This is a genomic window from Paenibacillus selenitireducens (assembly GCF_002021565.1).
Lineage (GTDB): Bacteria > Bacillota > Bacilli > Paenibacillales > Paenibacillaceae > Paenibacillus_K > Paenibacillus_K selenitireducens.
Genome location: NZ_MSZX01000003.1, coordinates 461,373 through 576,715 on the forward strand (window position 1 = coordinate 461,373; position 115,343 = coordinate 576,715).

Genomic DNA, 115,343 nt, shown 5'->3' on the forward strand with positions numbered 1-115,343 from the left:
CTTCGAGTACATCCGGTACTGCTGCTCTTGCTGCTCTGTACACTGATTCCCGTGCATCGGAACATCAAGCGGTTCGAATCACTGCAGACCAAGAAAGACACGTTCATCTTAGCCGTTCGTAATTTTGTGCTTATCAATGTCGCGCGTATCCTAGTGCTGACGCTTGCAGCCATCTGGAGTTGAATCTTGCCGTGTCGGGATGGAATCCATTACACTGAAGTCAATAGATTTGACGGAAGGTAGTTGAACGCCTTGAGTAACCGATCGAAGCAGCAGCAAAACGTTGGGATTTTTGCGCATGTGGATGCGGGAAAAACAACAACGACGGAACATATATTGTATGAGAGCGGGCGGATTCGGTCGCTAGGCAGCGTGGATTCGGGTACAGCATTGACGGATTCGATGGATATTGAGAGAGAACGGGGCATTTCGGTGCGGGCGGCGATGACGTCTTTTAAGTGGAAAGGCCAAGCGGTGAATCTCGTGGATACACCAGGGCATGTCGATTTTCTGTCTGAAGTGGAACGTTCCTTGCGCGTGATGGACGGCGCTGTATTGATTATTTCGGCAGTCGAAGGCGTACAAGCCCAGACGGAAGTCATCTGGAACGCCCTTCGCAAGCTGCGCATCCCGACCCTTATTTTCGTGAATAAAATGGATCGGATTGGTGCGAATGTGGAGGCCGTGATGGAGGGAATTCATAAATATTTATCCCCGGATATCGTTCCTTTTCAAGCGTCTATCGGTATCGAACATGATTTCCAAGGAGCAGAAGATTTATGGGCGAACGGGGACGAGTCGTTATACGAATCGCTCGCAGAGCGGAATGAGGAACTTCTCCAGCGTTATTTAAATGGCGAGACTGTCGACCCAATCGATTGGAAGCAGCATGCAGTCGATATGATAAAGCGTGCTGAAATTTTTCCGCTTTTCTTCGGTGCAGCAGGCAAGGGTATCGGCGTAACCGCGGTCATGGATGCGATGGTTGAATATCTGCCTGCAGCGCACGGTGATGCGGAAGCTCCACTGTCAGGGATTGTGTTCAAAATCGAACGCGACAAAACGATGGGGCGCATGGCATATGTGCGTTTATATGAAGGGTCTATGCGAAACCGAGATGTGATCTATAATCATACGCAGCAGTTGGCGGAGAAAATAACCCAAATTCGTAAAGTGGATGGCGGGCGATCGGAAGATATCGGCGTGCTGCAAGCTGGGGATATTGCCGCCGTCTGCGGGATGACACAGGTTCGGATTGGCGATGTGTTAGGGCAGCCGGATGCCATTCCGGATGAAGCACGGCTTGCCGTGCCGCTGTTGACGGTTCAAGCGCATTGGGTGAACGAAGCAGAATATCCGAAAGTTGTTCAGGCCATGCAAGAGCTGTCAGACGAGGATCCGCTGCTGGATGTGCAGTGGATGCAAGATGAGCGGGAGCTTCATGTCAAAGTGATGGGTCCGATCCAGCTTGAGATTCTAACGAATCTGCTTGCCAATCGATACGGATTGCAGGTGAAATTCGGACAACCTTCTGTCATTTATAAAGAAACGCCGGCACAAGCTGGAGAAGGGTTCATTGCTTATACCATGCCGAAGCCGTGTTGGGCGATTCTCCGCTTCTGGATCGAGCCTGGTCCACGGGGCAGCGGTCTGCATTATGAGGCGGACGTTCGAACCGAGAAGCTGCTGCTCCAGTATCAGAACGAAGTGGCTCGCAGGGTTCCTGAGGCACTACAGCAAGGGTTATATGGCTGGGAAGTCGTGGATTTGAAGGTGAAGCTGATCGAAGGCGAACATCATGTGTGGCATACACATCCGCTTGATTTTGCCGTTGCTACGCCCATGGGCATTATGGATGGACTATCGAATGTAGGTACGCAATTGTTGGAGCCTATATTGCAATTCCGCATGGTTGTCCCAGAGGAGTTCGGCGGACGTGTGATGAATGATCTTATTCTCATGCGAGGAACCTTTGAACCGCCAAGCCTGCATGGAGACCGAATGGTCATCGAGGGTCGCGTACCCGTTGCTACATCACTGGATTACCCGATGGAGCTCGGTTCATTAACGAAGGGCCGGGGCACGATTGCAACCTTTTTCGATGGGTATGAGGTTTGCCCACCCGATGTGAAGGCAGAGCGTCAACGCCGAGGTGTGAATCCGCTGGATCAGTCGAAGTATATTCTCAGTGTGAGAAAAGCGCTGCAAGGGTAATGCGACTAAACAAGAATATACATGCAGTATACATTTTTTAAATGTGTCTATTTTATGAAAATCGAGACAACTTAACCCTATGAGCTAATCGAACAAATTGGTAATATTCATCATAAATTATTTGTAAATCCAAGGCTATACGAGGGATGTGGAGAATCTGCTAGAGCAGATTCTCTTTTTTGTGTATTTTTATACAGTGTTATAAAAGGAGGTTGCTTCCTTGCATATATTCTGCAATGTGCTATAATTCTCCCTAGTCGTTGATAGTGATTCTCATTATCACAAAATGTGGTGCGTAAGAAATAGACCACAATCTCTCTACTCAAAGGATGCGTCATGAAAAAGAGATATTTGATTATTGCCCTTATCGTATTATCTATTCTATCTATTTTTGTCGGTGTAAGGGATTTGAAGCCGTCCGATTTGTTGCATCTCACAGAGGACCAAGCGCAAATCTTGTTCGTCAGTCGGATACCGCGTCTGATCAGTATCATTATCGCTGGCGTCAGCATGAGTATTTGCGGTCTGATTATGCAGCAGCTTACACGCAATAAATTCGTATCTCCTACAACGGCAGGGACGATGGATTCTGCCCGGCTGGGCATTCTGGTTGCGCTCATGCTGTTTACAACGGCAAGTCCTTTGCTGAAGATGGGTGTCGCTTTCGTATTCGCTTTGCTAGGCACATTCGTATTCATGCGTATTTTAGAGAAAATCAAATTTAAAGATACGATATTCATCCCGCTTGTCGGGTTGATGTTCGGTAATATTATAACGTCGATTTCTACGTTTTTTGCTTACAAGTATGATCTCATTCAGAACATGTCCTCCTGGCTGCTCGGGGATTTCTCTATGATTCTGAAAGGAAAATACGAGTTGATGTATATTACGGTCCCGTTGGTGATCGTGGCCTACCTCTATGCGAGTAAATTTACCGTGGCGGGGATGGGAGAGGATTTCTCCCGTAATCTGGGGATGAACTACAGACGAGTGGTTAACATCGGGCTTGTTCTCGTAGCATTAATGACGTCTTCAGTGATTTTGACCGTCGGTGTTATTCCTTTCTTAGGGTTAATTATTCCGAACTTGGTCTCGATGTATCGGGGCGATCATCTGAAGCACAGCCTTTTCCACACCGCCGTGTTAGGCGCCGTATTCGTGCTCTTCTGCGACATATTGGGTCGGATTGTCATTTATCCTTACGAAATTCCAATCAGCCTGACGGTAGGCATACTGGGAAGTATTATTTTCGTTTACTTACTGATGAGGAGAAAGGCATATGAGTAATCGCGCTAAACTAGGTTCTCTGTTCGGGCTAGCCCTGATATTAATAGCGACATACATGCTGATTCAAGCTGGAGGCAATTGGGATTATGTGCTGCCGCGGCGCGGGATGAAGATTTTCGCCATGATACTGACAGGCGGGGCGATTGCCTTCGCAACGGTGGTATTCCAGACGATAACGAACAATCGGATTCTGACGCCGAGTATTATCGGGTTAGATGCTTTATATATGCTCATTCAGACGATTGTCATCTTTATTTTCGGTTCGTCCAGCCTGTTCATTCGGAATGGGAATATCAATTTTATTATTTGCTTGGGGTTAATGATTGTCTTCTCTGCGATCCTCTTTAAGGTGATGTTCCGCGGGGAAGGTCGCAATATCTATTTTCTGCTGCTGATCGGTCTGATCTTCGGCACATTATTCCAGAGTCTGGCTTCGTTCATGCAGGTGCTGATTGATCCGAATGAATTTCAGATTGTTCAGGACAAAATGTTCGCAAGTTTCAATAACATGAAGACGAATCTTCTAATGATATCGCTCGTGTGTTTTATCTTGGTGGCTGTATACCTGGCGAAATATATGAAATACCTAGACGTCCTGTCCCTTGGGAGAGATCAAGCGATTAATCTAGGGGTTCCTTATGACCGGGTTGTCAAAAGACTGCTGACTATCGTGGCGATTCTGATCTCGATTTCAACCGCGTTAATCGGTCCCATTACGTTCTTAGGTTTGCTTGTAGCCAATGTCGCTTATGAGTTCCTTCGTACGTATCAGCACAAAACGTTGATTCTGGGCTCCACGCTCATTAGTATCGTCGCTTTAGTCGGCGGGCAATTGATTGTTGAACGCGTATTTACCTTCTCGACCACACTTAGCGTCATTATTAATTTTATTGGTGGCGTGTACTTTATCTATCTACTGCTAAGGGAGAATAAGTCATGATCGAAGTGAAGAATGTATCCAAAACTTATGGCGCGAAGTATGTGGTGGAGGACGTCTCCGTCTCTATTCAGAAGGGTAAAATTACGTCCTTCATTGGTGCCAACGGCGCAGGGAAAAGTACATTAATCTCGATGATTACCCGACTAATCTCGAAGGATACAGGTCAAGTGCTGATCGATGGGAAGGAAATTGGACAATGGAAAAGCAATGATCTCGCTAAGAAAATTTCCATTCTGAAGCAATCCAACCATACGAGTCTTCGTCTAACCATTCGAGAACTGGTGTCATTCGGCCGATTCCCTTATTCCCAAGGCAGGTTAACCCCTGAAGATTGGACCTTTGTGGATGAAGCGATTGCCTACATGGAGCTCACCGATATACAGGACAAATATTTGGATCAACTGAGCGGTGGTCAGAAGCAGCGTGCCTATATCGCAATGGTTATCGCGCAGAATACCGACTATGTGCTGCTCGATGAGCCGCTGAATAATTTGGACATGAAGCACTCGGTTCAGATTATGAAGATCTTGAGAAGATTGGTCGATGAGTTAGGCAAGACGGTGGTCATTGTTATCCATGATATCAACTTTGCCTCCTGTTATTCCGACTACATTGTAGCTTTGAAAGATGGGAAGATCGTACGCGAAGGGGCGACAGCCGAGATTATCGATCATCATGTGCTTCAAGAGGTCTATGGGATGGATATTCGGATTGAGGAGATTAACAATCATAAGATTTGCGTCTATTTCGCGTAAAAGGGATTAAGTTCGACGGTTAACAGCTGGACTGTCGATTTAATATATAAAAAAATTAAGAGGTGGTAGGAAAATGAAAAAAGCATTACTTTTTCTTGTGTTTGCAATGGTAATCACCGTAGTTGCAGCTTGCGGCTCTAAAAATACATCAACGGATTCCGAAGTGTCTGCGGGCACTGAAACAACGCAAGATGCGAAGGGAATTACAGTTAAACATCAATTGGGTGAAACGGTTGTACCGAAAAACCCGTCGAAAGTCGTTGTATTTGATTATGGCACATTGGACTCTTTAGATAAATTAGGTGTGGATGTTCTAGCGGTATCCAAAGATAGCTTGCCAGGTTACTTAGAGAAATTTAAAGATGCTAAATACGAAAATGCCGGTGGACTTAAAGAGCCGGACTTCGAGAAGATAAATAGCTTGAAACCGGATTTGATCATTATTTCAGGGCGCCAACAAGATTCTTATGAAGAGTTGAGCAAAATTGCACCGACGATTCACCTAGGTGTCGATACAAAGCGTTATATGGAGTCTTTTAAAGAGAATGCTGAGATATTAGGGAAAATATTTGGTAAAGAAGATGCAGTAAAAGAAGAACTAGCGAAAGTAGACGAGACGATTGCTACGGTTAGTGAGAAGGCGAAATCTAGCGGCAAGAAAGCGCTCATTGTCCTCGCGAATGAAGGCAAAGTTAGTGCATATGGTGCAGGTGGCCGATTCGGATTAATTCATGATGTATTAGGATTTGAACAATCCGATAGCAACATCGAAGTGTCTACACATGGTAAAAGCATTTCTTTCGAGTATATTGTTGAGAAAAATCCAGATTATCTATTTGTTGTAGACCGTGGTGCAATGTCCGGGGGATCAGGTGATTCTTCCGCGAAGCAAGTCGTAGAAAATGATCTTGTGAAAAATACCAACGCGTTCAAAGACGGTAAAATCGTATACTTGGATCCAGATTACTGGTATTTATCCGGCGGCGGATTAACTTCCGTTCCTGCCATGGTTGACGAAGTATCCAAAAGCTTGTAATTGCATATAGAAAAGCCGTTACGGCGAGAGTTTCTCGCGCGTAGCGGCTTTTTTGTGCGTAAAACGATCCATTTCCTCATAAGATGTATTGAATTGGAGGGAGATGGCATGAATCGAACGGATCGACGGATGGCGATCGTGCAACAACTGCAGCAGCAAGGTATGATGCGGGCAGAGGATATAGCTGCGCTATTCGCAACAAGTGTGAGAACGATATATCGCGATGCATTAGCCCTGAGTAAAGCGGGTATTCCGATTTATGGGTCCCCAGGACGGGGATATTCGCTTGCAGCAGAGGAGTTCTTGGCGCCTGTCAGCTTTACAGGAGAGGAAGCGATGGCCCTACTGCTCGGGAGTGATTGGATTGAAGAGCAATTAGATCATGGGTACCGTGCAGCAGCGCAGAAGCTTCGTTCCAAGGTAGAGGCGGTATTGCCCCTTAATATGAAGCGAAAAGTAAACCGGCAGCGCGCAGGGCTGCGGCTTGCAGCATTATCCCACGCGCAAGAAGAGCGGGAGACCGATACGTTAAGTGTCTTGCGCAGCGCGATTGTAACGGAGACGGCGATTCAATTTCGCTATGATCGGCTAACGCCATATGACGACGGAAGCTCGGAAAGCGTACGCTCTGTTGATCCGTATGGTCTGGTGTTTGCTTCGGGCGCATGGAGTGTGATTGGACATTGCCATTTGCGTCAGGACATCCGCCAGTTCCGGGTGGAGCGTATTTCGGATTTGGAGCGTGAGGCACGGACGTTCCAGCGGCCTGCAGACTTCCAACTCCGTAGATACAAGTCCGCCAGAGGGCGTTCTGTCTTAATACAAGTGCTTTTTCAACAGGCTGCGGCAAAGAAAGTAAAGGACAATCCCGGACCTGATGTAACGGGGATGACAGAAACGGACGAAGGGCTGCTCGTGACCCTTCATGTGAGACAAGTTGAAGATGCCATTCCATGGTTATTGGGTTGGGGGACGCAAGCCGAGGTGCTCGAACCGCAGTCCCTACGAGCGGAGTTGGCTCAAGTGGCGAAAGCTTTGACGAAGGTGTATGTCAAGACGGAGGAGATGGAGGAGATGGAAAGAACTGAATAATCATCCGCAGGCAGGATTCTATCTCTCTTTTCAAGAAGTAACTGTTATCAAGGATGAAGAAGGTCGTGATAGCAGGTGCTTATTTCAATCATTGCAGCGATGGATCAGAATAGAGTGATCGGGAGAAATAATGATATTCCATGGAGATTGCCGAAGGAATGGCAATATGTGAAAGCGACGACATGGGGACATCCGATTATCATGGGACGGCGAAATTTCGAATCCATCGGAAGGCCTTTGCCCGGTCGAAGGAATATCATTCTAACGAGAGATCAAGGGTATACAGCAGTGGGGTGCGAAGTTGTTCATACCGTTGAAGATGTGTATGTACGTTGTAAAGGCGAAGAAGAGGTCTTCATCTTTGGCGGGGAACAGATCTATAGGTTGTTTTTGCCCTATGTTTAAGAAAATGTATATAACCAAAATTCACGCGATGTTCGATGGAGATACTTTTTTTCCGGAAATCGTTGATGAGGAATGGTGTGAGATTTCGGCTGAACAAGGCATTTAAGATGATGACAATCCTTACACGTATTTTTTTCACGTCTATGAGAAAATACAATAAAATCGAAAACAAAGTAATTCATGACAAAACCGTCCATTCTTGGACGGTTAGCGTGTCGATAAAGTCCAGAGGACTTTTCGGCACTTTGTTTTTTTGGTGGATCTTCTTCTCATAGAAGAAAAATCGATTTAAAACGGTCTATAACAATGATGAAGATGAATGAAGTTTGCTATGTTGTTTAAAATCCTCCAGTACAGGTGGGGAAAAAGTGTTTCTGGTGGTGCTATATTGGATAAATCCACTAACTTCGCCGTTTTCAGTACGATTTCGCACTCTATACTGGATAAATCCAATAGAATGTGCTGAAAATACCTCTAAAATGCTGATTTTCCCCCTCTATATTGGAAACGTCCAGTATAGGTGTGCGTTTTAGTGTTGGTAGTGAAGCTATGTTGGATAAATCCAGGATAGGTCCGCGAAAAGGGATAATGGTGTAGCTTTGCTGGAAAATCCATTTTAGGTCCACGAATTAATGTTTGTGGAAAAGCTATATTGGATGATCCTATAACTTTAACGGATTTGCATATATTTGATGAACAAAGCTCATTCGGATGTGAAAAATCGAGGAAGACTTGCTTGTTTAGGGTGAAGGTTCTTTTTTACGTACCCCCCAAAAAACGAGGGTTCCTCGACAACTTGACCGTCCATTCTTGGACGGTTTTTGATCTATTCATATGAGCTTAGCGGACACGGGATTTCGTTAATTTGAATTGTCCGACGAGATGCTGCAGCAGGATGGATGGTAATGGCCAAATGCGCTGTGCAGCAGCTAAATTTTGCGATGCTTGACATTCATTTTAAATGTAACTATAATGGTTACAGGTTAACAAATACGAATAATTTTTTGATACACATAAAAGGAGGAAATATATTATGAAAATCGCAGTTGTAGGTGCAACAGGTAAAGCAGGCAGCCGTATCGTAAAAGAGGCATTAGACAGAGGTCATGACGTAGCAGCAATCGTTCGCGATGCTTCCAAAGTAACGACTGACGTGAAAGTCATCGAGAAAGAAGTATTTGTTCTTACAGCAACTGAATTGCAATCATTCGATGTTGTCGTCAATGCATTCGGGGCAGCACCGGGACAAGAGCATTTGCATGTCGAAGCAGGACGCGTATTGATCGATGCGTTAAAAGGTTCAAGCACACGTTTGATCGTGGTTGGCGGTGCAGGCAGCTTGTATGTGGATGAAGCCAAAACATTGCAAGTGTTCAATACACCGAATTTCCCTGAAGCCTACTTGGCAACAGCGAAGAATCAAGGTAAGAACCTAGAGGACTTACAAGCAACGACGGACTTGAACTGGACATTCTTGAGTCCATCTGCGATGTTCGCAATTGGGGAGAGAACAGGCAAGTTCCAAACCGGTAAAGATAACCTGCTTGTCAACTCGAAAGGCGAAAGTTATGTTAGCTATGAAGACTACGCAATCGCGCTTGTTGACGAAATTGAGAAGCCGCAACACATAAAAGAGCGTTTTACCGTTGTATCTGAATCCTAATTCGGGTTATAGTAGAGATATGATTCACCCCCCAAAGGCTAGAGGGATCTTCGGAACCTTCTAGTCTTTTTGCTGTGCAGCCCGAATTCGGTCCAAAGTTGTACGTCTTCTCCGCTCGAGCGGCTAGAACGCATGAATACGGCGCCTGCTTCTGCTACAGATACAGAACTCACCGTTCACTATCATCAGTATGCCTTTCGCTTCATTGTAACCAAGTTCGATGCGCATATTCCTGCACAACTGCATTTGCCGCTCCCGATCTAATGGATTATGCTTAAAGGGATCACAATGAGATACGAGGTGGAACTATTTGTAGTACATTGTTAACACTAGAGAAACGTCACATTCCAACAGCATCACGTGTATTGGCCCAAGCGTTCATGGAGGATCCGATGTACAGGCACATTTTGCCGGATGAATCCGTAAGGCTCAGGGCGCTGGAGATTTTTTTTCAACGTTATATTGAAATGCTGGAGCCGTATTCGGATTTGTATACGACGTCAGAGCAATATGAGGCCGTTGCGCTGGTATTCCGATCGAACGCGATGGCGGATACCTTATGGGCGAAAGTGAAGTATATGAAGCAAATCATCGTAGCTATCATCAAGGCATCTTCGATAAGCCGCCTTATTGGCATTCGCGGGTATGTAAGAGGCGTTTCGATTCTTCGCAGCATGAGCTCATCTTGGTTATCAATGCTGGGGGATCGGCCCTACCTGCATTTGGATATGCTCGTTGTACAGCAACGCTATCGAGGCAAAGGATACGTGTCGAAGATTATGGAGCCCTTACTTGCCGAATGCCGTGCGAACGATACCGTCTGTACGCTGGAGACACAGACACCAAGTAATCTTCCTATGTATAAACATTATCATTTCCGTACGGTGAACGTTATTCCATTGCCGAATAGCTTGTTAGAGCAATATTGTATGGTCTATACGCCTACAGATACAGATACGGATTTTTATAGCGAAAGTCGAACTGAGGGAGAGCCGTGAGAGCGGGCTCCTTTTTTATTTTGGGTAATCGGAAATAGTGTGGAAAGAGGGTTTAAAAGTACCCTCTTCTATAACTTTAGTCAGTGTGGAAAAAGCAGCACCATAGATTTCTTCGTATACCCATTCATAGCCAGCTTGTGTTCCACGACCGACATGATTCATTGTCTTAATTAATCGATTCAGGGACTCTGTATATGCGTTTGTATTGTTCAAGTTCTATTATTAAAAATCATCAACCTTTTTTCGTACCTTCCTTCGAAACTTAAAGCCGAAGCTATTGGTATACACCTCATTTTTTGCCAATAGTTTATATGCGTCAAGTAGGGTTGAAGTTCGCATTACAATGTAGATACCAATTGCAATCAATCCAATACAGACTGGGTAATAAGGCACTAAAAATTCGGAAGTAATAAACTTTCTTTCTATTCCAAAGGCTAAGAGTCCCGCAGCAAATAAACAGAAACCTACTAAATTAATAACAACATATCTTTTTTTTATATCTTCGTATCTTACGGTCAACCCTTTAAGGTATTTTTCATCAAACAGCAAAGACTCTGTCTTTAGTACTTTATATTGATCTTCTTCCAAAAATGATGCTGACACAAACATCCCAATTCCGAATGTAGCAAAAAGGATGGTTGGGATAATATATATCGCTGGATCTTGTTTAAATATGAAGTAGGGGATAAAGGATAAAGCAATCAGGAAAAATCCTAATGCCATATACTTAGAAACCTTATGTGCAGACAATAAATATCCTTCTGCCATTTCTTTACTAACATAATATCCTGCGTCCTTATCATTGCTCGGTTCAACAGAATCCTTTAACAGATAATCCATCGAAACTCCAAAAATATTTCCAATCATAAGAAGTTTTTCTGTTTCCGGATATCCTTGACCAGTTTCCCATTTACTAATTGCCTGTCTTGTCGTGTTTATTTTTTCGGCTAAAGCCTCTTGAGAAAGTCCCTTTTCTTTTCTTAATTGAAAAAGTTTTTCACCAAATGTCATATGTATGAACTCCTTTAATTGCTAACTATAGTATGGTAATATCACCTGCTTAAAGATGGACGCTGAGTAATATGTCTCTTATTTATTGTAATAAATTCTTATTTGTATTGTTACACATCCATGTCCCTTGTTGCCACATGCAAAAATTAAAATTTCATCACTTCCACACTATTTTACTTTTTATTATTTTTTCTAAGTTGAGATGCACCGTATACAATTGCAAAAAGGACGAAGCCAATAAAAACGAATATATTCGTCAGTGGATCGCTAATTCTGGGTATTGAATTCTGAAGCACTTTTAAAAGAACTAATAATCCTATGGCAAAAATAACTCCGGCAAATGTTACTCTTTTCATTATTTCTTTCCTCCCGTAATTTCTGAATATCAATTCGATTGTTAATACTTCTTCTCTCCTGGATTTCGTTTAAACGAAGTACATGTAAATATATCGACATTCATCAAATGTCATTTTTATAAATCCCCTTTCTTATTACTATCTATATTTTAGGAAAACATTGCTCTCGGTTCTACCATATGGGAGATACACTTTGTCAACTTAAGGTTGCAATGATGTTATACAGTGTATTTTGTATAAAAATTACCCGTCCAGCTTATATCTTGAACTCACAGGAGAAATTCATTGTAATCATCAATTTTCCACTCCTCATTCATTTTTTTCTATTACATGCATTCTTCACCCTCCTCTAAAATAAATATTTCTCCAATCGGCATATCAAACTTTTTGGAGAGTCACCGACGTCCTACTCCTATAAGGCATTGGAAAGCTCATACAGCATCCATACATATTAGAGGAGGAATTTCATCATGAATGTTAAATTTCCATTATCGAACAAAATAGCTACCGTCGGTCTAGTCAGCGCGATGCTTGTTGCGAGCGGCAGTTCCGTATATGCGGCGACGCCTCCAGCTCACGCAACAGCACCAGTGGCAAGTCAATCGGCACAAGAGAAAATAGCGAAAGTCAATATACAAGGGAAGTCGTTAAATTATAACTCGAGCCTGGTCCATGTGAAGGCGCAAATTCCTGTGATCAAAGGTCTTCTGGACACACGTTATCAAGCTGAAATGAACGATATTATCGAACGCCATGCGATGAAAGATATCGAAGGACTTAAAGTAGCGGCAAGAGAAGGGACTGCCAAAGCGAAAAAAGCGGGCTATACCTTTCATAAATACGAGTTGGTGATTGGATATGACGTCAAGATGAACAAAGACGGCGTGCTTTCCTTTACGGTAACAACCTACGCCAGCACCTATAATCAAGTGACGCGCGTGGATACGTACGCTGTGAATAACCAGAAAGAAGCTTCCCGTGTGACGCTTCAGGATCTGTACGGCGTTGATTACAAGGCGGTTATCAATCGTTCAATCAACGAACAAATCGCTAAGATGCCTGAAGGAACGTACGATTTCCAAGGGATCTCAGATGAACAATCGTTCTATGTAAAGGATGGCCAAGCTGTCATCGTATTCCAGAAGTATGAAATTGCACCGGGGTCCGCAGGAGTTCAAGAGTTCAAAATCCCTTTGAAGTCGACATCCAGCCCAATGGTCCAAAGCAAGGCTTTGAACGAAGACTCGAAATTCATGACTGTAAAAGCTCAAATTCCTGTTGTAAAAGGCCTTCAGGACACGCGATATCAAGCTGAAATGAACGACATTATCGAGCGTCATGCGATGAAAGATATGGAGGGGCTCCAACAAGAGGCGAAAGAGCAATATAGGAAGGCACAGAAAGAGGGATTTCCATTCCACAAATATGAGTTAATGATCAACTACGATGTGAAATCGGAGCAAAACGGTCTATTATCCTTCACGGTTACGACGTATCGCAGTAATGATCGATACACACGCGTAGATACTTATACAGTCAAAAATGAGAAAGAGGCATCTCGTGTGACGCTTCAGGATCTATTTGGAAAAGATTATAAGACAGTCATCAACGCGGCGATTAACGAGCAAATCGTGAAGATGCCTGAGGAATCCTACGATTTCCAAGGGATCTCGGATGAACAATCATTCTATGTGGGGAATGGCCAAGTCGTCATCGTGTTCCAAAAATATGAGATTGCACCGGGGTCCGCGGGTATCCCTGAATTCAAAGTGCCGATGAAAAACCAAGTTTAAGGCGCTTTAACGGGGAGTTATCACTTCAAAGGACCATCCTAAATGTTGTGACAAGAGATGCGTTTCGGCGCATCTTTTTGTATTGGCCAAGTAGGTCTAGTGACATAAATAAAGCCGCCTCCTAATAAGGTTTATTGTATTACTGACAGCCTCACACGCTGAAGCGATTTATACGGGAAGGTTGTATTCATACAGATGGAAAGGGTGAGATATCGGCTTCGGATGGGAGGGAGTTATGAAGAACAAAGGTTTACTGTACGCGATTGCAACCCTCTTGTTGATCATCGCCGTCGGCGAATTTTTTCTACGATGGGTTTGGACAGAAAGATGGCCTGAGATCGAACGCATCGTACGATGGACGATGCTCGGTATAGGCATCCTATGGATCGCTGCATGGATCCGCAGCTTACGGCTCTCGAGAAGCTACAGATTGGCCGACGTTTCACATACCACGACCAAGCGCGCCCTGAACAATGCAGGAACGGTTAGCCATACCTCTACTCCTGCTTTGTCGCATCACAACACGAGGAGATCTCCAATGCGAACAACGAACGCCAATGAACCTCTCGCAACGTCATCACTCCCTTCCACGATGCCGGCAGTTTATTCCCCTTCTATCATTCCAGGTTACGCGCAGCACATCGGAGCTCGTAAGGAGCAGCAGGATGCATTCGGCTTCTCCCCCTTCGATGATCCTCATGCCATTCAACGACACGGTGTATTGGCTGTGCTTGCGGATGGAATAGGGGGACTCGCGATGGGGAGAGAGGCGGGTCAACTCGCCGTTGAAACCATGCGCCTGATCTATGAGGCGAAGATGCCTGAGGATGATGTTATGCCAGCGCTCATCGTCGGCATTCAACAAGCGAACTTGGAGGTTTACCAGCTGGCGAAGCAGCACGATTTACAGGGTAGCGTAGGGACGACGCTGGCAGCTGCAGTGATCCAAGACCACCAGCTATACTGGGTGTCCGCAGGAGATAGCCGCATTTATCTCTATCGTCATCATGTACTGACTCAATTAACGACAGACCATGTGTATGCGACCCAACTCAATCAATGGGTCACATCCGGTCACATTACTGAAGAGCAGGCAGTGTCCCATCCGGATCGGCATCGCCTCACTAGTTATTTAGGGCTGCCCGAAGTCGTCGATATCGATTTCAATTACACCCCGTTACCCATTCAACAAGGGGACTTGGTGCTCTTATGCAGCGACGGGTTCTATCAAGGATTAACGGAAAACATGCTGCGAGCCGCACCGAGCCTGGCTCCGCAATGTATCGCTGAATGGCTGATAGAGCAGATTCTTGCCGAGGCTAAACCGCATCAAGATAATGCAACCGTAGCCATTCTAGCTTGCCCGTAGGGTGGAGGAGGAATGGATCGAACAAAACCGCCCTACAAGAAGCACGAATCATGGGTGCTTCTGTAGGGCGGTTTTTTATGAACATATGACACCAGAGACTCGAATTTAAATTTTGAACCGACTGACCATCTCTTGAAGATCATTGGACATCGTGCTCAGGGATTCGGAAGCGGATAAGATTTCTTTCATGGAATGGTGTTGATCGCCAGCCGCCCGTGATACCTCATTTAATTTATTCGAAGAGTTCTTCATAATAACCGCCATCTCGGCCATGGAAGCAGAGACTTCTTGCGTTCCGGCGGAAATCTGCTCGGTAACGGCAGACACCTCTTGAATTTGATCATTCACATGCTGCACCGATTTCTGGATGACCCCGAAGGTAACCCCTGTTTTTTCGACTTGGGTGACGCTTAGGCTCACTTCGGACAATCCGTTGTTCATGGATGCAGCAGCTTCCGTAATGGCTTGCAGGGTATCTTGAATATGGCTGGAAATATGGTTGGTTGCTGTTGTGGTCTGTTCCGCCAACTTGCGGACTTCTGCGGCTACAACGGAGAAACCTCGGCCGTGTTCACCTGCTCTTGCAGCCTCGATGGACGCATTCAACGCTAACAGATTCGTCTGTCCTGCAATTTCTGATATCAACTGCACCGTCTGCTGAATCGCATGGGACTTGGTTTCCAAGGAACGAACAATGGCTGCCGTGTCTTCAACGGATTGGCTCATTTTGATCATTTGCGAAATGGCATGCTGGATATCTTGGCTGCCGGCGGATACTTCCTGAACAACGTTCAGCGCGGTATCCGCTACCGTAGAGGCTGATATGGCAATGGTCTGTACACCTGTCGCCATTTCTTCCATAGCCACGGTCGTTTCCTCAGAACCTTGAACCTGAACTTCAGACCCGCGCACGACAACATCGACGGATTTGACGATATGCTCCGAAGCTTGCGTAGAGTCATTGGCAATGGCCGTGAGCTCTTCGGACGAAGCCGCTACATGTTCGGTGGACTGGGTGATTTTGCGGATGATGTCGGTAAAGGAATCCAGCATGCTGTTAATGCTTTCTTTGACTCTTTCAAGCTCGTCCTTCCCTTTGACTTTCAACCGTCCTGTCAAATCCCCTTGCGAAACTAGGGTCATCATCCGTGAGATGTCTAAGATGGATCTTGTCATGAAAGAAGCGACATAGATCGCAATCACGGAGATGAGAATGAGTGAAGCAATCATAAGAATGACGGCTTTGTTCTGGATTTGTTGAACCGTCTTAAAAACTTCATTTGCTGGTGCGGTAACGATCAGCTTCCAATTACTCGATTCCACTTTCGTAAAGGATGCGGATTTGGATTCACTTTGTTCCGAATAGGATACAGTGCCTTGATCCTTGGTGAATACAGTGTTTTGGAACGCTTCAATTTTACCCGGCAGGGCGAACTCTTTATAGTTCCTTCCTACTTTTTTGTCATCCGGATGAGCGATGTAAAATCCATCAGCGGAGAGAAGATATGCGTAGCCCGATTCGCCGATTTTGATGTTCTCAATGAGCTGGAGAAGCTCGCTCGCATCAACCTCCGGTTGAATCGCTCCGACAAATTCACCTTGTTCATTGAGGATCGGTATATCCAGGAAGATGGAATATTTTTGCGTGAATGTATTTAACGTAATATTTGAAATATAGAGTTTTTTGCTCGTCATGACTTGCTTAATGTTATCGAATTTGGATCCGTCATGTACATTTCCTTCGGTATCGCTTAACATGCCGGCTTTATCGACGAAGGTGATGACACTCACATCGGGGTCACTCTGTTCCATCACTTTGAGAATGGAGAGAATATTTGCGGCTTGGCCGGTCTGGAAAGCGGGATTCTTCTTCATGATTTCTTCCGCAGACTTAATTTTCTCAGAGAGCCACGAGTTAACGAAATCGGCACCGATTTTAGCGGATAATGCTTGTTCTTCAGCTGTTTTTTTCTTCAATGCGGACGTAGACTGTGACGTCAGAATGAAGGTCAATACGAGCATGGGAACGAGGGAGATCAGTAAAAAGATGGCGATGAATTTGACTTTTAAAGCATTAAGCTTGCTAGCCCATGTTTTGAGGTTTTTTTTCATTGTTGTCTGCTCCTTTGTATGCTTCTGTCTGCACTAATTCATTGTGTTGTTTTCTAAATATCGGTAATTATTCGACAAAACTGAAGACTAACTTTTTTAGAGCAAATCTGATAAGATGGTTGAATTGCAGGAGAACGTTTTCAGTGAAGGAGGATATTCGATGAGGGTTTTTGCAATTGCTTCATACTCTCTCTATTTTTTGGCAGGGCTGGTCATTACGACCATCGGTTCGGTCATGCCACAGTTGCTTGCGCATTATGATCAATCCTATACCGTTGGTGGACAGATGGTGTTTATTAGTGCTGTCGGTTTCATTGCCGGGGTGCCTATATCCGCGTTGTTGATGAAGTGGCTGAAGAAGGAGAAATACGTTATTGCGCTAGCTGCGCTTGTGATCGCAATCGCTCAGCTATCGATTTGGACGCTGCCTTCATTTGGCTGGGTGGTTGTGTTGAATTTCTTGAATAGTATGGGGGCTGCAGCTATTGAATGTATCGTTGCAACCTTAATGATGGAAGTTTTCGTGGGGCGGCGTGCCGTCGTCATGAGTTATTTGGAGGTCTGGTTCGGCGTGGGTGCATTATGTATGCCGTTGATCGCCAGCGTGCTGATCGCGAACGATATCTGGCGCTTCGCGTTCTTTATTACGGGTTGCTTGGGCATCGTCATGACGGTCATTTGGCGATTCATTTCGTTCTCCAAAGAAGGGGTGGACGTGTCTGAATCTCTGGATGCCAGTATTGAAGCGCCGCCGACGTTTAGTTCCCGACGTCTGAAGCATCTGGTGCTCTTTGCGTTTGTGTTCTTGATCTTTATGTACTGCGGGATTGAAGGAAGCCTGAATAACTTCCTGTCGTCCATGTTCATCACCCATTTGGGCGAGACACCTTATCGCGCATCGCTGAGTATTGGCATGTATTGGGTTGCGATGGTCGTTGGCCGAGCCGCGACAGGTTGGATTATCCGAAAAGTGAATTATGCGCAGTATTTGCTGTGGAGTATGCTCGGAACCTTAGCGGCTCTCGTAGTGTTCGCCCTATGGAAAGAAGCGATCGTGGGTTATGTCCTCGTGATGCTGATGGGCTTAACCATGTCAGGTGTCTATTCGATTACGATGGTGTATGCCAATCATACCTTCCCAGGTATGGCGAGACTTGTGACGAGTCTTGTTACCGCATTTGCCGGCTTTGGGGCAGCGGTATTTCCGGCGCTGGTGGGTTATGCGATGGATCATTTCGGAACGACGTCGGCGTTATGGTTCGTATCGGGCTTTGCCGCGTTGTATTTGGTCGTATTGCTGTCGATTGGCGGGTTCTATCGGAAGCAGAGCAGTGTAATGGTTGCAGTTAAGGGTTGAACAATTTCAATTCTGTAACTATAATAGTTACATGTGTGAAAATTACGTTCTGGAGTGTGCATCATGAAAAGTGGAATGAGTGAGCGGCTTGCGGTGCAAACCCCCGTAGGAGCCGCGAAATTGTGGATGATTCTGTTGTTAGGCAGCTTATCGGCGTTCGCACCGTTAACGATTGATATGTATTTACCGGCATTGCCGGAGTTGGCGCAGGATTTTGGATCTAGCACCTCTTTTGCGCAAATGAGCCTCACGGCTTGCATGTTCGGGATATCCTTTGGGCAATTGCTCATTGGACCGTTAAGTGATTTATGGGGTCGACGGACGCCATTATTGTTGGGGTTGGTTGTTTATGCGATCGCTTCAGTGGTGTGTGTCATGGCGCCATCCATTGAATCGTTCATCGTCCTTCGCTTCGTGCAAGGGATGGGCGGTGCAGCCGGAATCGTGATTTCACGGGCTGTTGTGCGGGACATGTACTCTGGTTCCGAGATGACGAAGTTCTCGGCCATGCTCGCGCTCGTGAATGGCGTGGCCCCGGTCCTCGCTCCCATTGTAGGCGGGCAGCTGCTTAAGGTTACTTCCTGGCGCGGTGTGTTCATCGTATTGTGTGCCATTGGCGTTCTGATGTTCCTCAGCGTTCTGCTTGGACTACGAGATACGTTGCCCCCGAACAACCGGTTGAAGGGCGGGATCACGAGTACGTTCCGGGCATTTGGCTCCTTATTCCGTGACCGTGTATTTATGGGGTATGCTTTGTCCCAAGGATTTGTGACGGGCGCGATGTTCGCTTATATCTCCGGGTCGCCGTTCGTGCTTCAAGAAATATATGGCGTAACGCCGCAGACCTTCAGTTTAATCTTCGCGATTAACGGCGTCGGCATCATTATAGCGAGTCAGATCGCAGGCCGATTGGCAGGGCGCGTGAGTGAAACGAAATTGTTGATTTATGGACTAGGTCAATCCTGTGTCGCGGGTATCCTTCTATTTATCATGATCATGCTGGATCTGGGGTTATACGGTATTCTTATTCCTTTATTCTTCGTTGTGTCGAGTGTTGGTATTGTCTCCACCGCAAGCTTTACGCTTGCTATGGCGAATCAAGGGAAATCTGCAGGAAGCGCCTCAGCATTGATTGGGCTCATGTCTACCGTCTTCGGGGGCTTCATGGCGCCATTGGTTGGGATTGCGGGCAGCAAGACGGCCGTACCGATGGGAATTATTATCGTTGTTCTCGAAATCTTGGCCGTATTATGTTATGTCGTGATGGTGCGCGGAGCACGGTCAGTCAAGGCATTGCAATCCTAAGGAAATATCAAAAACCGTGCTGCTCATCGTTGCAGCACGGTTTTTATATGGACAAGTTTAGTGGCGATCCACTTTGTTGAGTCCCATTTGGACCAAGCGCCGTGTCATGTAGCCGCCGATGGTACCTATATCCTTGGTCGTCATTTTACCGTAATAGCCATCTGCAGGAAGGGCGATGCCTAACTCTTGAGCGATTTCATATTTTAACTGTGCCAGTGCCATTTGTGCTTGCGGAACCAGGTTGCGATTCGATGCCATGCGATGTACCCACCTTTACGTGAATTTATGGATAGTTTCCCTAAGATTGGATGGAATATACGAATTTGTTTGAAAAAGCATGATCCTCAGTAGAACACTTGTAGTAACAAGTTAAACTATGGTTGTGGGATATTCTTGATCGAAGGCGATGCGACATGGGACAATGGGAGAAAGAAACGTATAAGACGGTAAATCCATAAACCTTAGGAGGATGACCAAATGACGAAGCCACAATGCACTTGCTCGGTGAAACGGAGTGCTGTCCCGCAAGATTCCGTGACATCTGCATCGCGTGAAGTCACAGCGCCACAAGAACAAGTCTTAATGAAGACATCTACGATGCAGCAGACACATAGAACGGCAAAAGGATTCGATCCGTCCGGGATGATTCGCTTGGCCGGCGGCGAGTTCCTGATGGGAACGAATGATACCGAGGGCTTCGAGGCGGACGGAGAGGGACCTATCCATGCCGTCACGCTGGACCCATTCTATATCGATGCGTGTACGGTCTCGAACGCGCAATTCCAGACTTTCGTGCAGGACACGGGGTATAAGACAGAAGCAGAGCAATTTGGGTGGTCATTTGTTTTTCACTTGCTTGTATCGGAAGAAGTGAAGCAAGAAGTGGAGACCGTCGCCCAGGCTGTACCTTGGTGGCTCAAGGTAGACGGGGCTTACTGGGCGAAGCCGGAGGGACGAGATAGTTCCATTGATGATCGGCTAGACCATCCGGTCGTACATATCTCATGGCATGATGCGCAGGCGTATTGCCAGTGGGCAGGGAAACGGCTCCCGACCGAAGCCGAATGGGAATACGCGGCTCGCGGCGGGCTTGTGCAACGGCGGTATCCATGGGGGGATACGCTGCTGATGGATGGTGAACATCGCTGCAATATTTGGCAAGGGGCATTTCCCCGCGTTAATCATGCATCGGACGGCTATCTAGGTACAGCACCGGTTCGGGCCTACCAACCCAATGGATATGGATTATATAACATGTCAGGTAACATTTGGGAGTGGTGTGCAGATGTGTTCAGTCCGGTGGCATATCAACAAGGTCCCTTCGTCAACCCGAAAGGTCCGACGAAGGGAGATACACGTGTCATTCGCGGTGGCTCTTATTTATGTCACAAATCCTACTGCAATCGGTACCGCGTCGCGGCTCGATCATCCAATACACCAGATAGCTCGACAGGACATATGGGTTTCCGCTGCGCGGCAGATGCGTAGCAGTTACGAGGGGGATGTAGAGATCCATTGAACCTCTTCAGGTGAAGGTATCTTGGATAAATCTAAGATACATCGGATGTTGAGGTGAGGAATTCAGTCTCCATACGATTCAAGCAATCGATTCAGCTCGGTTAACGTGTGCAGGGCATGCTCGATGAGATTCGGGATGTCTTCCATTTGGTTCTCGTTGATTTTGCGGTGGAAGCGCAGTTCAATCTTGTTCAGATAATGCATCGGCTCTTCTCCATAGATAAAGCTTATGGTTTGCGTAGGCTTCACGGAAGGTTCCCAGATGCGCTGGAGGATATCATCGATCTGTGGGCATTCCGAATCCACGTCGCGAATCGGCATGTTGAAGCATAAACGCAAGGTACAAGCCGGATCCTCCCCGGGATATTCCAGAATTTCCGCGGCTAAATCTTGCAGCGAAGCATCAAGGCGGAACTCGACGGAGACGTCCTCCATTCCGACACGGTGGAAGCAGAGTGCGAACTCGCGAGCCATGACGGACATGTCGATCCGATCGATGCGATTCGTAATATGAATAATTTCATCGAGATTATCGAGATCGTAGATTTGATTTTCGATTGCGACCTTTAAGTTTTCAAAGACAGTAGGATCGAACATGATAGGTGTTCCTCGCTTTGCTTAGGGAATGGTTATATTCTTCTTATTTTAGTACAGAAGGAAGACATATTGTATCTCCAATTGGTACATATTAATCGTGTTGCTCCAGAGTAATTCTTGATGAAATGATACCTAGGAGTTCATGATCGAAGGAGGAATTGTAAATGACCACTTCCAAAGCTCGCCGTGAAAATGCCGACAAAATCCGTAAGCAAACACCACATGCTCATGGAAAGATCAAATCTTTTAAGGAATATGCGGAGCAATAACGAAGAAAAGGCATCCTTCAGAGGGTGCCTTTCTTGCATGTAAATATGAAGGAAGTCATTCCAACGGTGGTTGTTCAAACCAATTTACATATCCAAGATTTAGGAGTATCGTAATTGATGAGGGTTTACGGTTAATGTAGATGTTGAATTCGATTTCGAACAATTAAGGAGGAGATAATGAAGTTCTTACAACCTTACATACGCAAGCATTGGAAAATGTTCTGTATTGCCGTATTGTTCCTGACGTTTGAGGCGATATGCGATCTGCTGCAGCCAACCATATTATCCAAAATTATCGATGTCGGCGTGGCGCAGAATCAAATGGATTATGTCCTTCGCATGGGCGGTCTCATGTTGCTAATCACCTTGTTCGGCGCTATATCTGCTTCGCTGCGAAGCATTATTGCGAGTAAAGTATCCCAGAAATTCGCAGCCGAACTCCGCGTGGATCTGTTCCGCAAAATTCAAAGCTTATCCTTTGAAAACATTGATCAATTTGAACGCGCTTCCCTCATCACACGGCTGACGAATGACGTGACACAGGTGCAGAACTTCGTGAACGGGCTGATGCGTATTTTCGTGAAAGCGCCGTTAATTTGTATCGGGAGTCTTATTATGGCGGTACGTCTGAACATGCAGTTATCTGTCGTGCTGATCGTTGTCGTCCCGCTTGTCGCCATATTCATCCTTTTAAATATGAAAATCGGGTTCCCGTTTTTTGTTCGAGTGCAACAGGCATTGGATCGTGTGAACTTGGTGATGCGAGAGTATTTATCCGGTGTCAGGGTCGTGAAGGCTTTTAACCGATTTGATGTCGAGGTCGAGAAATTTGATCAAGCGAATCAAGAGTTTCGGGCAAGATCGACGACCGCGATGCGTGTCATGTCCGTCATTAGTCCCCAAATCGCGCTCGTTGTAAACCTTGGAATTATCGCGGTGCTCTGGATTGGCGGCTGGCGTGTAGATCAAGGTCAGATGCAGGTCGGGCATATCATTGCCTTCATTAACTACATGACGCAAATATTATTTTCATTAATGATGATTTCGATGATTTTCAATATGTTCGTGCGTGCCAGAGCTTCAGCAGAGCGCATTGATGAAGTATTCATGCAGCACAATACGATGACTTGGTCAGAGACTACCAAGACAGCCACTACGGCGAAAGGTCGTGTAGATTTCGAGAATGTGTCCTTTGCTTACGCAGGGACATCCGGAGATCCTGTCTTGAAAAGCTTGACGTTCTCATGTTTGCCAGGTCAGACGATAGGTATCATTGGCTCAACAGGAGCAGGGAAAAGCAGCTTAATCCATCTGATCCCGCGGTTCTATGATACGACATCGGGAACGGTGAGGGTGAACGGCGAAGATGTCAGACAATGGGATCCGAAGAAGCTGCGGGAGAAAATTGCGATTGTTCCGCAAAAAACAGTGCTTTTCTCTGGATCCGTTCTGCAGAATATTCGCTACGGGAAAGAGGATGCGACCCCGCAAGAGGTGGAGGATGCCGCCAAAATAGCGGAAGCGCATTCGTTCATTATGGCTTCGCCGGAAGGATATGAATCGCGCATCGGGCAAGGCGGCGTCAACTTCTCGGGCGGGCAGAAGCAGCGGTTATCCATTGCGCGGGCCTTAGTCCGTCAACCTGAAATTCTAATTCTGGATGATTGTACGAGTGCCGTGGACGTGGCGACGGAAGCGAACATTAAAGCAGCATTGAAAACATACGCTTCGGGTCTGACCTGCTTGCTCATTGCGCAACGAATCACTTCTGTCATGGATGCAGATCGTATCCTTGTCTTGGATGATGGTGAAATTGTGGGTATGGGTACGCATGAAGAATTGATGTTGAATTGTACCGTATATCAGGAAATATTCCAATCCCAATTGGGAAAGGAGATGGATAAGCATGTCGCAGGACGGTAAGAACCCAGGCTCGAACGAGCGGCCGCAAGTACCTGCTATGGACGCATCGGCTAGACCGGGTCCAGGCTTCGGTCACCGCGGGGGAAGAGCGCCTGTGGTGAAGCCCAAAAATTTCAAAGCTACGCTGCGCAGGTTATGGCAATACGTGGGTACCGAGCGAATGTGGTTGGCAACGATTTTCTTGTTCATCGTCGTGGATGCGGTTCTGATGTTGTTCTCCCCTTATTTGATTGGGAAATCGATAGATGCGATGTCCACGGGGCAGGCTGTGGATTTTCATTTGTTAGAGATTTTCATTATTGTGCTGACGGTTGCATATCTCTTGGATGCCGTGCTTACGCTGCTGCAAGGCTGGTTCATGGCGAGCGTCTCGCAACGTATTGTGATGAAGTTAAGGAAGTCATTGTTCGGTAAGCTGCAGAAGCTTCCAGTTGCGTATTTCGACCGTCAATCGCACGGGGATGTGATGAGTCGGTTATCCAATGATATTGATAATGTCAGTAACACGATATCGCAATCTACCATACAGCTCATGTCGGGTGTAATTACAATTACTGGCTCGCTCGTCATGATGTTGGTCTTGAGTCCATGGCTCACGTTAGCCACTTTGATTACCGTCCCTCTTGTCTTTTTCTTAACGCGGACCATTGCTCGCAGAACGAGCGTCCTGTTCAAGGATCAGCAGATTCAGCTTGGGAGGCTGAACGGGCAAGTGGAAGAGACGATCTCCGGCATTCAAGTGGTAAAGGCCTTCAATCATGAAGATCAAGCGATTGCCGAGTTCGAAGCGGTCAATCAGCGTCTATACGATGTTGGGTTAAAGGCACAGATTTGGTCTGGTTTTTTGATGCCGATTATGAACGTGATCAATAACTTAGGTTTTGCTGCGGTGGCCATTGTCGGCGGCATTCTAGCGATCAAAGGGATGATTACCGTGGGGGTTATTGCTGGATTCTTAAGCTATTCTCGGCAATTCGTCCGTCCATTAAATGATTTAGCGAATGTATTTAACGTCTTGCAGTCAGGCGTCGCAGGTGCGGAACGGGTCTTCGAAGTGATGGATGAACCGGAAGAGCCAGATGATCAACCCGGGGCCGTCGAGCTGAAGAATCCGAAAGGGAATGTAGTCTTCGAGAATGTGAGCTTTGGATATCGACCGGATGTACCGATCTTGAAGCATGTAAGCTTCGATGCGAAGGAAGGCACAAGTACAGCTCTAGTAGGACCGACAGGAGCAGGGAAGACAACGGTCGTCAACTTGGTGACAAGGTTCTATGATGTGACAGGCGGCAGAATTCTGATCGATGGTCGGGATATTCGGGAATATACGAGAGACAGCCTGCGCAGATGCTTCGGCATCGTATTGCAGGATACGTATTTATTCTCCGGTACTATTAAGGAGAATATCATGTATGGCAAACCGGACGCGACAGAGGCGGAAGTGAAAGCCGCTGCCAAGATGGCGAATGCCGATTTGTTCATTCAACGGCTGCCGAAGAAGTATGACACCATGCTGTCAGAGAACGGCGGCAATCTGAGTCAAGGACAACGTCAACTTCTTGCCATTGCACGGGTTATTCTTGCGAAGCCTTCGATTCTCATTCTAGATGAGGCGACAAGCAGCATTGATACGCGAACAGAATTGCATATTCAAGACGCATTGCTGAATATTATGCAGGGTCGAACAAGCTTTATTATTGCGCACCGCTTAAATACCATCCGGGATGCGGATACGATCATGGTGGTGGATCAAGGCGAGATCGTGGAGAGCGGCGGGCATGATCAATTGCTTCAGCAAGAGGGTGTGTATTACCGCATGTTCTATAATCAGTTCAAAAACTTAGAAGAAAAGCTATCGTGAATCGCGTCTGCTAAAGTTTACGTAATCTGTATAAATGCGCGTCTTCTGCAGGGTCCATTTGCCAATCCGCTGACTCAGCATGTAATATAATGCTTATTGAGTTCGGTTGTTATTAAAGGGGGAGAGGACTTGGCACTTGGACCACGGGTATTAAAGACGGGGATTGCGGTAACGTTGGCCTTATATCTAAGCATGCTGCTTGAATTTAAGACGCCGGTCATCGCAGCTGTGGCAGCGATCTTCGCCATGCAACCTTCCATTTATCGATCATGGCGATATTTTCTGGATCAACTACAGACGAATACATTAGGCGCGGCGATTGCGCTGCTAGCTGGGATGGCATTTCCAGCCGACCCGTTAACCGCGGGAATTACATGTATTGTGGTCATTATGATTTGTCTCAAGATGAAGATGGGCGAGACGATCGGTCTGACGCTTGTAACGGTTATTGCGGTGATGGAGGCTTCTGGACAATGGGATTTTGCTTTAAGTCGTTTTTTTCAGACCCTAACAGGGATCGGATCTGCGTTTGTGATTAATATTGTATTTTTTCCGCCGAAACCGGATGTGCAGTTCTTGAAGCAGATGGACTCGGTCTTCCAACGGTTATCCTTATTGCTTCGTACAGCGATTTCCGACGAGATCAAAGAAAGCTCATTCCGTACGGAACAACATACATTATTGTCTGATATGCAATCCTTGCAGGATAAATTTAAGTTATTTGAAGAAGAGACGAAGAAGATCAAGCGGGCGAAGTATCGGAGATCACGGCAAATCGTAGTCTATAAGCAAATGCTGAACACCTTACTTAAAGGGTATGAGGTGCTTGAATCGATCGAGAACCATTACTTTCAGTCGCCTCGCTCGGAGGAAACGAAGCAGATGTTCGATGAACATCTCGAGCTGCTAACGAAAGGACATGAACATGTTCTTTTGAAGCTTGAAGACAAAGTGAAGCCGGACAGCGGACATATGGATCCCATTGAGATGGAAAATGAGAAATTCCTGCACGACGCGATGCAGAGCACGATGCAATCGGAAGAAGGGGAACGTCGATTGTCCATCGTGGCAGCGGCATGTTATGAATATGGATTTCAAATCGTGCGTTTGGATCGGCTCTCCGGTCATGTTGAATTTGATGAAAAGCCGCAAGGTTAACGGGCTATGCATAGGAAAACGGTTGTTGCTCACGATGAGCGGCAGCCCTTTTTTTATGTGGCGTGAAATTTAATGGCATTTTAAGGATGACTTAACGCCTAGCTCAGGATGACGGGCTAAGATGATATCTATGGAAAGGAGGAACCTCAATACACATAAGCCTAAACCGAAAGGATGATTTCGTACATGAATAAGATGAAAATTAAAGCACTGGCAGCAAGTACATTGGCTTTGGCCCTTACTATAGGTGGAGGCGTCTATGCATCCCAAGCAAACGCCGCATCAGCGACACCGGGCGTTACACAGACGAAAGCGATAGCGAAATTTACGCAAGGCAAATCCAGATCTGGCGGAGGCTTACTGAAGCAATCCGAACAACTAGAGAGTCTGCTAGGCTTAACGCGTGAGGAATTGAAAGAAGCGCTGACATCCGGGACGAGCTTGGCAGACCTTGCGAAGCAAAAGGGCGTGGACGTTCAGAAGATCATCGACCTTCAAGTGAGCAGCATGACAACCCGGATCGACAAAGAACTTGCAGCAGGATCAATAACGCAAGCAAAGTATGATGAAGCCAAGGCAAGATTAACCGAAGTGGCTACGAAAATGGTCAATGCTGATTTTGGCGGCAGGGGTAAAGAAGGATTAAAGGAAGATCTGAAAGCGAATCATGGCAAAGGATTCATGAAAGCCTCTGAGGAAGTAGCTTCATTACTAGGCGTGACGCAGGAGGAATTGAAGTCATCGCTTAAGTCAGGCCAATCTTTAGCTGCGATTGCTGAGAAGCAAGGGGTTGATGTTCAAAAGGTCATCGATCTGCAGGTAAACACAGCCAAAGCGAAGCTCAACCAACAACTAACGGATGGCAAGCTGACGCAAGCCGAATATGACAACCGGGCAGCAGCGCTTACGAACTTCGTGACGAAATATGTTAAAGGGGAGTTCTCAGGCAAAGAGCTGCATAAAGAGCAGAAGGAAGCTCGAGCTGCTGCACAAGCTGTACCTGCAGAAGAAACGACCATAGCTGAAGAACAATAACAGGCATGCACGAGTAAATTTATGTAAATAGATGAAGGACAGACGGCCGTTCCGGGTGAAATCCCGTGAGCGGTCGTTTTTATTTTGCGGAGCATGATTTAATTCAAAGCAATGCGATTTTATCGCAATTCAGGCTTGATTTCAGGAATTGTGTGACGAAACCTCGAAAGTTAGGAGGTAACTGTCAATCTTTTCTCCTTAATGTGATATAAATCACATTGTAAACAGATCGTACGTGGCAGAATTCATACAGGGTCCTTGATGGGGTTACGAATGATACCATCAAGGATTGAAATATGAAACTGGAGAGGTGAATATCGATGGATCCGGTGTTATTGTCACGTATTCAATTTGCATCGACGACAATTTTTCACTTTATCTTCGTACCATTGTCCATTGGTCTTGCGCTAATTATTGCAATCATGCAGACCATGTATCTTGTCAAAGGGAAAGAAGAATACAAAAAAATGGCGAAGTTCTGGGGAAAATTATTCCTAATTAACTTTGCGGTAGGGGTTGTAACCGGGATATTGCAGGAGTTCCAATTCGGAATGAACTGGTCCGATTACTCAAGATTCGTCGGTGACGTCTTTGGGGCGCCGCTCGCGATTGAAGCTTTATTAGCTTTCTTTCTGGAATCTACGTTTATCGGGTTATGGATTTTCGGATGGGATCGGTTGAATAAACGGGTTCACTTGCTTTGTATCTGGTTGGTGGCGTTCGGAACCGCGATGTCGGCATTCTGGATCTTGCTAGCCAACTCGTTCATGCAGCATCCTGTCGGCTTCAGTATTACGAATGGTCGGGCAGAAATGAATGACTTCTGGGCGCTTGTTACGAACGGACAGTTGCTTGTCGAGTTTCCTCATACGGTTTTGGGTGCTTTCGCCACAGGTGCTTTTTTAATTACGGGTATTAGTGCTTATAAATTGTTGAAACGTCAAGATGTTCAATTTTTCAAAAAATCATTTCAAATCGCTATTATTGTGAGCCTCGTATCGTCCATTGGGACAGCGTTATGGGGACATCAACAGGCGCAATATTTGGTTCATACGCAACCGATGAAGATGGCTGCAAGCGAAGGCTTGTGGGGCAAAAGCGGTGATCCTGCAGCATGGACGGTGTTTGCGACAATTGATCCAGCGAAGCAGGAGAACGGATATGAGTTCCAAATTCCGTATTTGCTAAGTTTCTTGTCTTATAGTAAATTTTCAGGTGAAGTAAAAGGGATGTTAGAACTTCAAGCTGAGTATGAAAATACGTACGGCCCAGGGAATTACATTCCGCCTGTACGCACGACGTTCTGGAGCTTCCGCATCATGGTTGCTGCTGGTTCATTGATGATTTTATTAGGTCTATACGGCGTGTATTTGATGGCTCGCAAAAAAATGGATCAACCGAATACATGGTACTGGCGTCTGATGCTGTGGAGTATTGCCTTACCATTCATTGGGAATACAGCGGGTTGGGTTATGACGGAGTTTGGTCGACAACCTTGGACGGTATTCGGGCTCATGCGTACGGAGGACAGTATCTCGCCAAGTGTTAGTGCGGGGCAAATTCTCTTCTCTGTCATTGCGTTCAGTCTCATCTATCTCATCCTTGCTATTGTGATGGCTTTCTTATTTATTCGTGTTATCAAAAAAGGTCCATACGATACGGGTGTAAAAGAACGCCATTCGCAAGATCCATTCGATAAGGAGGAGTCAGTTCATGATCTCACTTAATGAGCTTTGGTTTATTCTTGTTGCAGTGTTGTTCGTCGGATTTTTCTTCCTTGAAGGTTTCGATTTCGGTGTAGGCATGTCGACGAAATTTCTAGCTAGAACGGACGGAGAACGTCGCGTGTTAATTAACTCCATCGGTCCTTTCTGGGATGCGAATGAGGTGTGGCTGATTACAGCGGGCGGCGCGATGTTCGCGGCTTTCCCGAACTGGTATGCGACACTGTTCAGCGGCTATTATACACCACTTGTCTTCTTGCTGTTAGCGTTGATCGGACGCGGGGTTGCTTTTGAATTCCGCGGCAAGGTGAAGAATGAAGTATGGAAGAAGACGTGGGATTGGGTTATTTTTATCGGCAGCATCCTACCTCCATTATTATTGGGCGTTGTATTCGCAGGACTGCTGAAAGGTTTGCCAATTGATGCTAAAATGGAAATGAACGCAGGTTTGTTCGATATGATCAATGGATATACGCTTGTTGGCGGGATTACGGTCGTTGTATTATGTCTTGTCCATGGGTTGATGTTTACAACCTTGCGTACCGTGGGAGACTTGCAAGTAAGAGCACGTAAATTGGCGCGCGTGATGATGGTGCCTTTGGCGATATTGCTAGCGGTCTTCGGGATGATGACGTATTTCATGACGGATGTGTTCGAGGTTCGCGGTACGATTCTTACCGTGCTTGCAGTTATTGGGTTAATCGCGTTCTTGCTTGCTGGGTTCTTTATGGCTCGCAAGAGAGATGGTTGGGCATTCGGTATGACAGGTGCGGTTATTATTCTTGCGATTGGTTCCGCATTTGTCGGCTTGTTCCCGCGGGTGATGATCAGCTCGATTGATCAAGCGTTCAACTTGACGATCCATAATGCAGCATCTGGTGCGTATTCGCTAAAAGTGATGTCCATCGTGGCATTAGCTTTACTGCCTTTTGTACTAGGCTATCAAATTTGGAGTTACTTCGTATTTCATAAACGGCTACATGAGAAGGAGCATTTGGAATACTAATGGGAAAAGATTTGTTCGGGTTTAAGGGAGTCAAGCCGGTCTTCGCGATGACGGCCGTCCTGACACTCGTTCAAAGTGTATCAATTATATTGCTGGCGACGTGGTTGGCGGAAGTTATTTCCGCCTTGTTCGCCGGGCAACCGCTGCAGGAACAGTTCGGCAAGATGGCCCTGTTCCTGTTTGCTTTTCTCGTGCGTCAATTATGCAGTGTTGCGATGCAGCGATTGGCGTATGGATTTGCTGAGACGACAGGGACGGATTTGCGCCAACAGGTGATGACGAAGTTGTTCCAGCTCGGTCCTCGATTTGCAAAGACGGAAGGAACCGGGAATTTGGTGACCCTTGTCTTAGACGGGATATCACAGTTCAGGACATATGTGGAATTAATCATTCCGCGCATGATGGGCACGGCAATTACGCCGGTGCTCATTGTTGTCTATATTTTTATGAAGGATCAAGCCTCAGCTGTTATTCTCATCGTGACGATGCCGATTCTAATTGCTTTCATGATTCTGATCGGACTCGCGACGAAAAAGCATACGGATAAGCAGTTCGAGAGCTATCGGAAGCTATCGAATCATTTCGTGGACTCGCTGCGCGGGTTGGAGACGTTGAAATTTTTGGGGCGCAGCCGCTCACACAGCGATTCGATTGAACAAGTCAGTGATCGGTATCGATCGGCTACGATGAAGACGCTGCGTATGGCGTTCCTGTCTTCCTTTGCCCTCGATTTCTTCACCATGTTATCCGTAGCTTCGGTGGCGGTCAGCTTGGGTCTTCGGCTGATCAATGGTGAAATGATACTGGAGACGGCGCTTGTCGTCTTAATCCTTGCACCGGAGTATTTCCTTCCTGTGCGGATGGTCGGTTCGGATTATCATGCGACATTGAAAGGGAAAGAAGCCGGTCAGGCGATGCAATCTATTATTGCGCAGGAAATGAACACAGCGGAGGCTTCTCGAGATGTATCGAAAGGTTACCAGTGGACACCGGAGAGTATCCTGACATTGTCCGGCATCAGCGTACAGCATGAAGTGGATGGTCCGCATTCCTTGAACGATGTCACCTTCGAAGTAAGCGGGATGCAGAAGATCGGTATTATCGGGGAGAGCGGCGCGGGAAAATCGACATTGATTGATGTGTTAGGCGGTTTTCTTCATCCGAATGCGGGAACTTGCACGCTGGATGGGCAACGACTAGAGAGTTTGCAGGCACAGGGATGGCGCAAGGAAACATCATACATTCCGCAGCACCCCTACATTTTTAACATGTCGTTAGCGGATAATGTACGTTTCTATGCACCTGATGCTTCCGATGAGCGGGTGCTGGAGGCGGTGACTGCCGCGGGACTTCGTGATTTCGTAGCGTCGCTGCCAAGCGGATTGCATGAGATGATCGGAAATGGCGGACGCCAACTGAGCGGCGGGCAAGAGCAGCGGGTTGCCTTGGCACGAGCTTTCCTTAACGATCGTTCGATTATTCTATTGGATGAACCTACGGCACATTTGGATATCGAGACAGAATATGAGATTAAGGCGACAATGCGCTCGTTATTTCAGGATAAACTGGTGTTTTTAGCAACGCATCGGTTGCACTGGATGCCAGATATGGATGTTATTGTGGTCATGGATCAAGGACGAGTGGCGGAGATCGGTACGCATGAACAGCTGGTAGCTAAGCAGGGTGTATATTATTCGCTCATCATCTCGGAAGGAGAGGAAGTGCAATGAGGCAAGAACAGGAAGCATGGTTCCGCCCTTATGTTCGGCAATATGGCTGGCGGTTCGTTGTCATCATTGCGCTTGGCTTATTAACGGTGTTCGCAGCGAGTTCACTGATGTTCACATCAGGTTTTTTGATCTCAAAATCGGCGTTACGTCCCGAGAATATCTTGCTGGTCTATGTACCCGTTGTTCTGGTTCGTACGTTCGGGATAAGCCGATCGGTTCTGCATTATGTGGAGCGATTGGTGGGTCATGATGCGGTTCTACGTATCTTATCGAAGATGCGGGTTCGATTATATCGAATCTTGGAACCGCAGGCGTTGTTTATCCGATCCCGGTTCCGTACCGGGGATGTGTTGGGAGCACTCGCTGACGATATTGAGTATTTGCAGAACGTATACCTGCGCACGGTATTTCCAACTATTATTGCCATTGTGATGGGCGGTATCGTGACCGCGGTATTAGGCTGGTATGATATGGGGTTTGCCGGGCTTGTGGGTCTATATATTGGTATTTTGGTGTTCGTGCTGCCTGGGATATCTTTATGGCTAACGCACAAACGGCATAAGGAGATGAAGCAGCAGCGCAGCGGTCTCTATCGCAAGCTGACGGATGCAGTACTCGGGATGAGTGATTGGATGATCAGCGGGAGATCGGCTCAGTTCATGGCTTCGTATGAAGCGGAAGAGCGAGAATTCGCACGACTGGAGCGGGGGCTTGGCCGCTTTGCGCGGTGGCGGATGTTCTGCGCGCAAGTGATCGTTGGTATTATGGTCGTATCAATGGCATATTGGTCGGGGCAGCAGGCAGCCGACGAACACCTCGCCGTGACGTTGATCGCAGCCTTTACGTTGGTCGTCTTCCCGTTGATGGATGCTTTTCTGCCAGTATCGGAGGCGATCGAGAAGATTCCGCAATATCAGGATTCCTTGGATCGTCTGAACCAGATGCAGGCTTCGGACTTAGCAGGGACAGAGCTCAGTGATCTACCGTCTGTTGCATCTCTGCCTGTGGGGCATGATGCACATATTGTATTGAAGGATGTTCGGTACAGCTATCAAGCGGAAGCTGGAAATGTCGTGTCTCTTGAGGCGAAGAACTCAACATGGACGCTCGACGACATCCAGCTGGATCTTCCGCAGGGCAAGAAAGTCGCGATTATCGGGCGGAGCGGAGCAGGTAAATCGACCTTGCTGAAGCTTGTGCAAGGAGCTTTATTGCCTTCCTCAGGCATCGTGCAGATTAATGGTGTAGAAGCGCATCGGTATGGGGACGGTATCGCCTCGGTCGTGTCGGTGCTGAATCAGAGTCCGCATCTCTTTGATACCACAGTAGCGAATAATATTCGCTTAGGACGCCGGGATGCTTCAGACGAAGAGATTGCCGCGGTGGCACGGCAAGTGAAGCTTGATCGTCTCATTGATTCATTACCAGCGGGTTATGCGACACCAATGCATGAGACAGGACAGCGCTTCTCGGGCGGTGAGCGGCAGCGTGTCGCGCTTGCGCGCGTGCTGCTTCAGAATACGCCCGTGGTGATCCTCGATGAGCCTACGGTAGGCTTGGATCCGCGGACAGAACGAGATCTGCTGAAGACGATCTTCCATACCATGGATGGCAAATCGTTGCTCTGGATCACGCATCATTTGGTGGGTGTCGAGCAGATGGATGAGATCATCTTCATGGAGCATGGACGGATTGTCATGCGGGGAACGCATGCGGCATTGATGGAGCAGGAGCCGAGGTATCGCAATTTGTATCAACTGGATCGCCCCCAATTAAGGATGAATTAGAAGTAAGCGTAAATTCCATGGATATGGGGTTTACGCTTTTTTGTGTTTGCGAGATTCTCAACTATGTTTAATTTGTCCCTGTAAGCTTTAGTTTCGACTGTGATACTTTCGCGTCGATCGTCCTATGAATATAGTAAGCAGCGGAGAACAGACATGTTGTGTTTCCTCGCTATACTACTTTAATTGAGATGGGGTGTATGGATGTTCCGTACATGGGGACGAACGGGAAAGACCAGGAAGTGGTTCGTGGCATGGGTAGTAACCGGAGCTGCTGTGATGTTCGCGTTTGCGGCAACTGCGTCCGCTGAAACACCGAAGGGGGATCACCAGCCGTATTTGCATGGGTACAATGTGAATCAACTCAAAGGCTGGAGCCCAGAAACCGACCGATTCGCTAAATTCTTTCGGTCGCGTATTCCTCTGGCTGAACGCATTCCCGCGTTTGCTGCTACGCAGGCGAATCCTGCATTGAGTGCAGAACCGCAGGTGATGAATCTGTCGGCAGATTATGACAAGGAGGCCTTTTTCGAAGCTTATCGCTATAATGACTCCTTCTCTCGGAATTTGTTGAACTTCTGGCAGTACACCGATATATATGGGTCATGGCATGGGCTGCCGGTCGATGGTTCATCAGAGACCCAACGTGAATTCGGCGTCATAAACTTGCCGAACCCTGCGTATACGGATGCAGCACATAAGAACGGGGTGTTGAGCTTAGGGGGATGGTTCTGGCCGCGGGCCGGTCAGAATTTTACAGATTGGGTGGAGAAGAAGCCGGATGGATCATTCCCTGTGGCCGATAAAATGATCGAGATGGCTGAATATTTTGGATTTGACGGGTATTTTATTAATCAGGAAGCAAGTATCTCGTCAGATAATGCGAAGAAACTTATGGAAATGCTCAAATACATGCACGCGAAGGCGCCTGCAGGCTTCCATTTACAATGGTATGACTCTTTAAGCGTTAGCGGCAGCATTAGTTATCAGAATGGATTCAATGATCGGAATGCGCCATGGATCGTGGATAACGGAGTTCCGGTCAACAATAGCATCTTCATGAACTATGCGTGGAATGACACAAGGCTTACAAGTGCAAATACGTATGCGAAGAGTCTTGGTCTAGATCCTTATAAAGTGCTGTTCGCCGGTACGGAAAATGATAAATATGGCTATAACCCGCCATATGATCCGCGGTTGATCTTCCCGCAGGGGAAACCAGCGAAAAGCGGATGGGCGCTATTCGGCACCGATATGGTGTGGAACAAGGCACCGAACAAATTCGATCCGAATGCCCAAGATGAAGTGTTCCGTCGGGAGCGCGTATACTGGTCGGGTCCGAATCAAGATCCTACGCGTACGGGACGTACATTAACGACAGGATGTAGTCCTTACCCAGATGCAGGGGTACCGAATAATCCTACAGAATACCGCTGTTGGGACGGTGTTGCGCATTTCATACCCGAGCGATCGGTCATCGGAAGCTATCCTTTTGTGACCAACTTTAATACAGGGCACGGGACGGCATTCTTCTTGAATGGCGAACCATCGAGTGCGAAGGAATGGAATAATGCAGGCATTCAGGATATTCTGCCGAGCTGGCAATGGTGGGCGAAGAGCTCAGGAGCGGGAAACCCGCTCAGCGCTTCGTTCGATTATACGACCGCTTATGACGGCGGATCCTCGCTGAAAGTATCAGGTACGCTAGATGCTACGAATCCGACGGATCTTCGATTGTACAAGACAAAATTAAACGTCACCCAAGACGTAAACTTGTCTTTGACGTACAAAGTGAATACGGCTGGACCTACGCATATGAAGGTTGGACTCATCTTTGAGGATGCGCCGAATCAAATCGAGTATGTGGATGTGGGCAGCAGCCCAAATACGGGATGGAATACAAAGACGATGCAGCTAGGCAACTACAGCGGACGGACGATTGCAACGATAGGGCTTCACTTTGAATCCGATACATCTTCAGCTTATACGATGCATATTGGTCAGCTTGCAGTTACGAAAGGTTCTAGTGCAGTGCCTGCGGCACCGACGAACTTTACGCTGGATGCATCCTACGTCAAAGACAATCAGGCGGAACTGTATGTATCATGGAATTTTAATGCCCAAGATGTCGGATATTATGAACTCTCTCGTATTGCGCCGAATGCAAAGAAGGAAGTCATCGGACGCGTGATGGATGAGGTGTTTTATGTGAAATCCTTGGAGCGGGTGGGTACAGAAACCCAGACGAAGCTTCAGCTGGTAGCGGTCAGTAAAGACGGAACTCGCAGTCAAGCTGCCGAGACGATCATGAAATGGACGGAAGGAAATCCAGATCCTGAACCAAAACCGTCCGTGCAGGTGGATTTGTCCGGATACTTTACGGTAGACGGCTTCAGTACCGAAGCGAATAAGAAGGACGGCAATTATGACAATGGTTCCTGGTCCTATGCGGCAGATCTTGTACCAGCGGAGCTGAAATATGATGGAGCCGACTACAAATTCGGGTCGTTCGCAGATGGTGCGAAGAACGTACTCGTGCCCCAAGGGCAGACGATTCCTTTAACGAAAGGCAAGTATGCTTCCTTACGGTTCTTAGGGACTTCTGTCTCGAAGAAGAACCCTGGTACTTTCAAAATCAATTACGCAGACGGTACATCTACGAGCATTGAACTCACTCTGGAAGATTGGTGCGCAAGCGATATCACGGGACAACATGTAGCGCTTACATTGGATCACCGCCATAATTCCTTCCAAGGCTCGGATCAAACGAAACAAAATTACATCTTCGCATATTACTTGACGACTGATCCTGGTAAAGAAGTGGTTAGTCTCACGCTCCCAAGCGATGCTTATATGCGTATTATGGCATTGACGCTCATGCCTCAGGAAGGCAATACGGGTGTACCCGTTAGTGGCATTCAATTGGATCAGACGACGGTAAGCTTAAAGACGGGAGATACGTTAGCCCTGAAAGCAACCGTGACGCCGGAAGATGCGACAGATAAGAAGGTGACGTGGAGCAGCAGTGCTGCGGATATCGTCCGCGTCGACGAGCAGGGCGTCCTAACCGCGCTGAAGGCAGGGACGGCAACCGTAACTGCTGCGGTCGCGGAGGTCTCTGCATCTGCACAGGTAACTGTTGTTCCTCATGAGTCCGAAGGGGTCACTGCCGTGGTATATGCCCCGGAATCCGTGAAGTCCAAGGAAGAATTCACCGTGAACATCGGCATTGGAAACAGTACTGATTCATTCATGGCACAGGATTTAGTCGTACAATATGCTGCGGATAAGTTCAGCTATGTGGACGTCAAATCACTTGTGAACGGCGTAAATGTGCTGAAGACGGTACACGATCCCGCTGGTAAGATTCGTCTGATTCTAGCTAGCGAAGGAACAGACCATGCATCGACAGCGGGTGTAGATATCATCAGCCTCCGCTTCCGTGCATTAGAAGTGGCTTCGAATCAGTCCGGAACCGTCGGAACCTTGCAGTATACGCTCGCTGACGCCGAAGGCAAGGAGGTTGAGGCTGCTCGTGTGACCAAGACGATTCATGTGACGGTAGGATTGACCGGTGACTTCAACCATGATGGCAAAGTGAGTATCGGTGATTTGGCGATGATGGCCGCGCATTACGGCAAAAATACGCAAAGCCTGGACTGGAATCAGGTGAAGAAGTTCGATATGAACGAAGACGGCGTGATCGATATTCTAGATTTGGCTGCGCTCGCGAAGCTGTTGATTCCGTAAAAGAAAACAAAGACAACCGCCATCCTTAGGATAGGCGGTTGTTTGTTCCACATTGGAGGATAAGTTGCCAGGTCCAAAGTGAGAATCGGCTGTCAATTTCAATAGTGAACATAGACTGCCAGATTCCAATGAGTCATAGGCTGTTTATTTCCATAGTGAGAATAGCCCCCTGCACACCATTTACTATTTCGGAAGAAGGTAGAAGTTACGCAGGGAGGCGTGTGAAGAGGCGTGCTATGTTGGATAAATCCAGTAACTTTATCATATTTCTGCCAGCCTCAGCGATCGGATAAGATCCGAATCACGAGACGAGATGAGATGAACGTGAAGCCGAGGGGAGGACAAGCCGTAGAGTGGAACTCAGTAGCTATTGATAGAACTTTCATGGTTTAGAAATAAACCTTACCCGCTGTTTCTGCTTGCGCTTGGAGGTTGTTGATACTGAATTTCTTTCAAGATGTCTCTATTACGTTGAAAAACAAATTCTGATATACTATTGCTAATTGAGGTACTGTGTTGTACGATGTATATGCAGGAGGTAGGTGTGAAAGGCGGAACAGATATGACGTATGTATGAAAACAAACCAGTTAACAAGAGTATTTCAAGGAAAAGAAGTAATATCTAGGGTTAACATACATGTGGAAAAAAGAGGAATTTACCACTTGTTAGGACAGAATGACGTTGGTAAAACAGCAATTATGAAGATGATTACAAACATAATGATGACATTTCGTCATTGGTGGAGGTGATAGCTGTGTGATTAATATGGAACAACAAGCAACCATCTATACAATATTAATAGAGAAGAGGAATGCCTTATGAAAATACGTAGTCAAATTACATGTGCAAGTCTGGCCCTTTTAATAACTGGAAGTTCCCTGCTATACACATCGCCAACCTCAATTGTAAAAGCAGAGCCCACTCAAAATGTATCTCGTTCGTTACAAACAAGCACTCAACGAGATCATAATTACGTCAAGCAAGCAATGCGAGATACATTGCAATTTGGATTCCCGGGGATACTTGCTAAAACTTCTGAGGGTGGAAAAACGTGGGGTTATGCGGCTGGGGTAGCGAATCTGAGCACCAAGAAACCAATGGAAACAGATTTTCGCTTTCGTATTGGCAGCGTGACGAAGACGTTCACCGCAACGGTTGTACTTCAATTAGCTGGAGAGAACCGCTTGAATCTAGACGACTCCATCGAAAAATGGTTGCCTGGTGTCATTCAAGGAAACGGATATAATGGAAAACAGATTACCATCCGGCAGATATTGAACCATACAAGTGGTATCGCTGAATACTCAAGGTCAAAAGACGCTGATTTTATGGATACAAAAAAATCGTATACGGCTGAAGGAATAGTGAAGATGGGGATTTCTCTGCCCCCAGACTTTCTCCCAGGAAAGGGCTGGTCTTATTCAAACACAGGATACGTATTACTGGGTATTCTTATTGAAAAAATAACCGGAAACAGCTACGCAGAAGAGATTGAAAATCGGATTATTGAACCGCTTGAATTGTCGGATACATTCCTACCTGGCAATTCAAGCGTTATTCCAGGCACCAAGCATCCTCGGGGATATTCCCAATCAGACGAAGCAAGTGAGATAAAAGACGTTACATATTATAACCCAAGTGCAGGTAGCTCGGCTGGAGATATGATTTCTACTGCTGACGACTTAAATAAATTCTTCTCTTCCTTGCTCGGTGGCAAATTACTGAAGGAACAGCAACTAAAACAAATGCTTACTACAGTTCCTGTAGGAAGAGCAGGAATCGATAGATATGGCCTTGGAATCTTTGAAACAAAGCTTCCAAACGGTGTCTCGATATGGGGACACACAGGTGGCATTCTAGGGTTTTCTACTTTTGCTGGAGGTACACTTGGAGGCAAGCATACGTTGGCCGTCAGTTTGAACAGTTTGGGTAGAGATAACAGTCCTAATCCTTTTAAAAATATTTTACTTGCTGAATTTAGCAAGTAGGCAAAAAGGAAAAACGGAAAAATTTTGTCATAGTTTTTACCGTTAAAAATATACCTTTCTGGTTCAAAAGCCCAAACTTACTTATAAAAATAAGTTTGGGCTTTTTGGAATTCTGGCGGCAACGACAAGAGACAGGTTTTGTAAAACGGAAAAGTAATATGGCGCACGAGATTTGGTTGCTTTATGTATTTGGATCAGTCAACATGTAGCAAACGATTCCCTCACTCGATTATGTAGTCAGCTTTATGCAAATACAGCTACACTCATGAGCCTAGAAGTACTTAATCAACGTTTTAACTGATGCGATGTTTTATTTCTACAGCATGTATTTTCCCGTTTAATCAAAAGCCAACTAAACGATTTATCTCAAATTGGTACTGAATTCCTTTCAAAATATCTCTATCACGTTGAACAAAAAAACCTGATATACTATTGATATTTGATGTACTGTGTTGTACGATGTATATGCAGGAGGTATAATACATGAATGTAGAAGATTGGAAATCACAAATTAAGCGAGGAACACTCGATTTTTGTATTCTATTGCTGATAAAGCAACGACCATATTATGGGTATGAAATCATAAGTAAGTTAGAGCAGTATCCTATTGTTGCAGCAAAAGAAAATACAATTTATCCACTGCTTAGAAGATTATTGAAAGAAGAATATATTTCTTCATCTTGGCAAGAAAGTACAGAGGGCTTACCACCGAGAAAATATTATACCCTTACAGAAAAAGGAAACGAATACTTAAATGCGATGTCCTTAGAATGGGATAATTTATTAACAGCTATATCAGAAATTAAAGGAGCGTTAAATGATGGATAAAATTCTGAATGACTATCTTGTAAAAATTGAAAAGTATTTGAAATCTATGTCCGATTCCGAGCGTATTGACATTGTAAAAGAAATCAAAAGCGTAATGCTTGAATTGCAAAATAATGGTGTATCTTCTGAGCAAATCATCGAACGGTTAGGAAACCCAAAAGAATTAGCGAAAGCATACTTAGGTGAAGCCATTTCAAAGAACAATAAATTTAGTTGGAGTAAATTCGGCGCAATATTTGCATTTTGTAGAAGCTTTGCAGGCGTCAGCGGTATGATTCTTTTGCCTTTTATCAGTACTCTTTCCATTGCTTTTATGATTGGTGGTGTTATTACACCAATAGGCGGAATTATTAAATTTGTCGGGTATCTTATGGGATATGATATTGCCGGAATAACAATGGAGATGGGAACATTTACACCAAGCCCAATGCAGTTCTTACCAATTTCTATTGTAATTGGTGTATTGATGTTTTGGTTGGGGAAAGTGTTATGGAAACTTACAATTAAATACATACACGCAATTAGTCCGAAAAAGAAAACATTGTAATCATAAAAAGAACGGGGCGCGGTGGTCATTCATAGACCAACCGCTCCCCGTTTTCACTAGGGTATGACACACAGTAGAACGCTGATTTTGAGAGATCATTCATTTTGAAACCGGCGGATTGTCATTAAAAAGACGAATCATGTGTGGAACGTGATGAGGAGGGGGTACAGCCGCGTGGCACAGCCGGCGGGTACAGCCGCAAATCAACACACCTCATTAACAAGGGGTCCAATCTCACCATGAGATTGGACCCCTTCAAATCGTGCTACTGCTTCGCTCTCCATTCATCGAATTGACGCTGCATCTCATCGCGTACTTTATCGATGCCGGCATCTTTGAATTTTTTAATGGCTTTTGGTAAATTCACCACGGGATCGACAGTACCTGTCATAAGCGGCGGATAGAACTCTTCCTTGACGTTCTTCAAGGCCGCCATCTCGTTCATGACAGGCGTAGGGTCGAAGTTAAAGCCTAATAATGGTGCGTTTTTCGCGGATTCGTTGAATTTCTTGTATTCGTCCCATTTGTTCTCGGGGTCATCTTTCTGTAGGTACGTAATCATCACGTTGCCAAGTGCAAAGCCCGGTACCGTATATCCTTCGGTCAAAGCAGGCAGCAGCTCGATCCGGTTGTCGCCAATCTTTTTATAATGCACATTTTCAATACCATACCCCACCATGTTGCGTACATAAGGATCTGTATTCAATAAATTAAGGAATTCCATGGCTTTCTCGGGGTTCTGAGATGTTGCGGAAATCGCGTTCATACTGCCCGTAACGGACCAATTATAGACGAGCGGATCATTCGCAGGCGTAGACACAATCTTGTAGCCGTAGGATGCTGACCATTGATTGTCGGCTAACGGAGCCGTATTGGCCCTGTCCGTGAACCATTTGCCTGTTTTACTATAATCGTTAGAGTTGATCGTGCTTAGATCTTTGGATACATAACCCGCTTTATAATACTTGTGCATCGTCTCAAGTGCTTGCATCGTTTCAGGTGTTTCGAGGATGTTCATGAGCTTGGTGTCGCGCCCGTCAGCATATAAAGCAATCGGAATGGACTCATCCACGTAGTCGAACGGCAATAACGGCTTGAAATTCTTGTCGCCTCCGAGCGGCACGATGCCTTTCTCTTTCTCTTTGATGGTCTTAAGCATTGGCTCCAGGCTCTCAAGAGACTTCACGCTGGAAATATCGAAATTGTACTTCTCTACGAATTTCTGGTTGAACCGCCATACGTCTTGTGCTGGAAGTTCCTTGTTCGTTGGGATGGCGTAGAGCTTGCCGTCTACTTTTGCTCCCTCTAGGAAAGCAGGATGCAGGACTTCTTTGATACCAGCGCCTTTCTCGTCTAGTAGTTTGCCAATTTCTAAGAATGCGCCTTTTCTTGCATTGGTCACATAGTTAAATGCCCAAGAACAGGTGAAAGCGATGTCGAACGGCTCGCCGGATGCGGCAATGACGGGCATCTTCTGGTCATATTCGCCCCAATCGAGCAGCTTCATTTTGACGGTTGCGTTGATTTTTTCCTTTGTATATTTGCTGAGTTCTTCAAAAACTTTATCCGTGTCTTTCTGCGGCGTACCGATCATGTACCAGATCAGCTCAACAGGTTTCTCGTCTGTTTTTTCCGCGGATTTCGCTTCGGCCTCCTTCGTATCTTTGGGCGGTTCTGTGGTTGTTGCAGGCGGTTCCGTTGTATTGGAGGACGACCCTCCTCCACCGCAGGCAGATAGGAAGCTGAATGAGAGCACGATACAGATGAGAGTTAGTAGCAAGTTGCGTTTTGACATGTTACTCCTCCTTTTAATGGCAATATCATCTTATCTATCATTAGCAAGCGCAGCAGAGCTTATAGTCCACTGCCTTGGTAATGTACAGCACGGTATTTATTCCTTCACGGCTCCGATCGTAAGTCCTTGCACGAAATAACGCTGAAAGAAAGGATAGGCGAGAACGATGGGTCCCGTAGCCAGAATAACCATAGCCATCCTCGATGTATCTTGCGGCATGTTACGAATGATTTCCAGACCTTCGGCGCTGCTCATCATACTGGAGTTCTGGAGAATGAACTGCATGTTGTTCTCAATTCGCATTAACATAGCTTGAAGCGGGACAAGCTTCGGATTCTCAATAAACAACAGGGCATTGAACCAGTCGTTCCAATAGCCTAAGGTGCTGAACAGGCCAATGGTAGCAAGGCCGGGAAGCGACAGGGGGAGTACGAGACTTCGAAATACGCGGAACTCGCTTGCGCCATCGATTTTCCCCGATTCAATGATCGCGTCAGGCACCATCGTCAAGAAAAACGTACGCATGATCAGGATGTAAAAGGCATTGACGCATAGCGGAAGGATCAGCGCCCAAATGGAATCTTTGATATGCAGCAATTGAGTGGCGACCATATAGAACGGGACCAGTCCTCCGTTGAACAACAACGTGAAGAAAGCAATGAAGGAGAAAAATCCCCGGTATTTGAAGGACTTGCGCGATAGCGCGTAGGCATATAGGGAAATGATGACTAGGCTGAGCAACGTGCCTACGACGGTAATGAACAAGGTTACACCATAGGAACGAAGGAGCTGATTGCCGACGTTGAAAATATAGGAATAGGCGTCAATACTCCATTTCTCCGGGAAAATTCGATATCCGTTCATGGCAAGGGTGTCCTCATCCGTGAACGAAAGGATCAATACAAATACAAATGGGAATACACACAAAATGGAGAACACACCCGCAATAAGATTCGCGATCACATTCCAGAACGGAGACAGTTGTGAAAAATCGCGGCTCTTACGTTTTCGCGTTTGTTGTATCCCTGGGGGGGATGTATAGACTGGCTGATTGTCCACGTAAACACTTCCTCTCGCCGACCGTAGTCATAAGGATGAATTAGAATAGAGCCTGATCCTTGTTGATTTTTCGTACAAGGGCATTGGAGGTCAGGACGAGGATGAATCCAATGAAGGATTGATAGAGACCTGCAGCCGTACTCATCCCGATTTCGCCCGAGACTTTTAAACCCCGGTAGACATACGTATCAATAACATTCGTAACAGAGAATAGCGAACCCGAGTTGCGAGGCACTTGATAGAAAAGGCCGAAATCCGAATAGAAAATTCTACCGATGGCGAGCAAAGTGAGAATAATCATCAGAGGTTTGATCATAGGAATCGTAATATTGCGAATTTGCTGCCACTTATTCGCTCCATCGATCATAGCAGCTTCATAATAAGACTTATCAATGCCGATAATGGCTGCGAGATAGACGACGCTGGTATACCCGATCGTTTTCCACAAGTTCATCAGTACGAGGATATATGGCCAGTAGGCAGTCTCGGAATACCAAGCGATCGGCTCGACCCCGAAGCTGCCGAGGAGCTGGTTCAAGGCACCTTTATCCGCGCTTAAAAAGCTAAAAGCGAAGTAACTCACGACGATCCAAGATAAGAAATGGGGCAAAAACATGCCTGTCTGATACCATTTGGCAAGTTTGCGATTCACGATCTCGCTCAGAATGATCGCCATCAGGACAGAACATACTAAACCGCTTACAATAAAAATAAAATTGTACAAGATCGTGTTTCGTGTAATAATGTAAGCGTCTTCAGTACTGAAAAGAAACTCAAAGTTTTTCCATCCCACCCACTGGCTGTTGATAATGCTGGCGAGGAAGCCGTCTTTGTGGAACCGGTATTGCTTAAAGGCAATGACCGTTCCGAGGATAGGAAGATAGGAAAAGAACAGGAACCACAAGGCTCCAGGTAGAACCATCCACAGAAACGCTTTGTTCTTATTAAGATCTTTGATAAACCGCAAGGTTGCCTTCACATAATCCCTCCAATCCGTTCATCATGTCACGACGTGACGTAAGCTCCATTTCATCATAGCAAAAGCATGGATCATAGGAATCTTAAAAAATTAAACTATCAGTGTTGAAATTAAATAATGTTTTGGATCCTCCCTGTGAAAGGTGGTTATCGATACGATGATCGAATGGTATAAGCAGCATTTTCGACGAAAAATGTTCAACAAGCTGTTGATCGTGTATTCCTCCATCACCATCCTGTCTTTGTTGGCCTTGTCCATTGTGGCGTATCAGTATTATGCAGATCATTGGGTACAGAAGGAATTGAATATGAACAAGCAAGTATTAGAGGGCATTCGATCTTATGTAGACGGGAAATATCTATATTCCATGCAGACCATTCAGCAGCTCTATACCGATCAGGCGATGTTGGAGGATGTATTGTATTTTCTAAAGCATGACATTTCGGACTACTCCCACTATCGATTAGATCAATATGCGAAGAGCAGCGGATTTACGGCCCGGAATATGAACGTCTTCTTCCATTTCCGTCTGGAGGGCGATAGCGATGTCGACAGTATGATGCTGTATAGCAAGGATCAGCAATTTATATATACATTCAAACCCTACGATATTCAAAAATATATGCAGTTGGCAGATCCACCTTCTGAGCTTCTTAGCGCAAGCAGCGGTTCTGGAGCCCCTAAATTCATTCGCATCACGCCTTCAGCGCCTTACGCTGATATCATCCCAGAGAAATCCTTATTCAGTACCCAGAGTGCGATCAACGACCCTGCCACTTTGCAGAGCATGGGAAGCATCATCATGAACTACAATGCCAATGGCATTGGCCGCATTCTGCACCAGCAGCAAGATCCCATTAAGGGATATATCGTCGTATTATCCAAAGAGGGCAAGGTGATTTACGACTCCTCCGACCGGTATTACGGAGCAACCTATCCCTATATGCAGCAGATGAGTCGGGGATCAGGAACAGGTATGTTAGCGGAAGAGTCATACGTTGATGTCCTAACCTCAAGTAAGACCGATTTTCTGATCGCGTCGGTTCTTCCAAAAGCCGAATTGTATGCAGCGAACCGGGGCCTGCGCAATACGATCATATTCGTGACGGCAGGATGTATTGTGGCAGCGATTTTGTTCACCTATGCAGCCATTCGGAATGTGTCCAGGCGGACGCAGACGATTGTCAAAGCCATGCGCCGATTGCAGAACGGAGATCTATCCGTACGGATTCCGCTGGTTGAGGAGGATGAATTATCACTGATATCCAGTCGGTTCAATCATATGTGCGAAGAGCTGAATGATTACATTAACCGCGTATATTTGTCCGAAGTGAAGAAGAAGCATGCGGAACTGATTGCGTTGCAGGCCCAGATCAAACCCCATTTTTTATATAACACGTTAGAGGCGATCCGAATGAGGGCGCTCTCGAAGTCGGCGCATGACGTTGCGGATATGATCTGCATCTTGAGCAATCTGCTGAAATATTCGATTAAATACGATACGATCGTGACCATGGTCGATGAGTTGGAATACTGTCGGCAATATTTAGAGTTATTTCAGATCCGGTACAAGAACAAATTCGCCTATACGATTACGATGGATCAAGAAATATCCCATATTTCCGTCATTAAATGTTCCTTGCAGCCCATTATCGAAAATTACATTATGCATGGGATATGGCTGAACCGCCATGATAACGAAATTCACATTCGCGTCACCGCAGAGGATGGGTATGCATGTGTATCTATTCAAGATAACGGCAAAGGGATGTCGGCGGAAAAGCTGGAACAACTGCGGGAACGTTTGAATCAGCTTGATGAACATAGTCACGCATCGATTGGGCTTCGTAACGTTAATGAGCGGTTGAAAATCATATATGGAGAGGAATGTCACCTTCACTTGGATAGCCGCATGAATGCCGGAACAAATATAAGAATGATGCTGCCTTATGCCAAAGGAGGAGAGCTTGCACATGTATAATGTTTTTATCGTAGATGACGAACCCTTTATTCTGGAGGGAATGCCCTATATTATTCCTTGGGAAGATTATGGACTTGAGATTGTAGGGGAGGCGTCAGATGGGGACCAAGCGCTCATCGCCCTGCAGCAGATGCACATCGATATCCTCATTACGGATATTACGATGCCGACCATGAATGGGCTGGAATTAATCAGCCGAGCCCGGGAACAGTTCCCGGAGATGAAGTGCATCGTTTTGAGCGGGTATGATGATTTTAACTATATTAAAGAAGGCCTGCAGTACGGGATTGAAAATTATTTGCTCAAACCGATCCAAGTCGGCGAATTGAAGCAGACGTTGACGCGTACGGTCGAGAAATTGGATACAAGGCAGCGGCCGGAGAGCATCCCGTCGAACAGTCTCGATATTCTGAGGGATAATATTCTATATCGCTGGGTCTCGAACCGAATTGATACGGCGGAGTTGAAGAGTCGTGCGTTGATGCTCTCTTTTCATATCGATTACCCTTATTACAGGATCGCTGTTATTCGTCCCCTCAAGGCAGATCATCATCCGCTTGCGGAAGACGTGATGCAGGACCTCTACCAGATCAGCAGGTATCATGCGGAACGCAGCGAGGGTTGCCAATGTTTCTGCGATCCGGAAGGGGATATCATCATCATCTCGGGGAGCCATGACCACATGAACCACAAGGCTAATCTGCAAGGTACCCTTGACCGATGCCGCAGCAGTGTGACCGCAAAGCACAAGGGGATCCAACTGTATATCTCCCTGGGGAGAATGGAGTTGAACCACAGCAACGTGCCGGCAAGCTACGAATCCGCGAAGAAATTACAAGAATACTTTCTGATTTACGAGCATCATGAGATGATGGATGAAGAATTCGTTCAATTGGATATTTCGAATAAACGTTGGGATATGGATCTGCAGACGTATACGAAGCTGCTTCTCGGCATGGAAAGATCGAAGCTGGACGTCTTTATCGATACGTGGTTCAATGAGCTCCAGTGCAGCCAGGTGGCCTCTCCTTCTCAAATCCGGAATAGCGCTGTGGAATGCATCCTACATACCAAGCAGCTGATGCAGAATTATCCATATTCGACAGACTGGATGCAGGATTACAAAGCTTTATTCACGGGGATATTCCGCATCCATACGCTGGACCAAATGAAAGAACATGTTAAGCGGATTGCGGGGGCGGCGATGGAATGCATCCGCATGGAGGATGACGGGTTAAGCCCTGTGATTAAACAGGTCGTGAAGCATGTGGAGGCGCAGTATGAGCGTGAGATCTCGCTCAAAACCTTGGCACAAACGTACAATATGCACCCGGTGTATTTGGGGAGATTGTTTCAGCGGGAAACGGGGCAATTATTCTCGGATTATTTGAATAAATACCGGATCGAGGCGGCAAAACAGCTGTTGGCGGATTCGCAATACAAGACGAATGAAATTGCCTGCAAGGTGGGCTATATCGACCCCAGTTATTTCTACAAGCAATTCAAAAAATATTGCGGCATTTCACCGGCATTGTTCCGTGATATGTTGTAATGTGATCTTAAGGTTGATAAGTTGAAGCAACAACAAAGCGGTGAAGTCCTCCGATAGGGGAAGGCTTCACCGCTTTGTTGTTTGGAATGACGCTTATTTCATACCAGAAATGGTGTAATTTTCGATGATATGTTTTTGGAAGATTATAAAGATAATGATGACAGGAATAATCATGAAAGCGGATCCTGCCATTTGTAACGCATAGTTGCCGCCGTATTGCCCTTTGAGTAGGGAAAGTCCTACGGATAAGGTGTACAGCTTCTCATCATTAGCGATGATCAATGGCCAGAGGAAGCTGTTCCATCCTGCAATGAAGGTAAGAATCCCTTGCACGGCAAGGATCGGCTTCGTCAACGGCAATATAATTTGAACGAATAACCGGAATTCACTTGCGCCATCCAGACGCGTTGCTTCTAACAATTCATTCGGAATGGTTGACATGAACTGACGGAACAAGAAAATTCCGAAAGCACCGACAAGCCCAGGCAGAACAATACCGATCATCGTATTCGTTAAATTCATCATGTTGAGAATAAGGTAGACAGGAATCATCGTTACTTGTCCCGGAATCATCATCGTAGCGAGTACGATATAGAACAAGGAATCTCTTCCTTTAAAGTCGTATTTCGCAAATCCGAATCCGGCTGCGGCGTTCAGGAACAATCCGATAAAAGAGAAGAAGACGATAATCAAAGTATTCTTCAAGTAAACGGCAAAATTCATATTCTCAAACAATTTCGTGAAGTTCTCTAACGTTGGACTTGATGGGAAAATCGTAAGCGGCAGCTTCATTAGCTCGCTTTCATGTTTGAGCGACGATAGCACCATCCAGAAAAATGGGATGAGCATGAGGATGCCGCCGATGGTTAGGATGATTCCAACGAACCACTGGAACAGCTTTTCTTGGCGGTTGGTGGATTTCATGGGTTTCATTGCTGCTGTAGAGCTGGATTTCATACGAGCACCTCCATTCTGTAATTAAAGATCCGTGTCTTTGTTCTGGAATTTAAATTGTATCAACGTAATGATGATAATCGCGAAGAACAGTACAAAGGAACCAGCGGCAGCGTACCCGAAGTTGCTCAATTGGAACCCGTTACGGTAAATGAACAATGCTACGGAAGTGGTGCTGTCGAGCGGCTTGCCTTGCGTCATAATAAATGGTTCTTCGAAGAATTGAAGCCAACCGATCATCGTCGTGATGGATACAAAGAAAATTGCAAAACGCAGCATCGGCAATGTAATTGAGGTCAACTGTTTCCAGTTGCTTGCTCCATCCAGTTGCGCAGCTTCATAATACGATTTGGGAATGCCTTGTAACGCGGCAATAAAGATAATCATGTTTAACCCGATCGCTCTCCATACGGCTAATAGAATAAGGGACAGCTTCGCCCATACCGGATGAGTTAGCCAAGGAACAGCAGGTAAGTGAATGGACTCCAGAATATAATTGAACAGACCGAATTTGGTGTTGTACATATATCCCCATACTACTGCGACAGCGACGACGTTCGTGACGGCTGGCATATAGAAAATGACCCGGAAAGCTTTGAAGATGCGAGCTTTGCCGAAATTGATCATAAGCGCGACGCCGAGCGAGCACACGATAACGAGCGGAACGCCAATGATGACATAAAACAAGGTGTTACCTATCGATTTCAAGAAGATGGGATCAGCCAACACGTTGATATAGTTTTTCAAACCGACGAACTTAATGTTAGAGTAGTCAGCCAGACCGACTAAATCCATGTTGGTAAAGCTGATAAAAAGCGCGACAAAAATAGGCAGCAACGAGAATATTGTCAGCAAAATAAGCGTTGGTGCTATAAAGTAATACGGAGCTCGATTGACAGAGCCTTTCATATCTAATCACTTCCTTTGCTCGATACAGAACGCGAACGGGTAGATCATTTTACCGACGAGAGCTGCTCCCGCCGGTAATTTCATTCCACGATTCTTATTTGTTATTCAGAATATCTTCTGCTTCTTTGTTGTACTTATTCATTTCATCTTGTACGTTGGCATTGGCACGGTAAATTTGTTCAAACGTTGATAAGAATTTTTGGGAAAGAGCTTCATACGGTTTGATCATTGGCATAGGTTCCGAATGCTCCATTTGATCGCCGAAGACTTTGTAATTCTTGTTGTTTTTCAATACATCGCTGTTCCATGCTTCTTTGGCAGCAGGAAGTGAATTCGTAAGCTCCATCCATTTCAATTGTGTTTCTGGTTTACTCATGTAAGCCAAGAATTTCATAGCTTCATCTTTATGTTTTGTGTATTGGAATACAGTTAAGTTAGATCCACCTAAAGCTGAAATGTTGTTTTCTTTTTTCGGAAGAACAGCTGTAGCCCATTTACCTTCTAATTCGGGTGCTTGATCGTTAATGATTTTGACCATCCAAGGTCCGCTGATGAACATAGGGGTAATGGCATCATCACGGAATGCAGGAATGATATCCATGCCTAAGTCAATTGGCGCTAATTCTTCTTTGAAGAAACCATTCAAGTAGTCAACGGCTTCAACGAACGGAGCTTCATTGAATAATGGCTTGTTGCCATCAAGCAGCTTGGAACCGTTCTGACGAGCGAACATGAAAGCTAAGGACTGTTCTTTTGTATCTAAGCTGATCCCGTATTTGTCACCGCCGCGAGCTTTTAATTTCGTAGCAGCGTCTTTCAATTCATCCCATGTTTTGGGTGCTTCGTTATAGCCTACCGATTGCAAAATATCTGTACGATAATATAAAACGCGTGTATCAACGTACCAAGGCACCCCGATCGTAGCCCCGTCAAATTTCGTTGTATTAATGGATCCAGGGTAGAAGTTATCTGGCTTAAGCTCTGGGTATTGATCCAACATTGGGGCAATATCCATTAAAGCTTTTGCGGATCCAAATTCCGGTACCCATGTCGTTCCCAGTTGAAGGACATCCGGTCCTTGCTTAGATGCGACAGCTGTGAGCAATTTATCATGCGCTGTATCCCAAGGAAGTGCTTGAACTTTTATTTTAATGTTAGGATTTTCTTTTTCGAAATCTTCAGCAATTTTAGGAAGCGACTTGGCTTCTTCGCCCATTCCCCATACATTCAGGGTTACTTGCTTGTCGGAGCCGCCAGCGGATTCTGATGAATCTTTATTTGATGAAGAGCATCCAGTCAGAGCCGCCATAACGAGCATAAGACTTGATAACACTAAGGCCATTGTTTTTCTTTTCATTGTTGATTCTCCTCCTAGTAAAAGTACGTGAAAGTACCTCCCGTTATTATGCACTTTTGTTGTAAAACTACCCAATTACGCATGAGTGAAACAGTAAACAAACTGAATACTCACAACCCCCTATCGGAAATACTACTGTGTTTAAACTTGGTGTTCTAATTTGGTGAAACGTTTCGATTGTCATTATATATCATTTTGAAATCGTATTCAACAGGTTTCTCAAAAAATAATTAAAGGTTCAAACTTCCAATCGAAACGTTTCAATTTCTATTTCAACAGGGTTGACCATGTGAAACAAAGTGTTTATAATCCCAATTAGCACACAATCGAAACGTTTCTATAAAATAAATAAGCATGAGTTATGGATTAGAATAAGACATCAAACGGAGGTTTTGTCATGAAACATGAGCAATTATTATCCCTTATGCGTCAAATGACATTACAAGAAAAGATTGCTCAATTAATGCAATTAGCGGGTCCTTTTTTTGAAGGAGCCGAGCAAGATGGACAAATCACAGGGCCTATGGAGGCCATGGGAATCACTAAAGAGAATGTCTGTGATACAGGATCTGCTCTAGGTGTTACAGGGGCGCGTGAAGTTATCGCTGTGCAGGAAGCACATATGCGGAATAATCGTCTGGGTATTCCTCTTCTATTTATGGCGGACATTGTTCATGGATTTAAGACCATTTTTCCGGTTCCGCTCGCAATTGGCTGCTCATGGGATATGAAGCTGGCAGAGAAGAGCGCAGAGATTGCTGCCAAAGAAGCATCGGTTTCGGGTGTTCATGTTACGTTCGCCCCCATGGTTGATTTGGTTCGCGATCCGCGCTGGGGCAGAGTGATGGAGTCTACCGGAGAAGATCCATACTTAAATAGTGAGTTCGCCAGAGCATTCGTACGCGGTTTCCAAGGCGACAGCCTGGATGATACCGATCGCGTTGCGGCTTGCGTTAAGCATTTTGCTGCATATGGCGCGGGAGAAGGGGGAAGAGACTACAATACGGTTGATATGTCAGAGCGTCAGCGTAGAGAGTACTATCTTCCGGCTTACAAGGCAGCATTAGATGAAGGTTGCGAGATGGTGATGACGTCCTTCAATACGGTTGACGGCATTCCGGCTACAGGGAACAAAGCCTTGATGCGTGACTTGCTTCGTGAAGAGTGGGGATTTGAGGGCGTTCTGATTTCCGACTGGGGTGCTGTAAAGGAAATGATCCCGCATGGCGTTGCCGCGGATGAAGCGGAGGCCGCTTTGAAAGCGATTCAAGCCGGCGTAGATATTGAAATGATGACCCCTTGCTACGTGAATCATCTAGAGGCCCTTGTAGCTCAAGGTCTTGTAGAAGAAGCTTTGATCGATGAGTCAGTTCTTCGTATATTAACCTTAAAAGCGAAGCTCGGCCTCTTCGAGCAACCGCATCGCGGGGCAGACGTCGCACGTGAGCAAGAAATCGTATATTGCGAGGAACATCGCCAAGCTGCTTATGAACTCGCGACGAAATCCATTGTTCTGTTGAAGAATGATGTTGTATTACCGCTTCAGAAGACGCAAAAAGTTGCGCTGATCGGTCCGTTCGCGCAGAACGGTGACATTCTTGGACCTTGGTCATGGCTAGGCTCAAAAGACGATGCGGTTCAACTTTATGATGGCATGAAAGGCCATGTGGAGCCAAGTGAACTTCTGACGGCACAAGGATGTGAGATCGAAAGCATCACTTCGGCGATGCTCGAGGAAGCACTGCAAGTCGCAGCACAAGCGGATGTTATCGTGCTGGCTTTGGGGGAACATTCCGACATGAGCGGTGAGGCTGGAAGCCGTGCGAATATCCGGTTGCCTGAAGCGCAATTGGAGCTCATCGCGAAATTGAAGCCATTGAATAAACCTATGGTTGCCATACTCTTCAATGGACGACCATTGGATCTGCATGGGGTTATGGATCAGACGGATGCCGTCTTGGAAGCTTGGTTCCCAGGCAGCGAAGGCGGACGTGCGATTGCGGATATTCTGTACGGAGATATCAATCCGTCCGCGAAATTAACGATGTCGTTCCCGTATTCGGTGGGCCAGGTCCCTGTTTACTACAATCGGTTTAACACCGGGCGTCCGCAAGGTGCTCCGGATGCACAAGTCCGATATGTTTCGCAATATTTGGATATTCCTAATGAACCGCTGCTTCCTTTTGGTTTTGGATTAAGTTATACAACATACGCCTACGACGAACTTGTTGTTTCATCGGACGAGATGACGGTGAATCAACCTGTAAGTGTAAGTGTCCGCGTGACTAACCAAGGGCCTGCTGCTGGCGAGGAAACCGTCCAGTTGTACATTCGGGATGTTGCGGGTGAAGTTGTACGTCCGCTGTTGGAACTTAAGGCGTTTGAGAAAGTCTCTCTCCAGCCCGGTGAGAGCAAGACCATTACGTTTACTATAGATGAAAGCCAGCTTCGCTATTATCATTCGGATCTTTCTTTTACAAGTGACCTAGGAGATTTTATAGGTTATGTTGGTCCGAACAGCGTAGATCTAATGTCATTCGCATTTAAATTAACGAAATAGGCAAAGGGAGTGGAATCCATGATAGCACCTAACCGCGTTTTGTTTGAGATTCAAAACGGTCCTTTATCATTTAAATTTTTGCCAAGCGGCGATATCTATCAGATCCATCAGGAAGACATGATGGTCAATCAATGGTTGGCGAACGTCATTGATGGTTCAATGAATAATTTATACCTGCGCGTATTTGAAGCCACAGGCATACGTGTTATTCCGTTACTAGGCATTCAATCGAACAGCCGCGTAAGACATTCGGATACACAAGTGGTGTGGGAAGGCGAAGCAGGTGATTTGAGTTATACCGTTGTTTTCACACTAACGGATCAAGGCATTTGGTTCTGGGATGTACGCGTGAACGGAACCGACGCCAACGTGGATCTCATTTATGGTCAGGATGTGGGGATTGCGCATCGCGGCGCGATTCGCACGAACGAAGCGTATCTATCGCAATATATTGATCATGCGGTGTTCGAAGATGATAGCAAGGGTTACATTGTATGTTCCCGTCAGAATCAACCGCAGCAAGGCGGTGTGTTCCCTTACCTTCAACAGGGCTCTATCACGAAGGCGAAAGGATACTCCACAGACGGTTTCCAATTCTTTGGGTTGTCTTATAAAGAAACGAATCAACCTGAAATTCTAAGCCAAGCATCCCTGAAAAATGAAGTCTACCAATACGAATTCGCGTATACGGCACTTCAATCGGAGCGAGTATCTCTCGACGGGTCCGCACGTTTTGTATTCTATGGTCTGTACAAGAAGGATCATGCGGCAGCTGTTACAGCGCTGGAATATCAAGATGAAGTACAAGCTGCATGGAGTTCGGTGTTGGAGCGCAGCGTAACGGCAGATCGCAATGTGCCGCAGCTGACACGGAACCCGATATTTGGAGAACCTCTGAAGACCGGATCCATATCCGCACAAGAACTGGAACAGTATTATCCAGCTCGTCATAATGAGGAGTACCAAGAGGATACACTGCTTGCTTTCTTCACGGCAGGACAAGAACATGTTGTATTGAAGGAAAAAGAATTGTTGGTTGAACGTCCGCATGGACATATTCTCATGACGGGGAATAATGTGCAGTTAGATACCCCAGTACTTACGACGACCTCTTATATGTACGGGATTTTTAACTCCCAGTTGGTTATCGGGAACACGTCGTTCAATAAAATGCTAACAAATGCAAGAAGCGCTCTCAATATGATGAAGACGTCGGGACAACGCATCTATGTGGAACGTGACGGAAAATATCAGCTGTTAACGATGCCTTCGTGGTTTGAAATGGGCTTCAATTACGCGCGTTGGTTCTACAAAACAGAAGATGATGTTATCGTGATTACGAATTACTCGGCGCTCGATACGCCTGAAGTGATGCTTCATGTCCACTCCGAGAAGGGGCGCGGATACCGCTGGTTAGTTACGAATCAAGTGACGATGAACAATAACGAATACGAAGTGGATTACCATATGGAGCATGAAGGTTCCAAGGTATCGTTTACGGCAGATGCAAAGGCGGAGAGTGCTTCGGTATATCCTAACCTACGTTACTCCTTCCACTTAGAGGGTGCTTCTTTCCAAGTGACGGATGAGAAGAAATTCGGTCCGAATATGGATTCTCAGGCTGCCTCCCTTGCTGTCTTCGAATTGAACGAGAGCAGTGATTGGGTCATGACGATGCAAGGACTTCTTGACGGAGAAGATTTGCCTGTCGTAACCCATTCCGCTGAGGAAGAAATCAGCAAATACCGCGAGTTCTACCGTTCGGTGATGAATGGATTCCATCTTTCCCAAGAAGCTGGCGAGACGGAGGATCTGCAGAAGGTAAATGCACTGGCATGGTGGTATACACACAATATGTTGGTACATTACTCGGTTCCTCACGGGCTTGAGCAATACGGCGGCGCAGCTTGGGGGACGCGGGATGTCTGTCAAGGACCGACAGAATACTTTATGGCAACCCATAAGTATGAAGAGGTTCGCAATATTCTTACGACCCTTTATTCGCATCAGTACGAAGATGATGGGAACTGGCCGCAATGGTTCATGTTCGATAAATACAGTCGTATACAGCAAGAAGAAAGCCATGGGGATATTATCGTCTGGCCATTAAAAGTGTTAGGCGATTATCTTTTCGCTACGCAAGATTTTGACGTATTGAAGGTGGAATTGCCGTATACGGTTCGTCATACGTTCGAATTCACGGATCATAAAGCAACGTTGTTGGATCATGCGAAGAAAGAAATCGAGTATATTAAAAATAACTTCTTGCATGATACGTACCTCAGCTCTTATGGCGACGGAGATTGGGATGATACGTTGCAGCCTGCCAACGCCCAATTGAAGAAATATATGATCAGCAGCTGGACGGTCGCGTTGACGTATCAAGTGATGAACCGCTTATCTTCCATATTGTCAACAGAAGAAGCTCAACTGTCCTCTGAATTGCATGAACTTGCCGAAGGCATCAAGCGCGACTTCCAAACGTACATGTTAGACACGGGCGTAATCCCTGGGTTTGTCTACATGGAAGAACAAGGTCAGGCAGAGCTGATGCTGCATCCGACAGACACGAAGACGGGCATTCAATATCGCCTACTTCCGATGACACGCAGCATTATTAGTGAATTATTGACGCCTGAGCAAGCTGCATCTCATTACGATTTGATTAAAGAGCATATGTATTGCCCAGATGGCGTACGATTAATGAATCATCCGGCACATTACGCTGGCGGTGTGAGTACGAACTTCAAACGTGCGGAACAAGCGGCGAATTTTGGTCGCGAGGTTGGGTTGCAATACGTGCATGCGCATATTCGTTACGTAGAATCCATGGCGAAATTCGGGAAGTCGAATGAAGTGTGGAAAGGATTGCTCATGATCAATCCGGTTGGTATTCAACGTGTCGTTCCGAATGCCGAACTTCGTCAGAGCAATGCATACTTCAGCAGCTCAGATGGGAAGTTCAACACGCGTTATGAAGCACAAGAGCATTTTGACGAGCTTCGTCAAGGAACGGTTCAGGTAAAAGGCGGATGGCGTATTTATTCCAGCGGTCCTGGAATCTACATGAACCAATTGATTTCCAATGCGCTTGGTCTTCGTCAGGAAGGCGGAGATTTGATTCTCGATCCGGTTCTTCCTACGGGGTTGAACGGGTTGAAGTTCGATTTCCGTGTGAATGAACGGATGGTGCAAGTCGTATACCATCTGACGGGAGGCCCTGTAGAGCGTATTCTTATCAATGGGCAGGAAGTAGCGACAGAAGTCGAAGATAATCGATATCGTACGGGCGGACTTCGCGTGAAGCAGCAAGACTTTGACAAACTCGCGATAGAGGGTACGAACCGTATCGAAGTGTTTATGTAAAAAATTTAAGATTGGCGACCTGCATAGGTTGCCAATCTTTTATGGTATATTTATAGAAAAGTGGGATGGAAAGTCAGATAGGAGCGAATGTAGTGGTTAGTATTAAGGATATCGCAAAAAAAGCCGGGGTTTCTGTCTCCACGGTGTCATACGCTCTCAACGGGAGTCCTAAGGTAACAGAAGAGACGAGCGCGCGCGTAATGGCGATTGCCAAGGAGTTGAATTATATTCCCAATGCTGCAGCTCGATCCTTAAAGAAGAAGGAGTCTCGCATTATTGGCGTGTTCCTGACCGATTTCAGCGGTGCTTTCTACGGCGATTTATTGCAAGGAATCAAGGAGATATTGAATCAGAAGGATTATGATCTTATTGTGTGCAGCGGGAAGGAATCGCATCGCATGCTGCCGGAGCGTATCATTGATGGTGCGATTATACTAGACGAGACATTTGATAGTGATGAGCTATTAAAGTATGCGGAACGCGGGCATAAGATTGTCGTTCTAGACCGGGAATTGCAGCACCCGAACGTGAATCAAGTGTTATTGGATAATAAGGCTGGGGCCACGTTAGCGATGGAATTCTTGATTGAACAGGGTCATCGTAAGCTCTATGTGGTTTCTGGACCCAAAGGTTCTTATGATTCTAGACAGCGCTTGCAAGCGGCGATGCAATCCATTGGACGCACACAAGGGGTTACATATGAGGAGATATCGGGGGATTTCAATAAATCAGCTGGTGAACTAGCAGCACGACAGATTCTCGATGAGTACACGGAGCCGGTCGGTGTATTTTGCCTCAATGATGAGATGGCTATTGGGATCTACAATTACGTATCATCCACGGAATATCGGATTGGGGAGCATATTCATCTCGTTGGATTTGATAATATCGAATTGGCCGAGTACACGCAGCCCCGCTTGTCGACGATTAATTATTCCAAGAAGAAATGGGGCTCGCTGGCAGCGGAGCAATTGTTGAAGTTGATTGTCGGGGACAGCATCGAACATGAACGGATTTACGTAACACTGGTTCAAGGCGAATCCGTTCGTAAGATCCATTAACATCAAAATTAAAGAAACGGCTGTATCCTTGCCTTAAGTTGCAGGGATACAGCCGTTTTGAATTTGACGACGTCAGCGGTACTAAGCTTCAAGTCCTTGACGCTGCTGCTGTCTCGCGGACCGACTGCGGTAGAGTGCAGGCATGGTGTAGAAGAGGAAATAATAAATCTCTACAAGGGCGATACCGCTGATGACATCCCATACGACATGCTGCTTCACGAACAGTGTGGAAGCGATAATGAGCAGGGACATCCCGCTAATCAACGTCGTATTCACACGGTTACGTGCAGGGCTCTTCAGCATTAAGCGCATGACCATGTAGCTGGAGAAGCAATGAATGCTCGGGAAGCAGTTAAACGGCTGATCTCGATTATAGATGAATCTTACCAACTGGGAGAATGGATCACTGCCTAACACCTCAGGCCGTGGCACCGTCGTCTGGAACACTAAATAGATCGCATAGCAAGTAAGAGCACAGACGGTATACAACAGCATCGCGCGGTAATAGGCCGTTCGGTCTCGCATGAAGAAGTAGACGATACAGACGTAGATGTAGAAGATCCATACGCCGTATGGCAATGCGAAGTATTTAATAAACGGGATAGATTCATCTACAGTGGTCATCAGGGAATAGACCTGTTCAGATGGCTTGTTCACGAGATGGTATAGATCCCCAAGCACCGGGAATACCAACATCAACGCAAGGGGCGCCCAGTGAAGAACTTGCTTAGGAATTCGATGCATAAATTTGTTCATACAATCAGGACCTTTCTATTGCAAAATCACATAAGATGTTACCTTAAAGGTATCGCTGATTATTGTACTGCGAGTTCTTTGATCTATCAACTATGTTGTCGAAGGAATTATCTCCCATGGAACCAAATTCTACAGATATGTGACATTTGGTGTGCCACTACTTTTCTGTATTAAGATGGGTGGACAAGTATTTCACAATACCATCTTCCGCATCCTGACTATATTCCCATACCATCGCACCACCAAGATCCTTATCCTTGATGTACTTTACTTTTTCTTTCAGGGCCTCTTGATCTTCATAACTGATATACATGTCACCATTGTACAAATAAGCCGCTTTGGCCTGCTCATCATAGTAACGCTTAAACCTATTTTGGTTCAGATACTTCTTCACGATCGTCTTATAACTCAAATCCACCTTCTCGATATCTACAGGCTGACCCGAAGTAAATGCCCCGTTGGCATTCCCTTTTACACCCTTCCAACCATAGGAATAGGCAGGAATACCAAGCAGCAATTTCCTACTGTCAATTTTATGTGCAAGATACTGGTTTATGACGCTGTCTATGCTCATCTTAGACTTCTTGTATTGGTCGGGATACAGATTTGAATTGTACCCTGTTGTATCGGACCATCTGCCCGTCATGTCATAAGTCATCACATTAATGTAATCCACATACTTTTCTACTTTTTTGACCTCTACCTTTTTGAAATACCAGTCTTGTGTACCTGAGGCAAACGTCAGTAAATACGATTTATTTTTGTGCGGGAGACGATTTAATTTTTCTCTTAATTCTCTCATGAGGCTGGTGAAGTTTTGGGTATCTATCGCACGAGCCTTTTGTGTATCCCATGCATCGAAGGCTGGATATTCCCAATCAATATCCACCCCGTCCAAGTCCAACTCCTTGACCATATTGATGATGCTTTCTGTGAATAAATATCGATTACCATCCAGTGTAGCGTCAGAGAATCCATCCACGCCATATCCACCAACAGCCAGCACCATTTTGGTCCCTTTGTTGTTTTCCTTAAGTTTCTTTATATTTTCTATGATTTGATGATTGGCGCTGGCGTCCTTGTGAAAATACAAGTTGGTGCCGTCAATCTTCGCAAAGGCGATAAAAGCAATATCGACCTTTTTCCCCGTTAAATCGATGTCCTTCGGGTCGCGCCAAGCTTCAATGTATACCGAGGAAATTTTTCGCTCTTCAGCATGTACAATCTGATAATAATAAATCCCCATACTAACGAGTAACAGAGCGATAAAGGCTTTGGAGTAAATACTTATTTTCATGACCATCTACCCTCTTCCGCCAAATAATACATGGGTAACCCATTTGTTTAAGTTCAAGACCTTAACCGCGATATAGCTAATCGTGAAAATTATAATGATGTTGAAGAGCAAGCTGAAGAGGGTCTCTAGCAGCGTAGCTTCAACTTCAATGCGTTGGGTGACCATGAGTTCAACAAGCAAGTGGATCAAGTAGATGCTAAAGCTTGCTTTGGAGATGGAGCTAATGATTTTTTTGATTTTATAGTTGGTTTTATCATGGATCGACGTTTCTTTTTCTTTGAAATAAATAAACATCGCCATGGCCATGAAGAAGGTCGTGATGGAATAGTTACCGTAGAACATCTCATCGAGTATCCCGCTATGCTTTGAAGCAAAGTAGGTTAAGATCGGTGTGAGGAAGAACGAGATAAAGCCTAAATTATATAATGAATTTTTCCATTTGATAGGCAGATCATAATTGTATACATAATACCCAAGGATGAAGTACCCGAGAAAGCCCATAAACATTGGGATATTCATAATAGAAATATCGATATAGTGATTGGTCCATCGGAAGATCACTTCCGAGGCAAATCGGTAGATTACACTAACGATAAACCATAGGATGAGATAATACCGAATATCCTTTTCGGTGCAGCTCTTGACCAGCTTACTAATCAGTGGAACAGTCGAATAGATGGCTATGATGGCATAGAGGAACCATAAATGAACATAATTGCGATCAACCAGCAGTTTATAGCCGAAGTCGAGCAGGAATTCACCCACGCCCATATTGCTTTTTAAGATGTAATACTGATTGTACCAGCCGTAAATGAAGGACCAGCTTAGCAGTGGGATCAGCAGGGGCAAGACTCTTTTCTTATAGAAATCCCTGTAAGACTTGATCTCCACACGCAATATCATAGCACCGCTAATCATGAAGAATACAGGAACTGCAAAACGAGAGACTGAATTGAATATGTTGCTGACCCACCAGGAAGTTGTGTTAAAATCATTCGTCCGTGTGAGCAGGTCTGCCGTAATATGAAGAATGATGACGGCTATAATGGATAGAATTCTTAGCATGTCTATATAAACGATACGTTTGTTTTGGAATACACTGTTCATAATGGCCTCCTGGGCAGCTTATTGGGAACGAGCCGTCATATTCTGACTGATCGCGGCAACACCTTTACGTTCAACAAACCCCCAGCCTTCATCGTTGTCAAAGTATTTCATAGTGCCGACAATATTAATATACAAAAGCAAATTTCGATAAGATAAGAGTTCAAGCTGACTGAACAAGAACATTTTCACATAATCCTTCAGAGAATAATGGCTATTGAATTTGTTGCACAAGTATAAAGAAATTACGATCTGAACGGCGTTGATACCCAATGTTACGGCGAGCAGGGTTAATGCCTTAAGTAAGTTATCTCCGATAATCAGTGCTTGAGCGACATAAAAAACCGTCGTAAAAGCGGTAAGGGTACCTAAGATAAAGCCGTCTATTGCAAAAAACAAACTGACGCCGATACTGAACTTTTGCGATAATTTGGACCAATAAATCAAGATGCAATCCACAAAAGCCTTCTGCCATCGGATGCGCTGTTTGTAGAAATTTTTGATGTTCTCGGGGCATTCCGTATAACATACGGCTTCCGGAGCATATACAAGCTTTTTCTTCAATTGGTTAGCCTTTATGTATTGGTGGATTTTGAGGGTGATATCGATGTCCTCTCCAACCGTACTCCGAAAACCATTCACTTGAACGAGAATGTCCTTATAAAATGCCCCAAAGGCTCCGGATATTACCACGATCGAATTGAAGAAGGACTGCGTGAGCTTACGGACATAAAAGCTATGAATATAGCTGATGATCTGACTCTTAACCAGCCCCTTGCCTTTAAATTTCTCGATAATGATGCCATCCTTCTTCTCTGCACCTTGGACAATCTTCACGGTACCTCCCAGCGCGATAATCTCAGGATCGTGGAAGTATTGATTCACGTATTTCATCGAATGGACCTCAAGCATGCTATCTGCATCCAACGTCACTACAATCTCTCCTTGTGCACAGTCGATGCCCGCATTCAGTGAATCTGCTTTGCCGCCATTGAGCTTATCAATGACATAGATGTTGGGGTAGTACCTAGACCTGTATATCCCTTGAATCGCGTTGTATGTCAATTTGTTATCTGCTTTTCGATGATCAAGCTGCAAGTCTAATAACGTATCCAGCTTGAAAAAGGTGCCGTCCTTAGAGCCGTCGTTTATGATCAAAATTTCGAGGTTTTCGTAAAGGAGACCTTGCATGGCATCAATACAATTCCCAATCGTTAGCTCTTCGTTATACGCAGGAACGAGAACGGATATGGATTTCTCGGTCAAATCTGCTTTAAGCTCTTGTACCTTACTGAAAAATAGGGGGATGACCGTATACAAAAGCTGAAACACAAGGAAAACCATGGTGGACACAAATAAAAAATAGTACAAGCTGCTCACTCCTTTACAAAATCTACATTTATACCCACTTTTCTTATGGTTGTAGTCAACATATAGTCAATTACCAAATTAACCTAATTTATCTATATCTGTAAAACTGAGCTGAAATGAAAGTAAACGTATACAATGCCCCTTTTCAGTCGAATGCTCGCATTTGATGTCATATTCTCATTTTCAGAAAAAATTTCAATATAATGGATATTTTTCAGATATTATTCAAAGGTTTGTAACATTCGCTACCATGCATGGTTGCGAAATAAAAAAAGACGATCCCTGAGGTCATCTTAGACCTTATAGGATCGCCTATATCTTCTTCACATCGTAAAACTAGTATTAAATAATCCGTTTGCGGAGCCATCCGGAGATGAGGTCGGTAAGAATGATCAACACGACAATGCCAAGAAGGATAACGCCCACGCGATTCCAATTCCGCACTTGCAGCGCAAAGATCAATGGCGTACCAATTCCGCCTGCGCCAACAAGACCGAGCGTTGTTGCTGAACGAATATTGATTTCGAAGCGGTAGAGCGAGTAGGAAAGGAACTGCGGAATGACTTGCGGCAGTACAGCGTATCGCAATACTTGCAGGCGATTCGCTCCGCTGGCAATTAAAGCTTCCTGCGGTCCGGAATCGATACTCTCGATGGTTTCGGAATATAACTTCGCCAGCATGCCGATGGAGTGAATGCCAAGCGCGAGAACACCCGCGAATGCACCAGGTCCGACGGCTTTGATGAATAGAATGGCAACGATAATTTCCGGGAAGACACGGATAAAGCTTAGAACAGCTTTGCCGCTTCCAGATACTGCGATACGTTTGCTCATGTTCGTCGAAGCCCAGAAAGCGAAAGGAATACAGAGAAATGCGGATACGAACGTACCGAGAATCGAAATGATAAGCGTATCCAGTAAGCCGCGAAGCAAATCTTCGCCTTCCGGAATGTATACATAGGCCCAATCGGGATGAAGAAACCCATCCAATATCGACAACGATACGGATTTGGTCGTCGCCTGAATACCTTCGAAGTGCATCCCTTGGAAAGCCCAATAATAAATAGCAAGAATGACAATAGCGATCACCCAGAAGCGAATCCGGGCACCCATCGGTTTATATGACGTTGTCCCTCTCATAGCAATTTCCTCCGAATTCTCGTGCTGCCGTAATCAATGACAAGCACAATGACGAGTGTAAGCAGAATGATCATGGATGCGCGATCATAACGGAAGAGTCCAAGTGAACGATCGAGCAATAGGCCGATTCCTCCAGCTCCTACTAACCCTAATACAGAGGCTGCACGGATGTTGACCTCAAACGTATAGAGAAAATAGGAGATGAAATACGGAAGCGCCTGCGGCACGACGCCAAAAATAATGACTTGCATGCGGCTGGCTCCTACGGCCGTCATCGCTTCCAGCGGTCCCGGATCGATGGCTTCGATGGCTTCGAAGGTAAGCTTCGCAATGATTCCGAAGGAGAAGAATACGAGCGCCAGCATCCCTGCGAAGGGACCGATACCGAAGATCGCGACGAAAATCGAGGCAAAGAGTAAATCGGGAACCGTGCGTACGAGATTCAGAACGATGCGCATTGGAATTGAGACGAGCTTGTTCGGCATGATGTTATAAGCACATAGAAGCGCAACGGGAACGGCGATAATGCCCCCTAACGTTGTACCGACGATCGCAATTTGAATGGTCTCAAGCATCGGCCCCCAGATCGTCGGCACGTAACTCCAATCGGGAGGGATCATTTCCTGAAGAAGAGAACCCATCTGCGGCAAACCAACAATTAACTGGTAAGGCGTAACTTTTGTTTGGATAGAACAAAGCACGAGTACGATAACAATCAGCAGCCATGTAGCAATTCGCTTGTAACGTTGGGTTGTAAGCTGCATATCAGGGGGAGATTTCTTGCCTGACGCAGGCGTTACGGGCTTCATACCTCGCCTCCCAGCATTTCATCATGCCGAATCGATCGTCCATAAATTTCGGCAAAGACTTCGTCGGTCGCTTCTTCCGGCGGCCCGTCGAAGACCACTTCACCCGCGCGTAGACCGATGATCCGTGTCGCGTATTCACGGGCTAAATCAATGAAATGCAAATTGATAATCGTCGTAATTTTCATATCCTGATTAATTCGCTGCAGATCATCCATGACCTGACGGGTAGTCAGCGGATCAAGGGAGGCCACAGGCTCATCCGCTAGAATAATCTTAGCTTCCTGCGCCAATGCCCGGGCAATGGACACCCGTTGCTGCTGGCCTCCAGAGAGTTGATCGGCACGGATATACGCCTTTTCGCGGATGTTCACCCGTTCCAGCGCATGCAAGGACAGTTCAATATCTTCGCGCGGGAACATACCGAACATCGTCCGCAACGTGGAGTGGTAAGCGACGCGGCCGGATAGAACGTTGTTGAGCACCGTATTTCGCTTAATCAAGTTGAAGCTCTGGAAGATCATGCCGATATCTCTGCGCATCCGGCGCAGCTCCCGGTCATTGGCACGCGTAATAGATTTGCCGTCCACTTGAATTTCGCCATCTGTAATGTCATGCAGCCGGTTAATCGACCGAAGCAACGTGGATTTCCCTGCACCGGATGACCCGACAATCACGACAAGCTCGCCTTCTTCGATCGTCAAATTAATGTTGCGCAGCCCGATGGTTCCGTTGGGGTAGGTCTTGGATACATTATTGAATTGAATCATACGTTTCCAACTCTCTCTCTGTAGGAATGAGGTAATAGAAACAACACCGCCATGATTGCTCATGAACGGTGCTGCAATTGAGCTATGATAACTTGATTACTTGATTTCTTGGCCAACGGCCTTAGCATACTCGCGTACCGAATCGAAGTTCTTGTCGTCGCCTTTAACGTAGCCCACATGGGTATAGATTTCTTTGATGATTTGTGCACCTTCTGCATCATTCGTGATGTCAATGAACGCTTGGCTGATTTTATCTCTCCAGCTTTGATCCATATCGTTACGAACGCTTACTGTATCGTTAGGAATCTTAGCTGTGTAATGAAGCACACGAGTTTTCTCGAAAACATCCGGTACATCTTTAAGGACTGTATTCCGTGCATCTTGGAAGTTCGCCACTGCATCGACTTGGCCGTTCAATAATGCCATTAATGCCGCGTCATGACCTTTGATGGTTACGCCTTGCACGTCTTTATCCGGATCGACGCCGGCATTTTTCAATTCAGCAGCAGGGTATACATAACCGGCGGATGAAGTAACGTTCTGCCAGCCAATTTTCTTGCCTTTCAAATCTGCCAGACTTTTGATCGGGGAATCTTTGAGCACAACGATCATCGCTTTGTAGAAGTCTACTTTTTCGGTCGTTGCTTGGCCTGTTGCATCATCCACACCGAAGCGTTGGGCTTGGAGCAGAAGGTCAACAGCTTTTTTATTATCATGGGCTAGTACGTAAGCATTGGGTGGTAGGAATCCGACATCGACTTGCTTCGATGCCATGGCTTCAACAATGGTGTTGTAATCTGGGGATACGGTCACGTGAACGGGAATACCAAGTTTGTCACCAAGGAGTTTCTCTAGAGGTTTGGTTTTGGCTTCAAGGGTGTCTGCATTTTGAGATGGAACAAATTGTACGTTAAGTTCTTTCGGTACGTATGCGGAGCTCGATGATTCTTTGGATCCACACGCGGCAAGACTCGCAGCGATAAGGATGGTCATGCAGATCGCCATTGTTTTTTTAAACATTCTTGGTACCCTCCAAATAATAAATTTTATCTATTGCTAAATCTCCTATATCAGATCTATCAATCCGACATAACAAATCGTAGCACAAAGAAAAAAAAGAAAGGTAAAATAGAATGGGTGGTTATGTAAAATCTTCATTAAAATCATACAATGATTGGAATTTTATGACAATACTAAATTATATAAATTATCCCTTTATATGTAAATAAAATCAAAAATATATTAAACGTGACAAACCGATAGGGAATATAGTACATATGAAAGTAGGATGAATTATAGAGGAGGATGGAAGGAACTATGAATGATCAAAGACCGCGATTGCAGCTTCGAATTCTCGAAACAACGGATATCCATGCGAATGTGATGGACTATGACTATTATAAAGACGCACCCGCCGCGGATCTCGGATTGGTTCGAACCGCTTCCTTGGTGAAGCAAGCCCGGGATGAAGTGCCGAATACCCTTCTTGTTGATAATGGGGATCTGATCCAAGGCACGCCGCTGGGTACTTATGTCGCTAAAATTGACCCATTGATGAAATTGGAGGATGCGGTTCACCCCGTATATCTCGCGATGAATGAGATGGATTATGATATTGCTACGTTCGGTAACCATGAATTCAACTATGGGCTCGAATTTCTCGACCGGATGATTCGTGGAGCTCGGTTTCCGTATGTGAATGCCAATATATATGTGGATGAGAGCCAGGACCATAGGGAATTTGGCAAGAACAAATACACGCCCTACACGATTCTAAATAAAACGTGCAGGGATACGAATGGGGACATGCATGAGCTGCGCATTGGAGTTATCGGGCTGGTTACACCTCAGATCATGGAGTGGGATCAAGCTCATCTGCAAGGGCAGGTCGTGACAAGAGACATGACCGACACAGCCATGGAATTCATCCCGCAGATGAAGAAGGAAGGCGCGGATATCATTATCGCTTTGGCGCATACGGGGTTTGATAGCAGCGACGATGGCCGTCAGGGTGCGGAGAATGCCGTATTATCGCTGAGTAAAGTGCCTGGCATCGATGCCATTACCTTTTCCCATACGCATAAAGTGTTTCCTGCTGTTGATTTCAGCCGTTTGGATCCTAAATTCAAAGACAAGCAGGGTCAACCTTTGCCAGAAGTAGATGATGTGAAAGGGAAGATTCATGGCGTTGCCGCGGTTCAAGCGGGATATGGCGGCGGTCATCTCGGCGGGATTGATTTATTCCTTGTCCAGCATGAAGGTCAATGGTCCGTAGAGGATAGCCAATCTTGGAACCGGGCGGTCTATGATGTGGAACAAAGAAAAGCCTTGGTGGATGCGGATGCTGGTATTATGGCGCGTGTCCAACAAGCTCATGAAGCTACCGTGAAGTATGCGAACGGGCCGATCGGCATGACGAGTGCGCCGATTTTTAGTTATTTTGCGTTGGTGCAGGATGATCCGTCCATTCAGATTGTGACGAATGCGCAGACTTGGTATACCGAGAAATATATCGCGAACTCGCTGCCGCAATATCAAGAATTACCGATCCTCTCTGTGGGTTCGCCGTTTAAGGCAGGGCGTAATGGTCCGTCAGAATATACGGATGTTGAAGCAGGCCCGATCGCGATCAAGAGTGCAAGCGACTTGTACTTGTATGATAACTTGCTTAAAGCGGTCAAAGTGAAAGGGGAAATCGTCAAAGAATGGCTAGAGATGTCCGCCGGGATTTACCATACTATTGATCCGTCCCGCAAGGAGGAGCAGCCGTTATTAAATCCTCTGTTCTCCGTATATAATTTCGATGTCATCGATGGGATCACCTATCAAATCGATATCACGCAGCCGCCCAAGTACTCGCCGGAAGGTGAATTGTTGAATAAGGACGCAAGCCGCATCCTGAATCTCCGTTATCAAGGAGAGCCATTGAATCCGGATCAGGAATTCATTGTTGTCATGAACAACTACCGCGCGTTTGGCGGGGGGCAATTCCCAAGGATTCAGGAAGCGGAGCTGGTTCTAGATTCAGCCGATGAGAACCGTCAGATTCTTATGGATTACATCATTGAACAGGGGCAGATTAACCCTCGCGCGGACCATAATTGGTCTTTGGCGCCGATCCCTGGCAATCAAGCGATTGTCACGTTCACAACATCGCCGGAGGCTGTGAAATATCTTGAAGCATTTCCACACATTCAATTCACGGGAAAACTTGATGCAAAAGGGTTCGGGATCTTCTCCCTGAACTTGTAGATGACAAGGTAACTTTTTACCGTCATAATCATGTCCTGAACTTCATATAATCAACGAATTGCCAAGCAGAGGTTGTCTTTTCATTCGTCAACGGCCTCTGCTTTCGTGTCCTATAATGGCAATATTTTACATAATATTAACACTAAAATGCACCTAGACATGCTAGAGTTATGACGTTGAAACTACTAATTTTGGGATGAAGGAAGGGACATGGGACAATGAGGAACAGGAAGAACTTGAGAAGGCTTGGAGCCATATTTTTTGCTCTCTCGTTGCTTATCGGCAATGCACTTAACTTTCTGCCAGGTACGGCCTCAGCTGCATCAGCGATCAATGTCGCACAAGCGATTGCGAAGAACAACAACGGAGAAACGGCCACGGTAGAAGGTTATATCGTAGGTGAAGTGTATAATTCAAAACCCATTTTTTCTAATTTTCAAGATGATCTCAACTTTCTAATTGCGGATACAGCGAGCGAAACAGATAAAACGAAACTCATAGATGTTCAGATCACGGCTAGCTACCGGAGCCAATACGGTCTGAAGAGCAATCCGACACTCGCCGGCAAAAAAGTTCAGGTAACAGGCACGCTTGCCTTATATAGCGGCATAAACGGCGTGAAAAATCCTTCGAGCTTTGTCTTGGATGGCACGCCTGGAGGCGGAAATCCAGATCCAGCTGACCCAGGGAGTGAGAACATTGGCGTTCCCACAACCCTCCCCGACGGTACAGGCAAAAAAGTGCTATTCGATCAATCCCATGCGCAGACAGCCGGTGCAGCGGATTGGGTAGTTGATGGAGCATTCTCGGATTTTGCCGATGGGTTGAAGGCGGCGGGGTTCCAGGTCGATGCGCTCGAAAGAACGCTTCCGTATACCTCGCAAGCTTATGATACCCCTGCAATTACGTTGAGTAAGCTGAAGCAATATAACGTATTTGTGATCGGGGAAGCGAACATTCCTTTCAAAGCATCCGAGCAAGAAGCGATGCTGCAGTATGTGAAGGATGGCGGCAGTATTTTCTTTATTTCGGACCATTACAATGCTGACCGTAACTTGAACCGATGGGATTCATCGGAAGTCATGAACGGATACCGCCGGGGCGCTTATAACAATCCTGCGAAAGGGATGGCTGCGGCAGAAGTGGCATCCGGAGCAATGGAAGGCGTGACCAGCACCGATTGGCTGGGACAAAATTTCGGCGTACGTTTCCGTTACAATGCGTTAGGCGATTTCACGAAGACGGATACGGTGAAATACGACCAATCCTTCGGCATTACGGCAGGCGTCAATGATGTCGAAATGCATGCCGGCTCGACCATGGTGGTACTGGATCCGACGCGCGTCAAAGGGCTTGTCTATATACCGAAGACGACATTGGGCTGGAATAATGCGGTTGAGAAAAGTGATCCGGCAAATTTCCCGAATGGCGGCGTCTATAAAGGCGGCGGAGTGGATGAAGGTCCGTTCGCGGCGATCGCGAAGCTGGAGAAGGGAAAAGCTGCGTTCATCGGGGATTCCTCTCCAGTAGAAGACAGTACCCCACGTTATGTCCGTGAAGATAATGGCTCGAAGAAAACGACGTATGACGGCTTCAAGAGCGAAGGGCAGAATAGTGTGTTCCTCGTGCAGACGGTGGAGTGGCTTGCGCTCCAAGAAGATTATGCGACATTCGAAAATAAAGGCATCAAGCTCGATTCCCCGACGCCATTGTTAACAAACGGGTTGGAGAATCCAGCTAATTCGGTAGAGATTCCAGGCACAGAACCGTGGGGAACCCCGGCTGCAGGATACAAATGGTACGATCCGGCTACATACAAAGCAGGTGCCTATGGCACAGGCAAAGGAGCACCAGAAGTACCCATTCCGGATCTAACGACGATTGCGGCAGCTAGACAAGTCAGCGATAACACCTATGTGACAGTTCAGGGTATTGTGACGTCTGAGCCTGGGATCTTCGGCGGTTCCGGCTTCTACATGCAGGATGGTACGGCCGGAATCTACGTGTATCCTACCCAAGCGACAGGCTTTCACGTAGGAGACAAAGTGAAAATCACAGCGCAAAAGACGATTTTTAACACCGAAGTCGAGCTGATGAATGATGCGAAGGTGGAGAAGCTGGATGCGAATGCGAATATCCCTGCTGCGGTTCCGGCGATCCAGACAACTCTGAATGACAGCAATCAGGGGACGTTAGTCACATTTAAGGATGTAACCGTTCAGAATTATGCAACGGTAACGAATTCCCTTGAATTCGATCTGGTGAAGGATGGCGTGACGAGCCGCGTCCGAGTAGACAGCAGAACGAATATCAATGCGGACAGCTTCAAGCAGTCGTTCCCGGCTGGAACGAAGGTGGACATTACAGGGATTTCATCGATCTTTAAAGGCACATACCAATTGAAATTATTAAAGGTAGCGGACGTGCAGGTAGCCTCCCAAGGCAATCAAGCTCCGATATTTACGGCTATTGATGCGAAAAGCGTAACAGAAGGGCAGCACCTAACATTCCAGATCGAGGCAACAGACGCAGATGGTGATGTCTTGACCTATACAGCGCCTTCTCTTCCAGGGGATGCAGCCTTTGATGCAATTAGCCGCGAATTTTCCTGGACGCCGCAAACGGCAGGGGATTATACGGCGACCTTTCGTGTAACGGATGGGAAAGGCGGCGAGGCAACGATCAATGTATCGATTAAGGTCACGCCAGCAGGTCCAGCTTCACCTAATACAGCGACCTTAACGGGACCGGCTTCGTCGTATGCGGGCAGCGCTGTGGATTTGGCGGTGGGCGTCAAAAATATAACCTATGGTTTTACGACAGGAAGCATCGTCGTTCAATATGATCCGAACGTATTGGATTTTGCTACGAAGGCCAACACGGATGGTACCTTGGCGTTAGCGGAGACGGCAGTTGCCTCGACCTGGGAAGGTGCAGGCATCCTTGCAACCGGGGTCAAACCGGACAAAGGCCAGATCCTTGTCATTGTAGGAAGTACGGGAACCGATCATGCCGTGAATGGAACGGGACCGCTGCTGACGTTGCATGGAACGTTAAAATCGAGTGCAGCGGTAGGCACAACATCCGTTTCGATATCCGGTTTTGATGTATCAACGGATGGTACATCCAACGTATTAGATATCACCCAAGCTTCTTGGCATATCGAAGTGAAAACAGCAGACAGAACTGCCCTGGCTACAGCGATTCAGCAGGCACAGAACTTATATGATAATGCTGTCGTAGGATCGGCTCCAGGCCAATATCCGGCAGCAGCCAAAGCAGCCTTGCAGCAAGCCATTACAGCAGCGAGTGTGGTTCGTGATAATGCGTCTGCTACCCAGGAAGAATTAAATGCAGCACTTGCAGCATTGGATGCCGCCGTGAACACGTTCCGCAACGCGGTGAATCCATCGGCACCAGTGGATAAGACATCATTAACGACAGCGATTGCGAATGCACAAAGTCAACTGAACAAAGCTGTCACAGGCAACAAAGTCGGTCAGTATCCAGCAGCAGCCAAAGCTGCGTTGCAGTCGGCTATCACGACGGCAACGGATGTGAAGAACAGCTCTTCTGCATCGCAGTCGCAAGTGGATGCGGCAGTATCGACATTGAATACAGCACTTGTAACGTTCCAATCTAAGTTGATTACCTTGGTTCCAGGGGCGACGAAGATTACGATCAATGATCTATCGATCCTTGCGAAATACTTCGGTATGACATCGGCAGATCCGAATTGGAGCAACATTGCCCAAGCGGATATGTTCGATGAGGGCGAGATTACGATTCGTTCGCTCGCTGCGGTCGCACAATTAATCGTGGGCGATTGGTTCAAAGAGAACTAATGGATACGTATTTGTAAATGTTAGCGCAGGGATGTTCTTTTAGGGTCTTCATGACCTAAAGGGGCATCCCTTTTTCTATTTTTTGAAGGGCAATGCTCTTGCTGGAAACTCCGGATTACGATACAATGCAGGGAAGTAACGGGAATAAGGAGGGAGAAGGAACCGTGGAAGAACAACAGATATCGAAGAAGCAGCCGAAAGCCTGCCCTTCTACCTATAAAACATTCAGTCTGTCCTTACAAGCACTTGTGATTCTTGCGAAGCATTCGAGCCTGTGCCCAAGTTCAGATATTGCGCAGGATATACAATCCGAAGCGACCTTGCTGCGCCGAATTCTATCGGTTTTGTCGAGGGAGAATATTATTGAGACGCGTGAAGGACGTGAGGGTGGATACCGTTTGAGTAAGAGGCCTGAGGAGATTACACTCGCCGAAGTTTACGCTGCCCTTCACATCGATGAAGCGCGCTGCGTCAGCATGACTGAAGCAACGGGTGAGAATCCTTTTGGGTTGAAAATGAAAGCGGTTATGTATGACATCACATCGGAAATCGACCAGAGTATTCTGAATGTATTAGAGAAATATACGATACAGGATCTCGTAAACCGAACATGTGAGCTCGATTGACATTCTTTATTTCCAGGTATATACTGTGCGAATAGAGACACAGTAATATGAACAGCATTTAACTGTGTGTATATAATCACAGTATAGGCTGCATAGGAGGATGAAACCATGTCTACGTCAGTTGATCAAAAGCAAGACTTCTTTACCGTTGTGCATGAACGCCATTCTGTACGTTATTATGATCCAAGCGTCCAAATTTCCAAGCAGGAGTTGGAAGACATCTTACAGGAAGCAACGTTGGCACCATCTTCTAGCAATCTTCAACCTTGGCGGTTTCTCGTCATCGACGAGCAAGCTTTGAAGGAGAAATTGCTGCCTATCGCGTACAATCAACAACAGGTGGTAGATGCATCGGCGGTAATCGCCGTTTTCGGAGACATGGAGTGGTTCAACGAAGGGGAGAAGATCTACGCCAAGTCTGTTGAAGCGGGTTACATGAGCGAAGCAGTGAAACAGCAAATGGTCGCGACCGTAGATAATGGATACCGCAACATGGATGAAGCGCGCAAGAAGAAAATCGTGCATATCGACGGTGGTCTGATCAGCATGCAGTTGATGTTGGTGGCTCGTGCAAAAGGATATGATACGGTCCCTATGGGTGGGTATGACGTGGCGAAATTTAACGAAGCGTTCGAAATTCCTGCACACTATGAGAATATTATGCTGATTGCCTTGGGCAAAGCAGCGAAACCAGGTCATGCAACCGTTCGCCTATCGGTGGATGAAGTGACGCATTGGAATACAATTAAATAAACAGATCGAATAGACAGTTCGAAAAGGCAGGGGAAACCCTGCCTTTTCTTATTTTGGAAGACAAAGGATATCGATATAGCGTAGAATGAGGAAGACAAAGGAGGCGATCTGTTTTGAAGATACATAGAAAGCAAACCCTGTCGGAACAAGAACTGCAAGATATACGCGAATTAGCGGATATCTGCAATCTGTTGGACGGCATTCAATTGAAATTAAATTGGGTATCGTTACAGACTCGTTCCGGGGAAGAAACGAACGATTTCCTAATCTATAATGATGCGGGCGATCTAATTGGTTACTTAGGCATGTACGTGTTCCGTTCGTCCGAGGCGGAGATTAGCGGCATGGTCCACCCTCGTTATCGTAGACAAGGCCTCTTCCGGAAGCTGGTTGATGCGGCGTTAACCGAATGCCGGCAACGAGAGTTCCCTAAAGTTCTATTTATCTGTCATCATGCGTCTGCTTCAGGCAAAGCATTCTTGATTGAAGCAGGGACAACCTATACGATGTCAGAGCATTGGATGCGCTGTGAATGGGCTGACGTAACGAACGTTGAACGTTCTGCTGCCCTGGCGATGGAGATCCGTGCTGCTGATGTCGAAGATACGGAAGTTCTTGTGTCCTTGAACCAAGACGGATTTGATATGACAGAAGAAGATAGCAGAGAATATGTGGAACGCTGCTTCGGCAGTCCGTTGGAATATACCTTTATTGCAGAATTAGAGGGTCAGCCGATCGGTAAGTTAGGCGTGACCTATGAAGATGGTGCGGCATTTATTTATGGCTTTTGCGTGCAGCCCACATTACGGGGGAAAGGCTACGGGCGAGCCATTCTGCGCGGGCTAATAGAGCAGCTGAATCGGGAGCGGAGCATATCGCGCTTCGAATTGGAGGTTGCCGTAAAGAACGAGCGAGCTTTAGGCATCTACGAGTCCTGCGGTTTCCGTGTGGTCAGTGCGAATGACTACTATGTGTTGACGGTATAATATCAATACGTATTAAATAGGAAAGAGCCCTTTACCCGTATCCGGGTAGAGGGCTCTTCAGCGTTTAAGATGAAGATGTCGTAGATGTCTCATTCGCAACTTCGGATGACGCTTCCTTGAAGCTCTTTAACTTATCGTTCGTCATGTAGAACGTGAACAGCAAGGCGAGCACCGTTGGGATGAGTGACCAGAGGAACGTCGTCGCAATGGAAGAAGAGAGTGCATGCGTTATTTTGTCCAGAATGTCTGAAGGAATGCTCGCTCGAGCTTCCGGTGACAGAATTGCCCGCGGATCAGACATCATTTCTCCTTGTGGGGCCGCTTGCCCCATGCCCGAGAAGGCGGATTGCAGTCGGTCGGTAAATTCCGTTCGTTGAACCATACCGAAGATCGTAATCCCGATCGTCATCCCCAAGGAGCGGATAAACGCGATCGTGGAGTTGGCAGACCCGCGCTGCGAAGCATCAAAATGGTGAATCGCAGCCATTCCTAACACGGAGAAGGAAGCGCCAAGTCCCAAGCCGGTAATGACCATATACCACGTAATCATCCCGCGAGTTGTATCCGTCGTAATGGTGGTTAACAAGGCAATTCCTAGGAGGAAGATCAGCATGAATGCGACCATGACTTTACGATATCCAAATTTCGCGGAAGCCATCGCCCCAATCTGTGCAGATACGGTCGTACCTAACATCATAGGCAATAGAATCATCCCTGAATTGGTTGCCGTACCGCCGGTTACCCCTTGAACGAAGATCGGAATATAGACCGCCGTGGCAATGAAGGCGGCTCCCGAGAACAATCCGATAATGGTACTGGAAGCGAATAGCCGATTCTTAAACATCGCAAAGGAGATAATCGGTTCCTTAGCATGGCGCTCGATCAGGATGAAGATCAGGAACAATACCGCAAATCCAGCGAATAAGCTGATGATGATTGAAGAATCCCAGGCGTAGGTGCCTCCGCCAAGCTCCAACGCAAACATCAAGCAAATGATCGAACCTACGAGGGTAGCTGCGCCGCCCCAGTCAATTTGCTGCCGTGCATGCACATGGGACTCTTTATAGAAGAAGATCACGAGCAGAAGAGAGACGACGCCAAGGGGCACATTAATGAAGAAGATCCAGTGCCATGTGAAGGTGTCTGTTATAAATGCACCGAGCAGGGGGCCGAATATGCTGGAAAGCCCGAAGACCGCACCGAACAATCCGCCCATTTTACCACGTTTCTCGACGGGGAAAATATCAAACATAATCGTAAAGGCAATGGGTATCAGCGCACCGCCGCCAATCCCTTGAATCGCCCGGTAAATACTTAATTGTGTGATCGTCTCGGCCGTAGAGCAGAGCAATGAGCCTGCGAGAAAGAAGATTAACCCAAAGACGAAAAACCGTTTGCGTCCATACATGTCGGACAGTTTACCGAAGATCGGCATGCCAGCCATTTCGGCGACCATATACGCCGAAGTCACCCACACGAATTTGTCCATGCCTCCTAAATCCGAGACGATGGTCCCCATGGCCGTCGATACGATCGTATTATCCATCGATGCCATAAGGATGCCGAGCAGCAGTGCTGCAACGACTAAGCCTAAATTATTTTTTCCCCTAACCATGTCTAACAATCCACCTTTTCATGTCATGAGTTTATACTTGGGAATAATGATTCACGATCGCATCGGAAGCTTGGTTGTACGTATTCCGGTATTCGACGTGCTCGATGTGGCAACCGGGTCCGATCGTAACATTGTTCCCCCGGACAAATTGAGCGGTGGTATTCTCCAATACGATGTCATCCCCTTCGATACTGCGTGCTGTGAGCCGCGCATCCGGTTGGATTTTGAACATATCGAACAAGGACTTCATCATCCCAGAGATCCCTTGTGCTTTCTTGACTGTAATATGCTCACCGCCGATTTCATTGGCTTGTGAGGGCCAATAGAGCTGTACATCCATTTGTCCTGCATTCAGCAAGCCTTTGACGTCGAATGCGCCTTTGCCATAGAGACGGTCGATTTCGCAATCTCCATCTACTTGAACCATACCGTAGAGCTTCAGCTCTTGCCCGAACAGGTTGTTCTTCACGTTGAGCTGCCCGTTAATCTTGCCATCCCGTATGGTGGCATCGCCATGAACCGTCATTTCGCCATTTACGGTTGTTTTGTCATTCGATACGGTGCCGTTCACCACGGTCGTACCATGGACTTTGAAAATTTGCGAGACGAATTGCCCTGTGATGTCGGCCGTGCCTGTGCACCCGAATGTGATGCAATCGATATCGCCTGTGAGCTTTCCCTCGCCCATAATACGGATTTGATTATAGGTCCCTCCGGCAGCACTTGCTGTGCCTGTAATTCGAATGTTTTGCCGATCCTGTGTGTTCATCGTGGATTGCCTCCCCTTACTCTATTATTTAAAGTCGTAATTGATGATTCACTTTTGCGCTCGGATGGATGTGTAAATGTTCTTTGTATTCCACGCGGTCAATGACGCAATCCGGTCCGATCGCCACTTGATTGCCGCGTACGACTTGCGCTTTTGTATTTTCGAGCGTCACATGATCGCCTTCAATGACTTCAGCGGACAGATGCGAATTGAACAATGCGCCCATCATCTTATTCATAAGATTTCCGCGGATTTGCTTCACGGTAATTTGTTCGCCACCGATTTCGTTCGCGCGGCAGCGGCCGTGAATGTGAATCATAATGTTGCCTGCGTTCAGCATACCTTCAATAACAAAGGTGCCGCTCGCTTGGAATTGTTCAGCCGAGCAGTTTGCGCCGATTTTGACATCCCCATTGAAATGAATCGAATCGCAGGTCAATGGACCTTGAATCGTGACTTTACCGTCCATTTGCATGCTGTCTGCGCGAACAGCGCCTTTGATGGTACTCATGCCGTTAATTCGTACAATGTCGGCTTGTAAGTTGCCTTCTACTTTGGCTGTACCATTGGCTTGAAATTGCCGGCATGTGACATCGCCACGAATTTTACCGACGCCGTCGATGTTGACTTGGTTGAATGTACCGCCGGATGAGCTGGCAATACCGGATATGCTAATGTCTCCTAAAGGTTGTGTATTCATTGGAATATTCCTCCGATCAAGATAAATGTGTTTTTAACGCTTCAATCGAACTGGAAATGACGAGTCGCTTGACCAGCTTGGCGTTATTCTCGAGGTATACTTCGCTAGCCCCTGAAATCAACAGGAATGTTGCGATGCCCATTTTGCGAATAAATAAGAGATCGCAGCTCTTGCCGTCAAATTTCTTGTAATGATCGTTCAGCACTTGCAGGAGAATCTTCCCTTCGTCCAAGCTCATTTCGCCCGTAAGCAGCAATTGGTCCAATACATAGACAGCGATCAATCGTTCATAGGTGAGCACATCCCAATCCCCAATTTGGTCGGTTAATAGCTTCAGGGATATTTCGGATACGATGTTGCGTTCGATGATATCCTTCTTATAGAGTGCCGTTTCCGTCAAACTGGGGGAGAATAGGTCTGCTAAGTCATCTAGCGAGGTGTTGTCTTTCAAGTTAACGATTTTATCTATACGTTCCAATATTTTATCCTTTGGAAAAAAGGTTTCTTGACCTGTGAACGTAGATTTGCGAATGAACCAATCTTCCGGAATCAGATCCTTGCGCTTCCAGCGGTATAATTGTCCGTAGGAGATACCGGTCAGCTCGAGTAGATCTTTTTTAGATATCAAATGGTCTTCCATGGTGGTGACCTCCTCATTGTGATGTTAACGAAACAATGTTACGCATGTATCGTAACACTGTTTCGTTACGAATTCAAGAGGCTGGCTTTAAATTCCCTTTTTTTGGGCGAATGCGAGGGGGTTTTGCTTTGACAATCGGAATGCACTAGACTGAAATATGATGCTACATCAATCTTTTCTGGAATGGGGGAGTTGGCATGTTACTTCAGCTTGAATTCCTGCTTCGACTGATCATCGCAGGGATTTGCGGCGTCATGATCGGGTATGAACGTAAAAGTCGGATGAAAGAAGCGGGTGTGCGAACACACTTTGTTGTGGCCATTGGTGCGGCACTGATGATGATGGTGTCGAAGTATGGCTTTGATGATATATTAGGCCATGAGGGTGTTGGTTTAGATCCATCTCGTGTCGCATCGCAAGTTGTAAGCGGTATATCGTTTCTGGGGGCGGGGATGATCTTTCTTCAACGCCAGCATGTCAAAGGGTTGACGACGGCAGCGGGAATCTGGACAACAGCGGGCATTGGGCTTGCGTTTGGCTCCGGGATGTATTTTATGGGGGCTGGCGTGACCCTGATTATTCTTGCGGGGCAGAAATTATTGCATCGTCAGTTCCGCTGGCTCGCATTTCCGAAATCCGAACAGCTTATTCTTCAAATGGAGAATGAACCTGACCTGGTGGGTGGAATCACGCGGATACTGATGGATAAGAATATATCGATCTTGAATTTTCATGCAGAAAAGATGGATAAGGAAGCGGCCTATATTGAAATCTATATGCAAGTGAAAGTTCCCGGATCGTATCCGGGCACGGAGTTGTTGTCCTTGATCCAAGAAATTCCCGGCGTGAAGTCGGTTGAGTTGCAATAAGGTTGTTTCTATAATGGAGCAGAGCAGTCCCAGGTGGGGCTGCTCTTTTTTGGGTTCAAATCGCTGAGGATCGACATGAGTGCATAGTCTTCAGGATCGATTTGAAAATTAGGCGAAAATTATGCTTGTCCATTTATTGACAAATGAGCTCGTTAGTTATATAGTTAGTTACATGAGTAATGAACCAACATGGTGGTGATGGAATGAGTATGAGTATGGATGACAGTCGCCCGATTTTTGTGCAAATTGCAGAACGGATCGAGGATGACATTATTGAGGCAAGATTACCCGAAGAATCGCAGGTTCCATCGACGAACCAATTCGCGACGTTCTACCAGATTAATCCGGCGACGGCGGCGAAAGGCGTGAATTTGCTAGTGGACCAAGGGATTCTGTATAAAAAGCGAGGGATTGGAATGTTCGTAGCGACAGGGGCGCGCGCCGTGCTGGTGGAGAAGCGCAAGGATCAATTTTATGAGCAGTATGTCGTTAGCATGTTACGCGAAGCAGAGAAGTTGGGGATTACGACAGATCAATTGGCAGACATGATTCGAAAGAGGGGGAGCAAACATGAGTAGTGTGGTGGAAGTGAGAGGACTGACGAAATCCTACGGCAAAGAATCAGTCGTCCGCAACGTGAGCTTTACGCTAGAGGAGAACAAAATCTATGGATTACTTGGGCGGAACGGGGCTGGCAAGACAACGATCATGCATATGATCACGGCACAGCAGTTCGCAACGAGCGGCATGCTGAAGGTATTCGGCGAAGAACCCTACGAGAATAACCGCGTGCTAAGCCAAGTCTGCTTCATTAAGGAGAGTCAGAAATACCCGGATAACTACCGCGTGATTGATGTTCTTGAGGTAGCTGGGCTGTTCTTCCAGAATTGGGATAAAGTGTATGCCCATGCGTTAATTGAGGATTTCCGGTTGCCGTTGAAACGGCGGATGAAGAAGCTATCTCGGGGGATGCTCTCCTCGGTAGGAATAATCGTAGGACTCGCGAGTCGCGCACCGCTGACCATCTTTGACGAACCGTACTTAGGGCTGGATGCGGTGGCAAGAGGGCTGTTCTACAACCGGCTCATTGAGGATTATGCGGAGCATCCACGTACGGTGGTTTTATCCACGCATTTGATCGACGAAGTGAGTCAGCTTTTGGAACATGTGATGGTCATTGATCAAGGCAAGTTGATTCTGAATGAAGATACGGAAGTGCTGCGGGGCAAAGCTTTATCTGTAGCGGGAACCACGGCGCAGGTCGATGAGTTCACGAAGGGCAGAGAAGTCATCCACCGGGAACCTTTCGGAGGGTTATTGACTGCAACTGTGGTGGGAAATGGTAAAGCGGAGGACCGCAAACGTGCGGAAGCACTGGGTTTAACCGTGGCGCCGGTATCTTTGCAGCAACTTATTGTTCATTTAACGAATGGATCGGTACGAAAGGCGGGTGAAGTTGAATGAATCGAGCAGCAGGCGTATTGAAGATGCACTTCCAAGATAAGTTCGGCTACTTATATTTACCTTGGATAATCCTATTGTCATCCTTTACCGTTAACATCATTGTCGGTATTCTGGTAAATGAAGAGAAGGGCTTCTATACGGGAGGGTTAATGTCCATCTATGTTTATATGTTTGTGATGGGCATCGTCGTGGTAGCACAGTCATTCCCTTTTGCATTAGGATTTTCCGTTCGGAGATCGGATTATTATTTAGGCACCGTGGGATTGATTGTCGTATTAAGCGGCATATTCTCGGCTCTGCTGACGCTGTTCTCCTGGGTGGAAGTGCTGACGAACGGCTGGGGAGTAAAGCTCGGATTTTTCCATTTACCCTATCTTAGCAGCGGCAGCTATGTGCAGCAGTTTCTCGTTTATTTCCTAGCGATGCTGTTCATCTGTTTGAACGGTTTCGTCACGGGAAGCTACAGCAAACGGTTTGGCAAAACAGGGACATTCACCTTATTCATTGTGTTATTCCTGTTAGGTAGCCTCTTCTCCTTGGCGATGAGCTACTATGATGGATGGGCGGATCTGTTCCAGTGGTTTGTCGGAAAAACGGCGCTGGACCTTGCGGTTCGAAGTATGCCGGTATCGATTATTTTCGCTGCATTATCGTATCTGTTCTTGCGTAGAGTGACCGTGTAGTTTAACGGATTGAAGTTGAAGTGAATAAGAAGGATGGAAAAGACCGAAAGGATCGAAAAGACCGCTGGGGGCTGCCTGAGGGCACTGAAAAAATTGTGTTATGAGAAAAACCCCTACCCTCGGTTCATTCGAGAGTACCTATATTGGAAATTCCCAATATAGCCCTCATTATAGAGGATAACGGTACTCATATAGTGGACAAATCCAATGTAGGAGCACGAAAAGGTCCAGAATGAGCTCATGTCCACGTTCTATATTGGATTACTCCATGATAGGCGCCGAAATTCGCAGATTAACGCAAAGTTAGTGGATAAATCCAACATAGCATCAAGGGGATAAAAAAGTTCAGTCGCAAGACCGAAGGTACTGAAAAATTTATGTTTTTCATTTCGATGATGGCTCTAATTTAAGAGGCGACTATTTGTTCAATTTTGAACGAATAGCCGCCTCTCTCTGTATCTATTCTCACTTAGATTTCTTCATCAAGGTCACCATTCGTTTGTTGCATCCACGATAATCGTTGTACCTTCAATTCATTCTTTCTCCAGGGCGATTTCGCCCGTGTTGAACATACGAATTAGTGACACTGCATTGCGGCCATGATCGAGTCCTTATTTATTCACCCATTCCTCGAGCAGACTTTCCTTGATAAATATCGAGGCAGGCTCGCTTATTTAGGTTGAAGGTACTTTTTCAGTGCCCCCGGGCTGCCTCTGGCGGCTTTTTTGCGCAGAAAAAGGGGAGGTGAACGATTTTTCATGCCTACATACTTTTTTTCACCTCCATAAAAACGGCAGTTCACTCGAAAAATTGGAAATTGTGGGCTGAACCCGCCGTTGCTTACAATGGACCCAGAAACGAATAACGATCATGTGGGAGGAATGTCAATGATTGAGCAATTCGCGACAACGAAACCGCTTACAAGAGCGCGCTGTGACGAAGCCATGGAATTTATTATCCGCCAGATGGATCGTAACCTGGAGACATTTGCAGATACGTTCCCCTCGGAAAGCAGTACGAATCAAGTGTACCGACAAGTGGGCAATGTGGCGTGGACGCCAGGGTTCTGGACGGGCATGCTGTGGCTTACGTATGAAGTTACAGGAGATGAGAAATATCGTCTCGCCGCTGAAAACCAACTTTCTAGTTATCGTCAACGGGTGGATGAAAGACGGTATACGGAGACACATGATCTTGGATTTCTGTATACGTTATCCTGCGTATCAGCCTATAAGCTGACGGGTAACGAGGGCGCTAAGCAATTAGCCATCGAGGCGGCGGATCTGCTCTACGCGAGATATTTAGAGAAAGCGGGCATCATCCAGGCTTGGGGCAATCTGAATGATCCGAAACAGCAAGGACGGATGATTATTGATTGCCTGATGAATTTACCGCTTTTATATTGGGCTAGCGAAGTCACAGGGGATCCGAAGTATTACGACGCCGCAGAAGCACATGTTCATCAGTCTGCAAAGTATTTAATCCGCGAGGATGCATCTAGTTTTCACACCTTCTATATGGACACGCAAACAGGTGAACCGAAGTATGGGAGTACCGCGCAAGGGTATGCGGATGACTCATGCTGGGCAAGAGGTCAAGCTTGGGGGATGTATGGGTTCCCGCTGTCTTATCGATATACCGGGGATGGTGAGCTCATCGAGCTTACAACGAAGCTCTCGAATTATTTTCTTAACCGTCTGCCCGAGGATCTGGTCTGTTATTGGGATCTTATCTTTACAAGCGGCCCAGAAGAGAGGGACAGCTCGGCAGCTGCCATCGCCGTATGCGGACTATTGGAGACAGCCAAGCATCTGCCGTTGACGGATCCGAACCAACGTAGATATGAGAATGCAGCCTTGTCTATTTTGGATTCACTGATCGCACATTATTTGGCCCAGGAGGTACCGGAATCGAATGGAATTCTGCTTCATGCGGTATACGGCAAGCCGAATGGGACGGGGATCGATGAGTGCTGCATATGGGGCGATTATTACTTTTATGAGGCATTGGTTCGCGTCACGAGGGATTGGAAGCCGTACTGGTAAAGGTGAAAAATGAGGATGAGATCGAGCGCCGGAAGAGGTGGATGTGGAAGTGGAAGTGAATAGCATCAAGGCAGCAGCAGATCAAGATCTGAAGACAAAATGGTGGACGGATGCGAGATTCGGGATGTTCATTCATTGGGGATTATATGCGATTCCCGCCAAGGGTGAATGGATCATGTATGCAGAGAGAACACCTGTGCAGGAGTATGAGAAATGGGCTGCCCAGTTCAATCCGACGAAATTCAATGCCAACGCATGGGTAAAGCTCGCGAAAGATGCAGGAATGCGGTATATCGTCATTACGGCCAAGCATCATGACGGGTTTGCGATGTTCCATTCTCGATCAGACACGTACAATATCGTCGATGCAACGCCGTTCGGACGCGATCCGATGCTGGAATTAGCGGAAGCCTGCAAGGAAGCGGGAATTGCCTTATGCTTCTATTACTCGCATGTTATCGACTGGCATCATCCGGATTCGATGCATAAGGAACACAATAACACGTGGGACTATAACCAGGAAGAGAAGCAGTTCTCTAAGTATTGGCATGGCAAAGTGAAGCCGCAGCTTACGGAATTGCTGACTGAATACGGGCGCGTGGGCCTCCTATGGTTCGATACTGCGGGAGGATTGTCCGAGGAAAATAGTCGAGATATCGTACAGCATGTGCGTAATCTGCAACCGGATTGCCTGATCAATTCTCGGGTCTCTCATATTATGGGAATGGGCGACTATGTGTCCAAGGGCGATAACGAGATTGGGATGAGCGGTGAAGATACAAGACCGTGGGAGACGCCTATGACGCTGAATCAATCTTGGGGTTATACGACCAAAGATCAAGTCTGGAAATCGACGGAGTCTCTTCTGCATAAGCTCGTCAACGTGATTGGCAAAGGAGGCAATTTACTCCTCAATGTTGGACCCTCTCCGGAGGGGACCATCCCGGAATTATCGGCAGATCGACTTCGAGAAGTTGGCGAATGGACCCACCGCAATGCAGAAGCGATCTATGGTACAACAGGGAGTCCGTTCCCATGTGAACTGACTTGGGGGGCTGTAACGACGAAGCCTGGACGCGTATATCTTCATATTCATAACGATAAGTGGCCGGAGCATGAAGTGAGGGTTCATGGGATTCGCAACCGTATTACGCGTGCGTATATGCTTGCAGATCCGAATCAACGGGAATTGAAGGTTGTGCAGACGTATGAGGTCAGCTTGGATCTCTACACGTTAATCTTAGAGGTCCCCTCACAGCCGTCGGATACGCATGTATCCGTACTTGTTTTAGAGCTAGCGGGCGAGAATGATTTTGACCCGACGCTTACGCAGCAGCCCTATGGCGGGTTTCAACTGGATGTACCTTGGGCGAAGGTGACCGATGTTCATACGGTGGAAGACCTTGATACTTCCCGAATCATCCGAAGCGCAGAATGGACATTCACTCTCGTAAGGCCAGGAACCTATGAATTGATGCTCGTGAGTTACAAACGTTATGACGCGACGTGGGAAGGGTTATACCCTGAAGAGATTGAAATAGATACAACCGGGGCACAGATGGTCTGCGCACCGTCAGAGGATGCCGTGGATACAGATTCTCCAGCATGTCAGCATCCCTATACACCGATTTTATCTAAGCTTGGAGAGATCACTTGGGAAGAGGCAGGAACCTATAGGCTGACACTACGATCATCCAAGTTGAAGGATCCTGCACCTCGGTTTACGGAAATTTGGCATGCGGATGCCGTTAAGCTGCGTGCGATACGGCTCGTTCGCGTCGGGGAATGAAGTGAACGTCATACCGCAGTCTTCGAAAATATCCAGAAAAACGAAGTTTCGTTATCGCTGTAACCAATAAAAAGGAGGCGCTTTCATGAAAAGAAACGTAAAGAAATTTGGAGTTATCCTGTTAACATCTCTGCTTGCATTATCCATCGCAGCTTGCAGTACTTCGGGCAGCGATCAGACGCAAGAAGGCACAACTGCCGATGGGAAGACGACAGAGGGCGCCAAGCTGACGAATTTATCGTACTGGGTGAGCATGCACTCCGCGGCTGCCGCGCAAATGAAAACCTATGCTGAAATGGGCATGTATAAGGAATTAGAGAAAATTACCGGTGTGAAGGTTGATTTTGAGCACCCGCCTTCAGACGCGGCACAGGCCAAAGAACAGTTCAATCTCATGATGGTCTCCGAGAAGTTGCCGGATGTCATTGAAACCTCGTGGATTGGATATCCGGGAGGTCCGGAGAAGGCGATTCAAGATAACAAGATTATCAAGCTGAACGATTATATCGATCAATATGCCCCGAATCTGAAAAAGCTGTTGACCGATCATCCGGATTGGAAAAAGCAAGTCACAACCGATGATGGCAATATGTATATGTTCCCGTTTTTCCGCGGCGGCGATAAGGTTCGTGTCTTCTATGGTCCAGCGGTCCGTAAAGATTGGCTCGATAAATTGGGACTAACGGTACCGACAACCATTGATGAATGGCATGAAGTATTAACCGCATTTAAGGATAAAGATCCGAACGGGAATGGCAAGGCGGATGAAATCCCATTATACATCACGTTGGATGATGTAGCGCTCGACGCTCCATTCCTTGGCGCATGGGGCATCAATTACGGCTTCTACCAAGACGGGGGCAAGGTAAAGTTCGGCCCGACGCAGCCGGAGTACAAGGAATTCCTGACAACCATGAACAAATGGTACCAAGAAGGCTTGATTGATAAAGATTTTGCCGCACCGAACAGCAAGCTGTTCGACGCGAAAATGACAGGGAATCAGTTAGGTGCCGCACTGGTATATAACGGAGGCGGTATTGGGAAATACGCGAATCTAATGAAAGATAAAGATCCGAACTTTAATCTGGTAGCTGCCGAGTACCCTGTGCTGAAGAAAGGCGATAAGCAGATGTGGGGACAGAAGGATTTTGCAACGAACGGGATCGGCGCCGCCATCTCAACGAGTAACAAGAACCCGATCGAGACGGTGAAATGGTTGGATTACGCTTACGGCGAACAGGGAGATCTGCTTTTCAACTACGGTAAAGAAGGCGAAGCCTACAGTATGGTCAATGGCGTCCCAACTTTCTTGCCTGAAGTATTGAATCCACCAAGCGGTGTGAGTCTGCAGCAATCCTTTGCGAAGCACAATCGTTCCACTTGGAGTGCGCCATTCGTGCTGAGCGAGAATTTTCAAATGCAATATTTAGCTTTAGACAACCAGAAAGATGCCCTTTCGATCTGGTCGCATCCGACCGGCGAGCGCAAAATGCCGCTTGTGACGCCGACTAATGACGAAAGCTCCCAATTCGCTTCGATCATGACCGATATCAACACCTATAAAGACGAGATGTTCCTGAAATTCATTATGGGTGCAGAGCCGCTCGATAACTTCGATAAATATGTCAAGAAAATTGAAACGATGGGCATTGAAGATGCGCTGAAAATCCAACAAGCAGCACTAGAACGGTTCAACAAGCGTTAATCGTACCAATTATGATGGGCCTGGGAGAGGACTAGGATTCTTCTCCCGGCTTACTAGAGCAGAATCTACGGGAAGGGCAGGAATACAGATGAGGCAAGTCTTGGAGAAGCGACCGATGAATAAGCGATCGGTTAAGAGGAAAAACGAGCCGTCGACTTGGCGTATCATGGGCAAGGATATTCGCAGAAATTGGATGATTTATCTGCTAGCGCTTCCTGTTATCGCCTACTATCTCATTTTTCATTATGGGCCGATGTATGGTCTTCAGATCGCGTTCAAGGATTTCTCTCCCGCACGGGGAATCTGGGGGAGCCCATGGGTTGGGTTCAAACATTTCATGAGTTTCTTCGATGGGATCTATTTCTGGAGATTAATACGGAATACACTGCTTATTAACATTTATGAGCTGGTATTTGCCTTTCCGGCTGCCATTATCCTCGCGCTTCTGCTTAATGAAATTCGTGGGATGATGTTCAAACGTTGGGTGCAGACCATCTCGTATTTACCCCATTTTATATCGATTGTAGTTGTGGCAGGCATGATGTTCGATTTCTTAAGCCGTGACGGACTCATCAACCAATTGCTCGGATTTATCGGGATTACACCGATTGATTTTCTGAAAGAAGCGGGCTGGTTCCGATTCCTATTCGTCTCCTCGGGGATATGGCAAGGGATTGGATGGGGCTCGATCATTTATTTAGCTTCGATCGCCAATATTGATCCTACACTATATGAGGCGGCCAAAATCGATGGTGCTAATCGGTGGAGACAGACGTTCCATATCACCATTCCCGGAATCATGCCAACAATTGTCATCATGCTGATTCTGAACATGGGGAACATGCTCTCTGTCGGCAGCGATAAGGTGCTGCTGCTCTATAACCCGTTGACCTATGAGACAGCGGACGTGATTTCGACTTATGTTTATCGCAAAGGGATTCTAGAAGCAAGTTACAGCTTTACGGCAGCGGTAGGTCTATTCAACTCCGTAATTAGCTTCATTCTTATTGTATCGGCGAATGCCATCAGCAAACGCGTGTCCGAGAATAAACTGTGGTGAGGAGGGATTCATGACATGGGTGCACAAACCGTTGGTGAGAAGGTATTTGGCGTCTTCAATACGATACTGATGATTGGACTATGTTTTATCACGTTATATCCGTTCGTATATGTGCTGTTCGCTTCCTTCAGTGATGCAGCGGCCTTCCTCCAACATCGCGGGCTGCTGCTTCGTCCCGTTGGATTTAATTTGGATGCGTATAAGGCTGTTTTTCAGAATCCGATGATTATTACCGGATATAAGAACACGTTGTTCTACGTGACGGTTGGGACGGCGATTAACTTATTAATGACAGCAGTGGGAGCGTATGTGCTCTCGCGGCGCAATCTGTTTTTTCGTAACTTCTTGATGTTTGCCATCGTATTGACGATGGTATTCCATGGCGGCCTCATTCCATCCTTCATGTTAATTAACAAGCTAGGCATGATGAACACGCCTTGGGCTTTATTAATTCCGGGTGCGATCTCGACCTTTAACTTGATCATTATGCGGACAGCATTCCAAGGAATTCCCGTGTCTCTGGAGGAATCAGCGAAGATTGATGGCGCTGGAGAGCTGACGATCCTGTTCCGGATTATCATTCCGTTATCGATGCCTGTCATCGCGGTCATGATTCTGTGGTATGCCGTCGGACATTGGAACTCCTATTTCTCCGCGCTCGTGTATCTGAGAGATCGTACGTTGTATCCATTACAGCTGGTTCTTCGGGATATATTGATTGCGAATTCGACGGATTCGATGTCAACGGGTGCTGCTGCAGATGATAAATACGCGATTGGAGAAACGATCAAATACGCCACCATCATTATTTCAACGCTGCCGATTATCTGCTTGTACCCATTCCTGCAGAAGTATTTTGTGAAGGGCGTGCTGATTGGTGCGATTAAGGAATAAATAGGTATCCTTCCCTGCCTGCTTGCATTATAATACTCGTAAACGTTTTCATTTGGGTATTAATGTAAGCTATCTTGTAGAGGTAGGGGGGATCATTCGTGAAATGGTCACTAAGATGGTTAGGGTTTCGTCATTTGAAAAGTGTATGGATCACGATGGTTATCTCCAATCTAGTCATGCTGCTTATTCCTTTATCCATTGGTGTTTTTCTATATAGTAAAGTAGAAGACAGCCTTGAGAAGGGCGCGAATCGATCGAATCAAGCGATGCTGGAGCAGCTGAAATTGTCGCTCGATACCGAATTGAAAGAAGTAGACAAGCTGGCGCAGCAGATTGTATTCGATCCGAAACTCGATTATTTGCTGAAGCTGAAAGAGGATCAGAGCGGTTTTGACCGCTATAAGTTTATTGAATTTATGGGTGGGCCGGCATTTCGCTCGAACCTCCGTTCCAATTTCATATTGGATTATTATGTATACTTCCGCAAGAGTGACCTGGTGCTAAAATCGGGTCTGCTAACGGATTCTCGCAAATTCTATGACATGTACTACAGCTATGAAGGTATGACGTATGAGGCATGGCGAGACAAAGTATTACACGGCTTTCATACGATGGAATACTTACCTTCGGCTACATTGCTCCGGCGTTCAGAACTGGATCCGATGAAGAGTATTGAGAATACACCGCTAGATGTCATTACTTTCACTCAGTCACTCCCAGGCCGCGACCGTAAGGATATTACGGGTAGTTTTGTCATTCTCATCGATGAGAGCCGCGTGAAAGAAATGTTCGCGCAAATTGAATATGCAAGTGACAGTTCCATCTATGTCGTGGATGGCGAGGGCCGAAGCATCATGTCCACGGAGCGAGAACCGCTTCCTCCCTCCTTGCTGCGCCAAATCCATAACGATGAGGGCTTGTTCAATGAGAAGCTGAACGGCGATTCGAAGGTGGTCTCGTTCACTTCCTCCGAGAAGGAGGGATGGAAGTACATTCTGGTAACACCACGAAGTGTGTATATGCAACAATTGAATCTCATTCAAGAATGGACGTTGATTCTATTTCTCCTCTGCCTAGCGATTGGTTTAATTGCTGCGGTTATCATCGCTTACCGTAATTACAGTCCGCTCCGTAAAGCTGTCGATATCATCCCTAGGGGTGCGGGATGGAAAGGGCGGCATGCTGTGAATGAATATGAGCTCATTCAAAGGACCATTGCAGATTCCCTTCAAGAAGAACAGAATTTACGCAACCTATTAGCAAGACAGACGCCTGTCCTTCGGTCCAACTATTTGTCTCGATTGATTCGGGGACAAATGGATGTCGATACGACGGAGAAAGGCGTGCAGTCGCTGCAATTTATGGATATTACGTTTATTAGTGAGTATTTCTCGGTGATGATTATTCAACTGGATAGCATTGCAAGATTTCATATCGAACACGATGAGCAGCAGTGGGCATTGGCCCGATTCATTATATCGAATGTCGGAACGGATATGATACAGGCTCCGCATCAGACCTTCGCGGTGGAATTGGACCGGGATCGCGTTGTATTCCTGAATAACTTCGCTGCGGAACGAGCCAGCGAGATGGACTCGGACATCCAAGAGATGGCCGAATCGCTCAAGCACATGATTGAAGACAGGTTCCATATTGATATTACGGTATCGGTCGGCCTGCCGCATGTAGGAGCGAAGAGCATCGGTGAGAGTTACGCGGAAGCAGTCGCGGCAATGGAATACCGAATTATTAAAGGTGGCGGTACCATCATTTATTTCCGGGATATCACCAATGTCCATTCCCATTATTATTACCCGATTGATATTGAGGTTCAGCTCATTAATTTCGTGCGCAGCGGGGATATGGAGAATGTGCTGAAGCTGCTTGATACGATCTATGCCATGAACTTCGAATCCGGCAGCATTACGCCAGAAGTAGGGAGATGCTTGTTCTTCAATATGACGAGCACATTCCTCAAGATCATGAACACGACAGGTACGGATCAGCGGGATATTCTTGGTCCTGACATCGACCTGATTAAAGATATCTTCTCCTATGAGACGGCCGAGAGCATGTATCGGCGTATTCAACAATTGTATGAGATGCTAACGGGGTCATTCGTTATCGAGCGAACGGATCATCGCGTTCAGCTGCTTCAAGATATGGAGCAATTTCTGGACGAGAATTTCACCGATCCGAATTTGGGGCTTGTGATGATCTCCGATCGCTTTGGCATGACACCTCAGTATATCTCTACCTTTTATAAAAAGTGCAGTGGGATGAATGTGATTGATTCGATTACCCGCAGGCGAATTCAGCAAGCGAAGATACACATGCGCACCAAGGAGATGACCAATGCTCAACTTGCTCAATTGGTGGGGTATACGAGTGACGTCGTGTTTATCCGTGCATTCAAAAAAATTGAAGGTGTAACGCCGGGGAAATATCGGGAGAACTTCCAGACGTATACCTCGGACGAAGTCGGATAATAAAAGAATCAAGTTACCAGCAAGTCAAAAGGAAAAGGATAGCGTGGTACGAGGGAATCTCGTCTGCGCTATCCTTTTTGTACGTATCGCCAAAAATGTATTGTCTATTCAATTTAAGATAATGTAATCCAATGGCGTCGTACGACGTTGCCATCTGCCTCGATGAATTCGGATTCCAATACGCCGCCGTTCTTGAGAATCGTTCGCTCGGAACCTATATTCGTCTGGTCGCAGACCACCAGTACTTGCTCTAATCCCAGATCTCGGGTGATCTGAAGCGACTGACGCAGCAATTCGGAAGCGTAGCCTTTGCGGCGCTCAGAAGGACGGATGCCGTAGCCGATATGTCCACCGCTCTCGAGCAGCTTCTGATTCAGCTGATGCCGAATATTGACTGCGCCTAAAATGCGATGGGAAGAATCCATCAACCAATACGTGGAGTGAGGCACGAAGCCATCCGCTAATTTGGACTCATCGGCCCCTTCATTTAGAAATTGTACATAGGCTTCGAAATCTTCGGGATCTTTACCGATGACCCAAGGAACGAAAGATTCTTGTGATGCTTTCCATTCTTCATAAAAATCAAGATACGGGGTCAGCCATTCCACGGACGGCTTTTGCAAAGAGACATTAGGGTTCATATAAGAATCAACCTCCATGAAAGTATGAATTTTAACTATATTCGTCGTGACGCTTAACAATCTACGACGGAAGCGGCAGGCTTCTCCACTTTTCTGAACATGTAGTAGTACATCGCAGAAGCACTAATATATAGGACACCTGTCATACAGAACGTGAGCACATATCCCCAATACGTTCCATAGCTGGTTAAGAGATGCGATTGAACCGGCCCCATCGTTGCCCACCCCATCATGAAGGCGGTCTGGGTTAACGAATTCGCAATGCCCCGTCGGCTATCGGATACGCGATCCACCATAATGGAGGATTGAATGGGATTCGCCGCATTCATCAAGGCTTGCCGGAATAAGAAGCTGATACAGGCAACGAGAAAGACATTGGTGAACCCTGTTAAGAGCAGGAACGGCAAGGATAACATTTGAAAATAAACGACGGCGCGTACTTGCCCCACACGTCTTGCTAGGGAAGGGCCGATCAACATAGATACAATGGTCATGACTTGTCCTAATGAGATCAGAATTCCCACAGAGGTCAGGGATACCGAGAATCGGTTCGTGAAATATAAGTTGAGATAAGGTACGACAAGACCTGAGCCGAAGCCCACAAGTAACTGTGCGAACGTAAACTTGAGAATGGATTTCCAATCTTCCCGAGCGTCTACGGAAGATGCAGCAGCTACTGCGGGAGAGGGTTCTTCCTCGTGCATCTTCTGGGCATCGGATTCTCTCACGAAGAAGAGTGGGATAAACCCAATGAAGGTCGCCGCTCCACCAACCATGAGCACGATCTGTAGACTATGGACATCGCTCATGCCGGCCCCCTGAAGCAAGTCAGCGAAGAATCCTCCGCCGATGCTTCCAAGCACCTGTGCAGCTAACCCCAAGGCAAAATGAATGCTGAATAATTTAAGCCGTTGGGCTTTGTCCGCATTTTCGGCGAGAAAGGGAACCGCGATGATCTGAAAAAATGCGGTGAACAGTCCCGTAGCTACGGCAAAAACCATCAGTGAAGACTCTCCTGTCACGAAGGAACGCCCAATAAGACTGGCGCCAGTGAACAGGGCACCGATCATGAGCAGGCTTTTACGGCTTGTCCGATCTCCTAACAAACCGATAGGAATAAAGAGAAGCGCTGTAGCTAGGGACTGAACACTGACGATGGTGCCGTTCATATCCGCTTGGTAGCCCAGCGCTTGAATGTATAAATTATATAAGACACTGAACATGCCGGTGCCGATTTGGAAGAGTACATTCGCAATGAAGAACATGCGAATATTTCGGTTCCAAAGCTTGAATTCCCGGGTAACTTGCTGTGCGAAGAGCATGATGGTAATCCTCCAACGTTCTTGTAAGCTACCCTCATTGTAACAAGGGAAGTGTCCGGTGCATAGTTAAAAAATCCCAAATTATTCCTATCTCAGGGTATCAACGCACTTACTTTAGGATGGCCTTCTCAAAAATATGAAAGCCGCTCGCATGCTCGCCTTGATGGGTATATCCCAGCGAAGTGTAGAACGAGAAGAGTTTCTCATTTGTCGCGATGCAATCCAGTCGAATGACGTCCTTGCCTTCGAAGCGAATTCCTTCGGATGCCCAGTTCATGATGGCTTCACCAAGCTGTGTGCCGGCATCGTTGCGATTGATCGCCAGGCGATGCAAGAATACCGCATTCGCAGGGTCGCGATCTCCCCAGAGTTCAAGATCCCATGCGCTAGGCTGCTGCAGGAGTATGACTACTCCGGCAAGGTCTCCACGCTCCACATGACGGAAGATGAACACGTCTCCACGTTCGATGGAATTCGCTGTTCCGTGTACATCCTCTCCATCGATCAAGGAGCTCCATTGTGTAGATCCTTGACTAAGGAGCCATAATGCAGTTTGCTTCAATAATTGCATCACAGCCTCTGTATCGGCAGTTGTTGCTTGTTCAGCACGGATATGTGGTTTGACCCAGGGTGTCTTCATTGTAAATGATGGCATGATATTGCTTCGCTCCTCGCTTCTTCGACGTAAATTCAATATATAAGCAGTATAGCTTCTTCCTGTTCAATTTTAAATAAGAATGTGTTAAAAATCACACGATTAGCGCACCCTAAATCAGGAAGTTCCACTCATTTGACATCAAATATTTTAGTGTAATATAATTAGATCATCTAATATATTGAATGCCTAAATAATTGGCAGTCTATGTAAGCAGGAGGTGATGTAGCCATGAGTACAGAGACGACCGCCCAACAATTATTGCATGCTTTTATGCGCTTCAATAAGGCATATTGGCGTGGGGGGGGCGAATTGGAATTACGTAAGAGCGAAATGACGCTGCTCTATTGTTTGGTTCGTGCCGAAGAGAAGGGGCAGCCGAACTTAAAAGTATCGGAGATCAGCAGGCTGCTCCACGTGACGTCGCCGACAGTTACCCAGACCATTAACGAGCTTGAGCATAAAAAGCTTGTGCTGCGTCGAATGGATCCTCAGGATCGTCGGGCCGTACGCGTCGAAATGACGCCGCTTGGTCGGGAAATCCATACCAAGGCAGGATCTTCGTTTATGGCGACATTCCAGGGACTTATAGAATATCTTGGCGAAGAAGAAAGCAAGCTTCTGGCCGAATTATTAACGAAGGTGTTCACCTATTATAAAGAACAAGATATTGCTTCGGATACGGCAATAGATTTGGATTGGAGATGAAAGAGGCATGTTGAAATTGTTCCGGTTTTTGAAGCCGTTCTGGCTTCCCATTACGTTCGTGCTTGTCGTTGTTTTTTTGCAAGCCTTATCGGATTTATACTTGCCGACATTAATGTCTGACATTGTAGACACAGGGATTGTGCAAGGCGACACGAACTACATTATGAAAATAGGCGGCTTCATGCTATTGGTTGCAGCGGGAGGCGGCATTTGCGCGATTATTGGTAGTTTTATGTCAGCGAAAATCGCGGTAGGATATGGCCAAAATTTACGCGCTCGCGTATTTAAGCATGTAGGCAATTTTTCGCTGCAAGAGTTTGATAAAGTCGGAACGGCTTCGCTAATTACGCGGACCACCAATGATATTACCCAAGTACAGACAGTGCTTGTCATGATGATGCGGATCATGGTGTATGCCCCAATGATGTGTATTGGCGGATTAATTATGGCAATCAACAAGGATGCGCAGCTAACATGGGTACTGGCCGTCGTTATTCCGATTCTGGCACTGGCGATCTTCTTGGTGGCGAGTAAAGGGATTCCGCTCTTTAAGGCCATGCAAGTGAAGCTGGATAAGCTGAATCTCGTATTACGGGAAGGTTTGACAGGGATTCGAGTTATCCGTTCATTCAATCGCGTGGATTACGAGAAGAAACGGTTCGGTGAAGCGAACCGTGATTTGACAGATACGGCGATCAAAGTAAACCGGATTATGGCTTTCCTGATGCCGGTCATGATGCTGGTGATGAACTTCTCCACCATCGCTATTATTTGGTTCGGCAGTAATCGGATTGATACGGGACATATGGAAGTTGGGGGTTTGATGGCATTTATTCAATATGCAATGCAAATCATGTTCTCGCTTATCATGGTATCGATGATGTTCGTCTTAATTCCACGAGCCTCTGCTTCTGCGGTTCGTATCAATGAGGTTTTGGATATGAAACCGGATATCAAAGATCCAGAGCGGACCACTCGAACGGATGGACGTAAAGGATACATTGAATTTAAGGATGTAACCTTCAGTTATCCGGGAGCAGAACAGCCTGCGCTATCCCGTATTTCCTTCCAAGCCGCGCCAGGGCAAGTCACGGCGATCATTGGAGGAACGGGTTCCGGTAAATCCACGTTGTTAAACATGATGCCTAGATTCTATGACGTAGAAAGCGGCAGTATTGAGATTGACGGTGTAGATGTTCGGGAGTTGACCCAAAGCGAATTGCGTTCCAAAATCGGTCTTGTGCCGCAGAAAGCCGTTCTTTTTACCGGCACGATCGCAGAGAATATCCGCTACGGCAAAGAAGAGGCGACGGATGAAGAAGTGAAGCATGCGGCAGCCATCGCGCAAGCCACGGATTTCATTAGCGATATGAAAGACGGTTATGATTCCTTTATTGCACAAGGCGGTTCCAACGTCTCCGGGGGACAGAAACAACGCCTTGCCATTGCAAGAGCGTTAGTACGACGACCTGAGATCTATTTGTTCGATGATAGCTTCTCTGCACTCGATTTCAAGACAGATGCGAAGCTTCGTGAAGCCTTGAAGGGCGAGACGACAGATTCGACCGTTCTTATTGTTGCACAGCGGGTAAGTACGGTGATGGACGCGGATCAGATCATTGTGCTTGAGGAAGGTAAAATTGTCGGAAAAGGAACGCATCAAGAGCTTATGGATACATCTGAAGTATACCGCGAAATTGTATCCTCGCAGCTGTCAGAGGAGGAGATCGCATGAGTAAGGAACGTGGTCATAAGCCCCGTGGTGGCGGCATGGGCGGTCCTGGCATGGGTATGGGGATGCCCGTGCAGAAAGCCAAAAATTTCAAAGGGACACTAAAACGATTAGTAGGCTATCTCAAGCCCCGCAAATATCAGCTCATTGCGGTGTTGATTACAGCGATTTTAAGTACTGTCTTTAGTATTGTGAGTCCGAAAATCATGGGTAAAGCAACAACCAGACTGTTCGAAGGCATGATGGCGAAGATGAAGGGCGTGCCGGGTGCCACCGTAGATTTCACGTACATCTGGCAAATTTTATTGGTTCTCGCGGGATTATATATCATTAGTGCCTTGTTTAGTTATTTGCAGCAATATATTATGGCAGGCGTATCCCAGAAAGTCGTGTACGATATGCGGTCGCAAGTGAATGATAAGCTCAATCGGCTGCCGCTCAAATATTTTGACGGGCGTACCCATGGGGAAATCTTAAGCCGTGTTACGAATGATATTGATAACATTAGTACGACCTTGCAGCAGAGCTTAACGCAGCTCATTACGTCGATTATTACCATTATCGGTGTTATTGTCATGATGCTGACGATTAGTCCGCTGCTTACCCTCATTACGATCATTACTTTGCCGCTCAGCTTCATCGCGACCATTCTGATCGCGAAGAAGTCGCAGGTGTATTTTGCCGCCCAACAGAAGACCTTGGGGGAACTTAATGGTCATGTCGAAGAAATGTATACAGGTCATCGGATTATCAAGGCCTTTGGCCGGGAAGAGAACTCCCAGGAGAAATTCGATGAAATCAATGCGCAGTTGTACAACTCCGGTTGGCGTGCGCAGTTCATTTCCGGGATCATTATGCCATTGATGAGCTTTATTACGAATATTGGTTATGTCCTCGTCTGTGTCGTCGGTGGGGTGCTGGTTACGAAGAAAACTATTGAAATTGGGGACATTCAGGCCTTCATCCAATATGCAAGACAATTTGGCCAACCGATTGCGCAGACGGCGAATATCGCGAACATTATTCAATCGACGATTGCTTCGGCAGAGCGGGTGTTCGAGGTTCTAGATGAAGAGGAAGAAGTCGTTGAAGCGGATCGTCCAAGCTTAATTGAAGAGCCAAAAGGCTACGTGGAATTCGAACATGTGAAGTTCGGCTACAAGCAAGATGAGCCGTTGATTGAGGATATGAACATTCACGTCGTACCGGGGCAGACGATTGCGATTGTAGGTCCGACAGGTGCGGGGAAAACAACGTTAATCAATCTGTTAATGCGCTTCTATGAAATTAATGGCGGTGAAATTTCCATTGATGGCGTGGATATCCGTGAGATGAGACGCAGCGACTTGCGCGGTATGTTCGGTATGGTATTGCAGGACACCTGGCTGTTCAACGGTACGATTCGGGACAATATCGCATATGGACGCGAAAATGCTTCAGAGACGGAAATCATCCGAGCAGCCAAAGCAGCGCATGCCGACTACTTCATTCGGACCTTGCCGGACGGTTATGATACGGTATTGAATGAGGAAGCTTCGAATATATCGCAAGGCCAGAAGCAGTTGCTCACCATCGCGCGTGCTATCCTTGCAGATCCAGCTATTCTGATTCTGGATGAAGCGACGAGCAGCGTAGATACACGGACGGAAGTATATATCCAGAAAGCCATGAATGAATTGATGAAAGGCAGAACAAGCTTTGTCATCGCCCATCGTCTTTCGACCATCCGTGATGCGGATTTAATTCTGGTGATGAATAAAGGCAGTGTCATTGAGCAGGGCAATCATGAAGAGCTGATGGCACAAGGCGGATTCTATGCCGACCTATATAACAGCCAATTTGCCGGTAAAATGATAGAAATTGACGCCGTATAAATAAAATTAAGCCTTAGCCCTGATATGGAGGGGTTAAGGCTATTTTTTTATTCGGAGCTAATCCCGGCTTGGAATTAAAGATATGCTAACTTTTTCATCAAAGGGCTTGTATTTTTTGGGTAGGGGTCATACATTAACATTGATATGAATTACCGATGGGATTGGAGATGTATCGGAATGAACCAATTGGAAATGGAACACGAAATGAGATGTATGTCCTTCAATATTAAGAATGGCTACGACAACGAGGGCGTGGATGGCTGGCCGTCGCGCGCGACGATGGTGGCGGGGATGATTCGATTCCATCGTCCAGATGTCGCAGGATTGCAAGAGGTATTGTATAACCAACTGGAAGATCTGGAACGCCTGCTCCCGGAATACGGTTTTATTGGTGTCGGTCGGGATGATGGGGAGAAGGCGGGAGAGTTCATGAACATCCTTTATCGCAAACAGCGCCTCGAATTGCTGGGCTCCGGCACATTCTGGCTGTCTGAGCAACCAGACAAGCCTGGCGCGATGGGTTGGGATGCAGCATGCGCGCGTACAGTAACTTGGGCAAAGCTCAAGGATAAGCGGGACGGAGCAGAATTCCTCCATGTCAATACACATTTCGATCATATGGGCGTGGTGGCCGTCGAACAGAGCGCCCATTTGTTGGTTGAGCGGGTTACTCAGCTTGCGGGCTCTTCTCCGGTTATGATTACGGGAGACTTCAACTGTACCTCCGATTCCGTGCCGTATCGTATTCTATGCCAACGTGGAGAACAACGCATTCCGTTGAATGATGCCTCTGCTGTGGCAGATTATCATCACTTCGGGCTGAGCTTCACGTTCCATGATTTCGATCGAAAAGAAATGGCATCGCAGATGTTCCCTGAGCAATATCATCATGACCATGCACCTGGGTTGGAATTCGATTCGCCGATTGATTTTATTTTCGTCAATGATCTTGTGAAGGTACAGAGCTTCGGGATCCTCGCGGATCATCAGGGAGGCAAGTTTCCTTCGGATCATTTGCCGATCCTTGCCGATGTAGCATGGAAGCTGGAACGATAGATCGATTTTCATGGATATCGATAAACAAACCCCAACCCCCGATTAGATAAGGGATTGGGGTTTGTTCTATGAGGATAATATTCGTTTTTGGCCTTCAAGCTCCCGAATCGGCGCAATATTTTGAGTAAATTCTAAGGTGCCCTGATAGTTCCCTTCTTCATCCCGAACAGCGAAGTATCGGATAAAGACGAACTTATCTTGGATTGGGATCCAAAAATCCTCGACATCCTTGGTTCCGGCCTTAAATTCCGCTAATAGTTGATTAACCACATGAACGCTTTGAGGCGGATGGCAGTTCTGTACCGTACGTCCGATGACGGCTTTGGTTCGTGCAAAAATTCGCTCTTTGCCGTGGGAGAAGTATCGAACCACATCATCCTGATCAATGAAAGTAATATCAACGGGCAAATGGTTCATCATCAGTTCCAATTGCTTAACAGATAGGATGCCCGTTTCCAAACGAATATACCCGTCTGAAGCAGGTTGATCAACGGCTTCTTCGAAAGGGACTCCCTCAAGGGGATGGCGTATCGGCTTCCATTCCGTCGTTGGGGCTGTTAAGCAGAATCCGATTTCCGCGCTTTCCTGCGCGATTTTGAGCCATTCGTCTTCTGTCAGTGTCTCTAATGCCATAGGGAATAGAATGTTTTCTTCTTTGAAAATCATTTGCGTGACTTCCCGAATCGCAATCTCCATAGACTCGACGACGGCTTGCTTGTCTCCGTTATATTCAAATAGTTGACCGCGCACTTCTTTAATAACACTTCGAATCATATCATCAACGCCCCACATCACTTTGGAGGGCCCGTTGATTCCGTATTTCTCAAGATAAGGGAATAGCAAGTTTTCTTTTCGGCTGTAGTGTTTATCAACGTCCAACAGTAGATTAAGGTCCTCAATTAATTTAAAGATATGTTCTTTGGAATCCTCTTTCTGGAATTGCTCCAGATGCAATTGGATTTTGAAATTAACAAGCAAATCAATTTCTTTATTTTCTATTTTGAAGGTATGAATGGGATGGCCCGGCTGATCTTCAGGTCGGTCGGAACGATGAATCTGATCAATAGATCCTTCGAAGATCGAAGCGTGAACAGAACAGAGCCGCTGCACCTCAGATACAGGGATCCCCTCTTCTTTCATCAGTGCTTCTTCCAATTGGGAGATTTCTGCGACGCTAATGTTGCCGACCGCTTGCTTAAATCGTTCGCGAACGGCTTCTTCAGGTGCTCCTTGATGGAGTTGCTTGATGATGTCCTTCAATATATGTTGGCGTTCGGATTGAACCTTTGCCTGTTGTTCGCGGTTATTTATCATTTCACTCATCGGGATGCCCTCCAGTATTGAGATGTAATTAGCTTTGACCTAACCATAACAAAGGAGGAGCAGAAGAGGTTTGATTCAAATCACATTTTTAAAATATTATATTTCCTTTCCGTTTAATAGTCGTTGTGATTCGTCCGAATCCAGACGGCCATTTCGCCGGGATTGCGATTGCCCCACATGAAATAAGGGACAGCCCGCAGCGGCATCAGCGTTGGTGCGCTTGTCGTACCGAACACGTGATAAGGTTCGTCTTCGGAAAGTGCGTGAGCGGAAGCTTCCTGGTGGAGTATTCCTTCCAGAACTATGGGTTCACCCGGTAGCGAAGCATCGCGTCTAGCCGTTAACAGCTGTGTCGGATTAATGGATAAAGAAGCAAGCGGCGCAGCGTGGTCGACCTCTTCGAGTGCATAGACGAAAGGTCCGCGCTGTATGGCGACTTTGCCTGCATTTGCCCGCATGAAAGGATGGGCGGCAATGAATTGCACTTCCATGGCAAGCACCCATTCGACCACATCGCCAGGCTGCCACGGCCGATCGATCAGGCAATAGCCATCTACTACTTGCAGCGTGGTATGGGCTTGCCCATTGATGCGAAGGGTCGGCTGCTCCTTGCACCAACCAGGCACACGGAGGGCAAGACGGAATGCGGCTGCGCGCTCCGGTGTAACCGTAATGCGAATGTTCCCGTTCCATGGAGAATCAGTCTCCTGCTTCAGCAGCACGTCAAGTCCATTCATGTGAACCTTCGCCTTGTTTCCTACGAAGAGATGCGTGTAGATCGTATCGTTGTTCACCGTATAGATATAGGTCCCAAGCGAAGCTAGAATACGAGCTACGTTCGGCGGACAGCAGGAGCACCCGAACCATTTTTGACGAACCGGTTTCACGTGCGGTAACTCCGGATCTTTGGCGCAAGCATCAGGCCAGACTTCAAGCGGATTCACGTAGAAATAATGCTTCCCGTCCTCTGACATGCTGCCAATGACGTTATTATATAAGGCGCGTTCCAGCACGTCAGCATACTCGGCTTTTTGTTCCAATTGGAGCATTCGATGAGCAAAAAAGATGAGGCCAATGGAAGCGCAGGTTTCCCCATACACACGTTCGTTCGGTAAATTCCAGTCAAGCGAGAAGGCTTCGCCGATTCGCGTCGAGCCGATGCCGCCTGTAATGTACATTTGGCGCTTTGTTACGTTATTCCATAATCGCCGGCAGGCTTCCGCAAGTGCTTGGTCTCCTGTGAGGCGGGCTAAATCCGCCATCGCTGAGTACATATATACGGCGCGAACAGCATGCCCGACGGCCGTCGATTGTTCTCTTACGGGAAGATGGCTCTGATTGTATTGCGGGTCGGGTTTGAACTCTCCAGGGACCCAGTGTGAAGTACGGCCGCGTTGTTCCCACTCTTCAATGAAGAAGTTAGGCTGTTGGCCGCGAGCATCGATGAAATATTGGCTGAGACGCAAGTAACGTTGCTCGCCGGTAACACGATACAGCTTCACCAAAGCCAGTTCAATCTCCTGGTGTCCGTCGTAGCCGTGGATTTTGCCTTCATCCGGTCCGAAGACGGTATCGATATAGTCTGCAAAACGACACATGGCATGCAGAAATGCGCGTTTTCCCGTTGCTTCATAGTAAGCAACGGCCGCCTCCATCATATGGCCTGCGCAATATAATTCATGGCAGTCATGAAGATTGGTCCAACGCTTGTCAGGCTCTTTCACAGTGAAGTAGGTATTGATATAGCCATCCTTTTGTTGTGCTTGAATGATGAATTGAATCGTCTCATCAGCTATTTCCTCCAATGCAGGATCCGGATGTGTAGCTAGCCGATAAGCGACGGCTTCCAGCCATTTTGCCAAATCACTGTCTTGAAAAACCAACCCTCCATAGCTGCCTTGTTCCACGCCGGCTGCAATTCGAAAGTTATGAATCGCATAACTTGGTTCTGCATCGGGAATTCGATCATTCAGCGCATCCCATTGATAGGGAATCACGACTTGGTGGACAAGGTCCATATAAGAAGACCAGAATGTATCTTGAATCTGGACATCTTGCAGAGGGAGGGTAGCGGATTCTGGTTTTGCCGTGTTTTTCATAAAGAGCAACATTCCTTTCAATATTTTAATGTCCCATTGAATAGGTATATGCCTAGTGTAGCTAGATACACAGCGTTATAATAGAAAGAGAATCAACTAAAAAATTATAATATTTCACACAAATAGATAGGAGTGAAAGCCCAGCATGGTCGCCTCCATTCAGATCACGACCCCACCGATGCCGTATTATTTGGAGAGCGGAAAAGCGGATTATGTGTCAGGAGATATTCATCCCAATCGGAGGCAATTAGGTGTCTACGATATGCTGCTTGTGGAAGAAGGTTGTCTACATATCGGAGAGAATGGACAGTCGTGGGAGCTGAAACGCGGGGATTCCTTGATATTATTGCCAGACGGGCATCATTACGGAACGGGTCCCTGTACGGAGCGCACCGTCTTTTATTGGGTGCATTTTCAGATTGGCCAGGAAGTCCATTACTCTCGCTTGTTTCCTTATGTCATGCAGCTCCCGAAATTATGGACCTTTCCGAATGCGGGGCAGATGTTCGCACTTGCGGAGCGCCTGATCGCATGCGCAACAATGCGTCGATCGCAGGCGGTATGGCAGGAACAGCAGTTGATGCTGGAATGGCTGCAGCGGATGGACGAAGGGCAGCGGATATCGGATAAGCGAGCGCCAAGCCTATTGCTCGCTGAACAGACGGAAGCGTATATTAAGCAGCACTATACGGAACAAGTATCCAATGAATCGTTAGCCATGGCGTTGCACTTTCATGTGAATTACATAACCCGTTGCATGAAGGAGCATTTCGATTGTACGCCGATGGAATATCTGCACCATTATCGGCTGGAACAAGCTCAGCTTCTCCTTGCGAAGACGGATCGTACCGTAGCCGAAGTAGCGGAACAAGTCGGATATACCTATGCGCCGTATTTTACGACGTGTTTCAAGCAGGCGTTGGGAATAACCCCGTCAGCCTATCGGAAGCAGTTTGTCGAGGATAGGATTTGATGTCTAATTTCTTCTAGCGAAGCATGTTCCTTCATAAGGATAAATGAATCGATCATTTTGGATGAATGAAGGAGGGGGAAATCCGTGAATGCAGGTTTCTGGATCAGGTTAGGAGCTAGTCTGTTGGATGGTCTCATCGTCGGTGTGCCCTTGGCGATACTTTCATACAGCATCACGGGAGGGTACGGGAAGGAATATGTCACAGACCTCTTATCTTTCTTATACACCTTACTTTTGCCCGTGTTCTGGGACGGGTATACGATAGGCAAACGATGTGTTGGGATTCGCATCGTAAAATTAGACGGTTCGCCGCCTACCATTGGAACGATGCTGCTTCGCCAAGTGGCCGCAGGGTTGATCTACGGGTTTACCTTTGGCATTGCCGCTATCATTAGCGCAATTATGGTTGGCGTTCGCGAAGATAAGCGGTCCATTCATGATTTTATAGCAGGAACGGAAGTTGTTTATGCGTAAATGATTTTGCAGGGGACCCTGTAGTTAGGGGTCTCTTTGTCATGTGTGGATGTGTGGTATATAGAATTGTGTGGTATATAGAATAAAGGGGAATCGCATTTTCCTCATTTCCCTATGAATTGGAATGATTTTGAAGTTATTCGCACCTTTTCATTCATTCGGTTCGTATAGAAAATAGGAGGTGCGAAGAATGAGACTCATGTTTCGGGATCGGTTCTTTAGCAGCGGAGAAACGGAAATATTCAGCGAATCGCGGGAAATGTTAGGAACATTGGATTTACGGAGCGCATTCACATCATCGGTGGATGTGTATGATCAGACGGGGGCAATTCGTTGCAACGGCCGATTTCCCATGTTGTCTTACAAGTGGGAAGTAACGGGTCCGCATGGCGAGACACTGGGGCGTTTGCGTGAACGGATGACGTTTTTCTCCAAGAAGTTTACGTATGAAACGGATGGGCGTGGCGACTATGATATCGTCTCGCCGGCATTTTCCAAGGAATATGAAATATTCGATATGCAGGAGCAATTAGTAGCAAGGTTTGAGCAGACCAGCAGCTGGTTCGAATCCGGGGCGTATTGCCTGGATAACCAATCGCCCCGACTTGATGATTACGAACTCGTGGCCGTCATTATGGGGATGCATGAAATACAGCAACGTCATCATCATAACTAAGATCGAAGGGCGTCCTTCCTCCATTGCGAGGGAGCGATGCCCTTATATTGTTTAAATAGCTTCGTAAAATAGTTCGGATTACCGCATCCAATATGCTCGGCAATTTCGGTGACGGTAAGATCACTCTCCAGCAGAAGTTTCTCTGCTGCGTTCACGCGAACAAAATTGATGTATTCGATAAGCGTCGATCCGGTCGTCTTTTTGAATGTTTTGCAGAAATGATAGGGATTCAGATTCACAATCGAGGCGGCTTGTGCCACCGTAATCGGTTCCTGATAATGGGCGTCAATGTATAGCAGAAGCTTCTTGAATCGATCCACATTTCGCGAATGACTCGCTTTTACTTTCTCAGGCAGTTGGTCGGGCATGAATTGACGAGATAATAGGGTGAATAGGATATACATCTGGCTTTTGACTAGAAGCTCATGCCCGCGCTGTTTCCCTTCGAATTCTTGAATGACTTGCTCCAATACAGATTTGAACACCGCATTTGTGGTATCTGTGTGACGAAGCATAATAGGGAATACGAGACTCCCATCCAAGTAAGGGGCAATATAGACAGCATGCATCGGATCCGTTGTTTTGTTGGATTTAAGCAATGCGGCATTAAAGACGATGGCGTAGTAATGTAATGGGCCTATACCAGCACTGTATCCGACATGAAGTGCACCCGACGGAACGATAACGATGTCCCCTGGCCCAGCTTCAAAGGGTTTGCTGTCGATATGAAAAATAGCCCGACCCTCGACCATCAGCAAAATCTCAAAATGTTCATGCCAGTGCATATAGAGCGAGGGGGCTCCCATATTGGAAGGCTCCTGTCGAATTCGAAAGATATTAAACGGATAAGAGGGATCGCTAAAATAAGTATGTTCACGCAATTCCTGAGGATAGGTCATCGTGCCAGCTCCTTATCGCAATATAGAACCTAAAAAGCACAAGATTGTATAGAGAAATATCCAATTAACCACGTTAAAATGGGCTTATGCTTAACACTATACTCAATTTAGGAGTGGTATACAATGAATAGCAACAATCATTTTTTACGTATAGGTACCTTGGTCGGCGGGCATGATGCGGTACGTGTGATACCACAAATTTTACCCCATGGGTTTGAATCTTTTAGTCTTACATTCTGGCAAACCACTGGAGACATTGATCTTGTGGAGACGGCTAAGCGGGTACGCGAGATCGTGGATGAACATGGTGTCGTTATCTCAAGTCTGGGTGTATTCGGAAATCCGCTGACAGGCGAAGGTGGCAATGCTGATACGTTAGCGAGTTGGGAGCGGGTCATCGATCACGCGCATTTGTTCGGTACCGAACTCGTAAGCGGTTTTACGGGGCGATTAACGGATCAACCGATTGATGCGTCCATTCCGCGCTTTCAAGAAGTGTTCGGCGAATTAACGAAACGTGCAGCGGACCGCGGCGTGCGTATTGCTTTTGAGAACTGTAATATGGGCGGCAATTGGTCGACAGGCGATTGGAATATCGCACATAACCCGCAGGCATGGGAAATGATGTTCAACGCCGTTCCGGCCGATAATATCGGTCTGGAATGGGAGCCTTGTCATCAGATGGTAAGTTTGATTGATCCGATTCCACAGCTGCGGAAGTGGGTGGATAAAGTATTCCATGTCCACGGCAAGGACGCGACGATAGCTTGGGACATCGTGAAAGAACACGGCATTCACGGTCCGAAGGATTTCGTATGGCATCGGACACCAGGATTCGGGGATACGAATTGGACGGACGTGATCACGATCTTGCGCCAAGCGGGATATCAAGGAACGATTGATATTGAAGGCTGGCATGATCCCGTTTATCGGGATGAGCTGGAAATGACAGGTCAAGTGCATGCACTTAATTATTTAAAACAATGCCGCGGCGGCTCTTTCGTGCCGAATCCGGTCTAGAGCGGAGGGCGCGGGATGCAGACACAATCCTATCGAGTCGTTGTTGCAGGTTGCGGCGGGATGTCTCACGTATGGATCAAGGACGTGTTGAAGCGGGCAGATGCTGAGGTTGTTGCGCTTGTAGACGTGTATATAGAGAATGCGCAGAAGATCAAAGATACATATCAATTGACATGCGGGATCTATACGGAGCTAGAGCAAGCCATTTCGGAATCGAATGCCAATCTCGTATTGGATGTGACGATTCCAGACAGCCACTTTCACATCAGTACGACAGCGATGAAGCAGGGGTGCCATGTCTTTGGAGAGAAGCCGATGGCGGCGACCATGGAACAAGCGAAAGAGATCATTCAGGTGGCAGAAGCGACAGGCAAGACATTATCGGTGATGCAGAATCGGCGGTATGATTCGAACATTCGCGCATTGCACGAATTGATCCTGGACGGGACGATCGGGAAGCCGGGGATGATCAATGCGGATTTCTTCTTAGGTCCGCATTTTGGTGGATTCCGCGAAGTGATGGAGAGCCCCTTGATTCTGGACATGGCGATTCATACCTTCGATCAGGCGCGGTTTATCCTTGGCGCAGACCCGGTATCGGTGTACTGTCACGAATTCAACCCGCCAGGGTCCTGGTATCAAGGCAACGCCTCCGCCATCTGTATCTATGAAATGTCAGATGGTTCGGTGTTCTGCTACCGTGGTTCATGGTGCGCGGAAGGAGCATCAACCTCTTGGGAGGCGAACTGGCGGATCACGGGCGAGAAGGGGACTGCGATCTGGGATGGAGTGGGCGCACCCTATGCCGAGGTTGTGGCTCCTGGTGATCAAGAAGGTCAATTCCTGCGGGAGACGGTTCGCGTAGAAGCACCGTTCCGCTGGAACGGGAACACAGGGCATGCAGGCTGCTTGGACGAGATGTTCCTAGCGCTTGAACAAGGGCGCCGTGCCGAGACGGATTGCCGCGACAATATCCATAGCATGGCGATGGTGCAAGGTGCCATCGAGAGTGCGAAGAGCGGACAGAAGGTATTCTTGTAAATGTATAGACAACTCCTCATGGATGATTCCGTGAGGAGTTTGTTTTTGGGGGGAGAACGCCAAAACACCAAAACACCAGAACACCAAAACACCAAAACACCAAAACACCAAAACACCAAAACACCAAAACACCAAAACACCAAAACACCAAGACCATTGGACCAATCTATAACGCTAGTGCCCGCATGAGGCTTAGCCCCTACGGTTCTAGGAGCTTATCCGTTGCTATATTGGATTTATCCATTAAGTAGTGCTCAAAGGAGCTCATTTTTCATCCTATAGTGGATAAATCCAATAAAATCACCTGTTTTAACGGTAAAATGAGCGATTTTGGCCGCCTATATTGGGTTCATCCACTATAGGTCAATAGAAGAGGCGTTCATCGCCTGCTATTCTACATTTTTCCAATATAGGACGCATACGTAGAGAAAAACGTATGATTCATCTCTCTCTTCCTCCCCTACCTCCTCGCTAACAAAAAAGACGATTCCTTTGAATGGATTCGGTGTCCGAAGGTTGAGGTTGATTGCATGTTGAAGCCATGGACGGGCTTGGGGGTGTCTGATGGAGAGCGAAGCGATCGCCTTTGTCACGGGGAAATATCCGTTATCTCATCCGATCTAAATTTTCTGGTGACAACAGCGACGGAGTCAGATAACCCCAACCTCAATACCTGGCTTCAACATGCAATGCATCGTCCCCTTTGGCCCGTCCCTTCAACAGAATCGTCTCTTTTGTTTAAACTCAGTTTATATTCCTAACGTACAATCCTCTCATGATCTTGGAAAAATATGAGGGAAAAGAGAGGATGGCAGGAATGATTAGACTGTTTCGGTTTCTCAAACCATTTACGCTCCCGGTTGTGCTGGTACTTGTCTTCGTCTTTTTGCAGACCATGTCCGAACTGTATTTGCCGACGTTAATGGCAGATATCGTAGACAAGGGGATCGTGCAAGCCGATACGACGTATATCTGGCAAATCGGCGCATACATGCTGCTCGTGGCAGCAGGCGGGGCCTTATGCTCAATACTGGCCGCCTATGTATCGTCCCGCGTAGCGACAGGCTACGGGAAAAATTTACGTCACCAGGTGTTTGAGCATGCAGAACATTTCTCACTACAAGAATTTGATAAAATCGGGACGGCATCGCTTATCACACGGGCGACCAATGACATTACACAGGTTCAGCAAGTGTTGATTATGATGCTGCGTCTCATGGTGATGGCACCCATGATGTGTATTGGCGGGATTGTGATGGCGATCTCCAAAGATGCGCAATTGACGTGGGTACTCGCGGTTGTTGTGCCCGTATTGGCACTCGCGATCATCGTCATTGCCATGAAGGGAATGCCGCTGTTCAAATCGATGCAGAAGATGCTGGATAAATTGAACCTCGTCTTGCGTGAAGGATTGACGGGGATACGCGTCATTCGGTCTTTCAATCGCGTGGATCATGAGAAGCAACGATTTCATGAAGCCAATTCGGATTTAACAGATGTAGCAATCCGTGTGAACCGGATTATGGCGTTCATGATGCCGGTTATGATGCTTGTGATGAACTTTGCGACTATCGCGATTATCTGGTTTGGCGGGATTCGTATTGATAACGGAGATATGCAGGTAGGAAATTTGATGGCCTTTATTCAATATGCCATGCAGATCATGTTCTCGCTGCTCATGTTATCGATGATGTTCGTCATGATTCCGCGGGCTTCCGCCTCCGCTGTACGGATTAATGAAGTATTGGATATGAAGCCGGACATTACGGACCCGACGCAAGCGAAGCATCCAAGTGTCCTTCATGGGACGGTGGAGTTCCGGAACGTGACCTTCAACTATCCGGGTGCGGAACAAGCGGCCCTGAGCGATGTATCCTTTACTGCGAAACCTGGTCAAGTGACGGCCATAATCGGCGGTACCGGTTCGGGCAAATCCACGCTAATTAGCTTGATTCCACGGTTCTACGACACGAACGGGGGACAGGTGCTCGTGAATGGCGTGGATGTTCGAGACCAGACGCAGCAAGCGTTGAGAGCACGGGTTGGATTTGTACCGCAGAAGGCGATGTTATTCACAGGGACGGTTGCGGATAACATTCGATTCGGTAAAGAAGAGGCGACAGATGCAGAAGTTGAACATGCTGCACATATTGCGCAAGCAAGCGGCTTTATCGGGGATATGAAAGACGGATATCAATCTTTGATTTCGCAAGGCGGAACGAACGTATCCGGGGGCCAGAAGCAGCGGTTGTCGATTGCACGGGCCTTGGTGCGCAGACCGGAAATCTATATTTTTGACGATAGCTTCTCTGCACTTGATTTCAAGACAGATGCCAAATTACGCGCCGCATTGAAGAACGAGACGACCGAAGCAACGGTGCTTATTGTGGCTCAACGTGTTAGCACGGTCATGGATGCAGACCAAATTATCGTGTTGGAGGAAGGACGGATTGTTGGAATCGGCACACACCGTGAGCTACTGGACACTTCCGATGTCTATCGCGAAATCGTATCCTCTCAACTGTCAGAGGAGGAGATCGCATGAGTGAACAACAACGTACCAGTGGACCAGGTAGACCTGGCGGCTTTGGCGGCGGACCCGGCGGTCGAGGACCTATGGGCGGCGGGCCGATGGGGATGGGCATGCCCGGCGAGAAAGCCAAGAATTTCAAAGGCACGCTGAAACGTTTGATCGGCTACTTGAAGCCTCGACAGACACAGTTAATCCTTGTACTGCTCACCGCGATTTTGAGCACGGTGTTTAGCATTGTCAGTCCGAAGATTATGGGTAAGGCGGTAACGAAGTTATTCGAAGGCGTCGTCATGAAAATGAAGGGCGTACCCGATGCAGCCATTGATTTCACGTATATCAGTCAGATTATTTTCCTTCTGGCAGGGTTATATCTAATCAGTGCGCTGTTCAGTTATGTGCAGCAATATGTGATGGCTGGCGTAGCGCAGAAGGTTGTGTTCGATATGCGCCAGCAAGTGAACGATAAATTGGGTCGTTTGCCATTGAAATATTTCGACTCGCGTACGCATGGGGAAATTCTGAGTCGGGTGACGAACGACGTGGATAACATTAGTACTACGCTGCAACAAAGCTTAACGCAGCTGATTACTTCGATTATTACGATCATTGGTGTCATCGTGATGATGTTAACCATTAGCCCGTGGCTCACGCTCATTTGCATCGTGACATTGCCGCTGAGCTTCCTCGTGACAGCGAAGGTGGCAAAGCGTTCGCAGAAATATTTTATGGGTCAGCAGAAGGCGCTGGGCGAACTCAATGGGCACGTGGAAGAAATGTACACAGGCCACAAAGTCGTGAAGGCATTTGGTCATGAAGAAAAGTCGATGGCGAAGTTCCGTCAGATCAATGAACAGCTGTATGATTCGGGGTGGCGTGCACAATTTATATCCGGGGTCATTATGCCGCTGATGAGCTTCATTACGAACCTTGGTTACGTTCTGGTCTGTGTAGTGGGCGGCGTTATGGTCACGAAGAAATCCATCGAAATCGGAGATATTCAAGCTTTTATCCAATATGCAAGACAATTCGGCATGCCGATTGCGCAGACCGCTAACATTGCGAACATCATCCAATCGACGATCGCATCCGCAGAACGTGTCTTTGAAGTCTTGGACGAAGCGGAGGAAGTGCCTGAAGCGAAGCAGCCGAAGACGCTTGCGAATCCGGAAGGACATGTGTCCTTCGCCGATGTGACCTTCGGGTATAAAGAGGATACGACGATCATTGACCATATGAGCATTGATGTGAAAGAAGGGCAGACGGTCGCGATCGTAGGGCCTACCGGAGCCGGGAAGACGACGCTGATCAACCTGTTAATGCGTTTCTATGAAGTGAATAGCGGTTGCATTACGATCGATGGCGTAGATATCCGGGATATGAAGCGAAGCAATCTTCGCAGCTTGTTCGGGATGGTATTGCAGGATACATGGCTCTTCAACGGCACGATCCGCGATAACATTGCTTATGGTCGTGAGGGCGCAACAGAGCTCGAGATCATCCACGCGGCCAAAGCGGCGCATGCGGATTTCTTTATACGGACGCTGCCAGACGGTTATGATACCGTACTGAATGAAGAGGCTTCGAACATATCGCAGGGGCAGAAGCAGCTCTTGACCATTGCGAGGGCTATACTTGCAGACCCGGCCATCCTCATCTTGGATGAAGCGACGAGCAGCGTGGATACACGTACGGAAGTGTACATTCAGAAGGCGATGAAGGATCTGATGCATGGAAGAACCAGCTTCGTTATCGCGCACCGGCTCTCGACCATTCGTGACGCAGATCTGATCCTTGTGATGAATAAAGGAAGCGTCATCGAGCAAGGAACGCATCATGAGCTTCTCGCGCAAGACGGGTTTTATGCGGATCTATATAATAGTCAATTCACAGGCAAGGCAATTACCCAAGAGGTCGTGTAACGAAATTTCATAATAAAAAGGGGTGTCTCAAGCGAAAGCATTAGCTTCGTTAGAGACACCCCCTTTTTTCAATGAATAATCTTGCTCTCCTTCGCTTTCTTCACGAACCCTGCGCTCATGCGGTTAATCGGCGTTTTCAAAGCCAGCCCAAGCACGAGTGCAATCCCAGCGAATACAAGCATGAGGAGAACATCATGCCAAACGATGTCCCACAGGATGCCTCCCGTTGCTTCTCGCATCATGCTGATCGCGTAGGTGAACGGCAAATAGGGGTGGATCATTTGGAAGAAATGTGGTGTCACTTGGATGGGGAATGTGCCGCCGGCCCCTGCCAATTGTAGGACGAGCAGAATAATGGCCATCGCTTTGCCTACATTCCCAAAGATAGAGACAAGGGTATAGACGATCAGCATGAAGATGATACTCAGGAACATGCCGAATAGTACGAACCACATTTTCTCGACGACATAAACCTTCAGTAAATAGATATCTCCAAGGGTATCGAAAAGGGACTGCAGCATCGCCAATGTCACAAATGTCAAGAAACGGCCGAAATACACATGGTATCCCGCGTATTCGATCCCTTCATGATGCACCTCAACCGTTAATAGCGAGACAAGGAGCAGTGCCCCGACCCATAAGGACAACGTCGTGAAAAAAGGCGACATGCCTGAACCGTAATTCGGAATAGGGAAAAGTTTATTTTCCTTTAACACGACAGGTTGGGCGAAGAACTCGCTTTCCTTCTCGAAGTTGTTTTTCAATAAACTGATGATCTCCGTAATATCTCCCTTTTGCTCCAAGTCCCGGATTTTGTTGGCGAAGTCGGTAATCTTGGATTTAGCGGTCGGGAGTTCCTTGTGGATCGTCTGAATTTCATTTCCCCCAAAGGTTAGCCCTTTACTCGCATCTGTCAGTAATTTGGATATATCGGGAATGCGACCCGAGGCTTTGTTGAGAAGGGCGTTCACTTGATCCGTCGATTTCTTGACTTGATTGATCGTGTTGACGATATTGGGTGTAATATCCGAATCAAATCGTCCAATAATATTGCCTAAATCATCCGATGTATCTTTCGACAGTGTGTTTAAACGATTAATTAATGTATCGGATACGGTCTCTCCGCGATTGACGGCGGCTTGGATCTCAGACACGGTGGACCGCTGTTCCTTAAACTTGGTCAGAATGCGATTCATCCGATCGACATCTCGTTGAAACAGCTTGCCGTGAGTCAGTTGGCTGAGATGCTCGAACCAGGTTTTGACGCTTGTCGAAATAGTAATCGCGCGATCTAGCCGTGTGGCAGCGTGTGTTAATGCTTTGGCAACAGCGGAGGGACCGGCGGTAGCATCCTGAAGGACACCGGTTAACTCCTGCATGGAAAGCGCCGCTTCCTGCAAGGAGCTTAAATCCTGCTTCACATAGGGAGCGATGGCTTCAATCCCTTGCGTGCTATAGCCTAACAAATCACTTACGCCTTTGCTGAATTGCTGGGCTTTGCTAGCGACATCGGAGAGGATCGGCAGGCTTTGCTGCGATTCTTTCACGATTTCTTGTGCCTTAACGACATCGGACGACGCAATATTTAGCACTCTTTCGAATTCAGGGAAGTTCTTCTCCACTTTGAATACGAGGCTTTTTACTTTTTCAATGGTAGGCAGTTCATTACTGAGTTCAACCCCGACCTCATTGAATATTTTGAAAATCGCCCCGTTCGCTTCCTTGACGAAGTTCGAGCTGACCTCGCTAATGATCCCGGATGCGCCGCTGGATGTAATTTTAGGGGAGATGGCATTTATCTTCTCATTGACGTAATAGTCGATTTCCGCTTTGATCGGCTCGTGCGAAATGACCGTAGCTATACGCGCTGAGAAATGCTTGGGAATAATGATACTGGCATAGTAGTCGCCATGTTTGACACCGGAGAGAGCCTTTTTCGTATCGACGAAGGTCCAACCGATTTTATGGTTTTCATGCAAGGACGC

At 46.7% G+C, this 115,343-nt stretch carries 89 protein-coding genes and 3 pseudogenes (2 of these 92 cut by a window edge); 62 read left to right on the forward strand and 30 right to left on the reverse strand.

Translation table 11 applies throughout. The annotated features are described in order from the left end of the window. From BVG16_RS09905 to BVG16_RS09950, 11 genes and pseudogenes are all read left to right on the forward strand, one after another. A protein-coding gene (locus BVG16_RS09905) for a 1,4-dihydroxy-2-naphthoate polyprenyltransferase (RefSeq protein WP_078498385.1) crosses the window boundary here: on the forward strand, positions 1-183 show its end. 768 nt of this gene lie to the left of the window's left edge; only the last 183 of its 951 coding nucleotides appear in the window; its start codon lies off the left edge, out of view; it ends in the stop codon at positions 181-183. A gap of 69 nt (positions 184-252) precedes the next feature. Next, complete coding sequence (locus BVG16_RS09910; protein ID WP_078498386.1) at positions 253-2,214, forward strand: GTP-binding protein; 1,962 nt, start codon at positions 253-255, stop codon at positions 2,212-2,214. Positions 2,215-2,550: 336 nt separating this feature from the next. Then, positions 2,551-3,501, forward strand: coding sequence for an ABC transporter permease (locus tag BVG16_RS09915; RefSeq protein ID WP_078498387.1), 951 nt, complete (start codon positions 2,551-2,553; stop codon positions 3,499-3,501). Next, positions 3,494-4,441, forward strand: a complete 948-nt coding sequence (locus tag BVG16_RS09920; protein ID WP_078498388.1) for an iron chelate uptake ABC transporter family permease subunit — start codon at positions 3,494-3,496, stop codon at positions 4,439-4,441. The genes BVG16_RS09915 and BVG16_RS09920 overlap by 8 nt, the downstream gene beginning before the upstream one ends. Then, the gene (locus BVG16_RS09925) at positions 4,438-5,196 is read left to right on the forward strand and encodes an iron ABC transporter ATP-binding protein (protein WP_078498389.1); all 759 of its coding nucleotides are present in this window, start codon (positions 4,438-4,440) and stop codon (positions 5,194-5,196) included. Before BVG16_RS09920 ends, BVG16_RS09925 begins: the two co-directional genes overlap by 4 nt. A gap of 73 nt (positions 5,197-5,269) precedes the next feature. Further along, positions 5,270-6,232 carry a siderophore ABC transporter substrate-binding protein gene (locus BVG16_RS09930; protein ID WP_078498390.1) on the forward strand — a complete coding sequence of 321 codons (963 nt, stop codon included), beginning with the start codon at positions 5,270-5,272 and terminating at the stop codon, positions 6,230-6,232. Positions 6,233-6,340: 108 nt separating this feature from the next. Further along, a complete protein-coding gene (locus BVG16_RS09935; protein WP_078498391.1) occupies positions 6,341-7,324 on the forward strand; it encodes a helix-turn-helix transcriptional regulator in 984 nt (327 codons plus the stop codon). A 75-nt stretch (positions 7,325-7,399) separates the two neighbouring features. After that, a pseudogene (locus BVG16_RS09940) lies at positions 7,400-7,835 on the forward strand (dihydrofolate reductase). Positions 7,836-8,762: 927 nt separating this feature from the next. Then, positions 8,763-9,392 (forward strand): NAD(P)-dependent oxidoreductase, encoded by a 630-nt coding sequence (locus BVG16_RS09945; RefSeq protein WP_078498392.1) that lies wholly within the window; start codon positions 8,763-8,765, stop codon positions 9,390-9,392. Between the two features lie 132 nt (positions 9,393-9,524). Beyond that, entirely contained in the window at positions 9,525-9,656 is a 132-nt protein-coding gene (locus tag BVG16_RS33685; RefSeq protein ID WP_269845586.1) for a hypothetical protein, read from the forward strand. A gap of 128 nt (positions 9,657-9,784) precedes the next feature. Further along, positions 9,785-10,390, forward strand: coding sequence for a GNAT family N-acetyltransferase (locus tag BVG16_RS09950; RefSeq protein ID WP_233146951.1), 606 nt, complete (start codon positions 9,785-9,787; stop codon positions 10,388-10,390). Between the two features lie 222 nt (positions 10,391-10,612). Here BVG16_RS09950 and BVG16_RS09960 read toward each other — a convergent pair whose 3' ends face one another. Both BVG16_RS09960 and BVG16_RS09965 read right to left on the reverse strand, forming a co-directional pair. Beyond that, positions 10,613-11,401 (reverse strand): helix-turn-helix domain-containing protein, encoded by a 789-nt coding sequence (locus BVG16_RS09960; RefSeq protein WP_078498393.1) that lies wholly within the window; start codon positions 11,399-11,401, stop codon positions 10,613-10,615. Positions 11,402-11,574: 173 nt separating this feature from the next. Beyond that, positions 11,575-11,757, reverse strand: coding sequence for a hypothetical protein (locus BVG16_RS09965; protein ID WP_078498394.1), 183 nt, complete (start codon positions 11,755-11,757; stop codon positions 11,575-11,577). A gap of 470 nt (positions 11,758-12,227) precedes the next feature. On the opposite strand from BVG16_RS09965, the gene BVG16_RS09970 reads away from it, so the two are divergent. Together BVG16_RS09970 and BVG16_RS09975 are read left to right on the forward strand one after the other, a co-directional pair. Continuing rightward, positions 12,228-13,550: a DUF3298 domain-containing protein gene (locus BVG16_RS09970; protein ID WP_078498395.1), complete on the forward strand. Its 1,323-nt coding sequence runs from the start codon at positions 12,228-12,230 to the stop codon at positions 13,548-13,550. Between the two features lie 592 nt (positions 13,551-14,142). Then, positions 14,143-14,919, forward strand: a complete 777-nt coding sequence (locus tag BVG16_RS09975) for a PP2C family protein-serine/threonine phosphatase (RefSeq protein WP_408635324.1) — start codon at positions 14,143-14,145, stop codon at positions 14,917-14,919. A gap of 105 nt (positions 14,920-15,024) precedes the next feature. Here BVG16_RS09975 and BVG16_RS09980 read toward each other — a convergent pair whose 3' ends face one another. Then, positions 15,025-17,031, reverse strand: a complete 2,007-nt coding sequence (locus BVG16_RS09980) for a methyl-accepting chemotaxis protein (RefSeq protein WP_078498397.1) — start codon at positions 17,029-17,031, stop codon at positions 15,025-15,027. A gap of 160 nt (positions 17,032-17,191) precedes the next feature. Here BVG16_RS09980 and BVG16_RS09985 point away from each other — a divergent pair, with 160 nt between their 5' ends. Further along, positions 17,192-18,388 carry an MFS transporter gene (locus BVG16_RS09985; protein WP_078498398.1) on the forward strand — a complete coding sequence of 399 codons (1,197 nt, stop codon included), beginning with the start codon at positions 17,192-17,194 and terminating at the stop codon, positions 18,386-18,388. A gap of 63 nt (positions 18,389-18,451) precedes the next feature. After that, positions 18,452-19,693 (forward strand): multidrug effflux MFS transporter, encoded by a 1,242-nt coding sequence (locus BVG16_RS09990; protein WP_233146955.1) that lies wholly within the window; start codon positions 18,452-18,454, stop codon positions 19,691-19,693. A 57-nt stretch (positions 19,694-19,750) separates the two neighbouring features. Here BVG16_RS09990 and BVG16_RS09995 read toward each other — a convergent pair whose 3' ends face one another. Continuing rightward, a complete protein-coding gene (locus BVG16_RS09995; protein ID WP_078498399.1) occupies positions 19,751-19,951 on the reverse strand; it encodes an alpha/beta-type small acid-soluble spore protein in 201 nt (66 codons plus the stop codon). Positions 19,952-20,170: 219 nt separating this feature from the next. On the opposite strand from BVG16_RS09995, the gene BVG16_RS10000 reads away from it, so the two are divergent. Then, complete coding sequence (locus BVG16_RS10000; protein ID WP_078498400.1) at positions 20,171-21,181, forward strand: formylglycine-generating enzyme family protein; 1,011 nt, start codon at positions 20,171-20,173, stop codon at positions 21,179-21,181. Positions 21,182-21,274: 93 nt separating this feature from the next. Here BVG16_RS10000 and BVG16_RS10005 read toward each other — a convergent pair whose 3' ends face one another. After that, on the reverse strand, positions 21,275-21,808 hold the full coding sequence (locus BVG16_RS10005) for a hypothetical protein (protein WP_078498401.1): 534 nt from the start codon (positions 21,806-21,808) through the stop codon (positions 21,275-21,277). A 164-nt stretch (positions 21,809-21,972) separates the two neighbouring features. On the opposite strand from BVG16_RS10005, the gene BVG16_RS33315 reads away from it, so the two are divergent. The 15 genes and pseudogenes from BVG16_RS33315 (at position 21,973) to BVG16_RS10075 (ending at position 41,412) form a co-directional block, all read left to right on the forward strand. Beyond that, positions 21,973-22,077 (forward strand): DUF6254 family protein, encoded by a 105-nt coding sequence (locus BVG16_RS33315; protein WP_233146961.1) that lies wholly within the window; start codon positions 21,973-21,975, stop codon positions 22,075-22,077. Between the two features lie 177 nt (positions 22,078-22,254). After that, entirely contained in the window at positions 22,255-24,000 is a 1,746-nt protein-coding gene (locus BVG16_RS10010; protein WP_078498402.1) for an ABC transporter ATP-binding protein, read from the forward strand. A 37-nt stretch (positions 24,001-24,037) separates the two neighbouring features. Continuing rightward, positions 24,038-25,861, forward strand: coding sequence for an ABC transporter ATP-binding protein (locus tag BVG16_RS10015; protein WP_144027351.1), 1,824 nt, complete (start codon positions 24,038-24,040; stop codon positions 25,859-25,861). A 129-nt stretch (positions 25,862-25,990) separates the two neighbouring features. Then, a complete protein-coding gene (locus BVG16_RS10020; RefSeq protein ID WP_078498404.1) occupies positions 25,991-27,019 on the forward strand; it encodes an FUSC family protein in 1,029 nt (342 codons plus the stop codon). Positions 27,020-27,205: 186 nt separating this feature from the next. Further along, a complete protein-coding gene (locus BVG16_RS10025) occupies positions 27,206-28,054 on the forward strand; it encodes a LysM peptidoglycan-binding domain-containing protein (RefSeq protein WP_158081658.1) in 849 nt (282 codons plus the stop codon). 320 nt (positions 28,055-28,374) lie between these two features. Beyond that, the gene (locus tag BVG16_RS10030) at positions 28,375-29,781 is read left to right on the forward strand and encodes a cytochrome ubiquinol oxidase subunit I (protein WP_078498406.1); all 1,407 of its coding nucleotides are present in this window, start codon (positions 28,375-28,377) and stop codon (positions 29,779-29,781) included. Beyond that, entirely contained in the window at positions 29,768-30,784 is a 1,017-nt protein-coding gene (cydB, locus tag BVG16_RS10035) for a cytochrome d ubiquinol oxidase subunit II (RefSeq protein WP_078498407.1), read from the forward strand. Before BVG16_RS10030 ends, cydB begins: the two co-directional genes overlap by 14 nt. After that, a complete protein-coding gene (gene cydD, locus BVG16_RS10040; protein WP_078498408.1) occupies positions 30,784-32,514 on the forward strand; it encodes a thiol reductant ABC exporter subunit CydD in 1,731 nt (576 codons plus the stop codon). Before cydB ends, cydD begins: the two co-directional genes overlap by 1 nt. Then, positions 32,511-34,301 (forward strand): thiol reductant ABC exporter subunit CydC, encoded by a 1,791-nt coding sequence (cydC, locus tag BVG16_RS10045; RefSeq protein WP_078498409.1) that lies wholly within the window; start codon positions 32,511-32,513, stop codon positions 34,299-34,301. The genes cydD and cydC overlap by 4 nt, the downstream gene beginning before the upstream one ends. A gap of 201 nt (positions 34,302-34,502) precedes the next feature. After that, a complete protein-coding gene (locus BVG16_RS10050) occupies positions 34,503-38,048 on the forward strand; it encodes an endo-beta-N-acetylglucosaminidase (protein ID WP_078498410.1) in 3,546 nt (1,181 codons plus the stop codon). A 573-nt stretch (positions 38,049-38,621) separates the two neighbouring features. Further along, positions 38,622-38,771: pseudogene (locus tag BVG16_RS33320) on the forward strand (ABC transporter ATP-binding protein); the annotation flags it as partial. A 96-nt stretch (positions 38,772-38,867) separates the two neighbouring features. Next, complete coding sequence (locus BVG16_RS10060) at positions 38,868-40,037, forward strand: serine hydrolase domain-containing protein (protein WP_078498411.1); 1,170 nt, start codon at positions 38,868-38,870, stop codon at positions 40,035-40,037. Between the two features lie 83 nt (positions 40,038-40,120). After that, positions 40,121-40,434 (forward strand): annotated as a pseudogene (locus BVG16_RS33985) (IS4 family transposase); the annotation flags it as partial. An 86-nt stretch (positions 40,435-40,520) separates the two neighbouring features. Further along, complete coding sequence (locus BVG16_RS10070; protein WP_078498412.1) at positions 40,521-40,865, forward strand: PadR family transcriptional regulator; 345 nt, start codon at positions 40,521-40,523, stop codon at positions 40,863-40,865. Continuing rightward, positions 40,855-41,412: a DUF1700 domain-containing protein gene (locus tag BVG16_RS10075; RefSeq protein WP_233146964.1), complete on the forward strand. Its 558-nt coding sequence runs from the start codon at positions 40,855-40,857 to the stop codon at positions 41,410-41,412. The genes BVG16_RS10070 and BVG16_RS10075 overlap by 11 nt, the downstream gene beginning before the upstream one ends. 265 nt (positions 41,413-41,677) lie before the next feature. Here the strand turns inward: BVG16_RS10075 and BVG16_RS10080 are convergent, their stop codons facing one another. The 3 genes from BVG16_RS10080 to BVG16_RS10090 all read right to left on the reverse strand — a co-directional run bounded on the left by BVG16_RS10080 (position 41,678) and on the right by BVG16_RS10090 (position 45,188). Continuing rightward, on the reverse strand, positions 41,678-43,207 hold the full coding sequence (locus tag BVG16_RS10080) for an ABC transporter substrate-binding protein (RefSeq protein WP_078498414.1): 1,530 nt from the start codon (positions 43,205-43,207) through the stop codon (positions 41,678-41,680). Positions 43,208-43,303: 96 nt separating this feature from the next. Continuing rightward, positions 43,304-44,266: a carbohydrate ABC transporter permease gene (locus tag BVG16_RS10085; RefSeq protein WP_408635317.1), complete on the reverse strand. Its 963-nt coding sequence runs from the start codon at positions 44,264-44,266 to the stop codon at positions 43,304-43,306. Positions 44,267-44,306: 40 nt separating this feature from the next. After that, positions 44,307-45,188: an ABC transporter permease gene (locus BVG16_RS10090; RefSeq protein WP_078498511.1), complete on the reverse strand. Its 882-nt coding sequence runs from the start codon at positions 45,186-45,188 to the stop codon at positions 44,307-44,309. Between the two features lie 214 nt (positions 45,189-45,402). On the opposite strand from BVG16_RS10090, the gene BVG16_RS10095 reads away from it, so the two are divergent. Both BVG16_RS10095 and BVG16_RS10100 read left to right on the forward strand, forming a co-directional pair. Next, complete coding sequence (locus BVG16_RS10095; protein WP_078498415.1) at positions 45,403-47,226, forward strand: cache domain-containing sensor histidine kinase; 1,824 nt, start codon at positions 45,403-45,405, stop codon at positions 47,224-47,226. Next, positions 47,219-48,778, forward strand: a complete 1,560-nt coding sequence (locus BVG16_RS10100; protein WP_158081660.1) for a response regulator transcription factor — start codon at positions 47,219-47,221, stop codon at positions 48,776-48,778. The genes BVG16_RS10095 and BVG16_RS10100 overlap by 8 nt, the downstream gene beginning before the upstream one ends. 93 nt (positions 48,779-48,871) lie before the next feature. Here the strand turns inward: BVG16_RS10100 and BVG16_RS10105 are convergent, their stop codons facing one another. The 3 genes from BVG16_RS10105 to BVG16_RS10115 all read right to left on the reverse strand — a co-directional run bounded on the left by BVG16_RS10105 (position 48,872) and on the right by BVG16_RS10115 (position 51,998). After that, on the reverse strand, positions 48,872-49,702 hold the full coding sequence (locus BVG16_RS10105; RefSeq protein ID WP_144027352.1) for a carbohydrate ABC transporter permease: 831 nt from the start codon (positions 49,700-49,702) through the stop codon (positions 48,872-48,874). A 54-nt stretch (positions 49,703-49,756) separates the two neighbouring features. Then, a complete protein-coding gene (locus BVG16_RS10110; RefSeq protein ID WP_078498417.1) occupies positions 49,757-50,641 on the reverse strand; it encodes a carbohydrate ABC transporter permease in 885 nt (294 codons plus the stop codon). Positions 50,642-50,735: 94 nt separating this feature from the next. Next, positions 50,736-51,998, reverse strand: coding sequence for a sugar ABC transporter substrate-binding protein (locus BVG16_RS10115; RefSeq protein WP_078498418.1), 1,263 nt, complete (start codon positions 51,996-51,998; stop codon positions 50,736-50,738). Positions 51,999-52,395: 397 nt separating this feature from the next. Here BVG16_RS10115 and bglX point away from each other — a divergent pair, with 397 nt between their 5' ends. The 3 genes from bglX (at position 52,396) to BVG16_RS10130 (ending at position 58,985) form a co-directional block, all read left to right on the forward strand. After that, positions 52,396-54,558 (forward strand): beta-glucosidase BglX, encoded by a 2,163-nt coding sequence (bglX, locus tag BVG16_RS10120; protein ID WP_078498419.1) that lies wholly within the window; start codon positions 52,396-52,398, stop codon positions 54,556-54,558. Between the two features lie 18 nt (positions 54,559-54,576). Beyond that, positions 54,577-57,924 carry a cellobiose phosphorylase gene (locus BVG16_RS10125; protein WP_078498420.1) on the forward strand — a complete coding sequence of 1,116 codons (3,348 nt, stop codon included), beginning with the start codon at positions 54,577-54,579 and terminating at the stop codon, positions 57,922-57,924. A 92-nt stretch (positions 57,925-58,016) separates the two neighbouring features. Next, positions 58,017-58,985, forward strand: coding sequence for a LacI family DNA-binding transcriptional regulator (locus BVG16_RS10130; protein WP_078498421.1), 969 nt, complete (start codon positions 58,017-58,019; stop codon positions 58,983-58,985). Positions 58,986-59,066: 81 nt separating this feature from the next. Here the strand turns inward: BVG16_RS10130 and BVG16_RS10135 are convergent, their stop codons facing one another. The 8 genes from BVG16_RS10135 to BVG16_RS10170 all read right to left on the reverse strand — a co-directional run bounded on the left by BVG16_RS10135 (position 59,067) and on the right by BVG16_RS10170 (position 67,249). Then, complete coding sequence (locus BVG16_RS10135) at positions 59,067-59,741, reverse strand: phosphatase PAP2 family protein (RefSeq protein ID WP_078498422.1); 675 nt, start codon at positions 59,739-59,741, stop codon at positions 59,067-59,069. A 157-nt stretch (positions 59,742-59,898) separates the two neighbouring features. Beyond that, the gene (locus BVG16_RS10140; RefSeq protein WP_078498513.1) at positions 59,899-61,038 is read right to left on the reverse strand and encodes a glycoside hydrolase family 18 protein; all 1,140 of its coding nucleotides are present in this window, start codon (positions 61,036-61,038) and stop codon (positions 59,899-59,901) included. 6 nt (positions 61,039-61,044) lie between these two features. Further along, the gene (locus BVG16_RS10145) at positions 61,045-62,145 is read right to left on the reverse strand and encodes an acyltransferase (RefSeq protein ID WP_078498423.1); all 1,101 of its coding nucleotides are present in this window, start codon (positions 62,143-62,145) and stop codon (positions 61,045-61,047) included. Positions 62,146-62,163: 18 nt separating this feature from the next. Continuing rightward, the gene (locus tag BVG16_RS10150; RefSeq protein WP_144027339.1) at positions 62,164-63,513 is read right to left on the reverse strand and encodes a glycosyltransferase family 2 protein; all 1,350 of its coding nucleotides are present in this window, start codon (positions 63,511-63,513) and stop codon (positions 62,164-62,166) included. Between the two features lie 342 nt (positions 63,514-63,855). After that, positions 63,856-64,653: a phosphonate ABC transporter, permease protein PhnE gene (phnE, locus tag BVG16_RS10155; protein ID WP_078498424.1), complete on the reverse strand. Its 798-nt coding sequence runs from the start codon at positions 64,651-64,653 to the stop codon at positions 63,856-63,858. Further along, positions 64,650-65,462, reverse strand: a complete 813-nt coding sequence (gene phnE, locus BVG16_RS10160) for a phosphonate ABC transporter, permease protein PhnE (protein ID WP_078498425.1) — start codon at positions 65,460-65,462, stop codon at positions 64,650-64,652. Before phnE (BVG16_RS10160) ends, phnE (BVG16_RS10155) begins: the two co-directional genes overlap by 4 nt. Next, entirely contained in the window at positions 65,459-66,229 is a 771-nt protein-coding gene (gene phnC / locus BVG16_RS10165) for a phosphonate ABC transporter ATP-binding protein (protein ID WP_078498426.1), read from the reverse strand. The genes phnE (BVG16_RS10160) and phnC overlap by 4 nt, the downstream gene beginning before the upstream one ends. Positions 66,230-66,325: 96 nt before the next feature. Beyond that, positions 66,326-67,249, reverse strand: a complete 924-nt coding sequence (locus BVG16_RS10170; RefSeq protein WP_078498427.1) for a phosphate/phosphite/phosphonate ABC transporter substrate-binding protein — start codon at positions 67,247-67,249, stop codon at positions 66,326-66,328. Between the two features lie 297 nt (positions 67,250-67,546). Between BVG16_RS10170 and BVG16_RS10175 the strand changes: the two genes are divergently transcribed. The 5 genes from BVG16_RS10175 to BVG16_RS10195 all read left to right on the forward strand — a co-directional run bounded on the left by BVG16_RS10175 (position 67,547) and on the right by BVG16_RS10195 (position 75,691). Further along, positions 67,547-69,481 carry a bifunctional 2',3'-cyclic-nucleotide 2'-phosphodiesterase/3'-nucleotidase gene (locus BVG16_RS10175; RefSeq protein WP_144027340.1) on the forward strand — a complete coding sequence of 645 codons (1,935 nt, stop codon included), beginning with the start codon at positions 67,547-67,549 and terminating at the stop codon, positions 69,479-69,481. A gap of 218 nt (positions 69,482-69,699) precedes the next feature. Continuing rightward, positions 69,700-73,326, forward strand: coding sequence for a DUF6359 domain-containing protein (locus BVG16_RS32405; RefSeq protein WP_144027341.1), 3,627 nt, complete (start codon positions 69,700-69,702; stop codon positions 73,324-73,326). A gap of 164 nt (positions 73,327-73,490) precedes the next feature. Further along, a complete protein-coding gene (locus BVG16_RS10185) occupies positions 73,491-73,952 on the forward strand; it encodes an RrF2 family transcriptional regulator (protein ID WP_233146975.1) in 462 nt (153 codons plus the stop codon). Positions 73,953-74,060: 108 nt separating this feature from the next. After that, positions 74,061-74,705, forward strand: coding sequence for a nitroreductase family protein (locus BVG16_RS10190; protein ID WP_078498429.1), 645 nt, complete (start codon positions 74,061-74,063; stop codon positions 74,703-74,705). Positions 74,706-74,818: 113 nt separating this feature from the next. Next, positions 74,819-75,691: a GNAT family N-acetyltransferase gene (locus BVG16_RS10195; protein ID WP_078498430.1), complete on the forward strand. Its 873-nt coding sequence runs from the start codon at positions 74,819-74,821 to the stop codon at positions 75,689-75,691. Positions 75,692-75,755: 64 nt separating this feature from the next. Here the strand turns inward: BVG16_RS10195 and BVG16_RS10200 are convergent, their stop codons facing one another. The 4 genes from BVG16_RS10200 to BVG16_RS10215 are packed head-to-tail and all read right to left on the reverse strand — an operon-like array spanning position 75,756 to position 79,415. Further along, on the reverse strand, positions 75,756-77,306 hold the full coding sequence (locus BVG16_RS10200; protein ID WP_078498431.1) for an MDR family MFS transporter: 1,551 nt from the start codon (positions 77,304-77,306) through the stop codon (positions 75,756-75,758). 31 nt (positions 77,307-77,337) lie between these two features. Then, positions 77,338-78,075 carry a hypothetical protein gene (locus BVG16_RS10205; RefSeq protein WP_078498432.1) on the reverse strand — a complete coding sequence of 246 codons (738 nt, stop codon included), beginning with the start codon at positions 78,073-78,075 and terminating at the stop codon, positions 77,338-77,340. A gap of 28 nt (positions 78,076-78,103) precedes the next feature. Beyond that, the gene (locus tag BVG16_RS10210; protein WP_078498433.1) at positions 78,104-78,775 is read right to left on the reverse strand and encodes a polymer-forming cytoskeletal protein; all 672 of its coding nucleotides are present in this window, start codon (positions 78,773-78,775) and stop codon (positions 78,104-78,106) included. Between the two features lie 16 nt (positions 78,776-78,791). After that, positions 78,792-79,415, reverse strand: coding sequence for a YhbD family protein (locus tag BVG16_RS10215; protein ID WP_078498434.1), 624 nt, complete (start codon positions 79,413-79,415; stop codon positions 78,792-78,794). A 197-nt stretch (positions 79,416-79,612) separates the two neighbouring features. Here BVG16_RS10215 and BVG16_RS10220 point away from each other — a divergent pair, with 197 nt between their 5' ends. The 10 genes from BVG16_RS10220 to BVG16_RS10265 all read left to right on the forward strand — a co-directional run bounded on the left by BVG16_RS10220 (position 79,613) and on the right by BVG16_RS10265 (position 92,413). Continuing rightward, positions 79,613-80,284, forward strand: a complete 672-nt coding sequence (locus tag BVG16_RS10220; protein WP_078498435.1) for an MgtC/SapB family protein — start codon at positions 79,613-79,615, stop codon at positions 80,282-80,284. A 203-nt stretch (positions 80,285-80,487) separates the two neighbouring features. Further along, positions 80,488-80,862 (forward strand): GntR family transcriptional regulator, encoded by a 375-nt coding sequence (locus BVG16_RS10225; RefSeq protein WP_078498436.1) that lies wholly within the window; start codon positions 80,488-80,490, stop codon positions 80,860-80,862. Then, complete coding sequence (locus BVG16_RS10230) at positions 80,855-81,748, forward strand: ABC transporter ATP-binding protein (protein WP_078498437.1); 894 nt, start codon at positions 80,855-80,857, stop codon at positions 81,746-81,748. Before BVG16_RS10225 ends, BVG16_RS10230 begins: the two co-directional genes overlap by 8 nt. Beyond that, complete coding sequence (locus tag BVG16_RS10235) at positions 81,745-82,431, forward strand: hypothetical protein (RefSeq protein WP_078498438.1); 687 nt, start codon at positions 81,745-81,747, stop codon at positions 82,429-82,431. The genes BVG16_RS10230 and BVG16_RS10235 overlap by 4 nt, the downstream gene beginning before the upstream one ends. 887 nt (positions 82,432-83,318) lie before the next feature. Continuing rightward, complete coding sequence (locus tag BVG16_RS10240) at positions 83,319-84,476, forward strand: glycoside hydrolase family 88 protein (protein ID WP_078498439.1); 1,158 nt, start codon at positions 83,319-83,321, stop codon at positions 84,474-84,476. A gap of 49 nt (positions 84,477-84,525) precedes the next feature. After that, positions 84,526-86,265, forward strand: a complete 1,740-nt coding sequence (locus BVG16_RS10245; RefSeq protein ID WP_233146980.1) for an alpha-L-fucosidase — start codon at positions 84,526-84,528, stop codon at positions 86,263-86,265. An 85-nt stretch (positions 86,266-86,350) separates the two neighbouring features. Further along, a complete protein-coding gene (locus BVG16_RS10250) occupies positions 86,351-87,970 on the forward strand; it encodes an extracellular solute-binding protein (RefSeq protein WP_078498440.1) in 1,620 nt (539 codons plus the stop codon). Positions 87,971-88,085: 115 nt separating this feature from the next. Next, positions 88,086-89,030 carry an ABC transporter permease gene (locus BVG16_RS10255; RefSeq protein WP_078498441.1) on the forward strand — a complete coding sequence of 315 codons (945 nt, stop codon included), beginning with the start codon at positions 88,086-88,088 and terminating at the stop codon, positions 89,028-89,030. Between the two features lie 15 nt (positions 89,031-89,045). After that, positions 89,046-89,924, forward strand: a complete 879-nt coding sequence (locus BVG16_RS10260; RefSeq protein ID WP_078498442.1) for a carbohydrate ABC transporter permease — start codon at positions 89,046-89,048, stop codon at positions 89,922-89,924. Between the two features lie 98 nt (positions 89,925-90,022). Beyond that, positions 90,023-92,413 carry a helix-turn-helix domain-containing protein gene (locus BVG16_RS10265; RefSeq protein ID WP_078498443.1) on the forward strand — a complete coding sequence of 797 codons (2,391 nt, stop codon included), beginning with the start codon at positions 90,023-90,025 and terminating at the stop codon, positions 92,411-92,413. Positions 92,414-92,526: 113 nt separating this feature from the next. On the opposite strand, the gene BVG16_RS10270 is transcribed toward BVG16_RS10265, so the two are convergent. From BVG16_RS10270 to BVG16_RS10280, 3 genes are all read right to left on the reverse strand, one after another. Next, complete coding sequence (locus BVG16_RS10270) at positions 92,527-93,054, reverse strand: GNAT family N-acetyltransferase (RefSeq protein ID WP_078498444.1); 528 nt, start codon at positions 93,052-93,054, stop codon at positions 92,527-92,529. Between the two features lie 53 nt (positions 93,055-93,107). Next, positions 93,108-94,376, reverse strand: coding sequence for an MFS transporter (locus tag BVG16_RS10275; RefSeq protein ID WP_078498445.1), 1,269 nt, complete (start codon positions 94,374-94,376; stop codon positions 93,108-93,110). A gap of 109 nt (positions 94,377-94,485) precedes the next feature. Then, positions 94,486-95,031 (reverse strand): GNAT family N-acetyltransferase, encoded by a 546-nt coding sequence (locus BVG16_RS10280; protein WP_078498446.1) that lies wholly within the window; start codon positions 95,029-95,031, stop codon positions 94,486-94,488. Between the two features lie 231 nt (positions 95,032-95,262). On the opposite strand from BVG16_RS10280, the gene BVG16_RS10285 reads away from it, so the two are divergent. The 4 genes from BVG16_RS10285 (at position 95,263) to BVG16_RS10300 (ending at position 100,401) form a co-directional block, all read left to right on the forward strand. Then, the gene (locus tag BVG16_RS10285) at positions 95,263-95,739 is read left to right on the forward strand and encodes a MarR family winged helix-turn-helix transcriptional regulator (protein ID WP_078498447.1); all 477 of its coding nucleotides are present in this window, start codon (positions 95,263-95,265) and stop codon (positions 95,737-95,739) included. A 7-nt stretch (positions 95,740-95,746) separates the two neighbouring features. Then, positions 95,747-97,474, forward strand: coding sequence for an ABC transporter ATP-binding protein (locus BVG16_RS10290; RefSeq protein WP_078498448.1), 1,728 nt, complete (start codon positions 95,747-95,749; stop codon positions 97,472-97,474). Continuing rightward, the gene (locus BVG16_RS10295) at positions 97,471-99,345 is read left to right on the forward strand and encodes an ABC transporter ATP-binding protein (protein WP_078498449.1); all 1,875 of its coding nucleotides are present in this window, start codon (positions 97,471-97,473) and stop codon (positions 99,343-99,345) included. The genes BVG16_RS10290 and BVG16_RS10295 overlap by 4 nt, the downstream gene beginning before the upstream one ends. A gap of 177 nt (positions 99,346-99,522) precedes the next feature. Next, positions 99,523-100,401 carry an endonuclease/exonuclease/phosphatase family protein gene (locus BVG16_RS10300; RefSeq protein WP_078498450.1) on the forward strand — a complete coding sequence of 293 codons (879 nt, stop codon included), beginning with the start codon at positions 99,523-99,525 and terminating at the stop codon, positions 100,399-100,401. A 66-nt stretch (positions 100,402-100,467) separates the two neighbouring features. Here BVG16_RS10300 and BVG16_RS10305 read toward each other — a convergent pair whose 3' ends face one another. Both BVG16_RS10305 and BVG16_RS10310 read right to left on the reverse strand, forming a co-directional pair. After that, entirely contained in the window at positions 100,468-101,724 is a 1,257-nt protein-coding gene (locus tag BVG16_RS10305; RefSeq protein WP_078498451.1) for a DUF438 domain-containing protein, read from the reverse strand. A gap of 113 nt (positions 101,725-101,837) precedes the next feature. Continuing rightward, positions 101,838-103,823, reverse strand: a complete 1,986-nt coding sequence (locus BVG16_RS10310; protein ID WP_078498517.1) for a glycoside hydrolase family 127 protein — start codon at positions 103,821-103,823, stop codon at positions 101,838-101,840. 145 nt (positions 103,824-103,968) lie between these two features. On the opposite strand from BVG16_RS10310, the gene BVG16_RS10315 reads away from it, so the two are divergent. From BVG16_RS10315 to BVG16_RS10325, 3 genes are all read left to right on the forward strand, one after another. Then, positions 103,969-104,796: a helix-turn-helix domain-containing protein gene (locus tag BVG16_RS10315; protein ID WP_078498452.1), complete on the forward strand. Its 828-nt coding sequence runs from the start codon at positions 103,969-103,971 to the stop codon at positions 104,794-104,796. A gap of 84 nt (positions 104,797-104,880) precedes the next feature. Then, positions 104,881-105,270, forward strand: coding sequence for an RDD family protein (locus tag BVG16_RS10320; RefSeq protein WP_078498453.1), 390 nt, complete (start codon positions 104,881-104,883; stop codon positions 105,268-105,270). Between the two features lie 190 nt (positions 105,271-105,460). Then, positions 105,461-105,946 carry an LURP-one-related/scramblase family protein gene (locus BVG16_RS10325; RefSeq protein ID WP_078498454.1) on the forward strand — a complete coding sequence of 162 codons (486 nt, stop codon included), beginning with the start codon at positions 105,461-105,463 and terminating at the stop codon, positions 105,944-105,946. On the opposite strand, the gene BVG16_RS10330 is transcribed toward BVG16_RS10325, so the two are convergent. Then, complete coding sequence (locus tag BVG16_RS10330) at positions 105,943-106,845, reverse strand: AraC family transcriptional regulator (protein WP_078498455.1); 903 nt, start codon at positions 106,843-106,845, stop codon at positions 105,943-105,945. The two genes, BVG16_RS10325 and BVG16_RS10330, sit on opposite strands and share 4 nt — an antisense overlap. A 123-nt stretch (positions 106,846-106,968) precedes the next feature. On the opposite strand from BVG16_RS10330, the gene BVG16_RS10335 reads away from it, so the two are divergent. From BVG16_RS10335 to BVG16_RS10355, 4 genes are all read left to right on the forward strand, one after another. After that, complete coding sequence (locus tag BVG16_RS10335; RefSeq protein ID WP_078498456.1) at positions 106,969-107,865, forward strand: sugar phosphate isomerase/epimerase family protein; 897 nt, start codon at positions 106,969-106,971, stop codon at positions 107,863-107,865. A gap of 15 nt (positions 107,866-107,880) precedes the next feature. Beyond that, positions 107,881-108,906, forward strand: a complete 1,026-nt coding sequence (locus BVG16_RS10340) for a Gfo/Idh/MocA family protein (RefSeq protein WP_078498457.1) — start codon at positions 107,881-107,883, stop codon at positions 108,904-108,906. A gap of 817 nt (positions 108,907-109,723) precedes the next feature. Further along, the gene (locus tag BVG16_RS10350; protein ID WP_078498518.1) at positions 109,724-111,451 is read left to right on the forward strand and encodes an ABC transporter ATP-binding protein; all 1,728 of its coding nucleotides are present in this window, start codon (positions 109,724-109,726) and stop codon (positions 111,449-111,451) included. Continuing rightward, positions 111,448-113,358, forward strand: a complete 1,911-nt coding sequence (locus BVG16_RS10355) for an ABC transporter ATP-binding protein (RefSeq protein ID WP_078498459.1) — start codon at positions 111,448-111,450, stop codon at positions 113,356-113,358. Before BVG16_RS10350 ends, BVG16_RS10355 begins: the two co-directional genes overlap by 4 nt. 68 nt (positions 113,359-113,426) lie before the next feature. On the opposite strand, the gene BVG16_RS10360 is transcribed toward BVG16_RS10355, so the two are convergent. After that, positions 113,427-115,343, reverse strand: partial view of a YhgE/Pip domain-containing protein gene (locus BVG16_RS10360; RefSeq protein WP_078498460.1) — the 3' portion only. Its footprint extends 234 nt past the window's final position; only the last 1,917 of its 2,151 coding nucleotides appear in the window; its start codon lies beyond the right edge, outside the window — the gene reads right to left on this strand; its stop codon occupies positions 113,427-113,429.

Coding starts and splice junctions, on each gene's coding strand:
- BVG16_RS10100 (WP_158081660.1), top strand. CDS start 47,219: ATGTATAATGTTTTTATCGTAGATGACGAACCCTTTATTCTGGAGGGA.
- BVG16_RS10260 (WP_078498442.1), top strand. CDS start 89,046: ATGGGTGCACAAACCGTTGGTGAGAAGGTATTTGGCGTCTTCAATACG.
- BVG16_RS10200 (WP_078498431.1), bottom strand. CDS start 77,306: ATGGTTAGGGGAAAAAATAATTTAGGCTTAGTCGTTGCAGCACTGCTG.
- BVG16_RS10205 (WP_078498432.1), bottom strand. CDS start 78,075: ATGAACACACAGGATCGGCAAAACATTCGAATTACAGGCACAGCAAGT.
- BVG16_RS10225 (WP_078498436.1), top strand. CDS start 80,488: ATGAGTATGAGTATGGATGACAGTCGCCCGATTTTTGTGCAAATTGCA.
- BVG16_RS10350 (WP_078498518.1), top strand. CDS start 109,724: ATGATTAGACTGTTTCGGTTTCTCAAACCATTTACGCTCCCGGTTGTG.
- BVG16_RS10300 (WP_078498450.1), top strand. CDS start 99,523: ATGAACCAATTGGAAATGGAACACGAAATGAGATGTATGTCCTTCAAT.
- BVG16_RS10090 (WP_078498511.1), bottom strand. CDS start 45,188: ATGGTTCTACCTGGAGCCTTGTGGTTCCTGTTCTTTTCCTATCTTCCT.
- BVG16_RS10025 (WP_158081658.1), top strand. CDS start 27,206: ATGAATAAGATGAAAATTAAAGCACTGGCAGCAAGTACATTGGCTTTG.
- BVG16_RS10305 (WP_078498451.1), bottom strand. CDS start 101,724: ATGAGTGAAATGATAAATAACCGCGAACAACAGGCAAAGGTTCAATCC.
- BVG16_RS09930 (WP_078498390.1), top strand. CDS start 5,270: ATGAAAAAAGCATTACTTTTTCTTGTGTTTGCAATGGTAATCACCGTA.
- BVG16_RS10325 (WP_078498454.1), top strand. CDS start 105,461: ATGAGACTCATGTTTCGGGATCGGTTCTTTAGCAGCGGAGAAACGGAA.
- BVG16_RS09925 (WP_078498389.1), top strand. CDS start 4,438: ATGATCGAAGTGAAGAATGTATCCAAAACTTATGGCGCGAAGTATGTG.
- BVG16_RS10075 (WP_233146964.1), top strand. CDS start 40,855: ATGATGGATAAAATTCTGAATGACTATCTTGTAAAAATTGAAAAGTAT.
- BVG16_RS09995 (WP_078498399.1), bottom strand. CDS start 19,951: ATGGCATCGAATCGCAACCTGGTTCCGCAAGCACAAATGGCACTGGCA.
- BVG16_RS10220 (WP_078498435.1), top strand. CDS start 79,613: ATGTTACTTCAGCTTGAATTCCTGCTTCGACTGATCATCGCAGGGATT.
- BVG16_RS09950 (WP_233146951.1), top strand. CDS start 9,785: ATGTACAGGCACATTTTGCCGGATGAATCCGTAAGGCTCAGGGCGCTG.
- BVG16_RS10190 (WP_078498429.1), top strand. CDS start 74,061: ATGTCTACGTCAGTTGATCAAAAGCAAGACTTCTTTACCGTTGTGCAT.
- BVG16_RS10215 (WP_078498434.1), bottom strand. CDS start 79,415: ATGGAAGACCATTTGATATCTAAAAAAGATCTACTCGAGCTGACCGGT.
- BVG16_RS09935 (WP_078498391.1), top strand. CDS start 6,341: ATGAATCGAACGGATCGACGGATGGCGATCGTGCAACAACTGCAGCAG.
- BVG16_RS10275 (WP_078498445.1), bottom strand. CDS start 94,376: ATGCTCTTCGCACAGCAAGTTACCCGGGAATTCAAGCTTTGGAACCGA.
- BVG16_RS10230 (WP_078498437.1), top strand. CDS start 80,855: ATGAGTAGTGTGGTGGAAGTGAGAGGACTGACGAAATCCTACGGCAAA.
- BVG16_RS10330 (WP_078498455.1), bottom strand. CDS start 106,845: ATGACCTATCCTCAGGAATTGCGTGAACATACTTATTTTAGCGATCCC.
- phnC (WP_078498426.1), bottom strand. CDS start 66,229: ATGATTCAATTCAATAATGTATCCAAGACCTACCCCAACGGAACCATC.
- BVG16_RS09915 (WP_078498387.1), top strand. CDS start 2,551: ATGAAAAAGAGATATTTGATTATTGCCCTTATCGTATTATCTATTCTA.
- BVG16_RS09960 (WP_078498393.1), bottom strand. CDS start 11,401: ATGACATTTGGTGAAAAACTTTTTCAATTAAGAAAAGAAAAGGGACTT.
- BVG16_RS10000 (WP_078498400.1), top strand. CDS start 20,171: ATGACGAAGCCACAATGCACTTGCTCGGTGAAACGGAGTGCTGTCCCG.
- BVG16_RS33315 (WP_233146961.1), top strand. CDS start 21,973: ATGACCACTTCCAAAGCTCGCCGTGAAAATGCCGACAAAATCCGTAAG.
- BVG16_RS10240 (WP_078498439.1), top strand. CDS start 83,319: ATGATTGAGCAATTCGCGACAACGAAACCGCTTACAAGAGCGCGCTGT.
- BVG16_RS09920 (WP_078498388.1), top strand. CDS start 3,494: ATGAGTAATCGCGCTAAACTAGGTTCTCTGTTCGGGCTAGCCCTGATA.
- BVG16_RS10145 (WP_078498423.1), bottom strand. CDS start 62,145: ATGAACAGTGTATTCCAAAACAAACGTATCGTTTATATAGACATGCTA.
- BVG16_RS10210 (WP_078498433.1), bottom strand. CDS start 78,775: ATGAATACACAACCTTTAGGAGACATTAGCATATCCGGTATTGCCAGC.
- BVG16_RS10355 (WP_078498459.1), top strand. CDS start 111,448: ATGAGTGAACAACAACGTACCAGTGGACCAGGTAGACCTGGCGGCTTT.
- BVG16_RS10290 (WP_078498448.1), top strand. CDS start 95,747: ATGTTGAAATTGTTCCGGTTTTTGAAGCCGTTCTGGCTTCCCATTACG.
- BVG16_RS10115 (WP_078498418.1), bottom strand. CDS start 51,998: ATGAAAAGAAAAACAATGGCCTTAGTGTTATCAAGTCTTATGCTCGTT.
- BVG16_RS10280 (WP_078498446.1), bottom strand. CDS start 95,031: ATGCCATCATTTACAATGAAGACACCCTGGGTCAAACCACATATCCGT.
- bglX (WP_078498419.1), top strand. CDS start 52,396: ATGAAACATGAGCAATTATTATCCCTTATGCGTCAAATGACATTACAA.
- cydB (WP_078498407.1), top strand. CDS start 29,768: ATGATCTCACTTAATGAGCTTTGGTTTATTCTTGTTGCAGTGTTGTTC.
- BVG16_RS09985 (WP_078498398.1), top strand. CDS start 17,192: ATGAGGGTTTTTGCAATTGCTTCATACTCTCTCTATTTTTTGGCAGGG.
- BVG16_RS10335 (WP_078498456.1), top strand. CDS start 106,969: ATGAATAGCAACAATCATTTTTTACGTATAGGTACCTTGGTCGGCGGG.
- BVG16_RS10170 (WP_078498427.1), bottom strand. CDS start 67,249: ATGTTTAAAAAAACAATGGCGATCTGCATGACCATCCTTATCGCTGCG.
- BVG16_RS10285 (WP_078498447.1), top strand. CDS start 95,263: ATGAGTACAGAGACGACCGCCCAACAATTATTGCATGCTTTTATGCGC.
- BVG16_RS10060 (WP_078498411.1), top strand. CDS start 38,868: ATGAAAATACGTAGTCAAATTACATGTGCAAGTCTGGCCCTTTTAATA.
- BVG16_RS10015 (WP_144027351.1), top strand. CDS start 24,038: ATGGACGCATCGGCTAGACCGGGTCCAGGCTTCGGTCACCGCGGGGGA.
- BVG16_RS10270 (WP_078498444.1), bottom strand. CDS start 93,054: ATGAACCCTAATGTCTCTTTGCAAAAGCCGTCCGTGGAATGGCTGACC.
- BVG16_RS09965 (WP_078498394.1), bottom strand. CDS start 11,757: ATGAAAAGAGTAACATTTGCCGGAGTTATTTTTGCCATAGGATTATTA.
- BVG16_RS10315 (WP_078498452.1), top strand. CDS start 103,969: ATGGTCGCCTCCATTCAGATCACGACCCCACCGATGCCGTATTATTTG.
- BVG16_RS10050 (WP_078498410.1), top strand. CDS start 34,503: ATGTTCCGTACATGGGGACGAACGGGAAAGACCAGGAAGTGGTTCGTG.
- BVG16_RS10295 (WP_078498449.1), top strand. CDS start 97,471: ATGAGTAAGGAACGTGGTCATAAGCCCCGTGGTGGCGGCATGGGCGGT.
- BVG16_RS09970 (WP_078498395.1), top strand. CDS start 12,228: ATGAATGTTAAATTTCCATTATCGAACAAAATAGCTACCGTCGGTCTA.
- BVG16_RS10105 (WP_144027352.1), bottom strand. CDS start 49,702: ATGAAATCCACCAACCGCCAAGAAAAGCTGTTCCAGTGGTTCGTTGGA.
- BVG16_RS10125 (WP_078498420.1), top strand. CDS start 54,577: ATGATAGCACCTAACCGCGTTTTGTTTGAGATTCAAAACGGTCCTTTA.
- BVG16_RS10235 (WP_078498438.1), top strand. CDS start 81,745: ATGAATCGAGCAGCAGGCGTATTGAAGATGCACTTCCAAGATAAGTTC.
- phnE (WP_078498424.1), bottom strand. CDS start 64,653: ATGAGAGGGACAACGTCATATAAACCGATGGGTGCCCGGATTCGCTTC.
- BVG16_RS10080 (WP_078498414.1), bottom strand. CDS start 43,207: ATGTCAAAACGCAACTTGCTACTAACTCTCATCTGTATCGTGCTCTCA.
- BVG16_RS09945 (WP_078498392.1), top strand. CDS start 8,763: ATGAAAATCGCAGTTGTAGGTGCAACAGGTAAAGCAGGCAGCCGTATC.
- BVG16_RS10095 (WP_078498415.1), top strand. CDS start 45,403: ATGATCGAATGGTATAAGCAGCATTTTCGACGAAAAATGTTCAACAAG.
- BVG16_RS09980 (WP_078498397.1), bottom strand. CDS start 17,031: ATGAAAAAAAACCTCAAAACATGGGCTAGCAAGCTTAATGCTTTAAAA.
- BVG16_RS10135 (WP_078498422.1), bottom strand. CDS start 59,741: ATGAACAAATTTATGCATCGAATTCCTAAGCAAGTTCTTCACTGGGCG.
- BVG16_RS33685 (WP_269845586.1), top strand. CDS start 9,525: ATGAATACGGCGCCTGCTTCTGCTACAGATACAGAACTCACCGTTCAC.
- BVG16_RS10310 (WP_078498517.1), bottom strand. CDS start 103,823: ATGAAAAACACGGCAAAACCAGAATCCGCTACCCTCCCTCTGCAAGAT.
- BVG16_RS10340 (WP_078498457.1), top strand. CDS start 107,881: ATGCAGACACAATCCTATCGAGTCGTTGTTGCAGGTTGCGGCGGGATG.
- BVG16_RS09975 (WP_408635324.1), top strand. CDS start 14,143: ATGCCGGCAGTTTATTCCCCTTCTATCATTCCAGGTTACGCGCAGCAC.
- cydC (WP_078498409.1), top strand. CDS start 32,511: ATGAGGCAAGAACAGGAAGCATGGTTCCGCCCTTATGTTCGGCAATAT.
- BVG16_RS10175 (WP_144027340.1), top strand. CDS start 67,547: ATGAATGATCAAAGACCGCGATTGCAGCTTCGAATTCTCGAAACAACG.
- BVG16_RS10250 (WP_078498440.1), top strand. CDS start 86,351: ATGAAAAGAAACGTAAAGAAATTTGGAGTTATCCTGTTAACATCTCTG.
- BVG16_RS10030 (WP_078498406.1), top strand. CDS start 28,375: ATGGATCCGGTGTTATTGTCACGTATTCAATTTGCATCGACGACAATT.
- BVG16_RS10255 (WP_078498441.1), top strand. CDS start 88,086: ATGAATAAGCGATCGGTTAAGAGGAAAAACGAGCCGTCGACTTGGCGT.
- phnE (WP_078498425.1), bottom strand. CDS start 65,462: ATGAAGCCCGTAACGCCTGCGTCAGGCAAGAAATCTCCCCCTGATATG.
- cydD (WP_078498408.1), top strand. CDS start 30,784: ATGGGAAAAGATTTGTTCGGGTTTAAGGGAGTCAAGCCGGTCTTCGCG.
- BVG16_RS10070 (WP_078498412.1), top strand. CDS start 40,521: ATGAATGTAGAAGATTGGAAATCACAAATTAAGCGAGGAACACTCGAT.
- BVG16_RS32405 (WP_144027341.1), top strand. CDS start 69,700: ATGAGGAACAGGAAGAACTTGAGAAGGCTTGGAGCCATATTTTTTGCT.
- BVG16_RS10005 (WP_078498401.1), bottom strand. CDS start 21,808: ATGTTCGATCCTACTGTCTTTGAAAACTTAAAGGTCGCAATCGAAAAT.
- BVG16_RS10010 (WP_078498402.1), top strand. CDS start 22,255: ATGAAGTTCTTACAACCTTACATACGCAAGCATTGGAAAATGTTCTGT.
- BVG16_RS10110 (WP_078498417.1), bottom strand. CDS start 50,641: ATGAAAGGCTCTGTCAATCGAGCTCCGTATTACTTTATAGCACCAACG.
- BVG16_RS09990 (WP_233146955.1), top strand. CDS start 18,452: ATGAAAAGTGGAATGAGTGAGCGGCTTGCGGTGCAAACCCCCGTAGGA.
- BVG16_RS10140 (WP_078498513.1), bottom strand. CDS start 61,038: ATGAAAATAAGTATTTACTCCAAAGCCTTTATCGCTCTGTTACTCGTT.